Genomic DNA, 115,343 nt, shown 5'->3' with positions numbered 1-115,343 from the left:
ATCACTGCAATTTCACCGGCTCCGTCGAGGGTGGGCGCACCATTGAACGTGCGGCAGCAGGCACATTCATGTCGCTGGGGCTGGAACTGGGCGGCAAAGACCCGGCCTATGTCCGCGCGGATGCCGATCTTGCCTATTCCATCGAAAATATTGTCGATGGTGCTTTCTTCAATTCGGGCCAGTGCTGTTGCGGCATCGAGCGCGTCTATGTGCATGAAAGGCATTTTGACGCTTTCGTCGAAGGCGCAGTCGCACTCACGCGCAAATATGTCCTTGGCAATCCGCTGCACGAGGAAACCACGCTTGGCCCGATGGCCACAGCCAAAGGCGCCGATGTGGTGCGCAGGCAGATTGCCGAGGCGGTTGCGCGCGGAGCCACACCCCATATTCCTGCAGCGGATTTTCCGGCAGACCGGGGCTCCGGCACCTATGTCGCACCGCAGATTCTCACCAATGTCGATCATTCCATGTCGTTGATGCGTGGGGAGAATTTTGGCCCTGTCATTGGCATTATGAAAGTTTCAGATGACGCTGAAGCCGTGCACCTGATGAACGACAGCCCCTATGGCCTGACCGCTTCCATCTGGACACGGGATGAAGAGGCCGCTCACCGCCTTGGCCGTCAGATAGAAACCGGCACTGTCTATATGAACCGCTGTGATTATCTTGACCCCGGCCTTGCCTGGACGGGCGTCAAGGATACGGGCCGCGGCGTCAGCCTTTCCGTTATCGGCTATGAAATGCTGACCCGGCCAAAGAGCTTCCATCTCAAGACCAAAATCTGAAAGCACATCCATGTCACCTCGTTCAAACTGGAATTATCCCACCACCATCTGGTTCGGCGCCGGGCGCATCAAGGAACTGGCAGCCGCCTGTGTCAGATCCGGCATGAAGGCTCCGCTTCTCGTGACAGACCCCGGCCTTGCCGCCATGCCCATGGTGGGCGCTGCAATGGCCGATCTCAGCGCCGCCGGACTGAGAGCCGGGATCTTTTCCAAGATCAAGCCCAATCCCGTGGAAACCAATGTTTATGACGGGCTGGAGGTCATGCGCGCCGGCAAGCATGACGGCGTGATTGCGTTCGGAGGCGGCTCGGCCCTGGATGTTGGCAAGGTCATTGCCTTCATGGCGGGGCAAACCCGCCCGATGTGGGATTTCGAAGATATTGGCGACTGGTGGACGCGGGCCAATCCGGCCGGTATCGCGCCGGTCGTTGCTGTGCCGACGACGGCTGGAACCGGCTCCGAAGTTGGCCGCGCCGGCGTCATCACGCAGGAAGCCACTCACACCAAAAAGGTGATTTTCCATCCGGCGATGATGCCCAAGGTGACCATTTGCGACCCTGAACTGACCATTGCCCTGCCCGCCAGACTGACCGCCGGCACAGGGATGGATGCGCTGGCCCATTGTCTCGAAGCTTATTGCGCTCCCGGCTACCACCCCATGGCCGACGGTATCGCCGTTGAGGGTATCCGCCTCGTCAGACAGGCGCTGGTGCGCGCCGTAAAAAACGGCGCTGATATCGAGGCGCGCGCCGACATGATGTCCGCCGCCGCCATGGGCGCGACAGCCTTCCAGAAGGGTCTGGGCGCCATTCATTCGCTCTCGCATCCCGTCGGGGCCCTATACGACACACATCATGGCCTGACCAATGCGGTGTTCATGCCTTATGTGCTCGCCTTTAACCGCGCCGCGATCGAACCGCGTATTGCGCGCCTTGCGGCCTATATCGGGCTTGAGGCGTCTTTTGACGCATTCCAGAAGTGGATACTGGCGCTGCGCCAAGAAATCGGTATTCCGCACACGCTGGCCGAAATCAATGTTCCGGCAGACCGGATCGATGAAATCGCCGCAATGGCCATTGTCGATCCGACAGCGGGCGGCAATCCGGTCGAACTGACACTGGACGGTGCCAGGGCCATATTCCTTGCCGCCCATGCGGGTAAGCTCTGATGCCGCTCAAAGGCCTGCTTTTTGACAAGGACGGCACGCTGATCCATTTCAACGAAACATGGAACCCGGCCGTCCTCGATGTCATGCGCAGCCAGTGCATCGGCGATACCGCAAAACTGGCGCGGCTCGCTGCCGCGCTGGAATATGATCTGACAACTTCAGGCTTCAGGCCCGGAGCAAGATTTGTTGCCGGAACATGGGCCGATTATGGGCCGCACTGGGCCGAAGCGCTCGGGGTGCCACTGGATTCGCAATTCGAGCAGGATACAAACGCACGTTTGATTGAAGCCTGCGCCCACTCGCTTGCGCCCGTCGGCAATCCTGCGCATGTGCTTGGCAACCTCCGGACGCTGGGCGTGGCGCTGGGCATTGCCACCAATGATGTCGAGCGCGCCGCGCGCCGTCAGGCGGAAGCTCTCGGCCTGCTGCCGCATCTTGATTTTATCGCCGGATATGATTCCGGCTTCGGCGCAAAACCCGAGCCGGGAATGATCCACGGCTTTGCCCGCCATATCGGCGCTGCGGCGCACCATATCGGCATGGTGGGCGACTCGCTGCATGACATGGACGCCGCCAGACGCGCCGGCGCCGTGGCCATCGCTGTCCTGACCGGCCCCGCCAGCCGCGACACGCTGGCCCGCCACGCCGATTACATCGTTGAATCCATAGAGGACCTGCCCGCTCTGCTCCAGGCTCTGCCGGTTTAGCCCTTCAGGATCAGAACATCATCCGGATTGAAATAAAGCGAAACTTCTGTTCCGCGCTGCGGCGGCGGCATGCCCGGATTATTGAATGTGTCGAATGACAGGGAATTGATGCCGAATTTGACCCGCATGCGCACCACTGAACCAAGGAAATGCACCTCGTCGACCCGGCCTTTCAGCACATTGGTGCGCAGCCTGTCCGGCGCCAGACCGAGCGCTTCCGGACGCAGCGCCAGCGTGACATTGGTTCCTGCGGCCTCCTGCGCCGCCTGCGGAGCGGCAATGGATTGCCCGTCAATATTGACCGAACCATCGACAGCTTTGACACCGGCCAGCTGATTGAGCGTACCGACAAAAGCTGCCACAAATCGGGTCGTCGGCCTGTTATAAATTTCAAACGGGGTGCCGACCTGATCCGCCCTGCCCTCATGCATCACCACAATGCGGTCGGACATCGAGAGCGCCTCTTCCTGATCGTGGGTGACATAAATCGTCGTAATGCCAAGATCACGCTGCAGCGCCCGGATTTCCTCGCGCAATGAAATACGGATCTTCGCATCGAGCGCCGAAAGAGGCTCATCCAGCAGGAGCACCTGCGGCTTGACGGCAATGGCCCGCGCCAGCGCCACGCGCTGCTGCTGGCCGCCCGACAACTGATAAGGAAAGCGGGAGCCCAACTGCGGCAGTTTGATCATGTCCAGCATTTCGTCCACGCGGGATTTGATCTCGGCGGGCGAACGTTTGGCCACTTTCAGACCGAACGCGATATTTTCTGCAACCGTCAGATTGGGGAAAAGCGCATAGGACTGAAACACCATGCCGACATTGCGCCGGCTCGGATGAAGATTGGTGACATTCTTGCCGTCAATGATGACATTTCCGACCGATGGCGTTTCAAATCCGGCAACCATGCGCAAGGTTGTCGTCTTGCCGCAGCCGCTCGGCCCGAGAAAGGAGATAAACTCCCCGCGTTCGATAGACAGCGTGAAATCATGGACAACCGCATTGGCGCCATAGGTTTTACGCAGGTTCTGCAACTGCACGAAGGTCATACTATCCCCGGACTAACTGGTTCTTGTCTGGCGGTTGCCGCCAAAAACTTGCATCAGGCCCATACAGGCCCAGGTGACAACAAAAGCGATAATGGCCAGAGCCGCCGGCTCATAGGCCCTGTTGGCGCCGACAAGTTGCAGATACGGCCCGAATGCCGGACGATCCAGCAGACTCGCCAGAGTGAACTCGCCGATCACAATCGCAAATGTCAGAAATGCACCGCTCAGAATGGCGGCCCTGATATTGGGAAAGATGACCTTGAACAGAATGGTCGTCCAATGCGCGCCCAGACTTTCGGCAGCTTCCGTCAATGTGCGTATGTCGATGGCGCGCAGGCCTGTATCTATAGCGCGGTACATATAGGGCAGCGACAGCGTGACATAGCCGAAAGTCAGGAGCAGATCCGTGCCTCGGGTTGAGTCGGTCAGCGGCAGATAGGACGAACTGTTATACATCCGCAGATACCCGAACACGAGCACGATGGCCGGTATGACCAGCGGCATGAGCGTGATGAATTCCACAACCGGGCGCAGGTGCGGCAATTTCAGTTGCACCCAATAAGCTGTCGGTACAACCAGAAGAATGCCAATCACAATCGTCAGCAGCGCAAGTGTCGTCGAATACAGGAAGGATGCCTGAAAATGCGGATCTGTCAGAACGATGCGATAAGCCTCGAATGAATAGGCATCGCGTTTGAGACGCAGCGAAAACTCGAACGTGCCGATTAGCGGAACGAGAAAATACAAGGCACCGAACGCCATAGTAACCCAGGGGCCGAAAGTGGACTTTTTCATTTCAGCCACCTTTCCGCGCGTGTCCGCAGCCAGATGTAGGTGACATTGGATATTCCCGTGATCAGGATCATGCCAAGGGCCAGCGCATAACCAAGGTTCTGGTCATGCAGCACGTCGCCGCGGATCTGCGCATACAGCAGGATGGTGATGATATTGAGCGAACTGCCGGTCAGGGCATAAGCCGTTGCCACCGCGCCGAACGAATTGGCAAACAGCAGCAAGGTCGCACCCAGCAGGCTCGGCCACAGCACAGGCAGCGCGATGTAGCGCCAATATTGCGCCGTATTGGCCCCCAGAATCGAAGACGCCTCGCGCCATTCCTTCTTCATGCCGTCCAGTGCGGGCGTGAGAATCAAGACCATCAGAGGAATTTGAAAATAGAGATAGGTGAGCGTCAGGCCAAAAAAGTTAAGCAGATTGAAGCCGGCGCGGTAGATGCTGAAATCGAAATAATGCATCAGCAGCATGGTCACCAGACCGGTGCGCCCCAGTGTCGCCAGAAAGGCAAATGCCAGCGGCACGCCCGCAAAATTGGACGCTACGCCGCTGAACGTCATGAGCACGGAGCGAACCCAGCCCGGCAATCTGCCGCCAACCGCCGCATAGGCCAGAAAAAATCCGATAATCGCGCCGCCTATTGCCGAAGCCGCACTGATCTCGATGCTGATGAGATAGGCATGAAGAATCGAAGGCTGAAACAGGCGGACGATATTGTGAAAGGTGAAATGCCCTTCGGCATCCTGAAAGCCGCCAATGATGAGCGAACTTGTCGGCAGGATCAGAAACAGCAGGGTAAAAAGAAAAAAGGGCGCAACGCCCAACCAATTCCAAGCCAATCCCGCAAGAAACGGCAATCGCGAGGGAGAATGCACAGGAACTGTCACAACTAATCCGATTTCAGATGCAATGCCCCGCCGGAAGATCCGGCGGGGCTGGAAACAGAATTTTACTTGGCGACGTTTGCGCCCACAACGCTATCCCACTGCTTGGTGATGGTGTCCTTGGCCTTGCTCTGCTGGTCAAGCGTCGGGAACAGGGCCTTGGCGTAAGCCTCGGCAGCCGGGAGCTTGGCCAGAACGTCGGCCGGGATCTTCTTGTTCGTTGCCAGGTCCTGGAAGCGGATCGGGTGGCAATAGCCCTTCAGCCAGCCAAGCTGCCCTTCGTCGGAATAAAGATATTCCATCCAGAGCTTGGCGGCATTCGGATGCGGCGCAAAGGCGCTGATGGCCTGCACGTAAACACCAGCCACCACGCCGGACTTCGGCACGACCACATCCACCTTCGGATTGCCCTTCAGCGTGTCGCGATCGGCCAGAGCATTATAGTCCCAGCGGATAACGATGGGCGTAGCGCCCTGCGCCAGCGACGCGGCCTTGCCGATCACCGGCACGAAATTGCCAGCCTTGTTGAGGTCGGCGAAGAACTTCAGACCAGCTTCGCCAGCCTTGTCGACATCGCCGCCAGAAGCGGAAAGGCCAGCGGCAAACACGCCCTGAACAGCCTGATTTGCCGAGCGCGGGTCACCGGCCAGCGCAACCGCATTGCGATAATCGGCGGACTGAAGATCGCTCCAGTCGGCAGGGCTCTTCTTGATCAGATCGGCATTCACCTCAAACGCAAGCACGCCGTAATAATCGCCATACCAATATCCGTCAGCATCTTTGGCGCTGTCCGGAATGGTGCTCCAGGTGGAAACCTTATAGGGCTGGATCAGGCCATCGGCCTTGGCGGATGGGCCGAACGACAGGCCGACGTCGATCACGTCAGGCGCCTGCGGACCCTTGTTGGTCTTGTTGGCTTTGATCGCCTCAACTTCATCGCCCGAACCGGCGTCCGGGTTAAGTTCGTTGACCGTCAGGCCATACTTGGCCTTGAAACCGTCGATGACGCCGCCATAACCGCACCAGTCGTGCGGGAGAGCGATGACGGTCAGCTGGCCTTCCTTCTTCGCGGCGGCGGCGAGATCATCCATGGCACCGGCGCTGGCAGATCCGATGATGCCAAATGCGGCAAGGGCAGCTAATGACGAAATAGTCAGAAATGAATTTTTCATACCGGTCTCCATACATCGCGAAGTGAAAGCACTTACAATGCTGGGACATAATACGATCTTGATTACAGATTTGTGTCAAGGCTCGCGATTTTGCGAAAATGACAGTTTAATGACTGCGAAATTTGATGAATAAGACATATTAAATATTTGTTTTATATGAGTAATTTAAAATTTGACCGTTTGATCAGATTTATTCCTCCGGCCAAATTTTTTAATGTCTCATGACAGAATCCCGATACTGCGACAAGAAAGTCCGCTTTCAGTGCGCTTTGCCGCTCTCGCACATGATAATGGGCGGGCTTAAAGCGAATGCAAAACCGGAACCCTGATATACCTGAACATTGTTCGCCTGCGGCGGCAGCAGGAAGGATCCCTGAACCACCTGACTGGCGTGTTCTTCGGTCATCAGCGCCCAACTGAAGTTGCACATCTGCGCCGGGCTGGACGGGCTGGTCTGGCTGCACATCAACTGTGCGCCGCCCATCATGGCCGCGCCGCCGCAAGATACGGACGATCCGGCATAGGCCGAAGTTGGCACAGCGGCAAAGCCGCCGGCCAGCGAGAGCGAGATAAGCAGCCCTCCTGCCAGACTGGCAAAGCTGCGCACACGGCGCCCGACCACCAGATTATTCAACACTCAGGCTCTCCCCTGCTTGCAAACACAGCTTCCATGATATAAATACCTATATCATATACATCCTTATTAATAGCAGGCACAACAACCTTGGACAACAATAATCCGACACTCGGGTTCCTTCTCCATGACGTTGCGCGCCTGCTGCGCAAACGTTTCGAGCAGCGTGCGAAGGCGCTCGGCCTGACGCGCTCGCAATGGCAGACCCTGGCCTATCTTGCCAATAATGAAGGCATTCATCAGGGCGGGCTTGCCGAAATTCTCGAAATCGAGCCCATCACTCTTGTTCATATCATCGATAAACTCGAAGAGCGTGGCATGATTGAACGACGGCGCCACCCCACCGACCGGCGCATCTGGCTGCTTTTCATGCGTGAGGATGCCCGCCCGCTCCTCACCCAGATGCGCGCCATCGGCGAAGTCACGCGCGGCGAGGCGCTGAACGATATTTCCGCGAAAGATCGCGCCGATCTGACGCGCATACTCACCACAATGAAAACAAACCTTCTGGATGCCTGCCGGCAGCCTGTCGAAGATAGAAATGCGCAAAATGACTGACCAAGCTACTCAAGAAAAGAAACAACTCCTGCGTCCTCTGCTGTTCGCGGCGCTGCCGGTCGCGCTTATCGCCTTTGCCTATCTCTATGCGACTGGCGGCGAAGTTATGACCACCGACAACGCCTATATCCGGGCCGATACTGTCGGCGTTTCAACCGATGTTTCTGGCACTGTGGCTGCGATTGAGGTGACCGACAACCAGACGGTCCACAAAGGTCAGGTGCTGTTCCGCCTCAGGCAGGATGCCTTCAAGACAGCGCTCGACGGCGCCATCGCCCAGCTCGGCACCGTACGCAACCAGATTCTGACATTACAGGCGAGCTACGATCTGTCGCAGGCGCAGATCAAGCAGGCCGAATCCGACGTGGCCTATTATGAGACCGCGTTCAAGCGCCAGCAGGATCTCGTCTCCAGCGCCTCGACCTCCAAGGCCGCCTTCGATCAGGCCCAGCATGATCTCGACAGCGCCCGCCAGAAGGTGATCGTGGCCAAGGCACAGGCTCAGACCATGCTTGCGCAGCTCGGCAATGACGCCAGCCTGCCGCTGGAGAAAAATCCGTTCTATCTTCAGGCGCAGACTGCGGTCGACAATGCCCGCCGCGATCTGAACGACACAGTCGTGCGCGCGCCCTTCGACGGCACCGTCACCAATGTGAACGCCTTGCAGGTGGGCGCCTATCTGCCAGCGTCGCAGGCCGGCTTTTCTCTGGTGTCGACCACAAAAATGTGGGTGACGGCCAGCCCCAAGGAGACCGAACTGACCTACGTCAAGCCGGGGCAGCCCGCCACGATAACCGTGGACACCTATCCTGACGTCGAGTGGCACGGCAAGGTGGAGAGCATAAGCCCGGCATCGGGCGCCAGCTTCTCGCTGCTGCCGGCACAGAACACAACCGGCAACTGGGTGAAAGTGGTGCAACGCATTCCCATGCGCGTCAGCATCGAAGACATGGACGGCAAACCGCCGCTGCGCGTCGGCATGAGTGTGGTTGTTGCGGTCGACACCGGACATCCGCGCGGCTGGCCCTCTTTCCTGCAGCCAATCCTTGGTTCGCCGGGGAAAAAGACCCATGAGTGAGGACGGATTCGTCAAGGTTGCCAATCGCGGCGCAATCACGGCCTGCGTGATTCTGGCCGTGATCATGCAGGCGCTGGACACGACCATCGCCAATGTCGCGCTGCCCTATATCCAGGGCAGCGTGTCCGCCAGCGCCGACCAGATCAACTGGGTGCTGACATCCTACATCGTTGCCGCCGCCATCATGACGCCGCCCTCGGGCTTTCTTGCTGCGCGTTTCGGCCGCAAAAACGTGCTGCTCACGGCCATTGTCGGCTTCGTTTCAGCTTCGGTTCTGTGTGGTCTTGCGCAGTCTCTGCCTCAGATCGTCGCATTCCGCCTTTTGCAGGGCTTTTTTGGCGCGGCGCTTGTGCCGCTGTCGCAGGGCTTCCTGCTGGATATCTACACCGCCGAAGAGCGTGGCTCCGCAATGGCGCTTTTTGGCGTGTCGGTCATGGTGGGGCCGGTTCTCGGGCCGGTGATCGGCGGCTGGCTTACGGCAAATATCAGTTGGCGCTGGGTGTTCTACATCAATGTGCCGATCGGACTATTGGCCTTCTCCGGCCTTGTGCTGTTCGTCAAGGAAACCAAGATCGACCACGGCGCCAAGCTGGATTGGTTCGGCTTCATCGCCATGAGCATCGGCATCACTTCGCTGCAGCTTTTTCTCGATCGCGGCGAACAGCTTGACTGGCTCTCATCTGGCGAAATCCTTATAGAGGGGCTTGTCTCGGCCGGAGCATTTTACCTGCTGCTGGTTCACATGTTCACGGCCCGACGGCCCTTCATCAATCCGCGGCTGTTTCTCGACCGGAATTTTTCGGTGAGCATGTTTTTCATTTTCATCATCGGCGTGACCTATCTTGCCTCGCTGGCCCTGATGACACCCTATCTCCAGACCCTGATGGGTTATCCAGTGATCACGGCGGGGCTTGTCATGGGGCCGCGCGGCATCGGCACGATGGCGAGCATGTTCCTCGTCGGCAGGCTGATCGGCAAGGTCGATACGCGCATTCTGCTGCTGCTGGGCTTCGGGCTTACAGCATGGGCGATGTATGACATGACCGGCTGGACACCGGATGTTTCACAATGGACCATTGTTTCTGTCGGCTTTGTTCAGGGCAGCGGACTGGGTTTTCTGTTCGTGCCGCTGACCACCATCGCCTTTTCCACGCTTCCGGCGGAATTGCGCGGCGAAGGCACCGGCCTTTACAACCTGTCGCGCAACATCGGCTCAAGCGTCGGCATTTCCATCGTCTCAGCCCTGCTGGTTGAAAATGTCCAGATCAATCATGCGTCGATCGCTGCCTATGTAACGCCCTTCAACCATGCCTTTGCCGAGCCGGCTGTCCGGCTTGGCCTCAACCCGCTGCAGCTTGCCGGCCGCGCCGCGCTCGATGAGATCATCAACCTGCAGGCCTATATCATTGCCTATATCGACGACTTCAAGCTGCTGATGCTGATGTCCGTCATTGTCATGCCGCTTGTTCTGATCCTGCGTCAGCCAAAGCGAAACATGCCGCTGGCAAAAGAGCATGTTGTCATGGAATGAGGCTGCGCGGCCCTAAGGCCGCCGCGCGCTCAGGATTCCAGCAGCTTGCGAAATCCCTGAAGTTCATGTTCCCGCGCGCTGTCGGAATGCGGGAATTCCATCTTCAGGTCGCTCATATGTTCGCCCAGAATATGCGAGACAATCAGTCTCGCATTGGGTTTGTCGTCTGCCGGGATGATGTACCACGGCGCATGATGGGTGCTGGTCGCGCCGATACATGCTTCATATGCCTGCATGTATTTGTGCCAGAACTGCCGCTCCTCGATATCGGCGCGGCTGAATTTCCAGTTCTTTTCCGGCTCGTCGATCCGCGAGAGAAACCGTTTGCGCTGCTCCTCTTTGGACAGGTGCAAAAAGAATTTGATCACCTGCGTGCCATTGCGATGCAGATGATGTTCGAGATCAAGGATCGATTTATATCTGTCATTCCAGATCTGATCATCCTTCAAGCGGGCGTCGGGCAACCTCTCGCTCAGCAAAATTTCCGGGTGAACGCGCGTAATCAGCACCTCTTCATAATAGGAACGGTTAAATATGCCAATCTGGCCCCGCTCGGGCAGATGACGCGTGGTGCGCCAGAGAAAATCATGCTGCAATTCCTCGGCGCTGGGATGCTTGAAGCTGAACACACGGCAACCCTGAGGATTAACGCCGGACATCACATGCTTGATAACGCCATCCTTTCCCGCAGCGTCCATACCCTGAAAAATCAACAGCAACGAAGTGCTGTCCGTCGCATAGAGCAAGTCCTGCTGCTTGCTCAGATGGGCGACGTGGTCAGCCAGAATGGCCTTATAATCGTCCTTCGACTCATAAACTGGCTCGACCATTGTCGGCCAGGCGGAAAGCTCGACTTTCTGCTCCGGCTTGACGCGGAATTTGTGAGAGAGGATCGGCTTGTGGTCGCTTTTGGCCGCCATGATCTGACCTCGCTTTCAAACACCATCCGCCACCGCAATTCGAAAGTCCGAACTCCTATTTTGAAGCGGCGGGTTTAACAAACTTGAGCAAAAAACGATCGCTTTCTCCAATCGCGGCATATTTGTCGCGGTCCTGATCCTTGAGCCGGTAAACAGGCGGCAAGGCCCAGACGCCGACCGCGTAATCCTTTGTGTCCTTCGGATTGGCATCAATTTCCGAGCTTGCAACAAATTGAAAGCCGGCCGCTTCTGCCAGAGAGACCGCCACGTCCTGACGCACATAACCGGACTTCGCCAGCGGATCCTGCGGTTCGTCGGGCTTGCCGCGATGATCGACGAGCCCCAATATTCCGCCGGGCTTCAGCGCCTTGTAAAATGCCTTCAGCGCCGCATCCGCCTCGCCCTTGGCCATCCAATTATGCAAGTTCCGGAAGGTGAGAACAAAATCCGCACTGCCGGGCGGCGCAATAGGATAAGAATCTGCCTCAAATTCGCTTATCTCCACCTTGCCGTAAAGGTCTGGCCGGCCAGCCACTTTTGCCTGAAACCCGGCATTATCCTTGATTGTCTCTTCTGAGGTGGATGTCTTCGGGCCGTTGGCTGCAATATAGAGACCGGCATCTCTGAGATATGGCGCCAAAATCTCCGTCCAATATCCGCTCGCACCCGGCAAAATTTCAACCACGTGGCTCTGCGGCGTGACACCGAGAAAGGTCAGCACTTCATAAGGGTGCCGATACATGTCGCGTTGCCGGTTCTTCTCAGCCCTCTGAGGACCGGCGATCAGCGCAGCAAGCGGATCGGAAGCAGCCTTGGCAGGCACCGCCAGGGTACAAGCCATAAATGCCAGAAAGGCAATACGGCCATAAGACCCAGTCTTCTCGACAAGCGATTTCCGATTCATTTTATGCTCCCAACCGACGAAATATCATGAGAATAGCGCCAATCGCCGCAAAGGCGAATGAATTCCACCATTCAACGTCAACCGACGACATCCGGGCGGCCAGAAATTTAAATCGTGTGATAGTGTCGACAGTGCAGGATTTTCGCTGCAAAACCCGGTAAAATGCTCGTTATAAGAATAGTGGTTAGCCGAACTGGAATTGCCAATGACAAAATTGAAGCTCGGACTGGTTGGACTCGGAAAAATCGCCACGGATCAGCACATCCCGTCCATCGAGGAAACGGGATTGTTCGAACTGGTGGCGATCACCAGCCAGCGTGGCATCGGACATCCGGGCGCGCGCACCTTTCGCCATCAGGAAGACATGCTCGCCGCAATGCCCGAGCTTGACGCCGTAGCCAATTGCACACCGCCCTCTGTCCGGCATGATCTGACGATCGCCGCCCTGCAGGCGGGAAAACATGTTCTCATCGAAAAGCCGCCGACATCAAGCGTCGCGGAACTCGCCAATATGGTCGCTGCAGCCGCCGCAGCAAAACGCAGCCTGTTCGCAACATGGCATTCGCAATATAACCCGGCGGTTGACAGGGCCGCCGAAATTCTCAAAACGCGCCGGGCCAGATCGGTCGATATTATCTGGAAGGAAGATGTGCGGCGCTGGCATCCCGGACAGGAATGGATATGGCAGGCCGGAGGCTTTGGCGTGTTTGATCCGGGGATCAACGCTCTGTCAGTTCTGGTCAAGATCATGCCCGAACCCGTCTTCATCGAAACGGCGGATCTGCTCTTTCCGGCCAATCGCGAGACGCCGATTGCAGCCAGCCTCGGCATGCACGGCGGCTATGGCGCCGCCAGAACGCCCATTCGTGCCGAATTCGACTGGCGTCAGGAAGGCGAACAGACCTGGACTATCAAAATATCGCTGCTCGACGGCGGCACATTGGAACTAACCCATGGCGGCACGAGGCTTTTCGTTGACGCAAAGCCGGAACTTTCGGGCCACGACGCCGAATACCGGCATATATATCGCCGGTTCTACCAGCTGATCGAAACAGGCCAGAGCGATATTGACGCCCGCCCGCTCCACCTCGTGGCCGATGCCATGCTGATGGGCAGACGCCGCGAAACAGACGCCTTTGTCTGGTAATTTCAGCGCTCGGCCAGCATTTGAATATTGAGCAAACGATTCATGCCAAACACTTATTTTCTTGGAGTTGACGGTGGCGGCACGCAATGTCGCGTCCGCATACGCGCGGCCTCCGGCGCCCTAGTCGCCGAGGCCAGCGGCGGTACCGGCAATATCACGCAGAACCGGACTGCGGCCCTTGACACAATCCGTAAAACCATCAGCGCCGCCGCCGATGCAGGCGGGCTGACACAGGAAGATTTGCGTCAAACCTGGGCAGGTTTTGGTCTTGCCGGCGTCATCAACCGGCAGATTGCCGGGGAAATTGCCGCGCTAGACTGGCCATTTGCTGGAATTGCAGTCGATGATGATGCCTACATCGCCTGTCTGGGCGCGCATGGCACAGCAAATGGCGGCATCATCATCTCTGGCACGGGCTCGGCCGGGCTATGTCTGGTGAATGGCAAAAGGCATGCGCTAGGCGGCCATGGCTTTGCCCTCGGCGATGATGGGTCCGGCGCTCAGCTCGGACGGGCAGCGCTTCGGCTGGCTCTTCTGGCCCGCGACGGGCTTGCCCCGCGCACGCCGCTCATGACCGAATTGCTTGATGCCTTTAGCGATGATCCAAGCGCGATGATAGGCTGGAGCCTGAGCGCCCTGCCCCGTGACTATGCCGCCTTCGTGCCACGCATTTTCGCAGCCGGCGAAACCGGCGATCCCGCCGCCACCCGGCTTCTGGGCGGGGCTGCAAACGCTATCGAACAACTGGGGCTCGGGCTGCTGAGGCTAGGGGCTGAGAGGCTCTCGCTCTTCGGCAGCGTCGCTCTGCGACTCAGCCCCTATATTGCAGGGGAAGTTCAGGCTGCGATGATTCTCCCCAAGGCCGACGCAGTTGACGGCGCGATTCTCATGGCGCAGCAGCAGCGGACGGCATCTGATCAGGCATGATTTGTATTAAGCCCCGATGGCATTATGTGAGGTAAACTTGAGCACGGCATGCGCGCTTGCAGGAGCCAGAATCCTGATCGGTTCAGAATTTGTCGACGACCTTGCTGTTGTCATGGACGGCGATCTGATCCGCGATATCCTGCCCATTGAACACATAAAGCCGGGGCTGCAGGTTGAACGCTTGCCGGGTGGCTATCTGGTGCCCGGCTTCATTGACCTGCAGGTCAATGGCGGCGGCGGCGTTCTGCTCAACGATACGCCTACGGCTGAAGGCGTGGCGGCAATCGCCCGGTCGCATCGGCGCTTCGGCACCACGGGTCTGCTGCCGACCGTGATCACCGACGAGCGAGATCGCATGGTTCAGGCCATTGCCGCAGTACAGGCCGCGCGGCAGGCTGGTGTTCCCGGCGTGCTGGGCATTCATATCGAGGGCCCGTTTATCGATCCCCGGCGATGCGGCGCACACCCTTTGCAGCATATCCGCAAACCGGATGAAGAGGATTTTTCCGCTCTCGCCGAAGCAGATTGCGGATTCGTCCTCATGACGCTCTCGCCCGGATCCGTCAGCACGCAGGATATCGCGCGGCTTGCCGGCCTTGGCCTCATTGTCAGCCTCGGCCATTCAGATGCAAGCTATGAAGAAACCATGGCTGCGCTGGCAGCCGGGGCGCGCGGATTCACGCATTTATTCAATGCCATGAGCCAGATGCAAGGCCGGGCGCCCGGCATGGTCGGCGCGGCACTGCATGCAAAATCGGCCTATTGCGGCCTAATAGCCGATGGCGAACATGTCCACGCTGCCGCGTTGCAGATCGCCATTGCCGCCCGCGGCACAGAGCATATGGTTCTTGTCAGCGACGCCATGCCGCCCGCAGCCGGTGGCCCTGACCGCTTCGCCCTGCAAGGACGAAAAGTGATGCGCGTCAACGACCGGCTTACTTTGGACGACGGCACGCTCGCAGGCTCCAACCTGACAATGGACGCTGCGGTGCGTTATACAATCGCGGAGCTTGGCGTGGCGCTTCCCGAAGCCCTGCGCATGGCGTCTCTCTATCCCGCGCGTTTTCTCGGCTGCGATCACGAACGCGGACTGATCCGGCAAGGATATCGCGCCGATCTGGTCCACCTCGATGCCAGCCTTCGCGTTGCAAACACCTGGATCGGCGGACAAAGCGATAGCTGATTTATACCGGCCCGGGCTATTTCTTCTGCCCGGACAGCAATTCTCCGATAGCTGAAGCCAGAACCGGCCTGCTGAAATGATAGCCCTGCATTTCCTCGCAGTTGAGCGAACGCAGGAAACGCAGTTGCGCCTCGGTTTCGACACCTTCGGCGATGACGCGCATGTTCAGCTTCTGCCCCAGCGTGATAACCGCTTCGGCCACGATCTTGTCGCTTTCGTTGTGCGAAATCTCGTTGACGAAATATCGGTCAATCTTCAGACGGCCAACCGGAAAATCCTTCAGGGCGCTCAGGCTTGAATAGCCGGTGCCGAAGTCGTCAATGGCGATCTGAACACCGAGTTCCTGCAATTCCCGCATCATCGCGACAGCCTGATCGATATCGCGCATGATCATGCTTTCGGTGAGTTCCAGTTCCAGATAGCGTGCCTCAAGGCCGCTTGTCTCCAGCGCATGGACAACCCGGTGCACCCAGTGCCGATCCTTGAACTGGCGCGCCGACACATTGACGCAGACATGCACAGGCTTGAGCCCGGCATCCTGCCAGGCCTTGTTCTGACGGCAGGCTTCATGCAGCACCCAGTCGCCTATGCTGACGATAAGACCTGTTTCTTCGGCAATCGGGATGAAATTCATCGGCGGAATTAAACCAAGACGCGGATGATTCCAGCGCACAAGCGCCTCCACCGCAAATATCTCGCCAGTTCGGACATTCACTTCCGGCTGATATTCCAACACCAGCTGCGCCTTGGCGACAGCTTCGCGCAATTCCTCCTGCAGCACAAAATTGGCATGAACGCTGCTGTTCAGTTCCGGCGTATAAAACTGAAAATGATCGCGCCCGTTCTTCTTGGCCTGATACATAGCCGCGTCGGCATTGGCCAGCAGCGTCAGTGCGTCTCTGCCGTCTTCGGGGTAATTTGCAAGGCCGATACTGGACGTCACGCGCATATAATGGCCGGCAATATGCACCGGCTCCGCCAAAGCGGCACGGATCTTTTGCAGAACCTGTACAACCGGGTCTGACGTCTCCGGCTGATCAAAAAGCAGAATAACAAATTCGTCGCCGCCAAGTCTGACCACGGTATCACTCGGCTGGACGCAATCGCGCATCCGCCGTGCGACGATCTGCAGAAGTTCGTCCCCGGCATAATGTCCCAGACTGTCATTCACGGTCTTGAAATTGTCCAGATCGATAAAGATGACAGAAAGTCTGCGCTTGTGTTGTTCGGCATGCCGGATCGCATGCTCCAGCCGATCATTGAACAGCGCGCGGTTAGGCAGGCCGGTAAGGGCGTCATGCGTCGCAAGAAATTGTATCCGGTCTTCCGCCTGCGCGCGTTCAATCGCGATAGCAGCAATACGCGTCGCTATATCAATCAGCTTCAGTTCGGCAGTGGTCGGCGTGCGCACCGAATGCGAATACATTGCAAACGTACCCAGCACCTGCCCCGAATTGGACATGATGGGCGACGACCAGCAGGACCGATAATTGAACGGCGCGATGAGTTGCCGGCAGGACAACCAGAGCGGATCTTTGCGAATATCTGCAACGATCACCTGTTCCTTGCGAAAAACCGCCGTTCCGCAGGACCCGACAGCCGAGCCAATCTTCATCCCGTCAATTGCTGCCACATAATCCGGCTGAAGCCGCGGAGCCGCTCCAATGCGAAGGTGTGCCCCCTCGGCATCAAGCAGGAATATCGAGCCGTAAATTTCGTCAACCTGCTCCTCGACGAGATGTATCAGACTATTCAGCACGGACCTGAGCGGCGCATTCATCGCGATCATCGCCAGAATATGCGCCTGACCTTCTCTCAAATTATCTGACAACTTGCGACGCGTGACGTCGCGGGAAAGCCCCACCATGCCCCGCACCTGACCCGATTGATCTACAACCGGCACTTTCGTCGTCAGCAACCAGCGGCGACCACCCTCGCAATCAAGCACCTCCTCCTCGCGATCAATGATGCCAACACCATTGGCGGCAGGACCAAGATCGTTGGAAAACAGCTTTGCAAATGTTACTGCTTCACCATTATCGACTGCGCTCTCGCCTGCAGCATCAACGGACTCCACCTCTCTGATGGCCCGCGCCGCCGCACTATTGGCCAGAATCAACTCACCCTTGGCATTTCTTGCCCACAGGTAATCCGGCACGCAATCGATCAAAGCTTGCACGGAGAGACTATGTTCCGCACCGCCAGACAATTCCTCGCATGAGCACAACAGACCTCCATCGGCAAGTTTGCTGACGGTAACGCGGACAGATGCGCCCTCTTGCCGCTGCAGAAACCAATCAAATGACTCACGCGCGGCCAGATTTTCTGAGCGGGCGATTATTTGTTCCCCAGGCGCGGACACTCCGGCGCCTGCGCCCCCGATAGCCTCAAGGACAACCCGGAAGCTCTCTCCGGCCTGAGGCCTGCCCTTCAACTGATAAATCTGTCCAAAGCGGTCGTTGCTCCAGACGAGATGACCGGATGCATCGAAAAGGCAAATCCCGCTGCGCACCGCATGCAATGCCGATTGCAACAACTCCAGCCTTTCTTTTTGAATTTGGACAACATCCCTGAGTGCGTCCAATTCCAGATCTCGTGCCGCATTGGACAATCTCTCCAGCGCTGGCAACGACTGACCCATCTCGCTGCCCGTGCTGCCCTGTGCCCTCACTGAACGCTCCGCCATAAATCTCGCCCCGCGGTATGCCACTCACTCGAATGCGTACATTTCAAAACGGAGATTAAGAAAAAAATATGAAGAAATATTTACTTTCTCAAAGCTGATGTGCTTTTCGCTGGTTTGATATTACAACATAGACGCTTAATTTAGCCGGAACTAATGACGCTCCGGCAGCGCGCCGAACATTTCAATCCAGACATACTGTCAGCAAGCACCACCCTCGACGTCGCCCCGGACAATGCTCCTCTGGATCTCCACCAAAACTTTTTGTCGATCTGTCGCTTTCTCGCTCGATAAATTGGACTCGACACAGCCGCAAAACGTGAATCGAACCCCGCCAATACAAGAACCAGATGGACAAATTGTCGCAGGCCTTCACCAAATCTGAAGGCCAATCATCCCCCTGAAAGCCAGCTACAAAAACGCATCCGCAACGTCGCCGGAGCATGAAACCGTGCGCTGTTAGCCGGAGTTCCGGCAAAATTCGCACAAAATCGCATAGCAACAGCGGTTGAGCGCTGCTCACGCGAAGCTATCCCTTTAACCGAAATGATCTGGCTGCTCCGCCGCCAACAATTCCACTTTGATGAGGCGCCGCGACAAAATTCAAAAATTCCCCCGGAAGCCGCAAGCCGACCCATGGCCCAAAATGATAAAAATATTGCATCGTAATGAGAGTCATAGATAATGACTGATGAATTAACATTGAAGCGGCAGGAGGCTAAAATTAGGTCAATCTGTATTGAAATTGATACAGAATGGTTCAATTGGAAGATTTTTATTCTCAAATTAGGGATTTTGTCGCGATTTTGAGAACCAAAGAGCAAGATGAATTAAAGGTCCAGCTTCTCCGCGCTGTCAAAAATGTTCGATCTCAATTGATATTGATGAAGGAATTATGACAAAATGATAAAATTTATCAAATCGGACTGAATGCAGTTCTCGGCTGGTGTCTGACGCAGCTACGGGACCTGAGCCGGCTCTCCGGCAGTTCCTGAAACGGAAAATTCCGTAGATGCAGACTAGTCATCCGGCACAGGCAAACCCGGTTCGTCGAAGACAAGCCCCAAAATATAGCAATGCCAAATCCGTTCAGCCGCCGGGATCCTGACAGGGGTTTCAGCGGAGGGAGAAGATTTGTCTAAAATTTTAGAGAATTTAATTACAAGTATTTATCCAAATATTTTGTGAATATCTCAATATAAAAGGCGTACTTGTTGCATTAAATTGAATTATATAAGTGTTTAACGAGGCTTTACCATGTTGTTTGGCGCAAGTATTGGGCAAACTTCTCTGCGTAAATTGAGGCCGAATAGCCTGCTGGCGGCAACATTTGCCAGCATGATGACGTTAGGTGTCTTTTGCTCTGCGCAAGCGACGGAGACAGAGATTCAGCGCGCTTATATTGTCGCCTCTCAGCAGACCGCTCAAAATGCGCCTTCTGTCGGACTCCAATTGCCATTGAGCGTCTCTCTGCTGAACGTTGCTGAGCCGAAAATTGGTATTGATCTGGCAACACTTGGCGCTTTGCCGTCGCTGCGCAAGAACCCGGCTGAAAATGAAGTGTTCGGCGCTCCGGCTATAGCTGTAAATCATTTGGTCGCGGATCGCAGATGGGATGCCATCGCTCCGCATCAGGCCAAGGATTTGTTCAACTCAACGTGCAGGCAGGAATCCGGCATCTGCGACACGGGGCTGATGCACCTTTGGAACCGCCTGCGCAAGGACAGCCGCACCGGCAGCGCGCTCGATCTTGTCCGCCACCTCAATACCGAGGTGAATATGGCGCTGAACTACCGCAACGATATGGCCAATTACGGCGTCGTCGATTATTGGGCTTCGCCCTACGAAATAGCCCGGCGCAGCTCGGCCGATTGCAAAGGCTATGCGATAACCAAGCTCTGGATGTTGACGGCGCTTGATTTCGCTCCAGAACAGATGAAACTGGTTGTGGTCAAGGACACCTCGCGCAATCTGGGCCACGCGGTTCTGGTGGTCAATATTGATGGCGCAAGCTACGTGCTGGACAACATGACCAACGAGGTTCGCGCCGAAAGCGCCGTTCATGCCTACCAGCCGCTCTATGCAATGAATGAAACCGGAAAGTGGATCTATGGCATCCGCAAGACGCCTGAGCCGCTGGCCGAGAACTTTACGTCACCCGGCGTTGTCCCGCCCTTTGGCATGAACATCGCCATGCTGCTGCGCCCGGGCCTGATCAACTGAGCCTGAGCAAGCCGACACGGCGCATAAAAAATGGCGGGAAGCCATGAGCCTCCCGCCGAATTTAATCAAACCCTGATCCGAAACTCAGACGACGATTGTATGCGTCTGATGATTGGCATCCTGATAAGCAATATCCACTGTTCCGGTTGTGGGATGCGGTGCCTGAATATTGCCGGTATCCAGCGTCGCAACCTGATGCGCCCAGTTCGAATTGCCAGTTGGATCAACACTCAGCGCACCGGTACCAGAATCATAATGGACATAACCGCTCAGAGACGACAACGTTGTCGGCAGGTTGTTCAGCAGAGCCGAAAGATCAACCGTATCATGAGTACCGCTGGAACCGCCGATAAAGTCGGTAATCACATCGGTGACATTAATGTTGGTCAGCTGAAACGTATCACTGCCACCGCCGCCGGTCAGATTTGCCTGTCCAAGCCCGGTCGTCAGGATGTTGTCGTGTGAGTCACCCACGAGAATGTCCCCATTATGCGACGAACCGATCAGGTTCTGTATGCCACCAATCGTAAATGATTCATTTGAACCACCATTGATCGTAGCCGTTGGATAAATCGTTCCTGAAAGATCTGCATGAACGTATCCCACGGCATTGCTGAAATCAATGGTATTATTGGTTCCAGAAGCGACGATCGTGTCTCCGCCAGCTGCATGAGCAGCAAAGACCTCATTGCCGGTCAGCGAATACCCGCCAGTCGGCTGCGAGCCATAAAGCGAGACATCGAGCTGGTTGGTGCTGGTTGTCGTCGCTGTATTGCCGTCCCCGTCCGTGACAGCGAGACCAAACGTCAGATGGCTGTCGCCGATCGTAGTAACAGCATTATATGTCAGCGTGCTCAGATTAATATTGCTGTCGCTGTTGGTGCCCGAGGTGCCGATATTCGTAATCGAAACCTCGGTGATTGGATTAGACAGGAACGAGCCCGTAGTGGAGGTTGACGGAGCGCCGGGTCCGGTCGCCCCTACACCCCAATGCGCAGCGTCTACATAGATAGTTGACCCATCGAGAAGCGCCAAATTCTCGGTTGCAGTATGACCTAAGCCATCATGTATCGTCACTGTCACATATTCATAGGTAGCCGTGTTACCTTTACCAACGCCGAAAGCAACGCTGCTCTGTCCGGATTTGAACTGCAGGTCAATGGTTTCTCCCGTATTAAGATTGCCGTTGCCGACACCCATGCCGTTATTGTTAACAAATATTTGGTCCGCCACTGTGTTTCCCTGTTTGTCAACAGATGTACCAGAAATCAGCACATCGGGAGTCGTCCCGGGAGGTGTAGACGATGAAGAAATCGTCGTTCCGTTCAGTTCGATATAGTAATTATTGTAAGAACCACTCGGAATGGACGCAGCGCTAAATGTTTCCGTAACATTGAAACTGTTTGATTCCAGATTGAAATCATAGGTTCCTGAAGCCGAAACGGTCAGCGTAAAGTAGCCAGTCGACAAATTGGAGTCTGTGAACGCATGCATCTCGGTTGTACCCGTGGATGCATTATAGGCACCGGTATATTCGTAGAACGTATAGCTCGGGCCCGTCCCGCCAGATACAGTCACGGCATACACTTCAGCGCCGCCATTCGTCGTATGCGTGTCGACAACGCTATAAGTGTAACCTGCGGCGTTGCTGCCGAAGCTGACGCCAACGGCTGTCGTGGCATTAGGACCGTCTGCCCCGAATATTGGCTGCCAGGTGCCATTGACATCGGTCTGCGCCAGATTCGGCATAACGGCATCCTGCACATTCAGGATCTGCGGCGCATCATCGACGACAGTTGCCGTGACAGAAGCGTCGACCGTCTGGCCATTCACGTTACCCGTGGCAACAACATCGACAACACCGAGGCTGCCCGTCGTCGAAGCTTCACCCAAGATCGGGTTCAGCAACGTCTCCGTCACCGTCACAGTGCCGTCATTGCCAGCCAAGATCGAAGTGGTTCCGCTCAACGTGATGGTCGCAACCTCAACCGTCTTTCCGTTCTGAACCTGGTAAATATCAATCTCGCTGCCACTGACAACTACCGGACTCAACGCTGAATAAGTCGTGGTCGGCGTAATCGACGCCAGCGCAATCGACTTCAGCGTTACTGTTGCATCATCCGCGCCCGCATGGAACGTCAGGTTTGCACCCGAGGCATCAGGATTAATCTGCGTGCCAGAGCCATCCGGCGCCAAAGCACTCTCATAGACCAACTCGGACGCCGTCGGCGTCGATGTCGTCGGGCCATCACCAAGACCCAGCGTGATCGTCAGCGTCGCTGTCCTGGTCGTGCCGTCCGCATCCGTGATCGTATAGGTGAACACGTCCTGCGGCGGAGTTTGTTCATTTATAGCGACGTTGTTGTTCGCCTGATAGCTGTAGCTGCCGTCCGAATTCAGCGTCAGCGCGCCATATTCGCCCGTAACATGATAAGCCGTCAAAGATCCGCTCGGTTGACCCGTATAATCGCTGCTGGAAGTACCAGAATTATCAGCGACAGCACCCGTCACATGTATCGGAGAATCCGCACCCGTCTTGTCGTTGGAAAGAACACCCGATGTCGTCGTGCTCGGTACTGACAGCAAGCCGCCATCAGAAACCGAATTTATGTCATTAACAGCAACAGGAGCATCGTCACGGATATTGATCGTTATAGTGTTTGAAGTCGTATTGCCGAACTGGTCCTTGACGGTGAAGCTGAACGACTCAGCCGGATCGGTGGTGCCGTTGCCGGGAGCCGGATTCGTCAAAGTGTAGCTGTAAGCCCCTGTGCTTTCAGTGATTGTGAGAATGCCATATTCGCCCTGCACCGTAATGATGCCATTATTCTCCACGCCGGTATGGCCAGGGACGCCTCCAGTGGTTTCCTGGAAAGAATAGGTGTAAATCGGAGTTGCACCGGCAGAATTCGTCTCAACGAGATTCAGATTACCCGTCGTGGTGACAGGATCACTAGTCCCACCGGGGTAGGAGCCTGTCGTGAGTCCCGATTCGAATGCCGTATTGCGGTCGACTCCGTTAACCAGATCGCCTGTCGGATTGGATTGGAGATTTGAGACAATCGGCTGGATCGTGGACACAATTGTCGGATTCGTCGGCGTAAAATGATATCCTTCAGGCGGCTGCAACGGAGATATTGGCATCGACCCCGAAATGTTTCCCGGATCCGTGGTGAAGTTGCCTCCAGAGCTGCCCACCGCCGCTGCGCCGGCCGGCCCAGCCGCCGCGACGATACCGTTATCGGTAAAAGCGGCTTCAAGGGTTGCCTGCGGCACTTCGACATCGCCGATCAGCAGGTTGGGCACGTGGTTGGCGACATCGTCGAGGACGATCGCAGTGCCATCCTTCTGCACCAGAACAAGATTGTTCCCGACAATATGAATTTCATCGAATGTCGCGGTGGCCGGAAGGCGGATTGCCGTTTCGCCGGCTGCCAGCTTGAGATGAACCACCTTGTCTTCCGGCGGCAGGTGATATGAAGACTGCGGCGCTGCATGGCCAACGGCCATCATGCCGCCCATGACAGGAGGGATCTGCGCCGTCTGAGCCTGAGCCGCATTGGCCGGAGCCGCGCTATCGTTCTGAGCGATAACCACTTCAGAAACGTGGACATCTGATGAGCCTAAATTGCTCGCGACATGGCTCTCGCCTGCAAATTGATTGTCCATAATCGGCTCCGATAAAATTAATAAAAAAGAAATTTATATAATGAACGGAGAATTAAAGACCTGCCCGCAATTTGCAAGATACCACCAGTGATACGTTTATATCCCCGTATAAATGTGAGGCAAAAAGAGTTTTGGATAGTTAATCGAAGTGGTTAGTTTATATCGCATGACGAAGATACGCCGAAAAAATGGCTATCATTGACGCGATATGGAAAAAATAGCCAAATCTCAAATTTTGTTTACATTCGGCGTGTTTCGATCAGATGAAAACGTTTACCCACGCGTCAACCGCCCGGATAATCTAGTTTTTGAGAAGCGATGAAGGGTCAGAGAATATAGCCCAGAAGCATGGGGTGCTTCTGCCCGGGCACGATTGTCAGACGCGCTTTGCCGCCGAAGGCGTTAACCTGCGTTCGTATCGAATAATTAACGACAAGCGCACGATTCGGATCCAATTTGAAAAGATCGAGAATTTTAACAATCGGAATTTCAAGGCTGAAGACAAGACCAGCAATCGACTTGGTTTCGGTCGATCCGGTGATCTGGCTGAGATAATTCAGAAATTCAGGATTGCACTTCACGATCTGCTTATTGGCGTTCAGAACAAAGCAGGGAACTGGCGCGGCCAGCGCAAAAGAGGTGACGCTGTTGAGCGACAGGCTCGCTTCCAGTTCACGAATGCGCTCCACGCAGAATAATGTTGAACTGACGCGCAGCGCGGCGCTTCCATTGTGGTTTTCCCCGTCATGCAGACATTTCTGGATATAGTCGGCCAATTTGAGACCATTGAATTGTGCGGCCCGCTCCAGAACATCCCAGTAGACTTGTTCCAGACGAAAACTGACCTTCCAGTCGCCACGCTTGAAAATCCGCAAGCGCAGCGATGTCGCCTTCTTCAGGACATCCTGGAATGTGTTGGTCAGGTCATTCAACGTTCCGTCAGAGCCTCCTGCTTTGCCTTGATGAAGGGCTTGAGAAGATAGCTCAGGATCGTCTTCTTGCCAGTGATGATATCCACCTGAGAAATCATACCCGGCATAATGGGATAATCGCGTCCGTCATGATGAATGACATTGTGATTAGTGCGCACCTGAATGGTATAAAACGTTTCGCGCAATTTCTCATCATAGACGCTGTCCGCCGAAACTTCGCTGACGACGCCAGGCAGGCCGCCGAATATCGAAAAATCATAAGCTGTCAGCTTGACGAGCGTTTCCTGTCCCTTCTTGACGAAAGCGATGTCACGCGGATTGATTCTGGTTTCGACGACGAGATTGTCGTCAATCGGCACAATGTCCATGACATGCGCGCCCGGGTTAACGAAAGCCCCAAGGGTGTTCACATCAAGTGTATTGACGATGCCGTCCACCGGCGAGCGGATATCGGTGCGCCTGTTATGCTCCGCAGCGCCCTTGGACGTTTCCTCAAGCACCGAAAGCTCCGAGGTCGCCTTCACCGTGTCTGTCAGCACCTCCTGACGCATCTGCAGCCCGATCTCGACAAAATTATTCTTGGCTTCGCGCAAAGCAGCCTCGGCCTTGGCGATAGTCTCAACCAAGGCATTCTGCTGCCCGTCAAGATCGACCAGCGCGCGCTGCACACGCAGCAATTCAGTCTTGGGCGCCAGGTTCCTCATCACCATCGGATTGACGATGTCAAACTCCTGATGCGCCAGCTTCAGGCTGGCCTCGACCCGGTCTGCATTGCTTTGCGCCTCGTTGAGTTCCCGCTGCCTTTGCTCGATCCGGTCCTGAAGCGAGGCCAGCTTACGCTTCTGGTCCTCGCGCCGAACGTCGAGCAGGCGTGCCTCTGTTTCGCAGACATGCGGGGCAACCTTTTCCACGTCCGCAGGGCAGCTATAGGGCTTGGTCAGATCCCCGCTCTCCTCAATCCGCAGACGGGCAACCTGAGCTTTCAGGCTGCGGATCTTGGCCTCCACTTCGCCCAGATTGGATTCGGTCATTGTATTGTCGAGACGCAGCAAAACCTCGCCCTTGGTCACCTTCTGTCCCGCACGGACAAAAATCTGGCGCACCACCCCAGCTTCTGAACTCTGGATTGACTGGGTTTTATCGGACGGGATGATCTTGCCTTCGCCGCGCGTGACTTCTTCCACCTTTGCGACGCTGGACCAGATTATGGCCGCGAGGAAAAGAAAAAAGACAGCAACGATGATCACGCGGGCTATGCGCGCCGAGCGCTCAAGCTTCACGTGTTTTTTCGCACGAACCGGAATGCCGGCCCCGTGAATTGAAACAGTCATAGGTGCTCTCGCAATGAATAGAGCTAAAAATCAAAAAATCAGGACGAAAAATAACGTTCAAAAAGATCAGGCCCAACTTTGCCCGTGGTAAATGTCAGTGTCGACTTCTTGCCGGAAGCAAATTCAACCGGAATATCGATCCATGGCCGGCCAAAAATCAGCCGCAAATCATGCTCCAGATCTGCCGGGGGGATCGATATCTGATAAACACGATCCGACTGGGCTGTAATCTGAGCGCGCAGCACATCGCCGCTCTGGTTGCCGCGAACGCGCAAAACCGGCGCGCCAACCGATTTGATCAGATCTGCGCCCGCCACCGGCTGAACATCAAGGACAAGATATGGGTCAGACTGCGCGCCGATCATCTTTGCGCAGCAAACCCACAATTTTACCTGTAATTTGGCGTCTGGAATATGAATTTCCGCGATAAGCCGGGCACTGGCGCCAGCCGAAGCAGATATTTTGAACGTGTCCAGACGCAGCCCGTCATTTGGTTCGAGCCAACTGACAGTACCGATATCCACATCAGGCAAGCCGGGCTGACGCGGGTCCTCTGTAATCAGACCGGCATAATAATTGGCCAGCACCGACTGACCATCGAGATTGACCGGCGCCCCCGTGCCAGCATCCGGCTGCAAAGATACATCCTTCGCTGCAGGATCATCAACAAGCGCCAGAACATTCATGCGCTGCAGCACATCGGCGACAGACACAGGCTTCTCCTGCGATTCCGGCAGCCAACCGACGAAGCCATTCGGAAGAATGTTGCCCTCACCCGTCTGGTAGACAAATGGAACGTCCTTGGCCAGCGGCCGGAATATCTCGTCCTGGCGCGGCGTCGTCGTTGCCACGGCTGGTGTCTTGGCCGGCCGGAGAGCATTCCTTTTCGGCTCAATCTTCTTTTTCTTGACAGGAGCCTGTTGGTGCAATGGCGCTGGCGCCGCCGGCAGCAAATTGATTGGCCCGTCACCGGCCTCCGCGGCAACGGCTCCGGCAATGCCCGTCCCCGCCAGACAGCACATCAGAACGCTGGCCAGCAAACGAGACATAAGATTTGACCGCATGCGCGTCACAATATCACCAATTCCCAATCGTTCCGTCAGAATACATCATTCCTGAAATTATTAAATCAATGCAGTCATCCCGGACTATAAAAAGCGCAGAGATGGTGAAAATGCACTAAGGCTTAAGTTGTAGCAGGCGCAACTTCACCCTTCAGGGCCTGCAAAACCTTTTCCTTCGGGCCATCGGCAACAATACGGCCATTATCAACCACGATTAGACGCTCCACAAGCGACAACATGCTGAAGCGATGTGTTGCAATAATCAGTGTCTGATCCGGCCGGGCGACAGCCATCAGCCGCTTGAGGAACATCTGCTCCGTCGCCATATCCATCGCGCTCGACGGCTCGTCAAGAAACAAAATCTTCGGCGAACTGAGAAAGGTACGAGCCAGAGCCACGGCCTGCTTCTGCCCGGTCGAAAGATTACGTCCGCGCTCGCCAACCGGCAGATCATAACCAAGAGGATGCAGCGACACGAAATCGTCCACACCCGACAATTTGCAGGCCGCGATCAGTTCCTCATCCGTCGCGTCTGGCTTGGACAGCAGAATATTGGCCTTGATCGACCCGATGAACAGATCCGTATCCTGCATGACGAGGCCGATGCCACGGCGAATTTCATGAGGATGATACTGGCGGATATCCACCCCGTCGATAAGCACCTCGCCATCGACAGCCGAATACAGGCCCGCCATCAAACGGCCAAAGGTCGTCTTGCCAGCACCGACACGTCCGATGATGCCCACCTTCTCGCCGGGTCTGATCACCAGATTGACTCCTGCTAGAGACAGCCGCGTATCCAGGGGATATTTGAACGAAACATTCTTGAATTCGATCTTGCCCGCCGCCACGACACGATTGACAAAGCTGGTTGTGGCTGTGCGCTCGTCCGGCAGATCCATGACCCCGTTCAGCGTTTTCAGCGCCGATGCCGCGTAGCGCACCTTGGCAATCGTATAGGCAATCTGCGAGAGCGGCGCCACCGCACGCGACGCCAGCATGCCTGCCGCGATGATCGCGCCTGTCGTCATCTCGCCGTTGGAATAACGATAGGCACCGGCAACGATCACGCCGATATAAACCGACTGTTGCAGGAATCCTGCCGCATTAAGGCCCACGGATGAAATGGTCTTGATGTTTTCTTGCGTCTTTGAGGCGGTCTTGACCAGCAGGTTCCAGCGGCGGAGAAACTGCCCTTCCGCGCGCATGCCCTTGATGGTTTCAAGCGCACTCACGGCTTCCACCAGCATGGCGTGACGCAGCGAATTCTCCGTCTCCGAGCGCATGATATGTTCGCTGATCATCAGATGCATGACGTAGCCGACGAGCAGAACCGCAACCATTGCGACAATCGGAATAATAACGATCCAGCCTGCGATCACATAGACGATGATGAGGTAGATAAACAAAAATACCGTATCGATAAACAGCGTCAATGTGCTGGACGTGAAAAATTCCCGCAGAAACTCATACTGACTGATCCGGTTGACAAATTCTCCGGACGAATTCGACCGATGCACCAGCGGCGTGTTGAGAATTTTCTCGAATATGACGCCGGATAATATAACATCCAGATGCTTGCCTATTGTATCGATCAGCAGCGCCCGCGCCACCTTCAGAACAAAGTCGAAGACAAACACCAGCGCAATACCGGCCGCCAGCACCCAAAGCGTTGTAAAGGCTTTGTTGGGCAGCACCCGGTCATAGACATTCATCGAAAACAGCGGAGTGGCTATACCAAAGACATTGATAGCCACGGCTGCAAGCGCCATGGTCGCCAAGCTGCCCGCGTGCTGTGAAATTGGCCCCAGGAACCAATGCTCTTTAGCTATGAGCTCCGGCTTTCCGGGATCGACATCGATTCTCGCAAACTTTGGCAGTATGGAAATTATTGAACCTGAGAAGTGATCCCGGAGGAACTTGCTGTCCACGACACTCCGTCCGGCAGAAACCGGGTCAAAAATCTCCATTTCTCCGGTATTCAGAGTGTCAAGCAAAACCAGACAGGCACCGTCCTTCGTCAAGACAACGGCAGGCCGCTGAACAAGTTGCAGATCGTCAAATTTAACCTGCTCGTATCTGGCTTCAAGCCCGATACGCTTGGCGGACGATATAAACAATTCCGCAGTCAGGTGATTTGAGACAAGCGGCAAGCCCGCTGTCAGCACAGTTTCTGAAGCCGGTCGCTCGAAATATTTGGCGATAAAGACCAGCGAGGGCAGCAGGCCCTGCACAATGGGAACGTTATCCGGTATCAGGCCATCCAACCCACGCTCGTCAAGACCCGCCGCTCGCCCGCCATCTATAGATTTGAAACGCGCCAAATTATCCGGCTTTAAAGACGGGTCCTGAACTTTCACAGTGGAAACTTTCGCCGAAATTCAAAAACGTAAATAAAACGCCAATTCGTCATTTTACCGGATTAGGCTGCGCGTTCTCCGCATCCCTGAAGACTGCGGTGTTCGCATAGACCGGCGGCTTCACATTCAGCGTCTTCAGCAGATCGCCGTCTGCGGCCAACAACTGATAGTCGGCAAATACGGCGGAAAGCTTGGCGGTCTCAGCCACCACTGCCGTATTGAACCGCGTATTCTGTGCATCGAGCACGTCAAGCAGCGAACGCCGTCCAACCTTGAACTGGTCGAGATAGGAATTCACGACCTTGATACCTTCAGCCAACTGCTGGTTGTAGATCTTGGTCAGCGCTGTTTCCTGAACCCGCTTATCCCAGGCCAGCTTGACCTGTTCGGTAATGTCGCGACGGAATTCGTCGAGCTTCAGGCGCTCCTGAGCGGTCAGGTGAATCTGCTCGCGCTCTGCAGCGCTGCTGCCGCCGCCATCGAATATATTCCAGCGCATCACAAGGCGCGCCTGCAGATCGGTGGTGCGACCGGGGTTGACATCTATATCGTGCCCCGCGCGGGCCCTGCCCTCAAGGAAGAGCTCAGGCATATATTTAGCGCGGGCCGCCTTAACCAAAGCGTCAGCGGCATTGATATCCGCCCAAGCCACTGCAACCGTCGGATTGTTGACCTGAGCCCGGGTGATCGCGCTCTCCATGCTGCCCGGCAATGCCCGCACCGGAGGCAGCGCCCCAACAGCACCAAGCGGCTTGCCAACCAGCGTCGAGAAGCGAATCTTTGCGGCGTTCAACTCTTCCTGCGCCACCTTGACCTTTGCAGAAGCCGCGGCGAGCCGCTCCTGAGCCTGAAACTTATCAGCGTCCGTCAGAGTGCCGCTGGTGACAGCCGATTCAATTTCCGACAGCGTCTTCTTGTGGAAAGCGACGTTATCTTCAGCGATAGCGAGCACGCGCTGCTGCAGGATCACCTGAATGTATTCGCGGGCGATGGACAGAGCCACACTTTCGGAACGTTCCCACACACGGGACTCGCCGCCGGCAACACGCGCCGTCTGGCGCTCGTTTTCAGCCTGAGTTGCAAACCCATCAAAAATCTTCTGGGTCACAACCACCCCGATTTCGGCAGGCGCGAGGCTCTGATTCAGCGATCCGCCGACCAGCGAAGCATCGTGACGATCATACTCCTGAACACCCAACGCGCCTTCCAGATCGACCCGCGGCATGTAAAGGCTTCTCGCCTGATCAAGCTGCGCGTTCATGGCCTGATGATTTTGGATGGCCTGACCGATTTTGGGGTTCGTCACCAAAGCCTCTGAAACAGCTTCTTTCAGGCTCATGGCGGATGCCGAAGCGCTTGCCAGCAGCAACATGCAAACGGTAGAAGCAGCGGACAGCGTTGCAGAACGACCGATAAAGTTGATCATCAAAAGGCCTTTTTGACTAAAATAATTGAAATGAGACTAAAACATGTCCTTGGCTTTATCAAGCCTCACTCAATTAAGTTAGCAGAATCTAATTTTAGATATTCACGCCACTAGGGAGCACGCAGACAAGATCGTCACGCACAGCTGGAAGCTTGGAAGGCGACGAATTTAAATAAAACAGTTGAATATATCATGATATTTTTCAAAGTAATGGGGAAATATGCCAAAAAATATACAAGTCTAAAATTCAATAAACTTGAAAATTGAGGATGATTAGCCAAATTTAATTCAAATAATACTATAAAAGTGCGTCATCAATACTAAATTTTAACAGAAAATTATTCGCGCAAAAGCATGAAAACAAGTTTAGCCGACCACCTTATCAGCAACGCCGGCAAAAGAATAATCGGCAGATTCTGCCATTTCGAACCAACGATACAACATGGCGGTTTAAAGACCAGATCATAATGCGATAAGGTGTTGCCAAAAAATCACTATGATTTCGCCACATTTGGCCCGATGAATCTTTTATTGCGTCAGATCAGCGAATGAATCTCGCATTTGGCGAATCGCAATCACGCCGTCTGCTTCTCCCCATGCCTGTCAGAGCCGCACTGTCATCCGAAACCAGCGATTGCGGCCCGGATCGATACATTCGAGCATAATCAAACAACCGAATTTGTGGTATCGTGAATCGTGCGGCGAACAGAGCGAGAGAGATCATGCAAATTGAACTCGCATTCTACGGTGCGGCGGGCACCGTTACAGGATCCTGCTACGGGTTGAGCGCCGGAGGCGCGCATATCCTTATCGATTGCGGCCTGTTTCAGGGCTCCAAAACGCTGAAAGAACTCAATTATGGCGAGTTTCCTTTTCCTGCGAAGGCGATCGACGCTGTTGTCCTGACCCATGCCCACATTGATCATTCGGGCCTTTTGCCCAAACTGATGCTGGCCGGCTTCAATGGCCCGATCCATGCAACACGCGCCACCATCGGTCTTCTGGGGTGCATGCTGCCGGATTCCGGGCATATCCAGGAAAGCGAAGTCGATACCCTGAACCGGCGCAACAGGCAGCGCGGCCATCGCGAAGTCAGCGCCATTTACACGGAAGAAGACGCCCGGGAATGTCTGGAACTTCTTGAGCCTGTTGAATATGAGCGCTGGGAAGCGGTTGCCAAAGGCATACGCTGCCGCTGGTGGAATGCCGGGCATCTGCTCGGCTCCGCTTCCATCGAGATCGAAATCGAGGCCGGTCCAGACAAGCCCTTGCGATTGTTGTTCTCCGGCGATATCGGCCCGGAAAACAAGTTGCTGGAACGCCCGTCGCAGGCGCCCGCCAGCTTTGACTATGTGATCTGCGAGTCGACTTATGGCGATACAGATCGCAAGGAGCTTTCAGCACTGACCCGCCGGGAGCGGTTAGCGGATGAAGTTCGCGCCGCCCATGCGGCGGGCGGAGCGCTTCTGATTCCGTCCTTTGCCGTAGAACGCACGCAGGAACTCGTCACCGACCTCGTGGAACTCATGGACGAAGGACAAATTCCGGTCGCGGAAATTTTCGTCGACTCCCCGCTCGCCAAACAGGCGACCGAAGTGTTCAAGCACTTTGCAAAAGAAATGGCCAATGGCCGGGCGGTGACGCATGCGTTCTCCTCACCGCACCTGCATGTCACTGAAAATGCCGAAGCTTCAAAAGCTCTCGCCCGCATCCGCAATTTTCACATCATCATTTCAGCGAGCGGCATGTGCGATGCCGGACGCATCCGTCACCACCTGAAAAACTGGCTGCCGAGACCCGATGCCACCGTGCTTCTTGTTGGTTTTCAGGCGCAGGGCACGCTGGGGCGGGTGCTGCAGGACGGCGCTTCGGCTGTGCGGATTCAGGGAGAGGACGTTATCGTGCGCGCCCGGATCTGCATGATGGATACTTATTCCGGCCATGCCGACGGCCCGGAACTGGTGGACTGGATTCACAAGCGCTTGCCGATCGCACGATCTTTGTTCCTTGTGCATGGCGAGCATCACGCCATCGATGGTCTGGAAGAGCGCCTCAGGGACAATCAGGATACGGCTGCCGTGCATGTCATCCGGCCTGCCATCGACGACAGGTACAGGCTTGACGCTGAAGCGGCGGAACTGATGAGCCGTGAAGACAAGCGCCGCATAGAACCGACAGCCGCCGCCCGCCTCGACTGGCACAATGACCTCTCCCGCCTTATTCTTGATATCGGCGATGCCGTTGATCAGGCTGCCGACGAGCGCGGCAAGCAGGTTATTATCCGCAGGTTGCGCCGCGCTCTGGAAACAGAGAATTAAAAGACGCAGTCTGCACTATTAAACCCGACCCGCGAGGCCGCCACATCGGTTTACCGAAACCAAAGATTTTGCGGCCTGAATTACAGAAAAAATCAGGCGAATATCCGGAATTTAAGCCTGATATTCGTAAAACCTTCGCTGAGTTTGACAGGCAGCCGCCACCTTTACTTAAAATGAAGCGCGGCGCACTAGATTGCTTGCGCTAACATAAATTCAACGCATAATCCTTCTGTCATGACCTGACAGCCCCTGCCCCGATCTGGCCGCCGCGTGCAAAGCAACGGCGGATGATCTGGGCCGAGGGGATAATCAAAATGCCTTTGAGCAAGCCGGACGGATTAACCGCCGGGCTGAGACCGGGAGGACTCGATGTTAGACAAGACCGCGACCGCGCGCATGCAGGCTTTTCTTTCCAAGTTTGAAGCCGCTCTATCCGAAGAAAATCTGGACGCAGCCGTGAATATGTTCGCCGAGGAATGCTATTGGCGGGATCTCGTGACCTTCACATGGAACATAAAGACCATGGAAGGGCGGGAACAGGTTCGCGACATGCTGGCCAATTGTCTCAAAGGCACCAAGCCGTCGCATTGGCAGGTCGCATCAGGCGAGGAAGCTTCTGAAAACGGGGAAATTCTCGAGGCCTGGATTTCGTTCGAGACTGCGGTTGCCCGCGGCTATGGGCTTATCCGGCTCAAGAACGGTCTTATCTGGACATTGCTGACCACGATGGTTGAGCTCAAAGGCTTCGAGGAAAAGGCCGGTTTCACGCGCCCGCTCGGGGCCAAACATGGCTACCATCCGGAAGTGAAGACATGGCGTGAACAGCGCGAGGAAGAACTAGCCACACTCGGCTACGAGAAGCAGCCCTATGTGCTGATCATCGGCGGCGGACAGGGCGGCATCGCCCTTGGCGCACGTCTGCGGCAACTGGGCGTTCCGACCATCATCGTCGAGAAAAATGCCCGCGCCGGCGATTCCTGGCGCAAGCGCTATAAATCGCTCTGCCTGCATGATCCGGTCTGGTACGACCACCTGCCCTACATCGACTTTCCCAAGAACTGGCCGATTTTCTCGCCAAAGGACAAGATCGGCGACTGGCTGGAAATGTACGCCAAGGTGATGGAACTGAATTACTGGACCAACACCACCGCCAAAAAAGCCAGCTATGACGAAAAGACCAAAGAATGGACGGTTGTTGTCGAGCGCGATGGCAAAGAGATCACCCTGCGGCCCAAGCAGCTGGTTTTTGCCACGGGCATGTCCGGCAAGGCCAATATGCCCAAATTCAAGGGCATGGAGAAATTCAAGGGCGAGCAGCACCATTCCTCGCAGCATCCCGGCCCGGACAGCTATAAGGGCAAGAAAGTTGTCGTCATCGGCTCCAACAATTCCGCGCATGACATTTGCGCCGCCCTGTGCGAAGCCGGTGTCGACGTAACCATGGTGCAGCGCTCCAGCACGCATATCGTGCGCTCGGATTCGCTGATGGAAATCGGCCTTGGAGACCTGTATTCCGAACGGGCCGTTCAGGGCGGAATGACCACAGCCAAGGCTGATCTGATCTTCGCGTCCCTGCCCTACAAGATCCTCAATCAGTTCCAGAAGCCGGTCTATGACAAGATCCGCGAGGTGGATGCCAAATTCTATGCGGCGCTGGAAAAAGCCGGCTTCCAGCTGGATTTCGGCGCCGACGAATCCGGTCTCTTCATGAAATATCTGCGGCGCGGCTCCGGCTATTATATCGACATCGGCGCCTCGCAGCTCATCATCGACGGCAAGATCAAGCTTGTATCGGGACAGGTGCAGGAAATTACCGAGCACAGCGTCATTCTCGACAATGGCACGGAATTGCCCGCTGATGTCATTGTTTATGCCACCGGCTATGGATCGATGAACGGCTGGGTCGCGGATCTGGTCAGCAAGGACGTGGCGGATAAGGTCGGCAAGGTCTGGGGTCTGGGCTCGAATACGCCAAAAGATCCCGGCCCGTGGGAAGGTGAACAGCGCAACATGTGGAAACCAACGCAGCAAGAGGCGCTCTGGTTCCATGGCGGCAACCTGCACCAGTCGCGCCATTATTCGCAATTTCTGTCGCTTCAGCTCAAGGCGCGGATGGAAGGCATCCCGACGCCCGTTTACGGCCTGCAGAAAGTCTATCACACATCCTGATTGCAGGGGCCGGAGAGGCGCAAACTGCGCCTCTCCTGTTTGCCGGCATTCATGCCGTCAGGCAAACCCCGGGAAAAAATCCACCTTGATCGCGGAGTCCGGCACGCCCAGATCCTTCAGCGCCTTCTGAAAGCGCACCACCATGTTGCGCGGTCCGGATATATAGAACAGACGCTCCTGATAATCCGGCACTTCGCGCAGGATCATGTCCTCGTCGATGAAGCCATGATGGACATTGGCGCCTTCAACCCGTTCCAGCGCCACCGCATAAACCGTACGCAGACCAATTTCCTGTTCTGCGGCGCTGAACACATCGAAATAGGCAATCTCATCCACCCGGTTGTTGCCATAGAGCAGAACGGCATCGCGCGGCTGTCGCTGGATCATCATATCCTGCACCATGCTGCGGAAAGGCGTCACACCTATGCCGCCGGCAATGAAGGCCAGCTTCTTCGACGGATCGGCGGGAAGCACGAAATCCCCGGCAACATGCGAGGCGAATATCTGATCGCCGGGCTTCATTTTTGCCAGAGCGCGTTTAAAGGAACTGGGATTGGGATAAAACTTCACGCCAAGCCGCACCTCGTCCTCAACGGGCGAAGAAGCAATGGTGAATGGACGCCGGTTGCCGCGGTCGTCGACATTTTCGACATCCATCGTCCAGTCCATATATTGACCGGCCTGATAGCTGAGCTTGCGGTCCGTTTTAAAAATATAATCGTAACAGCCCTCGGCCATTTTTTCGATGGCAACCAATGTCAGCTTGCTGCGACCCTTCGAGCCAACGGCATAGGCAAACAGATTGCCCACAAGAAACGCGATTTCGGGCGTGAAATAAAACCCTGCGATGTGCATGTTGGGCGAAGACAGAGCGCCGATGATGCCGCCATAGGCCATACGCGGCCATTTCGCCTGCGCGGCGGTCAGCGGTTCTGTGAGCATGGCGAAGCCCGCAAACAGCAGCGGCGAGGACAGCATGGTTTCGTTCAACGCATCCATCCACATGGAAGGTGGCGTCGTGAGCAGCGTCAGGGCCAGATTTGCCAGGATATAGACGCCGATCATGTCAAATCGCTGCACCTTGCGCACAACCATGAGCCCGCCGATCAGCACGAAAGGCAGCAGATACATGTTTCCGCCAACCCACCATGTCGCCGGTTGGTTCAGCACAAAAGCCGAAGCAACAACGCCAATCGCAACCGGATTGAAAATATGCCTGCGCCCGATGGCAAATAAGAATTTCGAGGCAATCGCCACGAATGACGCCAGAACGAGCCCGGCCACGCCCAGATGATCCGTTGAAACGATGGGCGGCATGATCAGTGTCAGAATCAGCGCCGTTATATAGACCGACTCCGTATTGACCGGAATTCCGATAACCTTGGCAAAAAGCATGTTGGTGAGCCAGCATGTCGCCAGAATAAGAAACAGCGAGAATGTCAGGGCCGTCGGATCGCATTGTACGAGCTGAAAAAAGCCGAGTACAAAGCTGAGGCCGAGCAGGAAGACGACATAATACAGCACCAGACGATACATGGTGATGCGGTTAAGCACGGCGTCGATAAATCTGATCATGATACGACAAAAGCTCCAAATCCACTGGTCAGCGTGGCCGTTCCGCCGGCATCGACGAAATAGCCCTCAAGACCGGGCGTTGCTTCGATGAACGCAATTCCTGATTTGCCCATGGCAAAGGCGGCCGTGGCAAAACGGTCGGCTTCGAGAATGTCAAATCCGATGATCGTGCAACTGACGATCTCATCCAGACTGCGCTCGGGGTGAATTGGGTTGTAAATGTGCTGGCCGCGCACATAGGTGCCGGAGGTTGCGATGCCGTGACCCCGCGGCTGCACCGCCTTGATGATTTCATAGGGGTTAAACGGGTTACGTATGCCGACAACCCACTCCCGCCCCTCAGGGCCGAGTCCGTGGCTCTGGATATCGCCGCCGGCATCGACGTAAAAATTCCCGATGCCGGACGACATCAGAAATTCGGCGGCTTTGCGGATCGCCCAGCCTTTGACGATGCCGCAGGGGTCTATGCTGCCATCGGGCCTCCGGATATCGAAATAGCCGGACGTCTGTATTCTGGTGCGCTCCGCGATAGCAAACACTTCATGCAGATCGTCTGAAATGGCGTCCGTTCCGACCTCGCCCCTGTTCAGCCGGCAGACTTCGCTGTCGGCCTTGTAGGGGCTGAAGCGCCGGTCAATATCCGCGAAACATTCAAAAACATCCTCGAGAACGTTTTCCGGCAGATGGTCTTGCGCAATTTCGACCGTGATGGGCATGCCCATCAGCAGGCGGGTCTCACGCGGCACGGATGACTTGCCGGGGCGAGGCTGAAATAACATAGGTCAGTTGGCCTGACGCAGCGCGTCGCTCAATGAACGCAGATAGGCCCGCGAAGACAGGGTTGCGCCGGTGACCATATTGACGCGGGTGCTCTGCGCACGAATGGTTTCCTGCTGCAATCGCGGTAGGGCGATCGAATTGATCCTGCGGCTTGTCATACGGTCGCTGGGATATTGCAATATCTTTACATTGGTGATTTTGCCGCCCTGAATGACAACCTCTACCTGCATGGGGCCATAATAAGCGCTTGTCTGCGCGCCAGTATAACTACCATCCCGATAGGTGCCGTTCATGGCCAGCAGCATCTGCGGATCGCCTGCTGCGGCAGCCTGCGCACCTGCGGCGCCAAGAAGCACCGAACAGGAAATCGCATGGACGAAGAACCGCGGAGTTAATTTCATAGTATCCTCTTGTCTAACGCATAAAATTTCATTGACTGCGCCAATCTGCGCGTTGAACCTGACAAGAACCTGAAAAGACGGCGGATTGTTGTTCAGCATGCTGTAAGGTTAAATTCATAGGCTTGCAGTGAAATCCGGTTGGCACATGCGCATTTTACTTATTGAAGATGACCCCGCACTTGGTGAAGCCGTGCGCGAGCACGTGGCTTCGCTCGGCTATGGCGTCGATCTGATCGCCCGCCTCGACGATGCGCGGCTGGCGCTCTCCACTGTCAGATACGAACTCATTCTCCTTGACCTCAACCTGCCCGATGGCCGCGGGCTCGACCTGCTGCGCGAACTGCGCCGCAAGGGCTCGGCCCTGCCCGTCATTATCCTCACCGCGCAGGATCAGCTTTCCGCGCGGATAGACGGGCTCAACAGCGGCGCGGATGATTATCTGGTGAAGCCGTTCGATCTCAGCGAACTGACGGCGCGCCTGTCTGCCGTGGCGCGCCGATACGGCGGCAATCCCAATCCAATTCTGCATTTGGGTAACATCGATATAGATCTGGCCAAACGCATTATAAGTTGCGAGGGACGTCCGGTGGATCTGACCGCGCGCGAATGGGCGGTGCTGGAGCGGCTCTTGCGCAATCCCAACGGCATGGTGCGTAAAAGCGATATAGAGGATTCTCTTTACGAATTCGGCGCAGAAATCGACAGCAACGCCGTTGAGGTCTATGTGAGCCGACTGCGCAAAAAGCTGGGCAAGGACATCATCAAGACATTGCGCGGCGAGGGGTACAGGGTCACTATCTGACATGATCCAGACACCGCGCTCCATGACGCTGAGGCTCATCCTGAGCCTGACGGTCGGAACCACTCTTCTGTGGTGCGCCGCCGCTGCCTATTCAACCTACACATCCTACCGCGAACTCAACGAGGCTTTCGACGCCGTTCTCGTGGAAGCTGCGCACCGGCTTCTGCCGCTTGCCGCCGACGATGCATTGGGACGCGAGCCCGACGACGGCAGCGCGATTTACCGGTTCATTGAAGGACGCAAACAATACCTCAGCTATCAGTTGCGCGATTCCAGCGGCCACATCGTGCTGCGCACCGGCGACGCGCCCGCCGCTCCTTATGACGCAGACCTGAAAATCGGCCTGAGCACTGTCGGCAACTACCGGCTTTACACTGACAAGGATGCAGAAACCGGCCTGACCATCACCGTCGCCGAGACCGAGGACGGGCGTTACGAGGCGCTGCGCGCCAATATCCGCACCATGCTCTGGCCATTGGTAGGTCTCATTCCGCTCAATATTTTCATGGCCTGGCTGGCGGTGCGCACGGCGATGAAGCCGGTCAACCGGCTTGCCGCGGACATTTTCCGGCGCAGCAGTCACAACCTGACGCCGATAGATACAACGGATCAGCCTTTGGAATTACGCCCGATCAGCAAGGCGGTGGCCCGTCTGCTTGAACGATTGCGCGCCGCGCTGGACGCTGAACGATCTTTTGCTGCCAACAGCGCGCACGAATTGCGCACCCCAATCGCCGGTGCTCTGGCCCAGACGCAGCGCATGATCGCCGGATTGCATGATCCCGACGACAAGCGTCGCGCGCGCGGTCTTGAGAGCTCGCTGAAACGGCTGGCCGCGCTGGCGGAAAAGCTCATGCAGATCTCGCGGGTCGATGCCGGAATCGGCCAGACCGTCCAGACAGCTGATCTTGTTCCGATACTCGATCTCGTTGTCGAGGATTGCCGGCGCCAGCTCAAGGATACTGCCCGCATCAGCTACACAAAGGCGCCGGATGCCGCTCTGATAGCCAGAATTGACATCGATGCCTTTGCAATGGCCGTGCGCAATCTCATCGATAACGCCCTGCGTCATGGCGATCAGGACAAGGCGATAAAAGTCACGCTTGAATCAGGCGGATTGATCACGATTGTCAACGAAGGGCCGATCGTGCCGCCGAATGTTTTGACAAATCTCAAACGGCGCTTTGTACGCGGCGATACCAGAAGCTCGGGTTCAGGCCTTGGACTCGCTATCGCGGAAACAATCACACAGCAAATGGGCGGCGTTCTCGAGCTGAAATCGCCTGCCTCAGGCCTTGATCAGGGCTTCGAGGCCCGACTGGAAATTCCCGTCATCTGATTTGCGGCAATTGCGCCAAACGGGTGGTTCCTGAAGGGAAAAACCAGCACGCGGGCAGACCGGAATGCGCAGAGCGCTATACTCCCTACGAGGTATACGGCCTTTGACGAATGTCAAATAATGCAAAAATTTGAATGAGATAGACCATCTCAGTAACACGATTGGTCAACTTACGTCACCCAAGGCAAGAGCCGATAGTGTGCCTGTCACAGAATGTTGTCTCAGGCATATCGGCAACGAAAATTCGCTTGGAAGTGGCAGCGAATAGTCCGATGCGCCGGAGCAAGAAGACAGGAAAGGCGATGCGAAGCCTCCCTCGCTTGATTGCGTCTGGCAAAGCATCGGGACGTTGCTCACATGAAAAATGCCTTGAAATATGGTTCGCTTTTAGGAGTGATTATCGCAGTAACTGGCTTTTCGTTTGTCTCAATAGGGCAGGCAGCAACCAGTTCCTCTGGCGCGGCAGCGGCTTGCGACGCCGCGCTTAAAAAAGGCACTCCTCAGGCTTTGAGTGAATTTCTGAAGAAATATCCCAAAGCCAATACAGTTTGCAATGCAACCGACTTGACAATCGAGCCGGATGTAATGCGCTCTGGCGGCGGCAACGGGCTGTTCTTTGCACCTCCAAATGAACCGCCCCCGCCCCCCCCTCCCCCTCCCCCTCCCCCTCCTCCTCCTCCGCATGACCATCATCACCACCATCACCACCATCATCACCACCACCATAACGGCGGCGGCGACCACGGCGGTGGCGGCGATCACGGCGGTGGCGGCGATCACGGCGGCGGCGGCGACCACGGTGGCGGCGGCGATCACGGCGGTGGCGGCGCTCACGGCGGTGGCGGTGACCACGGTGGCGGCGGCGACCACGGCGGTGGCGGTGACCACGGCGGTGGCGGTGACCACGGCGGCGGCGGCGACCACGGCGGTGGCGGCGATCACGGCGGCGGTGGCGGAAACGGCAACGGCGGCGGTAACGGCAACGGTGGCGGAAACGGCAACGGCGGCGGTAACGGCAACGGTGGCGGAAACGGCAACGGTGGCGGTAACGGCAACGGTGGCGGAAACGGCAACGGTGGCGAAAACGGCAACGGCGGCGGTAACGGCAACGGTGGCGGAAACGGCAACGGTGGCGGTAACGGCAACGGTGGCGGAAACGGCAACGGCGGCGGTAACGGCAACGGTGGCGGAAACGGCAACGGCGGCGGTAACGGCAACGGTGGCGGAAACGGCAACGGTGGCGGTAACGGCAACGGTGGCGGAAACGGCAACGGCGGCGGTAACGGCAACGGTGGCGGTAACCATGGCCATGGCGGACACGGTGAAAACAATAACCAGACCACTTACCGCGTTTTGTCCTGGAGCTTTAACGCTTAGGCGAGAGCAACGCCAAGCATGTCTGTTCGCGGCTTAGCCATTAACCACAGCGGCTGCGGATCAGACATGAAACAGGCCGATGACCGGAAAACCGGCCATCGGCCAAATCCATTCCAGACTATCTAGGCACAGGTTCGCATGAAGTGGCTGGCGTAGGAATAGGTCATCGTGATCAAACGCGGCGACAGGCCGCCATTTTGATTAATCCAGGAGCGCACCCACTGCGGATAATTTCGCAACAAAAACTCCTCGACAACCGCAACATCGCTGCTTGCGGAAGATGATGGCGCATGAAAGCGAAAATAGGCCCCTTCCGTGATGCATGTCTGATTTGCCGGGAGTGCGAGATAAAGAGTGCAGGCAGAATCGCACCGACCGCTAAATCGTACTTTGGCGTGCGCTTGCCTGAGATCATCAGCGCGCAAGGCATAATCAATCACAACACCGCCACTGTCGTTGCCGATATCAACAACCTGATCAAGCATCGCAAACTTTTGTTGTCCCGCATAAACGGGACTGTTCACCAGACCCATTTGGATAATTGAGATAACGAGCGTCGACAACAAAATGAAAAAGGAGCGGCGCAACTTGTTCATTGATTATCCAATGCATAAACCGACAATAATTCCTCCATGGTAGGCACGAGTCGTAAAAATGACGTTAAGTCCTTAAATTCAGGATTATTGGCTTTTTTTTGACTGTGCCAGGAGAAAGTTTCGGCGGCGCCGTTTAATCAACAGACATCCACCCAAGGGTTCGGCGCCGACGCCGACGAAAACCAAGCTCCGCATAAACCGCATGCCCGGATGATGCCGGTTAACGTTTGGTAAATTTTTTCCGTATTTTCCGAGTCTTTCAATCCGGCGCAAGCGCGCTTAGATATCTCATATTAGAAAATATTAATTTTGCAGTCCGGAGATGTTGAATTCTGAATAATGTCAGGAATATTAACCATTTGATATTCGTCAATATTCATTATTCCGAGTGATTTACTGAGGGTTTCCGCCATGTTTTCCGCTGCCTCAGGCCCCAAAAGCGAACGTCATTCAGCCAGAGCTTCCAGCAAGGCAAACGCCTCTGGCGCGTCTGGCCGGCTGGGCTTTTCGGGCGCAAGGCTGGAAATCAGCGATCCTTCGAGACCGGCTTCCTTCTCGCTCGCGAGTGACGCACAGGGCGTTATTCCCGCGCGCAAGACCATTTCCACTATCGCCTTGATCGACGATATGCAACTCACGAGGGAATGCTTGCAGCACGTTATCCGCAAACAATGCCCCGACCTCGAAATTCGATGCTTCAAATCATGGTCAACGGAAATTTGCGACGGTCAGAACAAGCCGGATCTGGTCATATTCAACTTGCGCCGGCTCAAGATCGACTGGTTTATCGAGAGCGAACCGGCCCGCGCTTTGCGCAAGGCGGAATATAGCCCTCTGGTTCTTGTTCTCTCCGAACTCGATGAATCTCAGGAAGCCTTGCAGGCCCTGCGGGCGGGCCTTGCCGGGTTCTTTCCGACAAGCTGCGGCGTGGGGCTGCTCGTCGCGGTTATCCGCCTCACCATTTTGGGCGGCCGCTTTATTCCGCCGGGTCTTTGTCCGGAGCAATTCTCGTCTCTGGCCGCGCAGGATATCAGCAAGCTGCCAAGAGCATGAATTCATCATGTCGGGGAGACATAACCGCGGCACTCCGACACAGCGCAACGTTATCGCTAAACACAGGCAATGTTATGAATTACGCATTTAGTTTCAATCTCAACGGACAGCCAGCCATTCAGGTGCAGCTTCGCAATGGTGCGGACGAACAGTCTCGCCAACCAGCGAGATCATCCGTGCGGCACTTCGCGCTGATCGAACACCGGATTCTCGTCCGGGACTGCCTTCAGACATTGCTGGAGGTTTGCGAAGAAGCGAGTGAAACCGAGGCGGTCAACTCCGCCGATGAGCTTTCAGATTGTCAAAAAGATCTGGTTATTATCGGAATTGGCGCCGAGCCGGACGCTGCCGCCCTACTTCAGCGCCAGATGGCACTGGTCAGAAGCTTGCGGATGACGGTGCCTGTGGTTGTGATCATGGACAATAGCGAATTGCTTCGTTCGGGCGAAGCCCTGCGGCTCGGCGCCTGCAGTGTGCTGCCGATGAATTCGAGTATCGAACTCGCAAAAGCAGCCCTTCAACTCGCCCTCGCTGGCGGCGCGTTCGCTCCGCTCACGGAACCTCAGCCACATGAGTCTGATCTGCTTGATCCGGGCGCTGACACTTTCGAGACAAACCTTCAACAGGACGGGCTGACCAAGGAAGGCATTGTCTTTAACGGTCATTTCACCGAGCGGGAAATGGAAGTGATCGAGAGATTGAAAAAAGGCCTGCAAAACAAACTCATCGCCTATGAACTCGGCATATCGGAAAGCACCGTCAAAGTGCACCTGCGCCATATCATGAAGAAGTTGCGGGCCACCAACAGGACACAAGTCGCCTTTCTCACCGATCATCTCATGTAGGAGGGTACAAAAATGGCGGCCTCGGCCGCCATTTTCATTTGTGCCGCCTGCATCAACGGCTTGCCGCATATCCGGCCCGGTTCAACTCAGATTAGCCAGACCCAAGGCCATTCTGTCCATGATCCGCGCATTAAGGATGCGTATCCCTTCCGGAACGATGGCAATGGCCCGCTGCCGCACCAGCATGGAAATAGCGCGGCTGACCGTCTCCATCGACAAGCCGCAATAATCGGCAATATCGGCGCGGGTCATTGGCAGGGAAACATGAACACTCGCATTTTCAATCACATGCCAGCGGTTCTGCAACTGCACGATGAGCGTCGCCACGCGCTGCTGCGCATTTTGTTTGCCCAGAGAAACCAGTTGATCCTGCGCAACGCTCAGATCATGCATGATCGAAGTCAGGATCAGTTTGGACAGGCTTCTGTTCGTATCGGCAATAGAAAAGAATGCTGCGCGTGGAATGGCGCAGAAACTCGCATCATCGATCACATCGCCGTTCATCAGATATTGATCGTTCAGATCAAGACCGATGAGATCGCCGGTCAGGGCAAAGCCCGTGACCTGTCTGCGTCCGTCCGGCAAATTGCGTGAAAGACGAATTGCGCCGCTTTTGACGATGTAAATCTTGCGGGCCCATTCCCCCTGCGTAAACAATGAGGAACGCCGCGCAGTGCGCACATTCACCGATTTCGAGCGAACGGCCAGCAGGGTTTCCGCGTCAAGATTACCGCAAAAGCCAAGGCTGCGCGCCTTGCAATCGCTGCAGGTTGCGAACAGGGGATCGGCGGAGACCCTCGTTTCGCCTGTCGCACGGCCCGGCGTTCCACCGCAGGGCGTACGCACTGTTGTATCAAAGTCGAGGTTCCGCTTCTGCCGGCTCTGAATGCCCGAACCATTGTCGGGCTTGAAGCGCGCCTGATAGGCTGCCACAGCAGAATCTGTCATTCCCAGATCATGCATGACTTCATTTGTGGAAGGAGTCGACGCAGAAGCTTGCGGCGCCTTGATCTTGATGGGCCGCAACGCATTGCTACGCGCCAACGAAGCGGGATTAATGTGATGGATCGTGCCAGTCTGGCTGTTGTTTTCCAATTTCACTTCTGCCTCCCTGCTGGTCAGCAATGACAAATGATTAACAATCAAATCATCGCGGCAATTACGGAAAATGCATCCGGCGCCACCAAAGAACTCTGGATCCGCGAAATTAAAAACCGCGCATCCCGAAAACTTAAGGGAAACTTAAACATTGAGGCAGGGAGAGAACAGACTCGGAAAATACGTATAAATTCATGTCGCAGATCCGAGACTCGCGACCGATTTGCATCAGTATCGCGCTTCCGTCTGCGCGCGGGAGCTTCATCTGTCGTTGAAAAAATCCGACGCGCTGTTCAGCCGCGCTCCAGACCGGGAACCAGAAGACACATCCGCACCAGTTCCGACAAACTCGCGGCCTGCATCTTCTCCATGATCTTGGCGCGATGAGTTTCCACAGTGCGCTGACTAATGCCAAGCTGGTGCGCGATGACCTTGTTCGGTCGTCCCTTCAGCAACACCATCAAAACTTCACTCTCGCGCGCGGTCAGGCTTTCCAGACGTTTTTCAATGCCGGCAATCGCCGCTGTCTGCAGATGGCTGCCACGGCTCAGTTCCAGCGCCTGCTGCAGCGCCGGAAAAAGCCTCTCGACAGAAAAGGGCTTCTCAATGAAATCCACCGCGCCCTTTTTCATGGCCTCGACGGCGAGCGCAACATCGGCGAAGGCTGTCATGACCACCACGGGGATCATGATCTTCTGCGCTGCCATGTCGTCCAGCAGATCTATGCCCGTCATGTCCGGCATCCGCACATCGGTCAGCACGCAGCCATTCACGGAGGGATCGACGCTCTTGAGGAAGCTCGCAGCCTCCTGAAAGGCCTCAACATCATAACCCATCGTCGTCAGAAGCAGGCTCAGCGAATGTCGAATGCCGGGGTCATCATCAATGATATAGATTTTCGCCGTTTCAGTCATCGCCAACCTCGTGATGCGCCAGAGGCAAAGTGAAACTGAAGATCGTACCACCCCCCGGTCTGGGGCTTGCCCATATCGAGCCATGATGAGCTTCTATAATCGCCCGCGAAATGGAAAGTCCGATACCCACGCCATTGGCTTTGGTCGTCGCAAATGGTTCAAACAGGTTGGATCTTATCTGATCGCTCAAGCCTGCGCCAGAGTCCGCAACATCGACGCGGATACTGCCTCCGGGTGTCAGCATCGTTGAAATCGAAAGTTCCTTCTCCCGGGACAGGCTCATGGCCTGTACGGCATTGCGTGTCAGATTGGTCAGAACCTGTTTGATCTGCACGGGGTCAGCAAGAACCCTGTCATTGCCCGCGTCAAGATGCATTTGCAAATGGACCCTGGCGCGCTGGACGCTTCCATTCAGATAGTCCTCGCTCTGCGAGATAAGCTGGTGCAGACTTTGAAACGTCTTGTCCGGCTCGCCTGTCATCGCAAATTCGCGCAAATGGCTCACCGTCCGACCAGCCCTGATCAGTTCATCGGCAGCACAGCTCAATGTCACCTTCAAATCAGCGGGGCGTCGCTCAACGGGCATGTCCAGAAGCATTTTAGCAGTCTGCAGATAGGCGGTGCCGGCCGCAAGAGGCTGATTGATCTCATGCGCCAGCCCCGCGGCCATGCCACCCATGGCCGAAAGCCGCTCGTGCTTAAGTTGCTCGATCTTGGCCTCGTGGGCTCGTTTTTCGGAAAGATCGTGAATAAAGCCGACAAGCACCAATTCGTGATCGAATTTGACGCGCGAGAGCGAAACTTCAACCGGGAACCGCTCCCCGCTTTCGCGGCGGGCACTGAATTCCCGGTTCAGGGCGCTCAGATCGCTGGTTTGCACATTTTTAAAGTGCTGAATATGACGTTCAAGGATACTGCCGTTAAGTGCCGGAAGCAAAACGGACAGGTTCTGTCCGATGATATGGTCAGCCCGGTAACCGAAAATTTTCAGGCCGGTGGCATTTATGGACTTGATCTTGCCGCCAAAATCTACAGTGAGAATGGCTGCATCCACACCGTCAATAACAGCGCGCAGGCGCTCCTCGCTCTCAGCCAGCGCGATTTCAGCCCGCTTGCGGGACGAAACCTCGTGAAGATAACCATGCCACATCGTACAGCCATCGGGCAGGCGCGCCGGCGTCGACTGTGCTTCAAGCCATATCTGCCCCCGCATGGGATGTTCATAGCGAAAGGTTTCCATCCATAATGTCAGATCGCGGGCGGAACGCGCAATGCTGGCGCGATTGTGGGCAAGGTCTTCGGGGTTGATGCGATCGGTCACCAGACTACTGTTCTGCACCACGTCTTCGGACGAAAATCCAAAGAGTTGTTGTGCCAGCGGCGAGATATAGGTGAACGTGTTCGAGCCGTTCAGATGACTTCGCCATGAAAAGATGGCGCCGGGAACAGTCGCGGCGATGCTTGTCAATTGATCGACCAGCCTCAGCCGTTCCTGACGCGCTTCCTCTGCGCTTTTAGCGTCCGTGATGTCATAATTGACCTCGACCAGATTCACGGGATGACCATCGTCGAAATAGATCTGCCCGCGCGATGCAATCCAGCACAACCTGCCATCGTCGGGGCGCCGGATGCGGTAATCCGCCGAATAAGTGCCGTCACCGGGAGAGGCCATGGCATGTGCGACAGCAGCACGGCGAATGGCCCGGTCCTCAGGCAATGTCACGCCGTTGATGACGCTCTCGTCGATCACAACCGAATGATCAATACCAAACAGACTGTGCACGTTCTTCGCGTCGGAAACGGCATGAGTGGCAAGATTAAGGTTCCAGGTGGATATAACGCCGCTCGAGACGGCCACTTTCAGGCTTGCATTGATCAAGTGTTCTGAGTTTGCGCGTCGGCTTTCAGCGTCGCGAAATCGCTTCCAGTTCCAGTGCAGCATTTCAGAGGAAATGATTATCACGGTGCAGCCGGCCAGAAACGCGCCCATGCCGATGAGTTCGGTATCGTCATAGCCTAGCAATATCCAGAAATGAATGACGAGCGCGCTCAGCAGAAAAGCGGTACCGCCGGAAACAATCCCGCCAAACAGGGCCGCCAGCGCGACCATGGGCAGGAAGGTGGAATAGGCAAATTTGTGCAACAGAATATCGACAAAGGGCGCCCGCAACAATGCACCAGCGACCGCAAACATCACGCCGATCAACCAGCGTTCAATGATGGAACTGGAATATAGACCCGCTATCCAATTCATCACCCCCTCAAAAGGATGAGATTGCGCAGGTCTTGACGGTATCGTTGTCACAATTGCAACCCTTGGCGCAGGATCCGTTTATAATTTTAGCGAAATACTCATAAAAACCACCAGTATCGTGATTGTCCCTGCAGAATGCCTGTGATTTTCGGTCTTCGATCAGAAAATCAACCACGCGGCCTGAGACATCTCCAAAATGCGCCTGATCGAAGTTCCGGTCCGCCCGCAAATCCCTGTCAACATTGGTTAGTTTATAATGATTCAAAAATTCTCTATTCTGAGATTATGCCAGAAGCTAGTAACTCCCCGATGAACTGTCATTGATTTTTATCAATGGTGACAATCAATCTGCCCGATTCCGCAATACATACCGTTATGTAAACATGAACAAGACGCAATGTTTCCAAAACAGATTTTCCAGCACTATCAATGTTGTATTTTTGGATTTAAAAAATATCAAGAGAGATCAATCCGGCAATTCATTATCTCATGGTCTGGATCAGGCTATATTTAGGCTGACGCGAACAAGCGGCATGATCCCTCGGCACATTTTGCCCGCATCCACATGTCGGCTGGCACATGACGGGCAAGGCTTTTGATACGCATCAAGGCGACCCACCCAAATTCTGACAGAATGATGCAGTTGAATTGAAAGTGGAGAGATCGCCATGCTGAAAGACATCCTCGTCCATCTCGATGGCGGCAGCGAAGATGAAACCCTGCTCAATTTCGCAGAAGCGCTCGCAAGGCCATTTCAGGCGCATATAACAGGCGTGGTCGTCAACCGCCTGCCAGACACAGCCCTACTTGGCTCAACGGATTCAAGCGGCGCGATCATTCAGGTGCTGATTGAAATGGAGCAGAAGGCCCGCGCGGAAGGCGACAAGCTGATTGCCCATTTCGAACAAAGAATGCCGCGCCTCGCCGCCCTGACTGAAGTGCGGCGCCTTGAAGCGGGCGCCTATCAGATAACGCTGGATGCCGCTTCTCTGGCGCGCGCCGCAGATATTTTTGTGATGACGCGTCCCTACGGCGAAAAAGCGGATGGCCGCTCGGTCGACGTGCTGGAATCGGTTCTGTTCAGCGGCGGCCGTTCACTCATCGTCGTGCCGCCCGGTTATGCGCAAGCCGGCCCGATCCGCCGCATACTTGTTGCCTGGCGGGACTCGCGCGAGACGGCCAGAGCCATATCGGAGTCGCTCCCCCTGCTGCGCAAGGCAACGCATACGCGCCTGCTGATCATTGACGATGAAAAGCGGCGGGAAGAGACAAGAAGTGCGCCTGCAGCCGATATTGCCCGCCATCTCGACCGGCACGGCGTGAAAGTGGAAATTGCGGCAGCGGATCTGCCCGGCCGGTCGGTGGCCGAGCATCTTGTCAAGGAAATGAGGGATTATGCCCCGGATCTGATCGTCATGGGAGGTTATGGCCATTCCCGGTTCCGCGAGTGGATACTTGGCGGCACGACCCGGGAAATGTTGACCAGAAGCGACGTGCCACTATTGCTGGCGCATTAGACATGAAACGGGAATCCGCAGAGGCGAAAGCCCGCCGGTCGGGGACCAACGTCAGCCGGTTTCCCGAGAGACCGGGAACCGTCTCGGCGCAAAAGGCTGATACAAAGGCGGCAACGGCCATCCCGGAGAAGTCCGGACTCGACGAAATGGCCACCGACCTCGACCACGTCTTTCATGCAGCGCTGGCGCGCGCCTTTGGCGGTCTGTCGCCCCTCGCTCTGGGGCAAGCCTGGCGGGACTGGGCGGCGCATCTCGCCATCTCGCCGGGCGAGCAGATAAAATTGGCACATAGGGCCGCGGAGGAAGCGGAAAATCTGTTCCGGCGCATGGGCCAATCGCCCGTGCAGCCCAACCCCGCCGAATTTGCCGTCAACCGCACATCGGAGCGCGACCACCGGTTTCGCTCGGCGCCCTGGCAGGACTGGCCCTATTCCTGGCTGGCAGAATTTTTTCTGTCCGTCGAAAGATGGTGGGATCGCGCGATAAATGACGTGCATGGCGCCACTGCCGAGCACAAGGCCCTCACGGCCTTTCTGATGCGGCAAATTCTCGATACCTGGTCGCCATCAAACTTCATTGCCACCAATCCCGAAGTGCTCCGGCGTACACGCGAGGAGATGGGCGCAAATCTGATGCGCGGCGCCATGAATGCGGCCGAGGACACGCGACGTCTGATGTTCAGCCTCAAGCCCGCGGGAACGGAAGGTTTCGTGCCCGGAAAGACGGTGGCCACGGCCCGCGGCCGCGTGGTTCATCGCACACATCTTGCGGAAATCATCCAATATGAGCCGACAACGGAACAGGTTCATCCCGAACCCATTGTGATTGTTCCGGCCTGGATCATGAAATATTATATCCTCGATCTTTCGCCGCATAATTCACTCGTGCAGCGACTGGCGGATCAAGGCTTTACGGTTTTCATGGTTTCCTGGCATAATCCGACCGCGGAAGACCGGGATGTCAGTTTCGACGATTACCGCAAAGAAGGCGTGATGGCGGCCATCGATGCCGCCACGGCCATAACCGGCTCAAGAAAAGTGCATGCCACGGGCTATTGCCTCGGCGGAACTTTGCTGACCATCGCCGCCGCCGCAATGGCGCGCGATGGCGACGATCGCCTCGCCAGCCTGACATTGCTCGCGGCGCAAGCCGATTTCGAGGAGGCCGGCGAATTGCGCCTGTTTATCAATGAGAGCCAGCTGGCCGTCATCGAACATCTCATGTGGGAGCGCGGTTTTCTTGACGGCAACCGGATGGCTGGCGCGTTCAATCTGCTGCGCTCGAATGATCTGGTCTGGTCGAAGCTGATCAATGATTATCTGCTGGGCCAACGCCCTGCGATGCTGGATGTCATGGCCTGGGCATCGGACACCACGCGCCTGCCCTACAGGATGCACAGCCATTATCTGCGCGCGCTCTATCTGCAGAATGATCTGGCCGAGGGACGTTTCCGGGTTGGTGAAAAGCCCATTGCCGTTCCAGATATCAGAGTACCACTGTTTTTACTCGCCACGGAATGGGATCACATTGCGCCATGGAAGTCAGTGTACAAATACCACCTTCTGACTGAAGGCGAGCTGACCTTCGCACTCACCAATGGCGGGCACAATCAAGGCGTCATTGCCGATCCGCATCGCCCCGGCCTGCACTATCGCATCGGAACGCGGCAGGCATCCGGCCAGTATATCGATCCGGAGAGCTGGCGCACCGCCACACCTGAAAAAACAGGCTCCTGGTGGATTGACTGGTTCGGGTGGCTGGCCGGCAAATCCGGCCCGCTGCGCCCGCCGCCGCCGATGGGTAACCAGGACAAGAATTACCCTGCGCTCGAAGCCGCACCGGGCCTTTATGTCTTTCAGTGACCGTCCGGCACGATATGAAACGGGCTTCGCTTGCGGTTGCGCGTCGCGTCCTGAAGCCAGAGGGCGATATCGCGCCACGACGTTTGCAATGTTTCGCGGCCCATAAACAGCGACAGATGATTTCCGGGAACCAGCCGCGACGTTACGGAAGTTCCGGAAAATAATTTCTCGGCCGCCAGAGCCTGCGGCGGCGTGACAATCTCGTCCTCGCTTGCCGCAAGCACGAAGACCGGCGCGGAAATCGAGCCCAGATTACAGATGCGCCCCAACGCCGGAAAGCAGTTGCGGGCGAGGCGGTTTTCCCGAAATAGCCACTCGACGGTCTGCAGGAAATAGACCCCGGGCAAATCTACGACTGTTTTGATCCAGTTCTCGAAGCGAGCGGCAAGCTGCGCGTCCGGCGCCACTTGCAGAGATTCCGCCGATCCATATTTTGCATCGAGACCCAGAAGCCAGAACTGCAGCGCGACCTGACCAAAGACGCGACCACCATGCAACCCGACGAGATTTTCGAACAGAATCGCCGGAGTCTTCAACACGGCCCTGCTGATGGCGGAAGCCTCCGCCTCAATATCGACCGGCGCTCCCGCCAGCACGAGGGCGGCAACCTTCTCCGGAAAACGGGCCGCATAAGCGGCAGCAAGCCAGCCGCCCTGACAAAGCCCCACCAGAGCCGCGCACCCGCCCATTTCGTCAACCGCAACATTAAGATCGCTCAGATAAGTGTCGATTGAAAAATAGCGCATCCCCGGAGAGGCTGATTTCCAGAATGTCAGAGCCACCGGCCCGCCGCTCTGCGCACACAGCAATCCGGCGATGCTGTGCCCAGCCGCAAAATCAGCGCTCGCGGCATTATGCAGGGCGTAAGGCGCCACAATGATCACCGGCACGGCGCCGAACGTCCCAATAGCCGCGGACTCGCACAAAAACATGGTCTGCAATTCGATGCGAAGAGAATTCAGCGTTGCGAGGCTGGACAGGGCAGCTTGCCTTTCACTGTCCATGGCCTCGATGTCGGCGCGCCCGGAAACAAGCCCGGACCAGTCGGGCATTCCGCGCACCGATACCGATTGCCACATCTCCTGCCAAAGATCGAAGGGCTGAACCATGAGCAATAGTTCCCGGGTATCTGTTGACGCCACTTACACTTCAGGCCCGGCAGGACGCCAGAAAAGCAGGCGGAATCCGATTATCAGAGTTTCGCCGGCATTACATTGCGCGGCATCAAATCCCCGGTGCCCCGCAAACCTCGCAAGGCTTGCAGGCTTTCACAACATTTGGGCTGATTTCAGACCTTTTGCGGCGTCATGCGGTCCTTGGCGTGAAAAAATGCCCGCGCATAGCTCAGCAACTCGCCGTCGCTGGGATGATCCTGTGGCTCGATGCCTGCAATACGGCCGGCCAGCGCAGGCTCGTGCCGCTCGATAAACTGGGAAAGCGCCAGTTTTGCATGCGCAGGCCCTGTGATCAGCACCGCCTTGGCCTTCTTGAGACCATCCACCACCTGCTGCAGAAATTCGCGATCCTCGGCCTCATGCCCAGCGCCCACCGTGCGCGCATGATGATGGATATTGACTGTCTGGTTATCTGCCAGAATATCGGTCTTCTCAGACTCCGAGGCATTGAAATAGATAATTCTCGCCTTGACGTGGTCGATCCAGACAACAGCGTGATAATGCGCACTCATTTTAATATCCCCGATTTAAACCTGTCAGAACCGATTATGGTCCTGAATTCCTGCCTCGCGTTGATTTAGGACAATTATCGCCGCCGATCGCGCCAACGCGTCTTGCAGGGCGTTTCTGCCTAAAAACGCCAAAGCCCCTGTCCGGACGAACCGTCCTGCGTCTGCGCCCCGCCAACGGAAGAAACTACACCTGCGTGTCAAGTTCCAGACAAGCAAGCACGGGCAGGATCGCAATCCGAACAGTGCCCGCGACTCCAACTTCAGAAATGCCGCAGCCATGGCCGCAGCCAACAGATCTTCCTCTTCCAGCCGGGCCGAAAGGAGTGCTGCCGTCTTCTACATGCGCGACAGGCTGCACTACGCGCTCGCGCATCATCGCGCGGGGCGCTTGCAGCAGGCAGCGGAAATATATCTCGAATTACAAAATGAATACCCCCGTTCGGCTGAGGTTCTGCACCTGCGCGGCATCATCGCCCATCAGACCAACAACCACGCCGAGGCCCTTGAACTGTTGGATCAGGCCGTCAGGATCGATCGGCAAAATCCGGTCTATGCGTCCAACCGCGGCGTTGTTCTCAAAGCTCTCGGCCGCCATGAAGATGCCCTGAAAAGTCTTGACCGGGCTCTGCTGCTCAAGCCGGACTATGCGGATGCCCACAGCAACAGAGCCGATGTGCTGCGCGAGATGGGCCGGTTTGAACAAGCGCTTGCCAGTTATGATGCCGCCATCAGGCTTGATCCGGAACATGTGCAAGCCTTGTCGAACTGCGGCCTTGCCCTCTATGAGCTGCAGCGGTTCGACGCGGCGATTGCCAGCCATGAACAGGCGCTGCGCTTCAAGCCGGATCATGCGGAGGCCCTGTCCAATCGTGGCATCGCCCTTCATGCACTGGGGCATTACACGGCAGCCGTCACCAGCTACAGTCAGGCAATTGCCGCGAAACCGGATTACGCCGAAGCCTTCTACAACCGCGGGCTTTCGCTTCAGGAATTGGGCGCGCATGAACCTGCCATTCAGAACTACATTCGCGCCATTGAACTCAACCCACTATATGTCGCCGCCTACTGCAATTGCGGCACAGCATTGCAGCAGTTGGGCCGGGTCGATCTGGCCCTGCACTTCTATGACAAAGCCATTTCCTGCCAGCCGGATCATGCGCCCGCCCATGCCAACAAAGGGCTGGCCTTGCATGAAATGCTCCGGCTGGACGAGGCGATTGGCAGTTTCGATACGGCTCTCATGCTGAAGCCGGATTATGCGGAAGCCCTCTGGAACAAGGCTCTCGCCCTGCTCGCTTTGGGTGATTTCGAACAGGGGCTGCCGCTTTATGAATGGCGCTGGAGCAGCCGGAACTTTCCTTCGCCGCGGCGGGGGTTTAATGTCCCACTCTGGCTGGGCAACTTTTCCCTGCAGGGCAAGACCATTCTGCTCCATGCTGAACAAGGTCTTGGCGATACAATCCAATTCTGCCGTTATGTTCATCAAATCAGACATTTAAACGCGAATGTTATCCTGCAGGTTCAGCCTCAGTTACGCAGATTGCTGCAAGGGTTGAGTGATGAAATACGGCTTTTCAGCATGGATGAAGCGCTGCCCGCGTTTGATGCCCATTGCCCGCTGATGAGCCTTCCGCTGGCGCTCGATGTCGCCAGAACCGGCATAGACGGCTCTGCCTATCTGAAGTGCGGCACGGATCAGATGCAGACATGGGCTGTGAAATTCGCTGATCCGGCGCGCCTGCGTGTCGGGCTGGCATGGAGCGGCAATCCCGCCCACAAGAACGATCACAACCGCAGCCTGCCCCTCAAGTTGCTGCTTGCCGCACTGCCGGAGGGACCGGACTATGTCTGCCTGCAGAAGGACATCCGCGATACCGACATTGAAGAATTGCAGTCCTGCCGGCTGATACGATCCTTTTCAACAGAACTGGCCGATTTTGCTGAAACGGCGGCCCTGATCAGCCAGCTGGATCTGGTCATCAGCGTCGATACGAGCATCGCGCATCTGAGTGCGGCCATGGGCAAGCCCACATGGATAGTTCTGCCCTTCTGCCCGGACTGGCGTTGGATGCTCTCCTGCGAAACCAGCCCCTGGTACGCCAGCGCGCGGCTGTACCGGCAAGCCGCGCCGGGCGCATGGAGCGAGGTCCTGACCCGCGTAACCTCCGATCTTATCGAACTACACCCTCATTTCCGTGCTGACCATAATGATCGACATCATTGAACAATTCCGAAATCAGCATGTTCTCTGCCTTGGCGATGTGATGCTCGACCGCTTCGTCAACGGTAAAGCACAGCGCATATCGCCTGAAAGCCCGGTTCCGGTTCTGGCGATCAGCGAATGCACGCTGAGCCCCGGCGGTGCGGCCAATGTGGCGCGCAACATTGGCATGCTCGGGAGCAGATGTACGCTTATCGGCCTTGCCGGCCGGGATGCGGCAGGCACGGAACTTGAACAATGCCTTTCCGGCATCCCCGGCGTAAACACGCAACTGGTCAGAATCTCCCATCGCCGCACCACTGAAAAAACCCGCTTCATCGCCATGGGCCAGCATATGCTGCGGGTCGACACCGAGGATACCGGCCCTCTGCCGGAGGACATCGAACGGGACATCATCGCTGCGGTAAAAGCGGCCCTGCCCGGCCAGAGTGCCCTGATCTTGTCCGATTACGCCAAGGGTGTTCTGAGCGACAATGTGATCAGAGCCAGCATCGCGCTGGCTAAGGCGCAAGATATTCCTGTGATTGTCGATCCCAAATCGGCTGAATTCAAACGCTATGACGGCGCGGATATCATCACGCCCAATGCAAGGGAGGCCCATCTTGCCAGCGGCATCGAGCCGAAGGACCCGGGTTCGACGCTGGCCGCGGGGCTGACGATCCTGGCCAATACCAGACTTTCATGGGTGCTCATCACCCGATCGGAACAAGGCATGAGCCTCATCGGACGCGGCGGCGCGCCAGTTCACATCCCCGCGGCACGGCGTGAAGTCGCCGATGTTGTCGGCGCGGGCGATACTGTCGCCGCCGTTCTGGCTCTTGCTCTTGCAGCAGGAGCCGCGCCGGAAATTGCGGCGCGCCTGTCAAATGCGGCAGCCGGAATCGTGGTGGGCAAGCGCGGCACCGCTGGCGTGACATCTTCCGAATTGCGTCGCGCCATAGAAAAGACGCCGGCAAGCGGCAGCACGGGGAATGCCCGGCTCGTCAGCCGCCAAGATATTGCGGCGCTTGCCCAGTCATGGCGCCGCGAGGGGCTTATCGTCGGCTTCACCAACGGCTGTTTCGACCTTCTCCACGCCGGCCATGCCGCGCTGATCCGGTTTGCCCGGTCGCATTGTGACCGGCTGATCGTCGGCCTTAACTCGGATGCCTCCGTTCGGCGCCTCAAGGGCAATGACAGACCCATAAACGACGAACATCATCGCGCCAGTCTTCTCGCAGCGCTGGCGCATGTGGATGCAGTGACCATTTTCGAGGAAGACACACCCGCGGCCCTGATCGGGCATATAGAGCCCGATCTTCTCGTCAAAGGCGCGGATTACGCGCTCGGCGAAATTGCCGGAGCCAGACAGGTTCTTGCACGCGGCGGCAAAGTTTTGCGCTTCGAACTGATTGCAGGACTCAGTTCAACCGAACTGTTGCGGCGCGCAGCGCGCGACAGCGCCGCCTGATCAGCGTCTGCGCGCAAAAACGATAACAATCAGACCCACCAGCGCCAGCACCGCACCTCGATAGGCCCAGGGCATCTGGCTGATCATGAAGCTTTCACGCGGATAGGGAAAATAGCCGGTTCCCTGCCCCACCCAGACGAGGCCTATCACCACCATGATAAGCCCGACCAGCCGCAGAACTGCAGACAAATTAAACATGTGCGCTGTCCAATCTAAGTCCTGCGGTGCGGCATATCACCGGGCATAGGACCTGAGAAACACTTTAATGCCGGATTCGATTATTCTTGAAATGGTCGCATCATCCGGCTTTTCAATGCCAAGCGCGGTATATACGGGCAGTTCACCCCTGATCAGGCTTGCCAATTGAATGGCCGCGAGATTAGCATCGGCAAATTCGAGCAGGCCACGCGCCTTGGCGTCCTCCAGAAACTGGGCGATGCGCAGTGTATTGGAACCCGGCCCATTCTCGAAAAATGCCTTGCAAATGATCGGAAACCGCGAACTCTCCGCTGAAACGACACGAAAAAAGGCAAATTTCTCGGCATCGAGAAACATTTTTACATATTCGTAAGAAAAGCTCCGCAGCGCAGCTTCGATCCCGCCGCTCATGTCAGGCAGCTTGATCTGCTTGACCATCGCCTTACATTCGGCATCGATAAGATGCGCGAACAAAGCCTCCTTGCTCGGAAAATAGGAATAAAGCGTGGCCTTGGAAACAGCCGCCTCACGCGCAATCGCATCCATGCTGGTGGCGTGAAAACCATGCTCAAGGAACAGGGCACGGGCGACGGTCTCAACCTTGTCCAGTTTTCGCCCAGCTTTGGCAGCCTCAATGGCGGGCGTTATCTCGGTCGGTTTGCCCATCAATGCAGCTTTCCTTTCAAGCGACATGCCCTAACTGTGTAAAACGCGTCACACTATCGGCCAAAACCAACCACATCCGCGCCGCAGAGTTGACTCAATCTAGATCAACATGCAAAAATTAGGAACAAAAAACTAAACAGTTCAGTTCGATTTTTGATTCGTATACAGCAGCCGAGTGAGCCGGACGGCTTGTCCGTGTTCGCACGCCAGAACCCACGAGTTGCCCCGCACATGAGTGAACCAGCACAAACCAGACTTCGCACGGGAATTCATCTCCGCTCAGGCGGATCGATTCTGGCTCTCATCACCGCATTGACCTTGGCGGGTTGCAACGTGGGGCCTGATTTCCACAACCCGGCGGCGCCCGACGCCAAGGGCTATGTCAACGGACCGCTCAACGGCTATGGCGCTGCCGACCTCGGCAAGATCGACATGCAGCAACTGGCCATGGGCAAGGACGTTCCCGGTTCCTGGTGGACCTTGTTTCATTCGCGCCGCATCAACAGTCTGGTGCAGGAAGCGATCAACAACCATCCCGACATTGAGGCTGCCAAGGCCACGCTGCGCGCCGCGCAGGAGCGCACGGCGGCCGATCAGGCCAGCTTTCTGCCGTCGGTCACGGCAGGCCTGAGCGCTACCCGCGAACAAGTGTCCGAAACCCAGACCGGCACCGGTTCTGCCAAAATATTCAATATCTACAACGCATCGCTGCCTGTTTCCTACTCGCCTGATCTGTTCGGCAAAGTGGCCCGCGGCGTCGAAGCAGATCAGGCCAGCGTCGACCTGCAGCGGTTTGAACTTGAAGCCACCTATCTGACACTGACCTCAAACGTCGTGATCGCTGCCATCAACGATGCTGCCTATTCTTCGCAGATCCGCGTCACGCAGGACATCATCACCGCGCAAAAGCGGCAGGTCGACCTGCTCGAACAGCAATTCTCGCTCGGCGCCATCGGTCAATCGGACGTCCTCTCCGAAAAGGCCCAGTTGGCGCAGACACAGGCCCTGTTGCCTCCGCTTGAAAAATTGCGGGCTCAGGGCCGTAACCAGTTGATGGTTTATCTCGGCCGCCTGCCCAATCAGGATAAGGGCGAAGCCGTAAATCTGATGGATCTCAACCTGCCCCATGCTTTGCCTGTCAGCCTGCCCTCTAACCTCGTTCGGCAGAGGCCCGATGTGCAGGCCGCAGAAGCCCAGCTTCACGTCGCAAGCGCGCGCATCGGTGTCGCCATTGCCAATATGCTGCCGCAGGTTTCGCTCTCGGCAGCCATGGGCGGCTCGGCATTCGAGTTCGGCAAGCTGTTCGACAGCCCTGACCGCACGTGGAGTCTTGGCTCGAGCCTCGGCATGCCGATCTTCGACGGCGGCGCACTCTTCCACAACAAGGAAGCCGCCGTTGCCGCCTATGACGCTGCTCTTGCCAATTACAAGTCAACGGTGCTGAAGGCCTTCCAGAATGTGGCGGATGCGCTGCGTGCGATCGAGGCCGACGCCGCGACGCTTAAGGCGCAACAGGCCGCTGAAAAGGCCGCCGCCGACAGTCTCGAAATTGCCAAAGCGCAATATAATGCCGGAGCCGCCACCTTCCCCACGGTTCTGACGGCGGAACAAGCCCTGCTCACTGCGCGCACCAACCGCACACGGGCGCAGGCCCTGCGCTATGTCGATACCGTGGCTCTGTTCGCAGCTCTGGGCGGCGGCTGGTGGAACCGTCAGGACGTAACTCCGGACACAAACGCCAAGCCGACGCGTCCTCTGGACACGATTGTGCCGATCGCCGGTATCTCTGCTGCCGCGCAAGCCGCAACGCCGCCGGTAAAATAGACACTCATAATAAAAACGCTCAAGGCCAGATAAACGCTCCGCCGGTTCGAAGCGGAAAGATTGAGGATAGCCATTCATGATTAAGCGCATGGTCATTATGCTTGTGCTGGTGGGCGCGGTCTTTGCCGGCTTGTACTGGTTTGTTGATTTTCGCGCCAAGATGATCAAAGGCTATCTGGCGACCCTGTCCGATCCGGTGCAGACCGTAGGCACAACCACCGCCGCCGTGCAGGATTGGCAGCCTAGTCTTTCTGTAATCGGAACGTTCCGAGCCGTGAAAGGTGCTGACCTCGCGCTGCAGGTGGCCGGCATTGTCGAAAAAATTCACTTCGAATCCGGCGATCTGGTCAAGGAAGGACAGGATCTTCTCGACCTCCGCAAGGATGAGGACATCGCCAAGCTTGATTCATTGAAAGCCACGGCCGATCTCAACGCCATCGTGCTGCATCGCGATGAAGAGCAGCTCAAGGTCAAGGCCATCAGCCAGGCCACCGTGGATACAGATCTTGCCAACCAGAAGAACATCCAGGCACAGGTTGCCCAGCAGCAGGCCATCATTGCCCAGAAGAGCCTGCAGGCGCCCTTCGCCGGGCGGCTCGGCATCCGCTCGGTCGATGTCGGACAGTATCTGAGCGCCGGCACGGCCATAGTCACGCTGCAGGCGCTGGATACCGTCTATCTTGATTTCGTGATGCCGCAGCAGGCAATAGCCGCCGTCAAGGTGGGGCAAACCATCCGCGCCCGCGTCGACGCCTTCCCCGGCACTGATTTTGTCGGCCACATCATCGCCATCAACGCGAAAGTCGACAGCGCCAGCCGTAACGTGCAGGTGCGCGCGCAGTTTGAAAATCCCGACAACAAGCTTCTGCCCGGCATGTATGCCACGGCCCAGATCAATATCGGCGCAGCCGAGCATTACGTAACCCTGCCGCAGACCGCCGTGATTTATAATCCCTATGGCAATTCGGTATTTTTCGCCGAACCCAAAGGCGCGAATGGCCAACTTGTGGCGCGTGAGGTCTTCATCAAGACCGGACAGACACGCGGCGACGAAGTGGCCGTGATTTCCGGCATAGAACCCGGCACGACCGTCGTAACCATCGGCCAGAACAAGCTGCGCAACGGCACCAAGCTGAAAGTCGATAATTCCGTTACGCCCAAGGCCGAAGCCAATCCGCAACCTGTTGACAAGTGAGCGGAGACGGACATGACCTTCACCGATATTTTCATACGCCGTCCTGTTCTCGCGATCGTCGTGAGCCTGCTGATTCTTGTTCTCGGCCTGCGCTCGATGTTTTCGCTGCCCGTCCTGCAATATCCGCGCACGCAGAACGCCGTGGTTACCGTAACCACGACCTATGCCGGCGCGGATCCCGACGTGATCGCCGGTTTCGTCACCACCCCGCTGGAAAATGCAATCGCTCAGGCCAACGGCATCGACTACATGACCTCGACCAGCCAGAGCGGCGTCAGCACGATCACGGTCAATCTGCGCCTCAACTATGACTCGGGCAAGGCGCTGACCGAAATCAACACCAAGGTCAATTCTGTCCTCAACCAGTTGCCCAATGGTGCGCAGCAGCCCACGCTGCAGCTCAAGATCGGCCAGACGATTGACGCCATGTATCTCGGCTTCAACAGCGACGTCCTCGCGCCGAACGAGATCACGGATTATCTCACCCGCGTCGTTCAGCCCAAGCTGCAGGCCGTGCCGGGTGTGCAGGTGGCTGAGATTCTCGGCGGCAAGACCTTCGCTTTGCGTGCCTGGCTCGATCCGGTCAAGCTGGCGGCCCACGGCCTCACCGCCACCGATGTTGCTGTAGCGCTGGCGGCCAATGATTATATCTCCGGCCTTGGCACCACCAAGGGCATGCTGGTTCAGGCCAATCTCTCCGCCGCCACCAGCCTGCACTCGCTCGACGAATTCCGCAATCTGGTGATCAGGCAGGTCAACGGCGCCAATATCAAGCTTGAAGACGTGGCCAATGTGACGCTCGGCGCCGATGATTATGAAACATCGGTGGCGTTCAACGGCAAGCGCGCCGTCTATGTCGGTATTCAGGTGGCGCCCACGGCCAATCTTCTGGACGTGATCGGCGGCGTGCGTGTTGCCTTCAACGATCTGCGCACCCTGCTGCCGACCGGCCTGAACGGCGAGATTGTCTACGACTCGACAAAATTCGTGAACAGCTCGATCGATGAGGTGATCCGCGCCCTGTTCGAGGCGCTCGCCATCGTCACCGTGGTGATTTTCATTTTTCTGGGATCATGGCGTTCGGTTCTCATTCCGGTTGTGGCCATACCGCTTTCACTTGTCGGATCCTTCATCATCATTCTGGCGCTGGGCTTTTCCATCAACCTGCTCACATTGCTGGCGCTGGTTCTGGCCATCGGTCTTGTGGTCGATGACGCGATCATCGTGGTGGAGAACGTCAACCGCCACCTCGCGGAGGGCATGAAGCCGTTCGGCGCGGCAATACAGGCCGCGCGCGAACTGGCCGGGCCTATTCTGGCCATGACGGTGGTTCTCATCGCCGTCTATATCCCCATCGGTTTTCAGGGCGGCCTCACCGGAGCCCTGTTCACCGAATTCGCCTTCACGCTTGCCGGAACCGTGAGTGTCTCGGCGCTGATCGCGCTGACGCTCACGCCGATGAGCTGCGCCTTTCTGCTGCATGCGCATAATATGGAAAATCCGGGCCTGAGCGACCGGATCGTCATATTTATCGACAACCGGATGGAATGGCTCCGCCGCCGCTATGAAAGCCTGCTCACGGGCAGCCTGAAATATACGCCGGTCACGGTTGTTTTCGCGCTGTGCATCCTCTCCAGCATCTACTGGCTCTATTCGCACGCCACATCCGAACTGGCACCGCAGGAAGACCAGGGCATCGTCATCACGCAGTCGACGACGCCACCCACGGCCACTCTCGACCAGCGCCTGCTCTATTCGGCGCAGGCCTATAAGATCGGTACCGCACATCCTGAGGTCTCGAGCGTGTTCCAGCTTGACCTGCCGGGCAGTTCCATCGCCGGCTTTGTGTTCAAGCCGTGGGATCAGCGCACGATGACAGCATCGCAGCTTCAGCCTATCCTGCAACAGGAGCTCAACGGCATAGCCGGCACCAAGGTGGTGGCGTTCCAGCCCTCGCCCCTGCCCGGCTCGAACGGCCTGCCGATCCAGTTCGTTATCCAGACGACAAATTCATTCGACCGGCTGAACGATATCTCGCACACTTTCCTCGGGGAGGCGCTGAAAACCGGCAAATTCATCTTCCTCGACAGCGATCTGAAGGTCGACAAACCGCAGACATCCATTCAGATCGACAGGGACAAGGCCGCGCAGATCGGCCTGCGCCTGAGCGATGTCGGCAGTTCGCTGGCGACCATGCTTGGCGGTGGCTACGTCAATTATTTCGGCATGAACGGGCGCTCCTACAAGGTTATCCCGCAGGTGCAGCAGAAGTTCCGTCTGAATGCCGATCAGATCCTCGACTATTACATCAATACGCCCGCGGGCAACACCATTCCGCTCTCGACCATCGCCTCCCTGAAAACGGAAACGGTGCCTGAATCGCTCAACCATTTCCAGCAGCTGAACGCGGCGACCATCGCCGGCGTGGCCGCCCCGGGCGTTTCCGCGGGCGAAGCCCTGACCACCCTGAAAGACATCGCCAACCGCGTGCTGCCCAAGGAATACACGGTCGATTACGGCGGCCAGTTGCGCCAGTACACGCAGGAATCCAGCGGATTTCTGATCACTTTCGGCTTTGCGCTGATCATCATCTTTCTGGCGCTGGCGGCGCAGTTTGAAAGTTTCCGCGATCCGCTGATCATTCTTGTATCAGTGCCGATGTCGATTGCGGGCGCGATGATCTTCATCATGCTGGGCTTCAAGGGGCTGAGCCTAAACATCTACACTGAGGTCGGCCTCGTGACGCTGATGGGCCTCATCAGCAAGCACGGCATTCTGATCGTCGAATTTGCCAATGAGTTGCAGCATGCCGGACGCAGCAAGCGGGAGGCCATCATTCAGGCGGCAACCATCCGCCTGCGCCCGATCATGATGACGACTGCCGCGATGGTACTCGGTGTTCTGCCCCTGATCCTATCTGTGGGCGCGGGCGCCGCCTCGCGGGTCAATATGGGCGTGGTTATTGCCTCCGGTCTGGCTATCGGCACTCTGTTCACTCTCTTTGTTGTACCAGCCATCTACCTGCTGCTCGCAGCCGATCACACCAAAATCACTGCCGCCGAAGCGGGCGTCGCCTCAGCAACAGATATAGTGACATGATCTATTAAGAAGAAAACTAAATAATCCGCGGATATCTCTCTGCGGAAAAGTATAATAAAAGCTTAAGTCTCTTTTATCTTCATGTTAACCTCATCCATGATTGAGGTTAACATGAAGAAAATCCTTATATTTCATGATATATTCCGCCGTTTGGTCCGCTCAGGAGCGATGACAGCCATATTTCTGGCGTTTATATTGCTGAATCCGACAGCAGGACATACGGATACTGGCACCACCGGCAAGGGGGATGCCTGCACGCTCGGGAGTTCACCCAGCGGCAGTTTCGGAACAGTCGATAATCTCTCCGGCTCGGCGTCCACGACATCATTTGCAATAACCGTAAATTGTTCGAAGGTAAGCGCGAATGGCAATACGGAATATTTTTGTATTCAGATTGCCGCCGGCAATACCTCCGGCAGCAGCCGCATCCTGACGAATGCCGCAGCTGCTGCAAACAACACGGCATCTTTCCAGATTTATCAGGACAATGGGTATGCCAAAATTTGGGGATCGAGCGGCATAACCGTTACCAATTCCCCGACCATAGCCACCTATGGCGACGGCGGCGTGTCCGGCTCGATGACATCGGCAACCACGAATAGCTATACAGCTTATGCAAGATTCAGCGCGGGCCAGACCTCTCTGGTGCCGGGCACTTACAGTTGGAGTGCTGATGTTGTTCTTATTTATGGCCCGTCCAAAACCGCGCAAACCTGCTCAAGCTACACGACAGGCCCTGGCGGCCTTAACTTTTATTACCAGACCACTGTGACTGTCACGGCAACCATAAACGCCGCCTGCAAAATAGCCAACGGAACGCTCGACTTTGGGTCATTGAATTCCGCCAGCGTCACGACTGCAGCGGCTGATGCATCCGGAAGCTTCGGCATTCAATGCACCAATACAACGAGCTATAGCATCACTCTGGGAAACGGGACCTACTTCAGCACAACACGACGGATGCAAAGTCCGGCGACAAGTTACCTCGCTTATAACTTGTTTACAGACAACTCAAGATCGAAATCGTGGATTGGAGCTACTGCTGTTTCAGGCACGGGAAACGGAAACACGCAATCGATCGGCGTTTATGGCAGAATCCCAAAGCAGAGCTCCGCTCCCGCGCCTGGCACATATAACGACACTGTCGTCATAACCTCAACGTACTGAATTCGTTTCCTCACGAGCAGGTCACAGGTCCGATCCTGACCTGCGTGCCGGGGCTGGGCTCAAAGCGAAAACTTGCCGTGCATGATCCGTTCTCAAATTCCAGACGAATCTGATTGTCTGACTGCAGCCCCTTGATATAGGCAAGGCCGTCATAGCCCACCACAAAATCGCGTCCGTCCTGGGTCTTTCCGGGCGTTCCTGGCAGGATTTCTTTGCCATCCTTGCGGACAATCGTCACCAAAGCGGCATTGCTCTGGCTCTTTCCGGCAAAGTTGACAAACACCCCGCTTCTGGATGCCGGGGTAACAAATTGCGTGGTCTGGGCCAGATCCGCATCAACCGGCAGGTTTCTCGCGTCAACCGAGATTTTGTTGCGCTCATAGGAGCGCAATGAGGGCAGAAGCAGCACACCGGTTCCATCCGTGCGGCCTATACTTTGGTTCTCGCTCAGCACCTCGACATTTGGCGCGCCGGTTTTGATAATGGCGAAACTATCGTCGATCCAGTTACCCGCCGCCACTTCTCCACCCATTGTCGCAACAGACCCACGCAGGCTCAGCGCGCCAGCAGCGGAATAGGCATTTCCGCCAGCCTGCATATCGACGCTGGCGTAACGGCTGCGGTAGGACAACTGGCCAGAGGTATAGCGGTTGACGCCCTCGGAATCATTGATCTGCCAGCCATAATCACCAACTCTCGGGCCCTGGGCCTTGCTGACGCCCATACTAAACACCGGCGCACCGCCAGATTGCGATACCGAGGCCGAGGACGACAGACCCGATCCGAGCGGCATCGACATGCCGACAAAGATTCCGGTATTTTTTATTGTGCCAAAATCGCGGAATATGCTGCCCGACAGCGACATGTTCATTGGCATCGACCGGGAAAGACTTATTTCAGCAACGCGGGAAACGTGGCCCGAAAAATCCTCCTGATTGATGAAGCTGGCCCCAAGGCTGGTTTTGCTGTCAAACGGCAGGCTTGTGCTGACATTTATCCGATCCGACGCCTTGACCGGACGGGCGCTGTTTTGAATGATTGCCGCAGTGTTGTCCGGTTCCGCGACCCGCGAGAGATAGGCGAACAAGCCATAAGTATAGCTGTAATAATCCGCGCCCAGTTGTGAATAGCGCGCCGTCCCGCCTGCAACATCGTCATAACCGGCAAAGGCCCGCTGCGAACCGAAGCCTATATTCAGCCCGAACAATTTTGTGTCGTAGGATGCTGTGAGCTTCAGACCGGAGCCGAGAGCGGATTTGCTCGCCGAAACAGAGGCTTCCGCCACGCCGACATTGAAAGTGTTGGCGACGACGCCCAGACCGCCATTGGCGACGCCCGCGCCGCCCTCAGCATGTGCCTGCACCGTAAGACCGTCAAACAAGCCGTGCCGCAGACTGGCGGAACCAACAGGCTTCAGCAGATATGTGTCAGAACTGTTGCCATAGGAAAGGCGCGGCAGGCCGGCCTCAAGCGACCAGTCCGTGCTGCCTTTGGCAAGCAGATCGGGCGACGTATAAAACGGCACCGTCATCCGCGTTTCCTGACCGGATGCGTCACGCAGTACAATCTGCGCATTGCCGCCATTGGTAATGATGGGCAGATTTGCCAGGGTAAACGGGCCGGGATTGACCTCTTGCGAGGCCGTCCGGATGTTATTGACGTATATGTCGACTGTGGACGGGACGGCCGCCGTGCCGCGCACCGAGGGCAGAGCCGTGGTGATCAGATCAGGCCGGAGCTGAAAATTGCTGAACGCCTGCACACCGCCCAAACGCAGCGAGCGCGTCCAGGACAAGGAATTGCTGATCAGGTCGCCGGCACGATAAGAGATGGCGCGGTCAACATCCTCATACTGAAACGATGTATCGAGGCGCTTCAGTTCCGATGAGAGATTGGCTCCGGATGTGGCCAGAACAGATTGATTGAATGTGCCATAGGGCGAAAAAATACGGCCGTCCAACGTGACGGATGAACCGCCATAGGTGAAATTGCGCAGGCCGGACGCACTGCCCGCGGAGCCGGTGATACTATAATTAACAACAGCGCCATAGCCGCTTTTAATTTCCCGGTGCCCGCCGGAAAGCGAACCGCGCAGATCGTAAGCGCCCGCCACACGCATGGCATCGGGGGCGCTGATCAGCACACGCTGCAGGCGGGCGTCATATTCATAGGAGAGCCCTGCAGTATCGTCGAGCAACACAACGTCCTGCGGCGAGCGGCCGGCCTTGACTCGCAGGCCGACGTCCTCCAGCTCATTGCGGGTTGCCCCCAACTGCTTTCCATTGAATAGGATAAAACTTCCGATTTTCCCCGTCGGTATCTTGTTGATCAGAACTTCAAGCTGAAGATTTACCTGCTCATTACTCTGGTCTTGTGGAAAAGCTCTGCCACAAACCGCAAATACCAACTCACTCAAAACAAGGTACAGACAGAAGACAACCGCTTTATTCAGCGACTGCATGAACCTTTCCTGCGTCAGAATTGGCAAAAATTTCGATCGGTTTGTTCAGATTGAAACCGGACGGCAATTTCGTCAGTTCCCATTTGAGTGAAGAGTGCGCCAAAACATAACCAGCAAGACCAGACTTGAGCAGACCTTGACGACCCGTGAAGTCCTTTACCTTGAGTTCGGTCAGGCGGACTCGCACACCACCATCATTGCGCGCAACAATAAAAAGCTTGCCTCCCTCGCGCCGTACCAACCAGTGCAGGTCTTCGCGATACGCGCCCGCCCCCTCAAAAAACACAGGCAGCGCCTGCCTGATGACAAAACTGACCTGACGCGCAGCTCGGTGATCGATAACAGGCAACTGGTCGATGTAGAGACGATAAGCCTCTTCATCGACGACCGGAGCCTTCTTCAGGCGCACTATGCGAACGACATAATCGCCCTCGCCATCGAGCGTGAATTCTGGAGGCGAAGCGATGACATCAACAGCGGGCTCAAGCCTGTCTTCGCCATTGGGCTGGCTCCAACGCATGACGCGCGCCTGAACATGCGAGCCCCCCCCGCCAGAAACAGTAACGACGCCAGCGGTCGATGGCTCGACGATCTCCAGCATCACGGGGCTGACGCCGATACCGGCGGCAAAAGCAGCGCCACCCCAGCCAGCAAGCACCCCCGCCAAATAAAGCCGCGCCGCAAGAACAGCAATTTTCATATGTCGTCACCCTCAAAACCCGATCCAAACGCAACGTCATACAAAAGACCGCCCAACAACCTGCACACACCGCATGCAAGACCCAGAGCGATTCACGCCGCCACGCCCACCTAGTAACTTATCGTAACAGTGGCGGTATCCGCGTAGGCAGTCCCAGACGCGGTTGCCGTCTGCGTGGGTAACCGCCCATAAATTGTGATGCTCTGCGAGACGCCAGCCGGGGTGAAACCCACGGTAGTCGACGTCGATACGGCGGTCGTACGCCCACTATCCGAATAAAGATTATAGTTAAGATATGATGAGCCGGATATCATCCGGCGCTGCCCGCTAGAAGCATTCAGACCGCCGTCCACAGCCCAAGTCGTCGTCAAACCCGATGTGCAGGTAACAGTAACCGTGGCACTGGCGTCGACTGTGGTACCTATCAAACTTGCTTGGTTGACAGTGCCAAAAGCCATATTGCCAACGGAATTCACCACGCACCCAGACGAAACGATCGCCGATACGCTCAGACTACCAGTCGCCGTTGCCGCCCACGCCCCTCCCGAAGCAAGCAAGGAAGCCCCCAGCCCGAGCGCGACAGCCGCAGCACGGGATATTATCCGCATCGCCAAACTATTTTCCGAGCCAGATTTTATGTAAATACGCATGACCGATTCCCTTGATTACACATTACACCCGATCTATTACCTTGCGTAAATTTAGATTTATTTACTTAATAAATAAATAAGCATGATTTTTATTTATTTAAAAAATTGAAATAAGTAAAATATTGAAATTATTTAAGTTATTATTATCGCAGCCTGAAAATTCATTCCCGGTCTGATAAGACCAATGCAAAAAAATACCCGAAGAAACGCGCATTCCTTCGGGCAGGCTTCGGAAATTGGCAAACTTTACGCCAACAGCGGTCAACAACACGCTTTCAGCTTCAGATAGCTTCAGAGTCGCGCAGGATCGGGTTCTCTTACATACAGAGCATCAATTCCAATCTGACAGCGGCCGCGCGGGTGCTTATAGTCCCGTAACGAAACGCGCCATGACGATGATGATCGCCACCTGCATGAGCCCCTGCAACGCTACGGAATAGAAATAGCGCTTCATCACGCGGCCTATGCGCGCGCCGTCGGGCTGTGCCTTGCGCATCTCAAAATAGACCATCAGATTGCTCGGCAACAGCACGAGAAAGCCCTGCAAAGTCAGCAGCGCCACTATGCCCAGCGCCGCAACGACCCACCAATAGGCCGGATATGGCACATCCAGCAGACCAATCTGGCGCGCGTGAAACCAGCCCGCGGTTCCGGTCATGATCGCCAGCGTCGGCAGAAGGAACAGTGTCTTCGGCGTCAGGCGCAGCACCACGGCGCGCCGCGCCGCAAACGACACTTTGCGCAGCACCGGCCCTACCACAAACCCCATGAAGAGATCGATACCTGTCCAGAGCACGCCGCAGATCACATGGATGAAATTCAGCAGCCAGACATTATTGATGACAATGGCAAGAGCGAGCACCGCAAAGGCCAGCGCCACCCAGATCAGATTTTTCAGTTCGATCGGCGGAATGCTCTCCGGCATATCGACACCAGCTGCCTGCGTCATGGGAACTCCGATACAGATGTAAAGCCAGAGCCGGACGTGCAGGTGCTGAGCCGCGCATATGAATGCCCGGCCCCATGAACGGGGCCGGACCTGCGCCCGGGCACGTTCAGTGCGTCAGGGAAAAACCTTCTTCTGGAAGTCCGTGCGCTCCACCTTGTTGCTGACCGGCGGCACGGTGCGAAGATAAGCCACCACGGCATCCAGATCATCGGGCGTCATATTCTTGAAATTGGCATAAGGCATCGGCGGCGCGAGATGGGTTCCGTTGGGCGCAATGCCCTGCGTGATGGCCTTTTTGATATCCGCGTCGCTCCACTTACCTATGCCGGTCTCGGGATCTGACGTAATATTGGCCGAGCGCACGACCGCACCCGGCGCAAGCTGAATCTCAAAGCCGCCCGCACCCATGTGATGCGCAAAATCAGGCGCCCCGTTCGGTCCCGGGCTTGTGTGGCATTCAAAGCAATGCGCGAGAGCTGTTACAATATAATGTCCGTAAGCCACCTTGTCGCTGGCTGGCGGCGCAGGCAGACCCTTGGCGGGCGGCATAGCCTGCTGCGGAATATTCCATTTGGACTCAGGCACCTCATGATGCACCGGCTTGATGGTATGCAGATAGGCGACAATCGCCTTCACGTCATCGTCGGACATATTGTTATAAGTAGGCACCGGCATGGGCGGAAAAATGATCTTGCCTTCATTATCCTTGCCCTCGCGGATGGCCGTGATGATCTGCTCGTCCGTCCAGGAGCCGATGCCGGTTTCCTTATCCGGCGTTATATTCGCCGTATAGGCCGTGAAGGCTGGGTCGACTATTTCGAAACCGCCGGCAAATTCCATTCCCGGCACCATCGAAAAATCCGCCGCGCGCGGGGTATGGCAATTGCCGCAGGCCACCGGCCCGTTGACCAGATATTCGCCGCGCTTGACCATATCGGCACCGCTTGCCGCAGCGGCAGCAAAGCTTATACCGCTGCAAAGCATCGCAATAGAAAGACTGATGGATCTGGATTTTTTCACCGTCGCCTCCCCGAAACAGTTTACGTTATGAAATATTTGATGAATTTCCTCCGCTCGAAATATGGCGGGGCATTGAAAATGATTCAAACAAACGATTTTGAGCACCAACGGCAAAAAATGTGGCACGGTTTGTTATGAGTGGCAAGACGAGATGCTTGCTTTGGTCATATTTTAATACCAAGCGGCGTGGCGGAACGCGCCTAGCGGCACAAATCACTAATAATATATGGAATAAAAGATAAATTTTCGCTTCTAAAAATCAATTTTGAATAGGTATTTATTTACAATTGCAAATAATAAAATTAAATAAATAATTTATATTATAAAAAAATATGATAAATATAAACTTATTCATGATATATGTCATAATACAAAACGAACTAATCATATATATAGTTTAAATTATCAGAATTTATTTTTAAATATGATGACCGCCCCCACGGGGGCAAATTTTATCCCGATACAATTCGAAAATCCGCAGGTCACCTCACATGAACCGGCGCTACAGCTTGGCGAACCCGGCGGGATAATTCTGCTCTCGGCCACTCCCGAACAACAACCCACTCCGGGAACAACATAAGAGTTCGTAATGGGTGCGAGAATATGCCTCCCACCGAACGGTGGCGGGAATAAGCGCAATCTGTGCAGAAAATTCCGGCAATCATGGCGCCAAACGATCACCGCGATTCAGACGTGCGCATCACAGCAGAAAAAATAATCTCAGCAAAAAACGACACTAATTAATCATATAGTCCCGATACAAATTTCTATGGCGGAAATTAAACATGATTTTTAATCATATATTTCAGAAAATCAGTTTTGATATCATATACAAACATTGATTTTGGCTTGATACGATATCATATATGTGATTAGAAATTTCCATGTTTAATTGAAAAGTTTCAAATTTAAAAAATCCATTAACATCGATTTTTTGAGGAATTATCGTGCTCAGACACACCAATTTGCTTAAAGCCTTCCATCGCGACGAACGCGGCAGCTCGCTCGTGGAATACACCGTTTTACTCAGCCTTATGACCGTTTCTTTAATCGCGTCCGTTATGTTTATCGGCTCATGGATGGACGGCAAATGGACCAGTGTTTACACCAGCATGTCGGTTCCGGTAGCCGTTGACTCAGGTGCGACGGGCACCGGAACTTCGGGTTCGTCAGGCGGCGGCGGAACCACATCTGGAGGCACGACTTCTGGTGGCACGACATCCGGAGCAACCGGTTCCGGCCATGGAAATGGAAACGGGAATGCAAATGGCAACGGCAACGGCAGGAATGGCTGAGAGATGAGCCCCGAGTTGTTGGCAAGACAACATGCTCACGACAAGTGGGCCTGATTTAGATAACCAAACATGCCGGCGGCACCAATGCCGTCGGCAGCTGCCTCGTTCGCGCGCCCCGGTCATCCGCGGGCGCGTTTAATTTTTCAGGATTTAGCGAGGATCATGTTTCCCGCCAGCATGTCCGACAACCAGCTCAGTATCTCTCACAGCGTCTGACGGAGCACGAACACGGCGCGGCGCGCAATCGAAAATAGCACATTCAGGCCGATGAAGATCAGAAACGATCCGCTCAGGTCGCCGATAAACATGCCAACTATTTCAAAAAGGCCAGGTGAAATACCGAATTCTGGCCTGATGGCGAACAGAATCTGATGAATTCCGGTGTTGATAAGCGACTGGACGATACAAAAGCTCAATATATCGAACGCATCTATGTCCGAATAATTCATTCCCGGCGATGAGATGTCATGAATTCGGCGGTTACACCAGTTCATAAGCTTCAGTGTAACATATATTGCTGCGCCGGGTATCAATGCAATGGTGACATTATCGACCGGACTACTGTCCGGATTATAGTAGAAATTTATGCAAAGTGCTGCGAGAAAAATTCCCACGGCGGCCTGATAACCTAGTATCAGGGAAGATAAGGTAATCACCGCAGCCGGGATATAGAAAATTGAAACGCGGCCGTTTAAATCCAGAAAACCAAGAAAAGCATGCTGAGCGCTGAATGCCAAAAACATCAGCACTGCAACAACGATTATATGGCGCGAATTTAAATTCAAAAAAACCACCACGAGTGGACAAAAAATAAATCACATAACTGCACAGATTAAAAAGAACACCTTGTGATGGGTTGAACCTCTGAGCGCTGCTTGTCAAGTCGATGGATCAAAAAATTGTCCAACTGGTCAAATTTTTGATAAGGTGTGGTGCTTTATCGTGCAGCATCCGGACCGATGCTTGCCTCGCTCCGGACTTAGACGTCGGCAGCCCTGCATCACCAGACAAGCAATCGTCACAATTGCGTCAAGGTGGTAGCTGAGTATCATGCGTCAAAATATGAAAGGACAAACAATGCCTGACCATACAGTGGCCGTAATCGTCGGCAGCCTCCGTAAGGAATCGTTCAGCCGCAAGATAGCACGAAATGCTGCCGAGCTTGCCTCCCCCGCACTCGGTTTCAAGTTCATCGACATTGGCGCGTTGCCGCTTTACAACGAGGATCTGGACGCGGCCGGCGCGACGCCCGAGGCATGGCAGGCATTCCGCACCGAGATGAAGAGCTGCAATGCCGTACTTTTCGTCACACCTGAATATAATCGTTCTGTTCCCGGCGTTCTGAAAAACGCCATTGATGTCGGATCGCGGCCCTATGGAGCGAGCGTCTGGAGCGGCAAGCCGGCAGCCATCATCAGCGTTTCACCCGGAGCGCTCGGCGCATTTGGGTCCAATCACCATCTGCGCCAGTCGCTGGTCTTTCTGGATATGCCAACATTGCAGCAACCCGAGGCTTATGTCGGACAGGCGCGGCAGATTCTGGACGATGCAGGAAAACTGACCAATGAGGGAACCAGAGATTTCCTGCGCAAATTCATGCAGACCTTCGAGGCCTGGATCAACAAACACAAGGCCTGACGCCCGGTCAGCTTCGATTTGCCAGAGGCCTCGCCATGACGCTGAAGACGGGCAATACGCCCGTCATCAGCCCTTACAGTACCCTGCGTCAGAAAAGAAGATCATATTCGACAGCCAGATGCATGGATTGCGGATTGTGATTGTAGGTAAAATCACGCCAGGCCGTGAGGTTGCCGCAATAATATTCGCGGTCAAAGGAATCTATGCAGGGGCGGTGATCCAAGCGACCGCCGATCCAATAGCTTCCCTCAAAAACGAGCTGGCTTGTCAATTCGGTGTTGAGGTAAAGCCGCTTTGCCCATCCAAGCATGACGGCGGGTTTGACGTTCAGCTTCTCGGACGAGTATCCCGAGCTTAATCCGAACGGAATAATGTCGTTTCCGTCCAGCCCCAAAGCCCCGGATATGACGAATGACGGATATCGCGACTTGTAGAAGGCCGTCTCATCGTAGCAGCTCGTCGCATTATAGGCTGAGCAGACCGACGTTGGCCGCATCATTATGGCCTTATCCTGAACTGTGATGACGTTCTCATCGAGATAAGCACCGGTAATGCCAAAAAATGTGCGCTGGCGCGCCCAGGGCAAAGCCTGCCTGGGCAGCAGCGCGTCCTTCAAGAAATAATAATGAACGAAGGGCGATACAACGAGATCTGACGTGTTGCCGTAAGGCAAACCGTTCAGCGGCAGGTAGCCATCGCCCGCAAACGCGCGAACGTTACAGGCCAGGATGATCAGAATGAACGCAACTAGCCTGCGCATGACGCAATTTTCACCGCAAATGACCGACTGGCGCCATCGCGGCCCCGAGATTGGCCTGACCCATGCCATAGGTTGTCTGGCATCCAACCGGCATAGGCGTGGTGGTGCAGGACGTACCCGCATAAGTCAGGCCGCTGTAGCTGGCCGTATCAAGAAGGACGTTTGCGGTATTTGCCCCTGTCAGATTTGGAAATTCCTGCCTCAGGATGGCGGCATAGCCGGCCACGCGCGGGGCGGCATAGGACGTACCCACATTATTGGTTGACGGCATATTTATACCGTTGACGGCAATGGCGTTATTGCCATAGGGCGTCGTATCGTCAGCAACCAGAAACCGCGTGAAAACCGGCACATATTTGCTGAGACTGTAATTGTAATAAGAGTTGGAACCGGCAATCTCGCTATAAGATGCGATTGTTCCATTGTGCAGCGCGCCCGCAAGGATGAGTCTGTTCTGTGCCGCAGCGCTATTGAGCAGGGCATTGGAGAACGGCTCGTAATCGGCCGAAACGGGATAATTGGGAATGCTGTCATTACCTGCCGCCTTGGTGATGACGGCGTCGGTCATGGTGATATTATTGAATGTCGTTGCCCCGTTATAGATCGACAGGAATTGCTGGGCGGTCGAGGCAAACAACGTATCGGCATTCTGCAGTTCGGTCGTCGTCCAGGGAGCAGAATGACCGATGAGTGAGGCCAGGTCGCCGCCGAAACTGGCATTGATAACGCCAATGTTCAGCGGACTGGAAGGATTAGCTATGCTGCCATCAATGTTCAGCACGTGGGCAGGATTGCTGAAATCCAGTCCGTAAAGTCCCGCGCCAATGGCATAACCGCCTGCGAGCAGCGTTGTGGTTGTGGCATGCTGGCCATCACCCGACAGGTCATCATTCATCAGGATATTGACGCCCTTGCCGGTCCAGCCATTCTGCCAGGCCGTGATGACATCGCCGGGCGGCGTAAGCAGCGTTGGTCCGATCGTACAGGAGCTCTGGCTGGAACAGGCGCCGGTGACGGCATAACCGAATATGTTGAGATTGTTCGGAAAGTGAAAGCTGGACGCGGACCCGTTATTGTAAAGCTGCGCATAACCCGGGCCGGACGGATCCCGAACCCCGAACTGAAAATCATATGTCCCGCCATAGTAAGGCGAGATTAGATTGAAGCTGGTCGGGCTTGGTTCACTGATAGTAAGCGAATAATTTCCTGTGGCAGCAATCGCCCCTGCCTGACTGCCAAGGCTCGAACCCGTGACCGCCGGCGCTGTCGGCGCACCGGTATTGCTGCCGCCTGAGTTCGAATTTGATGAGTCCCCTCCTCCGCCCCCGCCGCCGCAACCGGCAACGGCGAGAGACAGCGCAAGAATAGCAACGGAACCGGTCGGCCGCGAAAGTACGAACATCGTCCACCACACTTATGCTGAAAATCAAAACTCAAATTTGCCAAGGCGGGAACCATATTCAGCCATCAAAGCCAAGGCAAGAATATTTCAACAAACAGAAGAAACTTGAATTATGTTGGATTTTTGGTCTCAAAATTGAGCTTTTTCAAACCGTCTATTTCCCTAAAGGCGAATATGGCCCCACATTGAGCAAAGTCACGCGCCTGCTGTTTGCTCCAAGCACTGCAGGGCACAAGGACAGAAATCCGCTTTGCAAAGCGAAAAAATCGAAAATGTTCAGGGAAGGTTTGCAGGGCTCGGCGCGGGCAAACCTCTGATCAGATCCGAACCCTTCTCACCAATCATCACCGTGGGCGCGTTGGTGTTGCTTGAGACGAGTTTTGGCATGATTGAGGCATCGCACACCCGAAGGCCCTTAAGCCCCCGCACTTTGAGCGTATCGGGCTCAACAACCGCAAGGTCATCGTGCCCCATGCGGCAGGTTCCAACCGGATGATGATCGGTCTTTGCTGTCCGGCAGGCATAATCGATAAGATCGTCGTCGGACATTTTGGCCGGGTCCGGCATGCGCTGTGCCAGAAGAAATGGCCGGAACGCATTCTGCTGCAAAATATCGATCGCCATGCGCAGCCCCTTGAGTGAAATCTGCCGGTCATAGGGATCAGCCCAATAATTGGGATCAATCAGCGGATGATCATCCGGATTTGCCGACCGGAGCGTCACCGAGCCGCGCGACAGCGGACGCAGGAAGGCCGAGTTGATGGTCACGCCGGGATTTTTGAGCCGGTCAACGCCCGCTTCAATTCCCGATCCAAGGCCGAGATGAAACTGGATATCGGGCGAGCGTGCATTCTTATCGGCTGTGGCGAAACCGCCGGTCTCAAACAGGCTCGATGCCACAGGACCTTTCCGGAACAGCAGATATTGCAGGCCGGCCCACAAAGTGCGATGCGGCTGGGCCACGCGGTCATAAGTATAATCGCCTGAGCACTCGCCAATCGTATAAAGGTCGAGATGGTCCTGCAGATTCTTGCCGACGCCGGGCAGATGATGCACAGGCTCGATGCCGAGCGGCCGCAGTTCGTCGGCAGGGCCAATACCTGAAAGTTGCAGCAGCCGCGGCGAGCCGATTGATCCCGAAGAAACGATGACATCGCGCTCCGCTCGGATTGTTTCATTGGCGCTGGAACCCTTGGCGCGCACCACAACGCCGATTGCCCGCCCCTTCTCCACCAGCACGCGCAGACATTGCGTATTGGTTCTGATGGTGAGATTGGGCCGCGACCTGACAGGATCGATATAGGCTTTCGAGGCCGACGAGCGCCGCGCGTTGCGAATGGTGACCTGATAGAGACCGACGCCTTCCTGACTCGCGCCATTGAAATCCGGATTATAGGGCCAGCCTGCCTGCTGTCCGGCCTTGATAAAGGCATAGTCAATCGGCACCGGATTAATGGGATCGGAAACGCCGATCGGCCCGCCGATGCCGTGATAGCTGTTACACATTTTCTGGTTGTCTTCAGCGCGCCGGAAATAGGGCAAAATATCGGCATAACTCCAGCCCGTGCAGCGCTCCTCATAGGCCCAGGCATCGTAATCGGCGCGGTTTCCCCGGGTATAGATCTGGGCATTGATCGACGAGCCGCCGCCGAGAACCTTGGCCTGCGTGTACCAGAACACGCGATTGTTCATGTGCTTTTGCGGCACGGTCGACCAGCCCCAGCTGGCTATGCCCTTGGTCATTTTCGCAAAGCCTGCCGGCATGGCCAGAAACGGATGCCAGTCTCTGCCGCCAGCTTCGATCAGCAAAACCTTGACCTTCGGATCTTCCGTGAGCCGGTGGGCAAGTACGCATCCGGCAGGTCCGGCGCCCGTGATGATATAGTCGAACATGTCTGACCCTGTCGCTTTTTGCCTGTCAAAGCTTTTGAATTGACAACCCGCCGTCCGGCTGGATCACCGAACCGGTTGCAAAATGAAACGCGCCGGACGCCAGCGCCGCGACACTGCGCGCAATATCCTCCGGCAGCCCCCAGCGTTGCATCGGCACCAGTCCGCCCGCAATGGCCGCGTCATAACGGGGCGCAACACCTTCGGTCATCGCGGTCCTGATAATGCCGGGGCGCACTTCGAACACGGCGATGTTTTCCGGCGCGAGCCGAAGAGCCAGCGCCTTGGCGAACATGGAAAGCCCGGCTTTCGAGATGCAGTAATCTGCGCGATCGGCCGACGCCATTTCAGCAGAAACAGAAGTTACCAGAATGAAGCAGCGCCTGACGCCATCGTCCGGCTTCACCATGCGTCTGGCGGCAGCCTGACAGAGAAAGACCGCGCCGCGCAGGTTAACCTGCATGACACGGTCAAAATTCTCGGGCTTCATGTCCAGAAGGTCGCCGCGGACCGGCGCGCCGATCCCGGCGCTGTTGACCACAACCTCAAGATGACCGAACTGCCGATAGATGTCATCGAGCAAAGCCCCATGCGCCCCGGCATCGGCGCTGTCGTGCTGCCGGAAAAGCACCTGCGCGCCAAGAGCCGCGCAAGTCGATTCAACCTCGCGCGATTCTTCATCCAGAACAAAATCCGTCAATGCCAGATCATGGCCCTGCCGCGCGAGCTCAAGCGCAATGGCTCTGCCAATGCCGCGCCTCGCGCCGGTGACAAGTGCAACAGGTCGGTTCATCATCTTCCCCTCAATGTCAGGCCCGGCACTCGGCAGCTCTCATTTCTTTTGCTCAAGCCACCAGGACGTACGCGGCCCGCTGTGAAAATGCAGAGTCTTTTCTTCGGTATAATCGAGGACGGCATGACGACCCAGTTCGCGGCCAAGACCTGATTGCTTGTAGCCGCCGAACGGCAATTCCGAAAATCCGTCCATGAACGTATTGATCCAGACCGTTCCGGCATGGATTGCGCGGCCGAGCGTCAGGCATGTATCGATATCCCTGCTCCAGACCGAGGCCGAAAGACCATATATAGTGCCATTGGCAAGGCGGATCGCCTCTTCTTTCGTTTCGAAGGTCAGAACCGAGAGAACCGGCCCGAACACCTCCTCCAGAGCAACAGCCATCTGCGGCTTGAGATTGGTCAGAATCGTCGGTTCCAGAAATTCTCCGCTTTCCGTTTCAGGCGCGCCTCCTCCGAGCGCAACATGCGCGCCGGCAGCCACCGCGTCGCTGATATAGGTCTGCACCAATGTATGATGCTTCTTGGTGATCAGGGCGCCGACGCGCGTCGCCTCGTCCAGCGGATCGCCGGTTGGAATGTCGCGGCAGCGCTCAACAAGGCGCTGCACGAAGCTGTCTGCGATGGATTTTTCCAGCAGGATGCGGCTGCCGGCATTGCAGCATTCTCCCGCATTGAAGAACGCGCCAAAAATCACCGCATCCAGCGCCGCATCCATATCGGCATCGGCAAAGATGATCTGCGGATTCTTGCCGCCAAGCTCCATCGAGACCTTTTTCAGCGTATCGGCGGAATTGCGCACGGCACCTTTGCCCACCGCCGTTGAACCTGTGAAGGACACCATGTCGACGCGCGGATCGCTGGTCATCATCGGGCCGATTTCGGCGCCAAGACCAGCGACAATATTGACGACACCGGCGGGCAAACCGGCGCTGGTGAGCATTTCGCCCAGCAGCAATGTCGAGGCCGAGGTGAATTCGGAAGGCTTGACGACGCAGGTGCACCCGGCCGCAAGCGCAAAGGGCAGCTTTTGCGAGACAATGAGAAACGGGAAATTCCATGGCGTGACGATGCTCACGACGCCCACTGGCTCGCGCACCACGACGCCCAAAGCTGCATCGCCAAGCGTATTGTAGCTTTCGCCATGCAGATCGCGCGCCAAGGCGGCCGCATAGCGCCAGATATCGGCGGCGCCTGCGATCTCGCCGCGCGCCTGCGCTATCGGCTTGCCCACTTCAAGACAATCCAGCAGGGCGATTTCCTCGCGCCGCGCATCGATCATATCCGCCACTTTGAGAAGAATGGCGGCGCGCTCCGCGCCTTTCAGCCGCGACCAGACGCCGGAGTCAAAGGCCCGGCGCGCGGCGGCAATCGCCGCATCTGTTTCGGACTCTCCGGCCTGCTGGCAACGCGAAACCAGAACGCCATGCGCCGGGCTGCGGCGCTCAAGCACGCGCCGGTCGGCGCTGCGCACATGGGCACCATCGATGAAAAGGTCATAATCACGGCGCGTCGCCTTGAGAGCAGCGTCGAGCAATCGGGAATCAAAACGTATTGGCGCGTTCATGTCAGCCTCAGGAATTGGAAAAATCGGGTGGACGTTTTTCACGGAATGCAGCCACACCCTCGCTTAAATCATCGGTATAGGCGGTCAGAGACCCGGCTAGCATTTCGAACACTGCCTCTTTCTCCTCGCCCTCCGCCGCGTTGATCAACTGCTTGGCAAGTTGCACGGCCACCGGCCCGCGCGCGATAATCTTCTGCGCCAGCGCTTTCGCCGCCGACAGGCCATGGCCTGTATCCACGCATTCATCGACAAGATGCAATCTGAGCGCCTCTTCCGCGCCGATCATGTCGCCCGCCAACGAAAGCCGCTTGACAAGACGCGAACCAAAACGCCGAACCAGCCGCTGCGTGCCAGACCAGCCGGGCACCATGCCGAGGCCCGTCTCAGGCAGGCCCAGCCGGATATGACGCTCGGCAATGAAAAAATCCGCCACCGCCGCCAGTTCCAGCCCGCCTCCGAAAGCGTGGCCGGAAAGCACGGCAATCAGCGGCGCCCGCAGGCGCGCCAGCGCGTCAAAGGCGCGGTGCCCCGCCCGCGTCCAGCTGCGCCACATTTCGAGTGGCGGCAAGCCGCCCCAGGCGGCAATGTCGCCGCCCGCGCAGAACGCCTTGCCTTCGGCGCATAGCAAGGCGCAGCGTATTTCGTGATGCGCATCGATTTCACGGGCAGCCGACTCCAGTGCAAGGATCATCGGCATATCCAGCGCATTCAGCTTTTCGGGGCGCGCCAGTGTCAGAACGGCCAGAGGGCCTTCAAACTCGAGGCGGATACGCGGGTCGTTCATGCTCCCTCCAGCAGGTTCAGGCCAAACGGTGCCGGTTGAAACAGACGCACGTCCATGACTTTCAGGTCATCGGCCACCCGCAATTCAAATTCGGACTGACCCAGCACGTCGCGCGCCAGATCAACCCCCGGCGCAATCTCCGTAACTGTGATGCCGCCCGCGCGCAGTTCCATGACGCAGCGCTCGGTGACGTAGGTGATGTGCTGGCCCTGCGCCAGCGCGCGGCGGCCCGAAAACGTGACCTGCTCAACGGCGCGCACCAGCTTTTTGACCTTGCCTTCCTTTGCAATCACCAGACGGCCGCTCTCGACGCTGAGCTGCGCACCGGCACTGAAAAAGCCGGAGAAGATGATGCGCTTCGCCCTTGCAGTGATATCGACGAAGCCGCCGCAGCCTGCGGTAACATGCGGACGCACGCCAAGTTTCGAGACATTGACGCAGCCCTGCTCGTCGATCTGCAGGAAAGACAGCAGCGAAGCATCGAAGCCGCCACCCTGAAAATAAGTGAACTGCGCCGGAGACGGCACTATGGCCTCGGCATTGGACGCACAGCCAAACTGGAATTCAAGCAAGGGCACACCACCCACTGCCCCCTGCTCGATAACCCATGTGACTTCGCCGTGATGCCCCTCCTCAAGCAGGATGCGCGGCACGTTGGCCGAGATGCCGAAGCCGATATTGACCGCATCGCCCCGGCGCAGTTCCTGCGCCACCCGCCGGGCGATCACCTTCTGAATGCCAAATTCCGGAATTTCGAAACTCGCGAGCGGACGGAAAATCTCTCCCGAAATAGCCGGATCATAGACCGTGTTCGTCGTCTGCATCTGCTCCGGCGCCACGACAATGACATCGACCAGAACACCGGGCACGATGACATCATGCGGCTTGAGCGTGCCGAATTTGGCAAGGCGCTTGACCTGCGCGATGACAATGCCGCCATTGTTGCGCACCGCCAGCGCCTGATCGAGCGGCCCAAGTATGCCGCCCTCATGCTCATAGGAGAGGTTGCCGCGCTCATCCGCCGTCGTGGCGCGGATGATGGCAACCTGCGGAATGATGCTTCTGAAATAGAGCCACTCCTCGCCATCGAACATTTGCCGCGTGACGATCGGCTCCGCCTTGGCCCGCGCATTCATGGCGCAGCCTTCAAATTGCGGATCGACAAATGTATCGAGCCCCACCTTGGTCAGGACGCCGGGGCGCTTGGCTGCGGCCTCGCGGTGCATGTCAAAGAGTATGCCCGACGGAATATTATAGGCAGGAATTTCGTTGCCGGTGATCATCTGCCAGATCAGCGGCGGCGTGCTGGTGGACGGGCCAGACGGATAGGAACCCGCGAGAACCTTCTTCAGCAAGCCAGCCCTGGCGATATGATCGATGCCCCTGATGCCGGACATGTCGCCGGCAGCTATCGGATGCAGCGTCGTTATGTTGCGTGGATGGCCGCTCTCCTCGAAGCGCCGGCCTATCGCGGCGAGCACGGCGTCGGGACAGCCAAGACCGGATGACGAGGAAACCGTGACGATCGCCTCGTCAGAAATGAGCGCGGCAGCCGCATCGGCGCTGAGAACTCTCGCAAAGGACATGACTTAAAACCCCGCTTTCATGGATTTGACCCGGCCAGAACCAGCCGGGCGGAACAATAACCTGCCAAGATGCAGACGAGAGAAAACCATCGCCGCCCAGTGGGCGCGCATATCGCTCATGACCGCGCCTCCAACCTCGGTGCGCCGGAGGACTCGCGCACGACAAGCCGTGCGTCGCCGACATAATTTTCCGCCGAACCAACGCCTGAACGGATCTGATTGAGCAAAAGTCGGGCCGCATTCTCGCCCAGAACTTCAGGATTAACGGCAACAGTCGTCAGCGTCGGGCTGACCAGCGAGGCCTCGGCAATGTCGTCAAATCCGACCAGCGCCATATCCCTGCCCACCGTCAGACCATGACGACCGGCAGCAATCATCGCGCCCATTGCCACCACATCATTGAAGCACAGCGCGGCAGTCGGCCTGTCGGCTATCGCAAGGGCCGACGTCATGGCATCGACGCCGCCGAGGCGCGTTGGCATGCTTTCAATCACCAGAGCAGGATCATAGGCTATCCCCTGCGCGTCCAGCGCCGCGCGATATCCGGCAACGCGCTCCTGACGGATGATGGTCGTTGGCCGCCCGCCAAGAAAGGCAACGCGCCTGTGGCCAAGCGACAAAAGATGCCGCGTCGCTGCATGCGCGCCGCGCTCATTCTCGGAAGCGGCTGTCGCCAGCCGTGAGCCGGCAATGCGGCGCACCGCCAGCACCAGCGGAAAATCGCGCGCCAGTTCCGCCAATTCGTCTGGGTCAGTGTCGAGCGCCGGACAGATAATCAACCCGACAGCGCCATGTTCGCGCATGGAACGGATCAGATCCCGCTGGCGCACGACATTCTCGGCTGTATTGGCCATGAACGGCATGTAGCCCGAAATCTGCAGAGCGCGATCAATGCCGACCGCAAGCTGGGCGAAAAACGGGTTGGTCAGATCATTGATGATCATGCCCACAACGCTGGACCGCGACTGGCGCAGATTTGCAGCGCCACGGTTATAGACATAACCAAGCTCACGCATGGCCTGCTGAATACGCACCCGGGTCTGCACCCCAACGCCGGGCTTGTCCCGCAACACCAGCGACACAGCAGCCCGCGACACGCCGGCCGCTTGAGCAATATCAACGATGGTGACGTTTTTCTTGTCCTTGACCTGCAGCATGGCGATCCAGCGAGGATATGGAATTAACTTGATCGATCTAGTAAACCGGATATCAGCGAGCGTCAAGCGCAAACCCGGCTAATTTCATTCGGTCCGGAGCAGGCAAAATAGTTGCGGCACCGGGTAATTCAGACTAAATAATTGATAAAAAACAACTTTATCTGATACGCTGCATTTTTCAATTCAATGGACATGATGCCGCAGCCATACGCTGCAGATTCCCGCTTGCCAGCTTTGATAGATCGATCTAGTAATATGCCTGACAAGATATCGAAGACCCGCAACCGCACAGAGGCATTCATGGCGCAGATCACCCTTCCCCGTGCTGACGGAACATTGGAAAGCTATATCGCCAACCGCGCGTCCCCCTACCCTCTGAACGCAACCGGAGCCTTCACCCGCGAGGTCTATGCGGCAGCCCATGTCGTGGCCGATCCCCGCAATGCCGATCCTTGGGGCAAGCCCAAAGTCGACTGGGACAGGACTCTCGCCTTCCGCCATCATCTCTGGCGGCTTGGTTTCAAAATTGCCGAGGCCATGGACACATCGCAGCGCGGCATGGGCTTCGACTGGAGCAATGCACAGGAGCTTATCCGCCGCACACTGGCTGACGCACGCATGGTCAAGGGTGCGGATCTGGCCAGCGGCGCAGGTACGGATCATCTCGCCCCCGGCGAAGCAAAAACCCTTGACGACATCGTGCGCGCATATGAAACGCAGGTGGAATTCATCGAGGCACAGGGCGGACGGATTATTCTCATGGCCAGCCGCGCGCTGGCAGCTCTCGCCAAATCCCCGGACGATTATTTCAAGGTCTATGACCGTGTTTTGTCCGGCTGCCGGAACAAGGTCATTCTGCACTGGCTCGGCGATATGTTCGACCCTGCGCTCCGGGGATATTGGGGTGCGCAGGATGTGCCCGCCGCAATGAAAAGCTGCCTTGCCATCATCAACGCGCACCAGAACAAAATCGACGGCATCAAGATCTCGCTGCTGGAAGCGCGCTATGAAATCGACATGCGTCGCCGTCTGCCCGCCGGGGTAAAAATGTATACGGGGGACGATTTCAACTATGCCGAACTGATTGCCGGAGACGATCAGGGCCATTCGCACGGGCTGCTGGGCATATTCGACCCGATCGCCCCGGCTGCAGCAGCGGCCCTTGCCCGGCTGGCTGCGGGAGACCGCGCGGGCTATGAGGCCATTCTCGCGCCCACGGTGCCGCTGTCGCGCAAGATTTTTGAAGCGCCAACCCAATATTACAAGGCCGGAGTCGTCTTTCTGGCCTGGCTGAACGGATTTCAGGACCATTTTGCCATGGTCGCCGGTATGCAATCAGCACGCGCGATCCTGCATTATGCCGACGTCTTTCGTCTGGCCCATGAGGCAGAACTGCTGGCAGACCCGGACATGGCGGGTGCGCGCATGAAGCAGCTTTGCGCTGTCAACGGGATCTCATAATGCGGGCGGCGGGCCGCCAATTGACCGGCATCGAATTTTCAGCCAACCTTCCGGGCAAATATGGTGCCGGGCGCGTCTGAGCAGCTCGCCGCACTTGATACAGGTCATACCACGCCGCCGCGTTCAGCCCTAGTTTGACGACCCATGAAATCGAAGGTCTTTACTCTCGTTATCGCCGCGGCGCTTCTGCTCGCTGTCACCGGGCTGGGCTATGCCGTTTACGTCAATCTTATAGGCCAGCGACGTCTGCCGACGAATATCATTCAGGCCAATGGCCGCATCGAGGTGCAGCGCGTCGACGTATCTGCAAAAACGCCGGGACGCATTTCGGGAATAACGGTGCGCGAAGGCGACATGGTCGAGGCCGGACAGATCATAGCAACTATGGACGAAAGCGAGATCCGCGCTGAACTTGCATCCGCGAAGGCGGCGATCGAGCGTTCGGTTCAGGGCGTGGCGCAGGCCCGCGCGGCGGCTGCCATCCGGCAGGCCGAACTGGTGCTGGCGGAAGTCCAGCTGAAGCGTTCAACCGATCTGCGCCAGCGAGATATTGCGTCGCAGGCCGAAGCCGATCAGAGGCTTGCTGCACGCAATGTCGCTGAAGCCGCGGTCGAAGCCGCCAAAGCCGCCATCGGCGATTCTGAAGCCGCGCAGAAAATGGCGCAGGCCAATGCGGCGCAGATCGAGGCCCGGCTTGCGGACATGACCCTCAGGGCACCCGTCGCCGGGCGGGTGGAATATCGGCTGGTGGAGCCCGGCGAGGTCATCGCCTCGGGCGGTAAGGTTGTCACCCTGCTCGATCTGACCGATGTCTACATGACCATCTTCCTGCCCACATCCGCTGTGGGACAGGTAAAGCTGGGCGGTGAGGCACGGCTGGTTCTCGATGCCGCGCCTGATTATGTTGTCCCGGCGAGCGTGTCGTTCGTCGCGGCCGAGGCGCAATTCACGCCAAAAACCGTCGAAACAGCGGATGAGCGCCAGAAGCTGATGTATCGCGTCAAAGTCAGCATTGCCGCCGACCTGCTCCAGCATTACCGCGATTATGTGAAGGCCGGGCTGACGGGCAACGCCTATGTGCGCCTCGGCCCTTCAGGCGCGTGGCCAGACTGGCTTAAGCCGAGACTGCCCGATGCCCGATCCTGAGATCGCGGTCCGCATTGACGCGGTTTCGCACCGCTACCGCAAGATTTTGGCGGCAGATCATGTCTCTGTACTTTTCCCTGCGGGCAGCGACACCGCCATTATCGGACCGGACGGAGTCGGCAAGTCTGTTCTTCTCGGGCTGATTGCCGGTGTCCGCCGCCTGCAGCACGGGAAAATCGAGGTGCTCGGCGGTTCAATGGCCGATCCGGCGCATCGCAACCTTGTTGCAGCGCGCATCGCCTATATGCCGCAAGGTCTGGGGCGCAATCTCTATCCAACGCTCAGCGTCGCCGAAAACATCGACTTTCACGCCCGCCTGTTCGGCCTTGGCGCGCAGGAGCGCGGGGAGCGCATTACCCGTCTGCTGGCCGCGACTGGTCTTGACCCGTTTCCCGGCCGGCCAGCGGGAAAATTGTCGGGCGGAATGAAGCAAAAGCTCTCGCTTTGCTGTGCGCTCGTGCACGATCCCGATCTGCTTATCCTCGATGAACCCACGACCGGCGTCGACCCGCTGTCCCGGCGTCAATTCTGGTCGCTGATCGAGCGCATACGCAATGACCACCCCAGCATGACCGTGATCGTGGCCACCGCCTATATGGAAGAAGCGGAGCGCTTCACCCGCGTCCTTGCCATTGACAAGGGCCGCGTGATCGCGGCAGGCCTGACTGCTGATATACTCATACAAGCCGGTGCGCCTTCGCTTGAGGCCGCCTATCAAAAACTGCAGGGCGCACGCGAAAATGGCGCTGTCTTCACTATCAGGCCGCGCGCAAGCCATGACGGACCACCGGCCATAATGGCCGAGGGCCTGACCCGGCGGTTTGGCGATTTCACTGCGGTAGATAATGTCAGCCTGAGCATCGAAAGCGGCGAAATTTTCGGCTTTCTCGGCTCCAACGGCTGCGGCAAAACCACGACCATGAAAATGCTGACCGGCCTGCTCACAAAAACAGCCGGACGTGTCGAGCTTTTCGGCGAACAGGTGGAAGACGCGACGCTGGAATCGCGCATGCGCGTCGGCTACATGAGCCAGGGCTTCTCCCTATACGAGGAGCTGACTGTGCGCGGCAATCTCGAATTCCATGCGCGGCTCTATCGGATAGCCGCGCCAGAAGCCGATCAGCGGGTGAACGAAAGTCTGGCGCAATTCCGGCTGGTCGAGGCTGCGGACGAGCTGCCCGCCAGACTCCCGCTCGGCATGCGCCAGCGTCTGCAACTTGCCGCTGCATGCCTGCACCGTCCGCAAATGCTCATTCTGGATGAGCCCACATCCGGCGTCGATCCGGCGGCGCGCGATCTGTTCTGGCACCATCTCGTCGAATTATCCCGCGATCAGGGCGTGACCATATTCGTCTCGACGCATTTCATGAATGAGGCTGAGCGCTGCGACCGTATATCGCTCATGCATCAGGGCCGGGTGCTGGCCATGGGTAAGCCCGCCGAGCTGGTCGCAGCCAGGCAGGCGGCTTCGCTGGAAGACGCATTCATCGCTTACCTCTCCGAAGAATCTGCAGCCGATGCGCCAGCGTCCGTGCCTGAAGGCGCGTTCGAGAGGCGCGCCGACCCGCCCATAAACCGGCCTTCACAGGAACGACTGCGCTTGAAACGGCTGTGGGCTTTCGCCCGCCGCGAAATGCTCGAATTGCTGCGTGATCGCGTTCGCATCGTCTTTGCGCTCGCGATTCCAATTCTGCTGCTCTGCATCTTCTCGTTCGGCATTTCATTCGATGTTGAAGGGCTGACCTATTCTGTCTTTGACCGGGATCGCTCCCCGGAAAGTCAGGCGCTGCTGCGCAGCTTCGAGGGATCGCGATATTTTGAAGCGCGGCCGCCGGCGTCATCCGAGGCCGAGGTCGACCGCAGGCTGGCCAGCGGCGAACTGCGTCTCGTTATCGGCATTCCGCCCGGCTTTGGCCGCGATCTGCTCGAGGGCCGCAAGCCGGAGGTCAGCATCTGGATCGACGGAGCCAACACGTTCAGAGCTGAAACGGTGCGCTCTTATGTCTCTGGTCTTCTGGCCAATTATGCCGATGAGATGGCACGCGAAGCTTCCGCAGGTGCATCTGGCCTTATGCTCCCGATAGATATCCGTCCGCGCTATCTCTATAATCAGGCCTTCAGGTCGGTGAACGCCATCACCCCCGGCGTCATCATGCTTGTTCTGCTGCTCATCCCGGCGATGATGACGGCGCTGGGCGTCGTGCGCGAGCGCGAAATCGGCTCTATCGCCAACTGGCAGGCCTCGCCCGCCAGCGTGCTGGAATTTCTTATCGGCAAGCAACTCGCCTATATCGCCATCGGCGCCGTCAATATTGCCATGCTTGCGGCAACGGCTGTCTTCATTTTCAATGTGAGTTTCAATGGCTCGGTTGCCGCATTTGCCTTCGGCGCGATGATTTATGTCTTTGCCTGCACGGCATTCGGCCTGCTCGTCTCGACCATCGTCTCGACTCAGGTTGCCGCGACTTTCGCCACCGCAATTATCAGCGTCATCCCTTCCGTCAATTTCTCGGGACTGATGTATCCGGTTGCCTCGATCGAGGGACCCGGCAAGATTGTAGGCTATGGGTTTCCGGCAAGCTGGTTTCAGACCATCTCTCTCGGTTCGTTTGCCAAAGGTCTGGGCTTTTCCGATTTTCTGACCACCTACGCGGTGCTCGCGGGTTTCGGCCTGTTGTTTCTGGCGTCAGCCGGCCTCTTTCTGTCCAAGCAGGAGGCCTGACCATGATGCGGTTCCTGAAAAACACCTTCTTTCTCGGGCTGAAGGAATTCGCCAGCCTACGCTATGACTATGTGATGCTGGCGCTGATTGTCTATGCGCTGTCCGGCGCAGTCGTCATGGTGGCGCGCGGCGTCAAGCTCGAAGTATCCAACGCGACGCTTGCCATTGTCGATATGGATCATTCGCAGCTGAGCCAGCGCATATCCGACGCCATTCCGCGCAAATATTTTCAGCCTCCCGTCGAAATTGCCGCAACCCAGATCGACCGCGAAATCGATGCTGGCCATTATACGTTCGTCATTGAATTTCCGCCGCATTTTGAAGCCGATGTTCTTGCAGGCCGCCAACCCGGCATTTCCATCAGGGTAGATGCCACCGCAATCGCGCAAGCCGGCAATGGCGTGGCCTATCTCCAGCAAATTCTGCTTGATGAGACCGCCAGATTTCTTGGACGGTCGACGGCCGACAACTTCCTGCCCATCAGCAGCGCCCTGCGCTTCTATTTCAACCCAAATCTGGATGGCGTGCGCTTTAACGGCGTCATGCAACTGATCAATTCAGTCACGATTCTGTCTATTCTGCTGGTTGGCGCAGCCGTGATGCGCGAGCGCGAACATGGCACTCTGGAGCATCTGCTTGTCATGCCGGTTTCGCCGGCTGAGGTTGCACTGGGCAAGATCTGGGCGAACGGGCTGGTCATTCTCGTTGCCGTCTTCGCCTCGCTTGAACTGGTGTTGCGGCTTTTTCTCGGCATCTCGGTTGCAGGATCGACACCGCTCTTCCTCTTCGGCGTGACAATCTATCTCTTTGCCACAACATCGCTGGGCATATTGCTGGCAACGATTGCATCGTCGATGCCGCAATTTGCCTTGCTGGCCATTCCGGTCTTTATCACCATGATGCTGCTGTCCGGCACGATGACCCCGCTCGAGAGCATGCCGCATTGGCTGCAAACCGCCATGCACGCCTCGCCCTCGATTTATTTTGTCAGGTTTGCCCAAGCCATTTTGTATCGCGGCGCAGGTCTTTCGATCGTCTGGCGCGACATGCTGATCATGAGCGGCCTCGGCCTGCTGTTTCTCGCAAGCGCCGTGATGCGGTTCAGGAGTATGCTGGCCAAGGTCCAGTAATGCCGGCTACATCGATTGGTTATAAGCACCCACTTCGGGATTTTTGCGCAATATTGCGTCGATTTCCTTGAACATCGCCCGCATTTGCACCTCGGAAGCCGGGCTTTCCACCACAACCACCAATTCCGGTTTGTTGGAAGACGCGCGCACCAAGCCCCATGTTCCGTCCTCGCACGTGACGCGGACGCCGTTCACCTCGTTCAGCGCGATAATCCTCTGCCCGAGCATTGTCTCTCCCCTTGCCGCCTTCAGGCGGATCTCAGACGTCACGCGATCCACCACGCCATATTTGACCTCGTCAGGACAAGCAGGCGACATGGTTGGCGAACTCCATGTTGTGGGCAGATCATTGTAAAGATCTGACATGGTCTTGTCCGGATTGCGATCCAGCATGTCGCAGATCTGGAGCGCCGTGAGCAAGGCGTCATCATAGCCCCGCCCCACCGGAGCGTTAAAAAAGAAATGTCCCGATTTTTCAAAACCTGCCAAAGCGCCAAGCTCGGTCACGCGCCTCTTGATGTAGGAATGTCCGGTTTTCCAATAATCGGTTGTCGCGCCAAGAGCCATCAGCGCCGGATCATCGGCAAACAGCCCCGTTGACTTTACGTCGACGACAAAACGCGCACCGGGATGCAATGCGGCCAGATCGCGGGCCAGCAAAACGCCGATCTTATCGGCAAATATCTCGGCGCCGAAATTGTCCACCACACCGCAGCGGTCCCCGTCACCGTCAAAGCCCAGTCCAATATCCGCGCCCGCTTCCCGCACTTTATCGGCCATGGCGTGCAGCATCATAAGATCTTCGGGATTGGGGTTGTAACGGGGAAAGCTATGGTCAAGCTCAGTATCAAGCGGCACCACCTCGCAACCGATGCGTTCAAGCACCTGTGGTGCGAATGCGCCTGCTGTTCCGTTGCCGCAGGCCGCGACCACCTTGAGGCGACGTTTCAATCTGGGCCGGTCCGCAAGGTCCTGCAAATAGCGCTCTGCGAAGCCGCCGACATAATGATAGGCGCCGCCGGGCGCTTCCAAATAATCGCCATTCAGCACCAAATTCTTCAATCTGGTCATCTCTTCCGGCCCGAATGTCACGGGACGCTCTGCGCCCATCTTGATGCCGGTCCAGCCATTGTCATTATGCGAAGCCGTCACCATCGCCACTGCCGGAACATCGAGTTCAAACTGCGCGAAATAGGCCATCGGCGAGAGCGCCAGGCCAATATCATGCACCTTGAATCCCGCAGCCATCAGGCCGCAGACAAGGGCCTGTTTGATCGAAAGCGAATAAGCCCGGTAATCATGGCCTGTGACAATCTCGGGGCGGATGCCCATCTGGCGCAAAAGCGTACCCAGCCCCAGACCCAGCGCCTGTGCACCCAACAGATTAAGCTCGGAGCCGAAAAGCCAGCGCGCATCATATTCCCGAAATCCGGTTGGTTTGATGAGAGGCCGCGTCTCGTACAAAAGCGTGTTGGGTTCAATGCGGGACAGAGGTTTGGGCAGCATGACGAACACCTCTGTTGCTGACGGAAAATCAGTGCCGGTTATAGACATCCTCAAGGCGAATGATGTCGTCCTCGCCCAGATAGGAGCCGGTCTGTACCTCGATGAGTTCCAGATCGATCTTTCCGGGATTGGCGAGGCGATGCCGCGCGCCGATCGGGATATAGATGGACTCATTTTCGTGAATGAGGACAATTTCATTATCGCGCGTGACTTCGGCTGTGCCGCACACGACAATCCAGTGCTCCGAACGGTGATGGTGCATCTGCAGCGACAAACGCCCCCCGGGCCGCACAACGATGCGCTTCACCTGATAGCGAGAGCCCCTGTCGACACTGCGGTAATATCCCCACGGACGGTAGGATCGCTCGTGATCCGTCGCCTGCTGAAAATTCTGCGTCTTCAGTATCTGAACCAGTTCTTTGACGCGATCCGTTTGATGCGCATCTACAACCAAAACAGCATCGGACGTGGTTATGACGATCAGATCTTCCACGCCGACCACCGCCGTCAACCTTTCAGGCGAACGCACCAGAACATTTCGCGAATTCACGGCAACCGCCTGCCCCTGCAGACAATTGCCTTCAGCGTCCTTGCCTGAAAGGCGCCAGATCGTCTCCCATAGGCCCACGTCGGACCAGCCAACATCGGCTTCGATGACTGCGGCCTTGGACGTCCGCTCCATGATGGCGTAGTCAATCGACTTGCGCGGCGCCTTGCTGAAGCCTTCCTCATCGAGGCGGAAAAAATCCAGATCCGGCTTCATTCTGGCGACCGAAACTCTCGCCGCTTCCGCCATTGCGGGTTCAAACTCATGCATTTCATGGAGCATGACGTCGGCCCGAAAGACGAAATTGCCCGAATTCCATAAATAGCCGTCATCTACAAATTTTTGTGCAGTAGCTGAATCTGGCTTTTCGACAAAGGCGTCGATCTTTCGCACATCGCCGGTAAAGTTCAAAGCCTCTCCGGTTCTTATATATCCATAGCCGGTGGCGGCATGATCAGGCCGAATGCCGAAAGTGACGATATAGCCATCTTGCGCAGTCAACGCTGCCTGCAGACATAATTGCGCGAAAAAAGCAGGCTTTTGAAAAACATGATCGGCCGCAAGCACCGCGACGATCTTATCAGCGCCATATTGCTCAGCAAGCACGGCCGCCGTGGCGACGGCAGGGCCACTGTCGCGCGCACAGGGCTCCAGAATTATGCGTGCAGTCGCGCTGATTTCCGCCAGTTGTTCAGCCACCTGAAAGCCATAAGCCGAATTGGTGATAACGACCGGCTCGTCGAACACTTCCCGATCGCCGACAGTCCTGATGATCGATTGAAATGTAGAGAGGGAGCCAATAAGGGGGATAAACTGCTTCGGCAGACTTTGTCGGGACTCCGGCCAGACTCTCGTGCCAGTTCCTCCACACATGATCACCGGCAAAATTTTCATCCCCAAACCTCATCATTCCAAACCACGAATGAACCCGACGAAATCTTGCATAGTCCCGCTTTGCGGCTGTCGAACTCAAGCAAAAATCTGAACTGGCGTTCCGGCAGAGCTTCTCGCTACAAACAACAGGGTTCAATTCGGTTCAGTCCGCGCCGATTCAGATGCTCCGCTGACACGCCAAACAAACGTAGTCCGAAGCCGACCACGAATCCCTCGGCCAAGCTGACGACAAATGCAGCAGCAAAGAAATTGTATGTCTAGCAATTTTAATAATCAAAAATCAGATTTGATATTTTTAAGTAAGCAGGCAAATAAGCCGCTGTCTTTGATTTTCATCAAGAATTCGCGCGGATCAGGAATTCGCGAACCCATGCTTTAATGAAAGAAGTCTATGCGATATCAAACGCAAAGGACGGATTGATGCATCCGGCGCCGAAAAACCACCGTTCCACGGATCAGGCCAGGAGCGGCCACGAAAGGGAAAACGCCCCAGAATCGGAGCTTAGGGTTAACAAAACCAGCGATTTGACAAATATCAAAACCCGAATCGCGGAGGCGAAAATTATATAGACATTTCTTAAAATTTCATTAATTTTGTAAATAATTTTTGAGACAAATATATTTTCTTTATGATTCAAGTATAGAGAAATTAATTTTCTATTTTTGGAATTTTACATAAATAAAATGAATAATTATCCGATCAAATTAAATAGAAAATTCAAATATGGAGGTTTCCATGAATCATTTCAGGACGGAAATCCACACCGATAAAATTTTTTCAGAAACCAACAAACCCATATATGTTGGAAGCCGCGACAAATCGTCGATAAGCGTTGTTGTACCGGCGAAAAACGAAGCGCTGAATCTTCCCTACGTTTTGCCCCGCATACCGGAGTGGATCGATGAAATCATTCTCGTCGACGGAGATTCCACCGATGACACAATCGCCGTCGCAAGACAGCTTATTCCCAATATCAAAGTCGTAAAGCAGGACCGCGCCGGGAAAGGCGCCGCCTTGCGTTGCGGCTTCGCGGCGGCAACCGGCGACATTATCATTACGCTTGATGCGGACGGCTCGGCCGATCCGAACGAAATTCCGGCATTTGTCGCCGCACTTCTCTCAGGCGCGGACTTTGCCAAAGGAACGCGCTTTACGAAGGGCGGCGACACATATGACATGGAATGGTACCGCAAATTTGGGAACTGGGGTTTGCTCCAGCTTGTCCGCCTGCGCTTTGGCGGCAATTATACCGACCTTTGCTACGGCTATAATGCCTTCTGGCGAGATGTGCTGCCTTTTCTCAATCTGGATGACGCAGATGGGTTTGAGATCGAAACCGCGATGAATATTCAGGCTCTTATGAGCAGGCTTAAAGTCGAGGAAGTCGGCAGCAAGGAATATCTGCGCATCAACGGCACGAGCAATCTTCGCACCGTTCCCGATGGCTGGCGCGTTCTGAAGACAATCGTGAAGCTTGGTCTTTCGCAGTCGCAGGCGGCTTCGCCCTACTGACCGGATCGGCCGGTTTGTTTCCGTCAGACAGCAGGTCCAGCAACCATGACTGCGTCAAAGACAATTTCTGTTGTTATCTGCGCCTATTCCACTGAACGGACTGAGCAACTGCAGCAGGCTGTCCGCTCCGCACTCGACCAATCAGTGGCGCCGCTGGAGGTTGTTGTTGTTATCGATCATAATGCCGACCTGCTGCAACACGTGAAGGCGGCCCTTCCCGAAGTCAAGGCGCTCGCCAATTCCGGTGCGCAGGGTCTGTCGGGAGCGCGCAACACCGGGGTCATGGCCTCTCGCGGCAATATCGTCGCCTTTCTTGATGACGATGCGCTTGCCGATAAAAAATGGCTGGAGACGATGCTTCGGCACTATGACGACGCCGCAGTCATCGGCATAGGTGGCGGCGTCGTGCCTAAATGGCCGGGCAATGCCGGCCCAAGCTGGTTTCCGGATGAATTTCTCTGGGTCGTGGGCTGTTCCTACAAGGGGCTCCCCCAAAGTCTGGCGCAGGTGCGAAACGTCATCGGTTGCAATATGTCGTTTCGCCGGTCGCTTTTCGATCAGGTCGGCGGATTTGGCGAGGCCATGGGTCGTCGCGGAGCCGATGCGGCAGGATGCGAGGAGACCGAGTTCTGCATCCGCGCCATACAGGCACGACCAGACGCCATTATTCTCTACGATCCCGATTGCCGGGTCTTGCATCAGATTTCCGACGAAAGAGTGCGCTGGTCTTATTTTCGCAGACGATGCCTTGCGGAAGGACATTCCAAGGCCCTTATGGTCCGGAGCGTCGGCACCCATGACGGCCTTGCGAGCGAACGCAGTTATATATTCAAAACATTGCCTCTTGGCATTCTGCGCGGCATTGGCGATGCGTTTTTGAGGCTCGATCCCGCCGGTCTGGCCCGTGCATTCAGTATCATCATGGGGCTGGGCTACACGACCTGGAGCTTTGTCCGCACAAAAATGGCGGGCACTCAAATGACCGGCAGCGCAAATCCCATCTATCTGCCCAAAAAAATCATCGACGTGGAACTCGGTGCTCCCATGCCGCGGATAGCGATGTCGGATTCCGGACGCGGCATTACCTATGGCGGCGTCTTTTGTCTGGTACGGCGAGCCGGTATTCCGGTCAAGCTGGTGGAATTTCCGTTTCAGGGTGCTGTACTGGACAGCGACCTGCTCGCCGACATCGTCGGCCAGACGCAGCACGACCTCGCCGCCGGTCCTGTCGCGGCCACTGTTCATAATGAAGCAGAACCATTTGTTTCTGTGATAATTGCCACCCACAATCGCCCGGACGGCCTCGCAACCTGCCTGAATTCGCTATTGGCTCAAAATTACCAGAACTACGAAATCATAGTCTCCGACAATGCACCCGGATCGTCCGAAACCGCGGACATGATCCGCTCCAGATACAGCGTAACGGGCAAAATCAGATATATCCGGGACGATAAACCCGGTCTTGGCATAGCCCATAACAAGGGATTGGAAATAGCGTCAGGAACCATTGCCGCGTTCACAGACGACGACGTGATCGCCGATCCTCAGTGGATTGCGTCCATCGTCCGGACATTTCAATCCGGAGCGAAAATCGGCTGCGTGACAGGTCTGATCCTCCCGGCAGAACTCGAGACGCGGCCACAATATTGGACTGAACGTCACGGCGGATTTGGCAAGGGTTTCAAGAGCAGGATTTTTGATCTGGAGGCAAATCGCCCGGATAGCCGCCTCTTCCCCTTCACGGCGGGACAATTCGGTTCGGGCGCAAATATGGCTTTCAATATGCAGGTGCTGCGCGCAATTGGCGGGTTCGATCCCCTGCTCGGGGCTGGTACTTCTACGAGAGGCGGAGATGATCTGGCCGCCTTCGTGGAAATCATTCAGACCAGCTACAAGCTGGCATATCAGCCGGAAGCAATAATCTGGCATCACCATCGGCGCGATGAGAGCGGCATTCACAATCAGGCGTTCGGCTATGGCATGGGCCTTGGCGCCTATCTCGCCAAGCTCGTCGTTGACAGGCCGCGCACGGTTCTGGATCTGGCAATGGCATTTCCGGCCGGGCTGTTTCATATGTTCGGCAAATCCTCGCCAAAAAACCGCCGGCTGCCTGCGGATTACCCGAAATCGCTGATCTGGCGCGAGCGGGCCGGCATTCCGGCCGGCGTGATTGCTTATCTGCGCAGCCGTATGCAAGAGACGCGGCACAAAGCGGCCGATAGCCGGGCGACGGGAGCAGAACCCACCAATAGCAGCGCCGCACATATAGCCGCTGACAGAGAATGAGCCCATGACGCATCCGGTGCCTATCCTGCTCTATCACAGTGTCGATGATCATTTCTCAGATGACTATCGCGACTATGCGATGACGCGGCGAGAATTCGACGCGCATATGAAGGTGCTGGCCGATTGCGGATGTCGCCCGATAGATATCAGCACACTTGCCGGACTGTTTCGCAGCGGTTCCCATATTCCTCCGGGCACCGTCGCCATCACATTCGACGACGGCCTGCGGGATTTTCTCACCGGCGCAATGCCGATCCTGCTTCACTATGGCTTTACCGCGACGCTATATGCCGTCGCCGGACGCATCGGCTCCACCAGCAATTGGCTTGAACGGCTGGGAGAAGGAAACCGGCCTCTGGTTTCGTGGCAGGAATTACGCGAAATTTCCGACGCGGGAATCGAAATCGGCGCCCATACGATAAGCCATCCCCAGTTGGACGTACTCTCGCGCCGGAAGGCCGGGCAGGAAATCCGCGGCAGCAAAGATGCGATCGAAGACGGGCTGGGAAAGGTCGTGAATTCCTTCGCTTATCCTCACGGATATTCCAGCCGTGCCACCCGCGAACTTGTCAGGGAAGCACAATTTACGTCGGCTTGCCGGGTACGCCACGCCTTGAGCGACGAAACCGAGAATCTCTTTGCCCTCTCGCGCGTGATCATGTCCCGCGACATTCAGCCCGCCGCCCTGCGGAACATCCTGCAGGGCGCCTCGGATCTGCCAATCTCGCCGCCGACAGAATATCTCGCTGCGAACGGATGGAGAATTGCCCGCCGTCTGCGTTCGATATGGCCCTGATGGAGGGCGCTCACATGCCAAAAATTCAGAAGACTTCGCAAACGTCACCCCGGTCCGCCTGGCTGAGCGGTGCCCGAAAGTATCTGCGCCGTGTTGAGGTCTTGTACAAGGGTGCAAGCCTCGCACTCTCAGCTCTGTGGATGCTGGCCGCAATTCCGGCGCAGAGCCAGGCAGTTGAAAGCGTGGAATCCACCCCAAAATCCGAACAGATTGAAGCCAGGGACAAGACTGCCTTTCACTCCCAGGCCGTCAGCAACGCGCTCGTTCAACTCGGCGATCTGATCCGCGACGGACATGTGGATGCCGCGGATGCAAATCGCGCAATTGCATTTTACATGAAGGCCGCAAAGGCAGCCGACACAACGGCGCCCTACGCCATTATTTCGCCGGAGCGCCTGCTGGGCAGCGCCGGACACGGCGCTCCCGATGCAGAAACAGCCAGAACACTCTATGCGCAGGCGGCACAAACAGAAAACCCGGATGCGCTTCTTCGTCTGGGCGATCTGTATTCCAGCGGCCAGAATCTGCCGAAAGATCTGACGAAAGCCTTTGATTATTATCAGAGAGCTGCCGGAGCCGGAAGCGTTGCGGCAAAGCTGCACGTCGGGCTCATGACGGTGTATGGGCAGGGCACGCGTCAGGACATCGACGCGGGCGTGGCTCAGATCAAACAAATCGCCGACACGGATGATCCGGCCGCAATGGTTGCACTGGCCGATATTCTGGCAGGCAATATTCTCGGCGCGCCAGAGCCGGAGCGCGCAATCGAGCTATATCGAAAGGCCGTTGCCGAGGGATCGTCCGATGCAATGATGCGACTAGGCGATATTTATCACGATGGGCGGCTGGTGCCGCAGGATTTCAATACGGCCTATCAATATTACCAGCAAGCCTCCGAAGCCGCCAACCCCTATGGCACGCTTGCAATGGCAGGCATGATTGCCCGTGGACAAGGCGTTGGACAGGACGTGACACGGGGCCGGGACATGGTTCGGCAATTGATCGCCGATGGCAACGCCAGCGCATCCATGACTCTGGCGGAAATGCTTGTCAGCGGCGATGCCGGGCCAGTGGATATCGGATCAGCCGTCAAGATGTTCGAGGCAATGGCGGAACGCGGTAATTCGAATGCATTGCTGCGGCTCGCGGATCTCAGTTATTACGGCACAAGCGGACTAAAGGCTGATTTGCCCAAGGCTTTCGATTTGTACCGCCGCTCGGCAGAGGCAGGAAACCTTTATGCCAAGCTCCGCATGAGCGAACTCCAGATGCGCGGCGAGGGCACAGTCAAAGATCCGGCAGCGGCCGTCGCTGCCGCGCGGCAGGTTGCGGATGCAGGCATAAGCGATGCGCTGGTGGTGCTTGGCGACTTTGCGCTGGGCGACAATATACGCTCCGCTGATCTCAAATCGGCAATGATCTATTATCGGCAGGCGGCGGCTGCGCGCGTGCCCGAAGCCTTCAACCGATTAGGAACACTGTATTATTCAGGAAAATACGTTAAAAAGGATTATGCCAAGGCCTTCGAATATTTCGGCACGGCTGCGAAATCGGGCAGCATGGCGGGTCGGCTGCATGTGGCGGAAATGACAGCGCGCGGTCAGGGGACCGTCAAGAATGCTGCTGACGGACGCTCTCAGGCTCAAAAATTGGCGGAAAACGGCAATGTGGCCGCGCTTATTCTTGTCGGGGATCTTTATACCGATGAATCGGTAGGAAAAATCGACGCCCAATTGGCGCTTGATGCTTACACGCGCGCCGCCGGAGCCGGAAGCCGGGAAGCCCTCCTCAAAATCGGAGACATGTATCGCGACGGCAAGGGTGTCCCGATGAGCGGAGAACAGGCGGCCAAATACTATCTCCAAGCTTCAGGGCTTGTTGCGGCCGCAACGCAAAGCGGGCAATAATCATCATGGTTCTGCGATCATCCATGTTCCGGCAAACACGCGGACCCCGGTTTCTGGGCGTCATGTCCGTTCTGATCGTGATCGTTTTAGGCTCGACAACACATCCTGTGCAGGCTCAGCTGCCAGACCTCCATCCGAACGTTTCGGCACCCGGGTCCCCTGCTCCGACGTCTCTCGATCCTGATGCCTTGCTCAGACTGGGCGATCTCTATTTTTCCGGCGTGAGCGTCGATCCTGATTACAGCAAAGCCTTCGAATTTTACAACATGGCCGCTTTGGCCGGCAGCGATACGGGAGCGATAAAGGCCGGCGAAATGAAGGCGATAGGTCTTGGCGCAGATGCCGACACCGAGGGCGGGCGGCGGATTGTTGCGACCGTTGCGGAAAAGGGCAATGTCAGCGCGCTCATCGCCCTCGGCGACATGTATGCGCGTGGAAATGCCGGGCCAATGGAGCCCCGACTTGCGCTCGCAAATTATCAGAAAGCTGCCGCTTCCGGCAACGTGACCGCCATGTTGAAACTTGGTGATATCTATAGAAACGGACGTTTCGAACCTCAAAACCTCCACAAGGCCGGCGAATATTACACGCGGGCCGCCGCCACCGGCGATCGTTATGCCTTGCTCGCGCTGGGCAACTTCCTTGCCGAATACCGGCACAATCGATGGATACAGGGTGCAAATAGCATGGATATGCTGCGCAAGGCCAAAGCCAAAGGCGTGGAAGAAGCCGCAGTCAGCATCTCAGGCACCTATCTCTACGGACTTGGCGTTCCGCGCAATGTGCCCAAGGCTCTCGACATGCTGAAAAAGGAAGCGGAAGGCGGCAACACACAAGCCGCTCTTGCGTTGATCTCAGTCTATCGCGACGGTCGGAAGGATGACCGAAAGCGGCTTGTGCAGCCTGATCCTGATCTGGCGCGCACGTTGCTGCGAAAATATCGTGATCTGATGCCCCCGGGGGCTCTCCGCGAGCAGATTCTGCTGTTAGACGCCTCTGACGCCGGCGACGATCTTCTCGATGAGCTTTACCTGCGTTTGCGCGCCCTGCCGAAGACACAACAATCCGAAACTTTCCGTCAGCTGCTTCATGTTAATGCACCGGCCTATATTTATTTTGCCCAATTGCGCCTGAAAGAACTTGGCGCCCTCAGGAGCGAACCGGATGGCAGGCTCAATCCCGCAACCAAGAGAGCGTTCAGCGCCGTTTGTCTCAAAATGGCTGTCACTCATTTTTGCAAATCAGGCCCGATGAGCGACAATCAGGCTGAAATGATCTCCTATGTGTTCTGAATTCCAATATCGAGCGGATCCCCTGCCGTGAGCACAATATCCAACGCACCGCCTCTGCAATCAAACGCAAAGACACCACCGTCGCTCTATGCGGATCTGCATTTTGATCTGAACACCGAGCCGGGAACAACAATTGCCGTGCAAGGCACCGAACCCACGTTTCCGGCAAAGATCACGCACACACGGGCCAAACACCGCAATTCCCGGCTGGCATTGCTCCCGCCGCTTATCTGTCTGGGCGCGGCATTGCTGTTGTGGTGGACAGTCTTGCCGCAGATCCATCAGGAAAACCTCGACGATTACGGTCTGGCCTCCGCCCTGCCATCAACATTCTGGCTGGCCATTGCATTGCTGGCCTGCGGACTTGCGTTCAGTCTCCACCTGCGACCAGATGTAACATTCGTTCCTCTGCTGCTTGTATGCGCACTCATTCTTCTGCTGCACGGCACCCCCGCGCTCGTTTACGACGAATTGCGTTATTCGTGGGCATGGAAACATCTCGGTATCGTCGACTACATTCAACGGCACCACGCTCCCGATCCAGTTGCACCCTACATGGCTGCCTACCACAATTGGCCGGGTCTGTTTGCGGCAGCCGCAATCATTTCGGACTACCTCAATCTCAATCCGCTGCAGCTTTCGCATATCGTCAAATTCACGCCGCCTGTTCTTGAAACACTCTACGCCTTGGCGCTGGTGCCGATCTATCGTCGGCTGACCGCTGATCCGCGCGTCATTTCATCTGCAATCTGGCTCTTCATCGCTGGCAACTGGGTCGGGCAAGACTATTTTTCGCCACAGGGTTTCAGTTTCCTGCTCTATCTGATCATTATTGGACTCTGCCTCGGTCCAGCAGGGCTTACGCGCATGGATGTGCAGCGTTCGAACCTGTCCGTCACGATGCGCGTCCGCGCCGCCCTTGCCGGGATATTCTGCCGGGGCGAGCATATCAAATCGCCCCCACCCCACAGCCTTACCCGTGTTCTCGCCACTCTGGCGGTGCTGGCACTCACTCTGGCAATCGTCGTGACGCACCAGTTGACGCCATTTGCGGTCATATTTGCTCTTGGCGGACTTGCCCTTCTCGGACAGATCAGCTTTGGCTTCGTTCTTTTTGCCATCATCGCCGAAATCATTTGGCTGCTCTATTTCGCAACACCATTTGTGACCGCGGAAATCCGCCAGCAAATCAACACGTTCGGCGAGGGTCTTGAGGCAGCAACACAAAGCATGGTCAGTCTGTCCAACCTTAACCCCGGACAGCGGTTTGTCACGATCATCGGGCGCGCCGCGACCGCAAGCATCGGAATTGCCGCGATAATCGGCGGATTGCGTCGGCTTGCGCTTGGCTATCGCGACGGCCTGGCGATCATACTTACTCTGTCCGCCGCCATATTGTTCCTGACACGATACGAGGGAGAAATCCTGTTTCGCGTATATATGTTTGCACTGCCTTTCCTCGCCTTTTTTGCGGCAACGCTGTTTTTTCCCCGCGCCGACAAAGGCAGGAGCCGGATAACATCAACGGCGCTGGCAACCTTCGGCTTTCTGATCGCGATAGCCTTTATCTTCGGAAACAACGGCAAGGACCAACGCTACACATTCACAAAAGATGAAGTGGAAGCTGCCGATTGGTTGTTCAGACGGGCGCCGCCTGAAACCTTGCTTATTCAGGGAACGGGCAATTATCCCGGCGCCTTTCTGAACTATGAGAATTTTGCCTTCGTTTCCATTGCCGATGAAGGACCCCGTCAACAGGAGCGCATCCTTCAGGATCCGGCAAATATTCTGGCCGGATGGCTCGGTGATCCAAAATGGAAAGCTGGCTATATCGTCATCACAACCAGCCAGAAACTCACCATTGATTCCGAACATCTGATGCGCTCTGGCGCTCTGGCGCAAATTGAGCGGGCCCTGCTCTCTTCACCGAAATTTGTTGTGGTCAAGGCAACTCCCCACGCCAAGATTTTTGCGCTCGCACCCTATTGAGTGGAGGGCAAACCATCCTTAACGCGGCCAAGGCACACGCACCGGTTGAGATTGCGATAAAGGCTACAAAAAATGAGCATCATTGATTTTTGCCAAAGAATAAAGCTGAGAACTATGGATAATCTCATTTCAGATAAATTTATTTGGTCACGCATGATCAGTTGATCAAGCAAGAATTGTCGCCTGTCGAAGATATAGGCAACGGATTTGTCCTGAAACATCGCTTCGGACATTCTGGCCGACGAAATCAAAGACCGGATCGCACCTTTATTAACGCGAAGGGAGCACGCGCTTGAAAACGCCACCCAATTCCTGCAAAAGCGTCGCTCCGGAGACGGTTTATCTTCAGGATGAATCCCAAAAGCCTTGGAACGCCGAAGAGCGGTCTTTCTACGAGGAATACGGATGGGCACTTTACCCTTTTCCGACCTTCGCCGAAACTCTTGTCCATCTGCATACGGAAATTGCGAGGCTCGATCACTTTCAGCAAGACTGGCGGACGAGTGAAATTGCCAGCAATATCTATCTGCTGGCATCGGCGATTCTGCACAGCACAGACGAATATATTCGTGGCAAGACTATCCGGATGCCCGGAAAATTCGGCTCAAACCCACTATCCCGATCGGTTTCTCAGATCAATGATTTTGCGTTCAACAATTCCTTGTCCCTCGGACGCAAAGCCGCATTCACCATGCGCGAAAGCTGGCACAAGGCCCTTCATGACTTTCTGTGCGAACTGGCTCGCGAAACCGAAGGTGAACAGCCTGATTTCGTAAGTGCAACCGAGGGACTCGCCGGTCTGGCGGATGCTTCCTGGCCGCAAGAACTCTCATCGTCGCATATAATTATACCGTCCCCGTTCCGGCGCCTTGACCTTACTCATCAGGATGTCATCAAGCTCGGCCATCTGCTCGCAGATGCCACCAAGGATCGCGAACAAAAACTGCTGCTGGTTGGGCTGAGAACGTCTGGTTCCTATTTTGCGCCTTTGATCCGGGCGGTTCTGCACAAGCGGGGATTTCATCATGTCGATTTTCTGACATTTGAACCCAGCAAGGGGCCAGGCCGATGGGAGCGGATTGCCCTGCAGAAATATGCCCGGGCTGGCTATGCTGCGATCATTGTCGACGACCCGCCTCACACCGGAAATACAGTTTTTTCAACATTCGAAAGGCTGAGAAAATTTGGCTTCCCGCCGGATGAGTGCAAGGCTCTGGTGCCAAGCCATCCCGCGAAACCGAATTGGCACAAGCCCCTGCCGGCGGAGAAATTCATCGCACTGCCGCCCGAAGAATGGCAAAAAAACACCTTTCTGCGACAGGGTCCCGATCGGGAAGTTCTCGGGCGCTATTTCAAACTCGCCCCGTCTGATTCAATATCTGTGAGCGACTGCAACACGGCTGCGGATCTGCAGGCGCAATTAAAAGGCAGCTCCGCCGAAGCACGGATGCAAAGATTGAAGCGGATATTCCGCATCCGGATCACACGGGCGAACGGGCAGACCTCGGTCCGGTATGTGCTTGGAAAAAGCGTGGGCTGGGGCTGGCTCGGTTATCATGCCTATTTATCCGGCCAGCATCTGTCCGGCTTTGTTCCGCCCGTGATCAGCTTGCGCAACGGGATTCTCTATACCGAATTTTTTCCCCAGTCGGAATCCGACCAGGAGACCGGGTCAGGCCGGCAGGCCTTTCTTGAAAGGATCGGTGATTATGTCGCCGCCCGCGTTCGCTCGCTGCCGCTCGAAACATTTTCATCGCATGCGACGGATCCGCATCGCCATAACAGCGGGTCGCGGCTCGTTGAAAAGGCTATCAGCCGCAACTATGGCCGGTTTCCCAATGACATTCTGATACGTGCGCGCATCGGCCGGAAACTACAGCCGCTTTTTGAAACTGCGCCGACCCTGATTGATGGCGCCATGCAACGTTCAGAATGGATATTCAATAAAGGCCGCGCACTTAAAACCGATTTTGAGCATCACGGACTTGGCAAGGGTCCTGTTAATCTGGTCGATCCTGCCTACGATCTGGCTGATGCCATGCTGAGTTTTGAATTGTCTCCATCGGAGCAGCAGGCTCTTCTGACGCGTTACATCGAAAAAAGCCGCGACACCAATGTGGCCGAACGGATGTTCATCAACAAGTTTGCGGCCGGCCTCTGGACCATGAACGAAGCGCAAAGCAGAATTCTGGCGAGTGCGTCAAGCCCGGAGGCCGCACAGGCGCAACATCGGCGCTTTCTGGTCGCCTGGCACTTTCTCACGGTCGAAACCGCTCAGGCGTGCAGGCAATTCTTTAATCCGCAGCAACCAGAGGAATGGCGCGGACCTATTGTGGCTCTCGATATCGACGGCGTGATCGACCTGCGCTACATGGGTTTTCCGGCAACAACGATGGCAGGAGCCAGAGCATTGGCGCTGCTCGTCGCCAATCGAATGTCGGTTGTCGTCAATACAGCGCGTTCTGCCGCTGAAGTGCGGGAATATTGCCGGGCCTATGGGCTTGCCGGCGCCGTGGCCGAGCATGGCGGCTATATGTGGGACGCGATTTCGGGACGCGATCAGGTTTTGATCAACAGCGAAGAGAGCCGGCAGCTCGAAATTCTGAGAGAGAGACTACGCGGCATTCCCGGCATTTTTCTTGATGAACGGCATATCTGTTCGATCCGGGCCTTCACCTATACCGGCTGGCCAAAGGACATCTCGGGCCAGATCCTGCGGTCTTTAAGGGTGGCCGAGGTGGGCGATGGGGCCGTCCTCCCCATCCCCCCCGCCATGATAAATACGCTGATGACGGAACTCGGGCTTAATTTGCTCAGCGTCCACCATACAACCATCGATACGACCATCACCGCCCGGCGCGTGAACAAAGGTACGGGCCTTATTGCCATTCGGGACTGGGCGCTCGACACGCAGGCTGAAACCATAGCTGTCGGAGATCAAAAGCCTGATCTATTCATGTTTGCATGCGCAAGCCGCAGCTTTGCGCCCAGCCATATCTCATGCCGCAATCAGGCCAAATTACTCGGGTGCAAAATTGCGGCGCGTCCCTTCCAGCGCGGGCTCTACGAAATTGCCGTCGAAATTATAAAATCCTGCCAGCCGGAGCCGGTCAAAATGCCTGAGCTATCTGACAATCTGCCGCCCGGCGTCAAGCTGTTGGCGCAAGCCATGGATGCAGCCGACAAAAGCTCGTTGCGCAAGGCAATCGCGGTTCTGAGCAGCCCGGACATCTTTGGCATACTGATCCGCTGATCATGAAGCGGCCTGCAGACCGCGCTATCGGGCGAGAAATGGCGAGGTGTTCAGAAATACCTGAAGCACCTTTTCGACATTCCAGGCAGTCCAAAGCCGGTTATGCATATAAAGCTCGGACTTCTTCAGATTGGCAGCCACATGACGCAGCCAGACAAGTCCGGTCAGCGCCCGGATCGAATGCGGGTCCGTGCTCCAGCGTCCGGCATCCTGACCACCTATCGCTTCTTCGAGCCAGTTCTGCTCTTGCGCCGTCCACCCCGGCCTGAGCAGCATGCGGGACAAAACTTGCCCCAGTTCCCGGCCCTGATCGAGCGCACGCGTTGTGAGCAATAAATAATATGCGTCAAAGGCCGATGGTCCATCCCATCTGACCGTCTCCCAATCAATGATGGCAGAGACGTGAACAGAACCATCCTGCGAATTTGAGGGGCTGTGCGAGGATATTTTATCATCCTCAGGCCCCGTCGAAAACAATATGTTGCCGGGACTGAAGTCTCCATGCGCCAAACCAAGTTGCATAGGCTTGCCAAGCCAGAACAATTTCTGCTGCATAACAAAATTGTCGATTGCCTCCTGACGGCGATTTGTCGGCATCAGCAATCCGGACGGCGACACAAGCAAGCTTGCAGGTTCTTCGATCCATATACGAAACCAATCAGGCTCAATGACGGCTGGCTTTATGGTCTGAGAGTGCAGACTTGCAATGGCCTGCAGGCTTTCCCGAACAGCAGCCGTCCGGGTTAAGGGATCAAGAAACACTTCCCGACCGTCCCTGCCCGGCAATGCTCGTTCGATCACGTAAAATTGGCCCTGTACCTCACCACACGCCAAAATTTCAGGAATCCGAAACCGCTGCTCCGCAAAAGCCGCGCAAGACCGAACCCTTTGCACCTGCTCAACCGACAGGCGCAGGGATGCTATTGCGCGTGCTGTGGTCGCGATCTTATAAACGAGCCGAACGTTGTCGGGCGGATCTCCGAGCAATATCGTGCGGACACCGCTGAGCGAGGACGGCGACGGCAAAGGCGCCAGAGAACCGGTACCGGGTTCGCTCACCTGATCCAGCAAGGATTGCAGCAATCTCTCGTCGGCTTCATCGCTTATGCCGGTCTGTCGGAGTCCTCCCGACCAAAACCGCAATCTGGCCAGAGCATTTGCAAGCCCGAGCAATCCCTCGACGATCACGGAAGCTCCGTGCCGGATCCAAACAAAAGCGAGCAATCCCATGACAACAAAGGAATGGGCGAGCAGCCAGGCTATCCCCATTCCATTCGCACCCGCGGCAAGTATGAGCGGAATGCCGAAAATCACGGCAAGCAAACCCGTGGCAATCTGCACCACGGCAATCTGGATGAGGTGCCCCCTGCACCGTGCGACTGACAAATAGATCGTCACCAGAGACCAGGGAATGCAGGACAGTGCCAAAAGACGCAGGAGGCCAGCCCCCCCGTCCACATAGTCCGGTCCGAAAAGGGACATGATGAACGGAGCAGCGCCAACGACCACCGCAATGATTGGCACCAGCACAATCAGCATATGAACGAGCGCTTCCGCCGCCAGCGCCTCGATCTTTTGCATATCGACAGCCGACTCGGTCAGAAGCGACGAACTCATGGCCCGCCCGATAAGATAAAACGAAAATGAAATCGTGTAGGAGAGATTATAGACGGCCGTAGCGACCGGGCCGGCCAAATCCAAAATCAGAAGCGGAACGGCGCTTGAAATCAACGCCAAGGTCAAAGTGCCAAAATAATCCCAGCCGAAAAACCGGGCAATTACAGGAAAGCTTATTTCAGGCGCCGCTTTCTGGCTTAAACCTGCATGAGGAATGATCCGACGAAAAATGAGCCAATTCACCCCCAGGACAATAAACGGCACGGGAAGCGTCCAGGCTGCGAATATTCCAGAACGAAAAATCAGCGACCATGCAAAGGGGATCAGCAGCATCAGTTTGACGCTGGCATAGACCGTATTTTTAACAACCACCCAGGACGACTTCCGCAATCCTGCAAGCACGCTGTCCTGCAGGGCAAAAATTGTCCACAATGCGGTAGAGACAACAAGCCAAATAATTGCAAAAGGATTATCCAGCAGCACGGACAACGGATGGGCAATTTTGCTCGCAACCGCGATAAACGACGCGGCGAGCACCATCGACAGGCTGGCCGCTGCCAGATATGAATATGTTATTATTTTGAAGGTATGTCTGCCTGCCACTGGCAGGAAGCGATTCAGCATATTGCCAAACGCCAGTTGGGAAATATTGCCCAGCGTGAGCAGAACGGCAAGAAAAGCCGTTGCCAGACCGACCTCTTCAGCCGGATAGAGCCGCGCCGCCATCACCCAGAAAAGCAAGCCAAGCCCTGAGGAGATGCCAATGCTGGCTGCAAGCGAATAGCCGTTGCGGGTCAGAGGATTACGCCAGATCACCGAAGAAAATTCGCGCAGCGCCCGTGTTGGCCATGTTGATTGCGGCGCGCGCGCAGCGGCGACAGATTTTTCACGTGTAATCATCGCCGACCACGCTGCCAGATGCGGATGTAATCGATCAGAAAATCTGCGGGAAATTTGGTTGAAGCATTGGGTGAACCGGGATAATCCCCGCCGACGGCCAGATTGAGAAGAATATACATCGGCTCACGCGGAATATGCGCTGCGACCGCATATTTCCAAACCTGCACGCCATCCAGATACCAGATTATTTCCTTAGGATCCCATTTCACCCCATAAACATGCCAGCCTTCCAGAAGATTCTTGGTTTTGATTATTTCTCCAACTTCCTGATGCTGCTTCTTCTCATCGCTATAGTGCAAGTGAACCCGGAGCGTGTCCGTGGAATCGCCGAGAACTTCCATGATATCAATTTCCGGCCTCGATTCCCGGGTGGCGGGCAGCAACCATATAGCGGGCCAGAGGCCCTTGCCGCCGGGCAGTTTGGCGCGCACCTCCACCAGACCATAAGTGAATGCGAAACGCGGCTGCCTCGGCAGTTCACTATAAAAAATGTCGCTGGTCACCATGCCGGACGTATAGGCAAAAGCCTTGTTTTCTATGCCCGTAACCTTCTCGGGACGAGCGACGAGCCGCAGATATCCGTCCGAAACCTCAACATTTTCAGGCTTATACCACTGGAGCTCGTGATTGCTTAAGTTTGTACAGCCGTTATCATTCCACCAATAACATGACGTCCAGAGATTATCGTCCAGTCTGGTGCCGTCAAACTCCTCATTGAGAATAAATTTCCAATCTTTTCCGCCGATTAATGGCTTCGGTACAAATCGACGCGGGCCGGATTCGTCGGCCAATACCATTCCAGACAAGCAAAGGCTGGCGTAAGCAGCGACGGCAAAAATAAGACTCACACGTTGAAACAAGCGGTTGCCCAGCCGAGACCACGACTGCAAAATGTTTGATTCACAATATTGCAAATGAGCCACGGAATTAGCCCTTTATTTTTCATTATTTCGCAGCTGCGCTGGAAGATCAGGCAATTAACTCAATTTCTAGCTCAAATCTGGCCATATTTTATTGATGAATCGCAATCTCCTGCGTGCAAAACAACTGAATGCTTGTGTCCGAAAGCAGCCCGAGCAATTCCGTTTGCAAGCCGTCCAGCGAACGATGTCGTTAATTTAAGATCTAATAAAAATGCCGGCCTACATCCATGCAGCCTTGTCGAATATCAAGGAAAACAGCATCTTCTGGATGATATGCTAAACAAACAACACCTATAATTACAATGTTTTCTGATTTTGCATTGGCTTTTAAGCGGGCGCCGCGAACGACGTCCACAAAGCCAGTTATTCGCCGTGCACCCGGGTGACAACCAGAATGTTGAGAGCCACCATACTACGCGTCGGGATTTCGATGGTTCAATTGTTTCGTCAGTCCGGGAATTCTCGGGCGCTCTGTCTGCTGGCAGTTGTTGCCTTGTCTCTCGCACTGGCGTCAGTTAATCCCCTACATGCGGCGGAGCTGAAACTGGATGGCATATCCGATCCAGTCATCGTTGATGCTCTCAGGCGCGGAAACAATCTCCCGGCGCTGCTGGCGGCAAGCTCAGACACGCGTCTGGCCACGGACAACGATCGCGCCGAACTTATCAGAAGCCAGACGCAGCGGCTGGCCGACATAATGAAGTCATTCGGCTATCTGGATGCCCGGATAGGCATTGAAAATGCCAATGATCCCGCCGAACCCGGGGCATTGCTGGTGCCGGAGCCCGGCCCGCTATATCGGCTGGCAATCATCGAACTCGCGGGAATCGGCAAAGACACACTGTCGGCTAAGACGAAGACCCAGCTTCAGGAATATCTGGACGGGCTGACGGGGTCTGTAGCCAGCGAGAAAACCATTTCCCGGATTGAAAGCGAAATATTATGGCGCGTGCGTCTGGCAGCAGACCCGACCGCGCATATTTCCAGCCGGACGGTTATCGTCGATCGCGAACTGACCACAGCACATCTGCAGATCTCGCTCGGCGTCAGCCAGCCGACACAATTTGGTCCCGTTTCATTTTTTGGAGCGAGCGCCATAAGCCGCAAGGCCCTGAGCAAATTTGAGCCGTTCTCGGAGGGCGACAGGTTCAGCAGGGAAAAGCTGACCGCCTTTGCACAGAGGCTTCAATCTCTGGGGCTATTCAGCCTTGTACAGGTGGAGCCTGCCGGGGAACTCGATCCGCTAGGACGCATACCCATAAATGTCACGCTCAACGAAAAGCCATTTGATGCGGCAAGATTGGCGCATGCAGCCCCTTACGGATCACTTGTCATGGGCTTGGTGCTGATTTTTATTGCATTGCGCCAGATGCTTATTGCCGGATTCGGCCCATTGGGCTTCGTGAGAAAAATGGATCTGGTATTATTGGTTCTGGTTGGCGGCTCTGCCGTGATCGCAGTCATCCGACTGGCCGGAATGCTTGAAGTAACGCTGATTTCGTGACGAAACCAATGCAGGTCAACTAGATTTGCGTTTAACACCTGACCGAGCAGACTCGGCATCCTCGGGCAGCGGGATCAGGCTCAGCGGCCCGGATTCGCCCGTTTCTATTCTTGCCACTTTGATAAAATCTTCGATAGGCTGACGTTGCTTCGAGGAAGAGCTCACTAGTTCGCTGATGCGCTTCTTAATTTCATTCATATCCTCCAAAGCCGCCGCCTTCAGCGCTGCAATCCTTGCAAACTCGTCCTCAGAACTGGCGCTTATAGAATTGGCTTCGTCAAAGGCATTTTTGGCGGCCGTCCAGCGTGCCATCAAAGCCTTGAAGTTCATCAATGCATTTTCTGCAGGTGCGGACAAAAATCACGTCCCCAAGTCATAAAAGAATCAATAGCTGCGTTGCAGGATCAGCATGAAAGGACAAAATGTCAAAATCAAGAATTCAAAAGCCAGGAGCGGCATTTGTTTAACATTCGCGTCCGATAAAATAAAATATCCATCCCACTAGAAAAGTTTCTCTTAAGCAGGTTCAGACAATTCGATACAGCATTGCACGAAGCTGCATGGTTCATGACTTTATCTGCAATATTTGCGTGACGACCTGCGCTTGACCTGCGTCATGGACACATTAATTGCGGCAGCATAACGGTTAAACGCAGGAAACTGCGGCTCCAACAAGTCCATACCGAACCGCGGCCCACCAAAGCAGGAGCGGCGCCCAGCTATTTATCGACCTCCGGACAGACGGACATGCAGCATAATCTTGCACAGAAGAACGCGCGTTTTCTGCGAAAATTTGCAGCTATCGGCAGCGATGACGTTGCCCTCGTCGGCGGAAAAAACTCGTCCTTGGGTGAGATGTATAAATTCGTGTCCGAGATCGGCGTGCGCGTCCCCAACGGCTTTGCCATAACGGCTGAGGCGTATCGCTATACGCTGGAAAGCGCGGGAGCATGGCCGCAACTCAGAAAGACGCTGGAAGGGCTGGATATCGGCAATGTCGAAGAGCTTGCAAGACGGGCCGAGCAGGCCCGCGAAATTGTGCGCAACGCGCCGCTGCCGGATAACCTTATCCATGAAATTCTAGGCGGCTACAGCGATCTGGTTGCAGAATATGGCCCCGGACTGTCTTTGGCCGTCAGATCCTCGGCCACCGCTGAAGATCTGCCCAACGCGAGTTTTGCAGGCCAGCACGAAAGCTACCTGAATATCGCAGGACCGGAAAATCTGCTGAATGCCGTTCAGAACTGTTTTGCCAGTCTGTTTACTGACCGGGCAATCCGCTACCGCGTCAACAATGGCTTTGATCACTTTAAGGTCTATAATTCTGTCGGCGTCATGAAAATGGTCCGCTCCGATCTCGGCGTGTCCGGCGTGACGTTCACGCTGGATACCGAGACAGGCTTCCGCGACGTCGTGTTTACGACCGCCGCATACGGACTCGGCGAGAATATCGTGCAAGGCACAGTCAATCCCGACGAATTCTTTGTATTCAAGCCAGCCTTCCGTGCCGGATACAGGACAATTCTGAAACGCAATCTGGGTTCGAAGCTAGTCAAAATGGTCTATGCAGGCGATGGCCCGCAAAAAACCCGGAATGTCAGCACCAGCTCTGCGGAACAGGAGCAATATTGCATAACAGATGCCGAGGTTCTCACGCTGGCGGCGCAGGCAATGACGATCGAGGAACATTACAGCGCCCGCGCCGGCACAGCCCGCCCGATGGATATAGAATGGGCGAAAGACGGCATCGACGGCCAGATTTACATCGTTCAGGCGCGACCGGAAACCGTCGCCTCCCAAAAGGCGATGAATGTACTTGAAGTTTACAGGCTCAAGGCAAAAGGAAACGTCAAAGCCACGGGCCGGGCGATAGGTACGAAAATCTCACAAGGCCCTGCCCGCGTCCTCTCAGGAATTTCTGACCTCGAATTGTTCAGACCCGGCGAAGTGCTTGTGGCTGAAGCAACGTCGCCGGACTGGGGCACTGTCATGAAATCTGCAGCGGCTATTGTCACCAACCACGGCGGCCGCACTTGTCACGCGGCTATTGTCGCGCGCGAGCTTGGAATTCCGGCCGTAGTCGGAACCGGAGACGCCACCCGCGTCATCAGAACCGGAGACATGGTCACTATAGATTGCGCAGCGGGCGAAACAGGCTTCATTTACGAAGGCGCATTGGGGTTCGATATTGAATCGACCGACCTTGCCAACATTGCACGCCCCGCGACCCACGTTATGATCAATATCGGCAATCCCGAAGCTGCTTTCTCATTGGCGGCCCTGCCCAACGACGGCGTCGGACTGGCGCGCATGGAATTCATCATCAGCGAATATATCAAAGTTCATCCGATGGCACTCGCGCATCCCGAGCGCGTATCTGAGGGTGATCGGGAGACAATCAGGAAGCTGACCGCAAATTATCCGAAACCATCCGATTTTTTTGTGCAGCGGCTTTCTGAAGGCGTCGGCACCATCGCAGCCGCCTTCTATCCGAAGCCGGTGATCGTTCGCATGTCGGACTTTAAGACCAACGAATATGCGGCCCTGATCGGCGGCGAGACTTTCGAGCCGCTGGAAGCTAATCCGATGATTGGCTTTCGCGGCGCATCCCGCTATTCGCATCCGGCTTACGCCGAGGGCTTTGCCCTCGAATGTGCGGCAATGCGCAGGGTAAGGGAGGAAATGGGCCTGTCCAATGTCCGGCTGATGATCCCGTTCTGCCGCCGCGTCGAAGAAGCCGAACAGGTCATTGCGCGCATGGCTGAACTGGGGCTCATACGCGGCCAGAACGGACTTGAAATCTACGTTATGTGCGAAATACCCAATAATGTTATCCTTATCGATGCTTTTGCCCGTCATTTCGACGGATTTTCGATAGGATCGAACGATCTGACTCAGTTGACCCTTGGCGTCGACCGCGACTCGGATATCGTCTCTTTTGACTACGATGAAAGAGACGCCGGCGTAAAGGAAATGATCCGTCTGGCCGTGCAAGGCGCCAAGCGCAATCACAGACACTGCGGGCTCTGCGGACAGGCCCCATCTGACTACCCCGATATGGCGGAATATCTTGTGCGTCTGGGCATTGACTCCATCAGCCTGAATGCAGATTCCGTTCTCACAACAACCATGAGAATCCTTGATCTTGAACAGGAACTCGGGCGCAAACCCCGTTCGAGCTGACGACAGCGACCCAATCTGACGGAGGCCTTTGGACAGGGGCGCATGCTCCGGTCTGACGCGGTGAGCTTCGAGCGGGCAGCGCGGCTTGCAGCAGGAAAACGGGCGGCCTCATGCAAAAAACGCTGCACCAGCAAAGGCGCAGCGTTTCAAAACTTGGTTGCGGGGGCAGGATTTGAACCTGCGGCCTTCAGGTTATGAGCCTGACGAGCTACCGGGCTGCTCCACCCCGCGTTAAAAACCACTCTTTGCAGTAGCTCTTCAGGCGTGGCCTGATGAGGTGAAGATAAAAAAGATGAAGTCTTTTTTATCTGAACGGGCTGCGCCACCCCGCGTTAAATTATATCGGACTTAAAGCCCGGGAGCGAGGACGGCGCCTGTGAGGAGACACGTCCGGCTGCTCCACCGTGTATGTTTATTGACATATTTTTGTTTCGCAGACCGGCCAGTTTTGAGGCGTGCTGCTTTAATTTGTGAATTGGGGCACTTATTGTGATTTGCAGGCCTGGCAGCGACCTACTCTCCCATGTCTTGAGACAGAGTACCATTGGCGCGGAAGCGTTTGACGGCCGAGTTCGGGATGGGATCG

General features: G+C 56.2%; 85 protein-coding genes, 1 tRNA gene and 1 rRNA gene (1 of these 87 running past the window's edge). 40 read left to right on the top strand and 47 right to left on the bottom strand.

The features are described from left to right. The 3 genes in view from AC0N03_RS08285 to AC0N03_RS08275 are tightly spaced (at most 10 nt apart) and all read left to right on the top strand, a layout consistent with a single transcriptional unit that may run on beyond the window. On the top strand, positions 1 to 785 hold the 3' portion of the coding sequence (locus AC0N03_RS08285; RefSeq protein WP_474288201.1) for an aldehyde dehydrogenase family protein. Its footprint begins 604 nt before the window's first position; only the last 785 of its 1,389 coding nucleotides appear in the window; its start codon lies beyond the left edge, outside the window; the stop codon is at positions 783 to 785. Between the two features lie 10 nt (positions 786 to 795). Continuing rightward, entirely contained in the window at positions 796 to 1,953 is a 1,158-nt protein-coding gene (locus tag AC0N03_RS08280) for an iron-containing alcohol dehydrogenase (RefSeq protein WP_474288200.1), read from the top strand. Then, positions 1,953 to 2,660: an HAD family hydrolase gene (locus tag AC0N03_RS08275; protein WP_474288199.1), complete on the top strand. Its 708-nt coding sequence runs from the start codon at positions 1,953 to 1,955 to the stop codon at positions 2,658 to 2,660. The genes AC0N03_RS08280 and AC0N03_RS08275 overlap by 1 nt, the downstream gene beginning before the upstream one ends. Here AC0N03_RS08275 and AC0N03_RS08270 read toward each other — a convergent pair. The 5 genes from AC0N03_RS08270 to AC0N03_RS08250 form a co-directional block, all read right to left on the bottom strand. Beyond that, the gene (locus AC0N03_RS08270) at positions 2,657 to 3,709 is read right to left on the bottom strand and encodes an ABC transporter ATP-binding protein (RefSeq protein WP_474288198.1); all 1,053 of its coding nucleotides are present in this window, start codon (positions 3,707 to 3,709) and stop codon (positions 2,657 to 2,659) included. The two genes, AC0N03_RS08275 and AC0N03_RS08270, sit on opposite strands and share 4 nt — an antisense overlap. 12 nt (positions 3,710 to 3,721) lie before the next feature. Next, positions 3,722 to 4,504: an ABC transporter permease gene (locus AC0N03_RS08265; RefSeq protein ID WP_474288197.1), complete on the bottom strand. Its 783-nt coding sequence runs from the start codon at positions 4,502 to 4,504 to the stop codon at positions 3,722 to 3,724. Continuing rightward, on the bottom strand, positions 4,501 to 5,388 hold the full coding sequence (locus AC0N03_RS08260; RefSeq protein WP_474288196.1) for an ABC transporter permease: 888 nt from the start codon (positions 5,386 to 5,388) through the stop codon (positions 4,501 to 4,503). Before AC0N03_RS08260 ends, AC0N03_RS08265 begins: the two co-directional genes overlap by 4 nt. Positions 5,389 to 5,450: 62 nt before the next feature. Further along, positions 5,451 to 6,557, bottom strand: a complete 1,107-nt coding sequence (locus AC0N03_RS08255) for an ABC transporter substrate-binding protein (protein WP_474288195.1) — start codon at positions 6,555 to 6,557, stop codon at positions 5,451 to 5,453. A 259-nt stretch (positions 6,558 to 6,816) separates the two neighbouring features. Further along, on the bottom strand, positions 6,817 to 7,194 hold the full coding sequence (locus AC0N03_RS08250) for a hypothetical protein (RefSeq protein WP_474288194.1): 378 nt from the start codon (positions 7,192 to 7,194) through the stop codon (positions 6,817 to 6,819). 87 nt (positions 7,195 to 7,281) lie between these two features. On the opposite strand from AC0N03_RS08250, the gene AC0N03_RS08245 reads away from it, so the two are divergent. The 3 genes from AC0N03_RS08245 to AC0N03_RS08235 are packed head-to-tail and all read left to right on the top strand — an operon-like array spanning position 7,282 to position 10,358. Further along, positions 7,282 to 7,749 carry a MarR family winged helix-turn-helix transcriptional regulator gene (locus tag AC0N03_RS08245; protein WP_474288193.1) on the top strand — a complete coding sequence of 156 codons (468 nt, stop codon included), beginning with the start codon at positions 7,282 to 7,284 and terminating at the stop codon, positions 7,747 to 7,749. Next, complete coding sequence (locus AC0N03_RS08240) at positions 7,742 to 8,827, top strand: HlyD family secretion protein (RefSeq protein ID WP_474288192.1); 1,086 nt, start codon at positions 7,742 to 7,744, stop codon at positions 8,825 to 8,827. Before AC0N03_RS08245 ends, AC0N03_RS08240 begins: the two co-directional genes overlap by 8 nt. Beyond that, complete coding sequence (locus tag AC0N03_RS08235) at positions 8,820 to 10,358, top strand: DHA2 family efflux MFS transporter permease subunit (RefSeq protein WP_474288191.1); 1,539 nt, start codon at positions 8,820 to 8,822, stop codon at positions 10,356 to 10,358. The genes AC0N03_RS08240 and AC0N03_RS08235 overlap by 8 nt, the downstream gene beginning before the upstream one ends. A gap of 29 nt (positions 10,359 to 10,387) precedes the next feature. Here the strand turns inward: AC0N03_RS08235 and AC0N03_RS08230 are convergent, their stop codons facing one another. After that, a complete protein-coding gene (locus AC0N03_RS08230) occupies positions 10,388 to 11,278 on the bottom strand; it encodes an ADP-polyphosphate phosphotransferase (RefSeq protein ID WP_474288190.1) in 891 nt (296 codons plus the stop codon). Between the two features lie 55 nt (positions 11,279 to 11,333). Further along, complete coding sequence (locus AC0N03_RS08225) at positions 11,334 to 12,182, bottom strand: class I SAM-dependent methyltransferase (RefSeq protein WP_474288189.1); 849 nt, start codon at positions 12,180 to 12,182, stop codon at positions 11,334 to 11,336. 205 nt (positions 12,183 to 12,387) lie between these two features. On the opposite strand from AC0N03_RS08225, the gene AC0N03_RS08220 reads away from it, so the two are divergent. The 3 genes from AC0N03_RS08220 to nagA are packed head-to-tail and all read left to right on the top strand — an operon-like array spanning position 12,388 to position 15,439. Next, positions 12,388 to 13,329, top strand: a complete 942-nt coding sequence (locus AC0N03_RS08220; RefSeq protein WP_474288187.1) for a Gfo/Idh/MocA family protein — start codon at positions 12,388 to 12,390, stop codon at positions 13,327 to 13,329. A 42-nt stretch (positions 13,330 to 13,371) separates the two neighbouring features. Next, positions 13,372 to 14,256, top strand: coding sequence for a glucosamine kinase nucleotide-binding domain-containing protein (locus tag AC0N03_RS08215; RefSeq protein ID WP_474288186.1), 885 nt, complete (start codon positions 13,372 to 13,374; stop codon positions 14,254 to 14,256). A gap of 37 nt (positions 14,257 to 14,293) precedes the next feature. Then, complete coding sequence (gene nagA, locus AC0N03_RS08210) at positions 14,294 to 15,439, top strand: N-acetylglucosamine-6-phosphate deacetylase (RefSeq protein ID WP_474288185.1); 1,146 nt, start codon at positions 14,294 to 14,296, stop codon at positions 15,437 to 15,439. Between the two features lie 16 nt (positions 15,440 to 15,455). Here the strand turns inward: nagA and AC0N03_RS08205 are convergent, their stop codons facing one another. Then, the gene (locus tag AC0N03_RS08205; protein ID WP_474288184.1) at positions 15,456 to 18,125 is read right to left on the bottom strand and encodes an EAL domain-containing protein; all 2,670 of its coding nucleotides are present in this window, start codon (positions 18,123 to 18,125) and stop codon (positions 15,456 to 15,458) included. A 1,455-nt stretch (positions 18,126 to 19,580) separates the two neighbouring features. Here AC0N03_RS08205 and AC0N03_RS08200 point away from each other — a divergent pair. Beyond that, complete coding sequence (locus tag AC0N03_RS08200; RefSeq protein ID WP_474288183.1) at positions 19,581 to 20,345, top strand: transglutaminase-like cysteine peptidase; 765 nt, start codon at positions 19,581 to 19,583, stop codon at positions 20,343 to 20,345. Between the two features lie 84 nt (positions 20,346 to 20,429). On the opposite strand, the gene AC0N03_RS08195 is transcribed toward AC0N03_RS08200, so the two are convergent. The 6 genes from AC0N03_RS08195 to AC0N03_RS08170 all read right to left on the bottom strand — a co-directional run bounded on the left by AC0N03_RS08195 (position 20,430) and on the right by AC0N03_RS08170 (position 31,040). Continuing rightward, complete coding sequence (locus AC0N03_RS08195) at positions 20,430 to 24,014, bottom strand: beta strand repeat-containing protein (RefSeq protein WP_474288182.1); 3,585 nt, start codon at positions 24,012 to 24,014, stop codon at positions 20,430 to 20,432. A gap of 326 nt (positions 24,015 to 24,340) precedes the next feature. Beyond that, positions 24,341 to 24,946, bottom strand: coding sequence for a ribbon-helix-helix domain-containing protein (locus AC0N03_RS08190; RefSeq protein ID WP_474288181.1), 606 nt, complete (start codon positions 24,944 to 24,946; stop codon positions 24,341 to 24,343). Continuing rightward, the gene (locus AC0N03_RS08185) at positions 24,943 to 26,277 is read right to left on the bottom strand and encodes an HlyD family type I secretion periplasmic adaptor subunit (RefSeq protein WP_474288180.1); all 1,335 of its coding nucleotides are present in this window, start codon (positions 26,275 to 26,277) and stop codon (positions 24,943 to 24,945) included. The genes AC0N03_RS08190 and AC0N03_RS08185 overlap by 4 nt, the downstream gene beginning before the upstream one ends. A 38-nt stretch (positions 26,278 to 26,315) precedes the next feature. After that, entirely contained in the window at positions 26,316 to 27,326 is a 1,011-nt protein-coding gene (locus tag AC0N03_RS08180; RefSeq protein ID WP_474288179.1) for a hypothetical protein, read from the bottom strand. Positions 27,327 to 27,463: 137 nt separating this feature from the next. Then, positions 27,464 to 29,608, bottom strand: coding sequence for a type I secretion system permease/ATPase (locus tag AC0N03_RS08175; RefSeq protein WP_474288178.1), 2,145 nt, complete (start codon positions 29,606 to 29,608; stop codon positions 27,464 to 27,466). Between the two features lie 142 nt (positions 29,609 to 29,750). After that, the gene (locus tag AC0N03_RS08170) at positions 29,751 to 31,040 is read right to left on the bottom strand and encodes a TolC family outer membrane protein (RefSeq protein WP_474288177.1); all 1,290 of its coding nucleotides are present in this window, start codon (positions 31,038 to 31,040) and stop codon (positions 29,751 to 29,753) included. 809 nt (positions 31,041 to 31,849) lie between these two features. Here AC0N03_RS08170 and AC0N03_RS08165 point away from each other — a divergent pair. Both AC0N03_RS08165 and AC0N03_RS08160 read left to right on the top strand, forming a co-directional pair. Next, positions 31,850 to 33,445: an MBL fold metallo-hydrolase gene (locus AC0N03_RS08165; RefSeq protein WP_474288176.1), complete on the top strand. Its 1,596-nt coding sequence runs from the start codon at positions 31,850 to 31,852 to the stop codon at positions 33,443 to 33,445. Positions 33,446 to 33,814: 369 nt separating this feature from the next. Next, positions 33,815 to 35,614 carry an NAD(P)/FAD-dependent oxidoreductase gene (locus AC0N03_RS08160; protein ID WP_474288174.1) on the top strand — a complete coding sequence of 600 codons (1,800 nt, stop codon included), beginning with the start codon at positions 33,815 to 33,817 and terminating at the stop codon, positions 35,612 to 35,614. A 57-nt stretch (positions 35,615 to 35,671) separates the two neighbouring features. Here the strand turns inward: AC0N03_RS08160 and AC0N03_RS08155 are convergent, their stop codons facing one another. Genes AC0N03_RS08155 through AC0N03_RS08145 form a run of 3 tightly spaced genes read right to left on the bottom strand, consistent with a single transcriptional unit; the run spans position 35,672 to position 38,370 of the window. Beyond that, positions 35,672 to 37,189, bottom strand: a complete 1,518-nt coding sequence (locus AC0N03_RS08155; RefSeq protein ID WP_474288173.1) for an FAD-dependent oxidoreductase — start codon at positions 37,187 to 37,189, stop codon at positions 35,672 to 35,674. Next, the gene (locus AC0N03_RS08150; RefSeq protein ID WP_474288172.1) at positions 37,186 to 37,968 is read right to left on the bottom strand and encodes an FAD:protein FMN transferase; all 783 of its coding nucleotides are present in this window, start codon (positions 37,966 to 37,968) and stop codon (positions 37,186 to 37,188) included. The genes AC0N03_RS08155 and AC0N03_RS08150 overlap by 4 nt, the downstream gene beginning before the upstream one ends. Positions 37,969 to 37,971: 3 nt before the next feature. Continuing rightward, the gene (locus tag AC0N03_RS08145; protein ID WP_474288170.1) at positions 37,972 to 38,370 is read right to left on the bottom strand and encodes an FMN-binding protein; all 399 of its coding nucleotides are present in this window, start codon (positions 38,368 to 38,370) and stop codon (positions 37,972 to 37,974) included. A gap of 145 nt (positions 38,371 to 38,515) precedes the next feature. Between AC0N03_RS08145 and AC0N03_RS08140 the strand changes: the two genes are divergently transcribed. Further along, positions 38,516 to 39,172 (top strand): response regulator, encoded by a 657-nt coding sequence (locus tag AC0N03_RS08140; RefSeq protein ID WP_474288169.1) that lies wholly within the window; start codon positions 38,516 to 38,518, stop codon positions 39,170 to 39,172. A gap of 1 nt (position 39,173) precedes the next feature. Further along, positions 39,174 to 40,511: a sensor histidine kinase gene (locus tag AC0N03_RS08135; RefSeq protein ID WP_474288168.1), complete on the top strand. Its 1,338-nt coding sequence runs from the start codon at positions 39,174 to 39,176 to the stop codon at positions 40,509 to 40,511. A 426-nt stretch (positions 40,512 to 40,937) separates the two neighbouring features. On the opposite strand, the gene AC0N03_RS08130 is transcribed toward AC0N03_RS08135, so the two are convergent. Continuing rightward, a complete protein-coding gene (locus tag AC0N03_RS08130) occupies positions 40,938 to 41,822 on the bottom strand; it encodes a hypothetical protein (RefSeq protein ID WP_474288167.1) in 885 nt (294 codons plus the stop codon). Between the two features lie 188 nt (positions 41,823 to 42,010). Further along, positions 42,011 to 42,484: a hypothetical protein gene (locus AC0N03_RS08125; protein ID WP_474288166.1), complete on the bottom strand. Its 474-nt coding sequence runs from the start codon at positions 42,482 to 42,484 to the stop codon at positions 42,011 to 42,013. Positions 42,485 to 42,895: 411 nt separating this feature from the next. On the opposite strand from AC0N03_RS08125, the gene AC0N03_RS08120 reads away from it, so the two are divergent. After that, positions 42,896 to 43,537 (top strand): response regulator, encoded by a 642-nt coding sequence (locus tag AC0N03_RS08120; protein ID WP_474288165.1) that lies wholly within the window; start codon positions 42,896 to 42,898, stop codon positions 43,535 to 43,537. Between the two features lie 74 nt (positions 43,538 to 43,611). Then, a complete protein-coding gene (locus tag AC0N03_RS08115) occupies positions 43,612 to 44,382 on the top strand; it encodes a LuxR family transcriptional regulator (RefSeq protein WP_474288164.1) in 771 nt (256 codons plus the stop codon). Between the two features lie 81 nt (positions 44,383 to 44,463). Here AC0N03_RS08115 and AC0N03_RS08110 read toward each other — a convergent pair whose 3' ends face one another. The 3 genes from AC0N03_RS08110 to AC0N03_RS08100 form a co-directional block, all read right to left on the bottom strand. After that, positions 44,464 to 45,483, bottom strand: coding sequence for a Crp/Fnr family transcriptional regulator (locus AC0N03_RS08110; RefSeq protein WP_474288163.1), 1,020 nt, complete (start codon positions 45,481 to 45,483; stop codon positions 44,464 to 44,466). A gap of 290 nt (positions 45,484 to 45,773) precedes the next feature. After that, positions 45,774 to 46,394: a response regulator transcription factor gene (locus AC0N03_RS08105; RefSeq protein ID WP_474288162.1), complete on the bottom strand. Its 621-nt coding sequence runs from the start codon at positions 46,392 to 46,394 to the stop codon at positions 45,774 to 45,776. After that, the gene (locus AC0N03_RS08100) at positions 46,387 to 48,648 is read right to left on the bottom strand and encodes a PAS domain-containing sensor histidine kinase (protein ID WP_474288161.1); all 2,262 of its coding nucleotides are present in this window, start codon (positions 48,646 to 48,648) and stop codon (positions 46,387 to 46,389) included. Before AC0N03_RS08100 ends, AC0N03_RS08105 begins: the two co-directional genes overlap by 8 nt. Positions 48,649 to 49,316: 668 nt before the next feature. Here AC0N03_RS08100 and AC0N03_RS08095 point away from each other — a divergent pair. Both AC0N03_RS08095 and AC0N03_RS08090 read left to right on the top strand, forming a co-directional pair. Further along, on the top strand, positions 49,317 to 50,165 hold the full coding sequence (locus AC0N03_RS08095) for a universal stress protein (protein WP_474288160.1): 849 nt from the start codon (positions 49,317 to 49,319) through the stop codon (positions 50,163 to 50,165). A 2-nt stretch (positions 50,166 to 50,167) separates the two neighbouring features. Further along, entirely contained in the window at positions 50,168 to 52,027 is a 1,860-nt protein-coding gene (locus AC0N03_RS08090; protein ID WP_474288159.1) for a PHA/PHB synthase family protein, read from the top strand. Here the strand turns inward: AC0N03_RS08090 and AC0N03_RS08085 are convergent. Beyond that, the gene (locus tag AC0N03_RS08085) at positions 52,021 to 53,136 is read right to left on the bottom strand and encodes an alpha/beta fold hydrolase (RefSeq protein WP_474288158.1); all 1,116 of its coding nucleotides are present in this window, start codon (positions 53,134 to 53,136) and stop codon (positions 52,021 to 52,023) included. The genes AC0N03_RS08090 and AC0N03_RS08085 overlap by 7 nt on opposite strands. 179 nt (positions 53,137 to 53,315) lie before the next feature. Beyond that, complete coding sequence (locus AC0N03_RS08080; protein ID WP_474288157.1) at positions 53,316 to 53,714, bottom strand: translational machinery protein; 399 nt, start codon at positions 53,712 to 53,714, stop codon at positions 53,316 to 53,318. Between the two features lie 277 nt (positions 53,715 to 53,991). Between AC0N03_RS08080 and AC0N03_RS08075 the strand changes: the two genes are divergently transcribed. Beyond that, on the top strand, positions 53,992 to 55,938 hold the full coding sequence (locus AC0N03_RS08075) for a tetratricopeptide repeat protein (RefSeq protein WP_474288156.1): 1,947 nt from the start codon (positions 53,992 to 53,994) through the stop codon (positions 55,936 to 55,938). After that, the gene (gene rfaE1, locus AC0N03_RS08070; protein WP_474288155.1) at positions 55,922 to 57,385 is read left to right on the top strand and encodes a D-glycero-beta-D-manno-heptose-7-phosphate kinase; all 1,464 of its coding nucleotides are present in this window, start codon (positions 55,922 to 55,924) and stop codon (positions 57,383 to 57,385) included. Before AC0N03_RS08075 ends, rfaE1 begins: the two co-directional genes overlap by 17 nt. Here rfaE1 and AC0N03_RS08065 read toward each other — a convergent pair whose 3' ends face one another. Both AC0N03_RS08065 and AC0N03_RS08060 read right to left on the bottom strand, forming a co-directional pair. Next, positions 57,386 to 57,583: a hypothetical protein gene (locus tag AC0N03_RS08065; protein ID WP_474288154.1), complete on the bottom strand. Its 198-nt coding sequence runs from the start codon at positions 57,581 to 57,583 to the stop codon at positions 57,386 to 57,388. Between the two features lie 36 nt (positions 57,584 to 57,619). After that, complete coding sequence (locus tag AC0N03_RS08060) at positions 57,620 to 58,249, bottom strand: TetR/AcrR family transcriptional regulator (RefSeq protein WP_474288152.1); 630 nt, start codon at positions 58,247 to 58,249, stop codon at positions 57,620 to 57,622. Positions 58,250 to 58,480: 231 nt separating this feature from the next. On the opposite strand from AC0N03_RS08060, the gene AC0N03_RS08055 reads away from it, so the two are divergent. The 4 genes from AC0N03_RS08055 (at position 58,481) to AC0N03_RS08040 (ending at position 65,534) form a co-directional block, all read left to right on the top strand. Further along, on the top strand, positions 58,481 to 60,073 hold the full coding sequence (locus tag AC0N03_RS08055) for an efflux transporter outer membrane subunit (protein WP_474288151.1): 1,593 nt from the start codon (positions 58,481 to 58,483) through the stop codon (positions 60,071 to 60,073). A gap of 76 nt (positions 60,074 to 60,149) precedes the next feature. Further along, positions 60,150 to 61,268, top strand: coding sequence for an efflux RND transporter periplasmic adaptor subunit (locus AC0N03_RS08050; protein ID WP_474288150.1), 1,119 nt, complete (start codon positions 60,150 to 60,152; stop codon positions 61,266 to 61,268). A 12-nt stretch (positions 61,269 to 61,280) separates the two neighbouring features. Then, the gene (locus tag AC0N03_RS08045; RefSeq protein ID WP_474288149.1) at positions 61,281 to 64,367 is read left to right on the top strand and encodes an efflux RND transporter permease subunit; all 3,087 of its coding nucleotides are present in this window, start codon (positions 61,281 to 61,283) and stop codon (positions 64,365 to 64,367) included. Positions 64,368 to 64,478: 111 nt separating this feature from the next. Then, positions 64,479 to 65,534: a Csu type fimbrial protein gene (locus tag AC0N03_RS08040; protein WP_474288148.1), complete on the top strand. Its 1,056-nt coding sequence runs from the start codon at positions 64,479 to 64,481 to the stop codon at positions 65,532 to 65,534. A 10-nt stretch (positions 65,535 to 65,544) separates the two neighbouring features. Here AC0N03_RS08040 and AC0N03_RS08035 read toward each other — a convergent pair whose 3' ends face one another. The 5 genes from AC0N03_RS08035 to AC0N03_RS08015 all read right to left on the bottom strand — a co-directional run bounded on the left by AC0N03_RS08035 (position 65,545) and on the right by AC0N03_RS08015 (position 71,314). After that, positions 65,545 to 67,806, bottom strand: coding sequence for a fimbria/pilus outer membrane usher protein (locus AC0N03_RS08035; RefSeq protein WP_474288147.1), 2,262 nt, complete (start codon positions 67,804 to 67,806; stop codon positions 65,545 to 65,547). 172 nt (positions 67,807 to 67,978) lie between these two features. Continuing rightward, positions 67,979 to 68,695, bottom strand: a complete 717-nt coding sequence (locus AC0N03_RS08030; RefSeq protein WP_474288146.1) for a fimbrial biogenesis chaperone — start codon at positions 68,693 to 68,695, stop codon at positions 67,979 to 67,981. Positions 68,696 to 68,805: 110 nt separating this feature from the next. Continuing rightward, positions 68,806 to 69,303: a Csu type fimbrial protein gene (locus AC0N03_RS08025; protein ID WP_474288473.1), complete on the bottom strand. Its 498-nt coding sequence runs from the start codon at positions 69,301 to 69,303 to the stop codon at positions 68,806 to 68,808. A gap of 406 nt (positions 69,304 to 69,709) precedes the next feature. Further along, positions 69,710 to 70,294, bottom strand: coding sequence for a hypothetical protein (locus AC0N03_RS08020; RefSeq protein WP_474288145.1), 585 nt, complete (start codon positions 70,292 to 70,294; stop codon positions 69,710 to 69,712). A gap of 114 nt (positions 70,295 to 70,408) precedes the next feature. Further along, positions 70,409 to 71,314: a c-type cytochrome gene (locus AC0N03_RS08015; protein ID WP_474288144.1), complete on the bottom strand. Its 906-nt coding sequence runs from the start codon at positions 71,312 to 71,314 to the stop codon at positions 70,409 to 70,411. Between the two features lie 947 nt (positions 71,315 to 72,261). On the opposite strand from AC0N03_RS08015, the gene AC0N03_RS08010 reads away from it, so the two are divergent. After that, on the top strand, positions 72,262 to 72,609 hold the full coding sequence (locus tag AC0N03_RS08010; RefSeq protein WP_474288143.1) for a Flp family type IVb pilin: 348 nt from the start codon (positions 72,262 to 72,264) through the stop codon (positions 72,607 to 72,609). A 203-nt stretch (positions 72,610 to 72,812) separates the two neighbouring features. Here the strand turns inward: AC0N03_RS08010 and AC0N03_RS08005 are convergent, their stop codons facing one another. After that, the gene (locus tag AC0N03_RS08005) at positions 72,813 to 73,394 is read right to left on the bottom strand and encodes a hypothetical protein (protein WP_474288142.1); all 582 of its coding nucleotides are present in this window, start codon (positions 73,392 to 73,394) and stop codon (positions 72,813 to 72,815) included. A gap of 292 nt (positions 73,395 to 73,686) precedes the next feature. Between AC0N03_RS08005 and AC0N03_RS08000 the strand changes: the two genes are divergently transcribed. Continuing rightward, on the top strand, positions 73,687 to 74,247 hold the full coding sequence (locus tag AC0N03_RS08000) for an NADPH-dependent FMN reductase (protein WP_474288141.1): 561 nt from the start codon (positions 73,687 to 73,689) through the stop codon (positions 74,245 to 74,247). An 88-nt stretch (positions 74,248 to 74,335) separates the two neighbouring features. On the opposite strand, the gene AC0N03_RS07995 is transcribed toward AC0N03_RS08000, so the two are convergent. Together AC0N03_RS07995 and AC0N03_RS07990 are read right to left on the bottom strand one after the other, a co-directional pair. Beyond that, on the bottom strand, positions 74,336 to 75,007 hold the full coding sequence (locus AC0N03_RS07995) for a hypothetical protein (protein ID WP_474288140.1): 672 nt from the start codon (positions 75,005 to 75,007) through the stop codon (positions 74,336 to 74,338). Between the two features lie 10 nt (positions 75,008 to 75,017). Then, entirely contained in the window at positions 75,018 to 76,409 is a 1,392-nt protein-coding gene (locus AC0N03_RS07990; RefSeq protein ID WP_474288138.1) for a S8 family serine peptidase, read from the bottom strand. Positions 76,410 to 76,423: 14 nt separating this feature from the next. Between AC0N03_RS07990 and AC0N03_RS07985 the strand changes: the two genes are divergently transcribed. Beyond that, the gene (locus tag AC0N03_RS07985; RefSeq protein ID WP_474288137.1) at positions 76,424 to 76,726 is read left to right on the top strand and encodes a hypothetical protein; all 303 of its coding nucleotides are present in this window, start codon (positions 76,424 to 76,426) and stop codon (positions 76,724 to 76,726) included. Here AC0N03_RS07985 and AC0N03_RS07980 read toward each other — a convergent pair. The 6 genes from AC0N03_RS07980 to AC0N03_RS07955 form a co-directional block, all read right to left on the bottom strand. Continuing rightward, the gene (locus tag AC0N03_RS07980) at positions 76,686 to 78,302 is read right to left on the bottom strand and encodes a GMC family oxidoreductase (RefSeq protein WP_474288136.1); all 1,617 of its coding nucleotides are present in this window, start codon (positions 78,300 to 78,302) and stop codon (positions 76,686 to 76,688) included. The two genes, AC0N03_RS07985 and AC0N03_RS07980, sit on opposite strands and share 41 nt — an antisense overlap. 25 nt (positions 78,303 to 78,327) lie before the next feature. Beyond that, complete coding sequence (locus AC0N03_RS07975) at positions 78,328 to 79,092, bottom strand: 3-ketoacyl-ACP reductase (protein WP_474288135.1); 765 nt, start codon at positions 79,090 to 79,092, stop codon at positions 78,328 to 78,330. A gap of 39 nt (positions 79,093 to 79,131) precedes the next feature. Then, a complete protein-coding gene (locus AC0N03_RS07970) occupies positions 79,132 to 80,661 on the bottom strand; it encodes an aldehyde dehydrogenase family protein (protein WP_474288134.1) in 1,530 nt (509 codons plus the stop codon). Positions 80,662 to 80,668: 7 nt separating this feature from the next. Next, complete coding sequence (locus AC0N03_RS07965) at positions 80,669 to 81,445, bottom strand: enoyl-CoA hydratase/isomerase family protein (protein WP_474288133.1); 777 nt, start codon at positions 81,443 to 81,445, stop codon at positions 80,669 to 80,671. Further along, complete coding sequence (locus AC0N03_RS07960) at positions 81,442 to 83,031, bottom strand: acyl CoA:acetate/3-ketoacid CoA transferase (RefSeq protein WP_474288132.1); 1,590 nt, start codon at positions 83,029 to 83,031, stop codon at positions 81,442 to 81,444. Before AC0N03_RS07960 ends, AC0N03_RS07965 begins: the two co-directional genes overlap by 4 nt. Positions 83,032 to 83,147: 116 nt before the next feature. Beyond that, complete coding sequence (locus AC0N03_RS07955; RefSeq protein WP_474288131.1) at positions 83,148 to 84,188, bottom strand: LacI family DNA-binding transcriptional regulator; 1,041 nt, start codon at positions 84,186 to 84,188, stop codon at positions 83,148 to 83,150. Between the two features lie 300 nt (positions 84,189 to 84,488). Between AC0N03_RS07955 and AC0N03_RS07950 the strand changes: the two genes are divergently transcribed. From AC0N03_RS07950 to AC0N03_RS07935, 4 genes are all read left to right on the top strand, one after another. After that, on the top strand, positions 84,489 to 85,649 hold the full coding sequence (locus tag AC0N03_RS07950) for a dihydrodipicolinate synthase family protein (RefSeq protein WP_474288130.1): 1,161 nt from the start codon (positions 84,489 to 84,491) through the stop codon (positions 85,647 to 85,649). Between the two features lie 144 nt (positions 85,650 to 85,793). Next, complete coding sequence (locus AC0N03_RS07945; RefSeq protein ID WP_474288129.1) at positions 85,794 to 86,795, top strand: HlyD family secretion protein; 1,002 nt, start codon at positions 85,794 to 85,796, stop codon at positions 86,793 to 86,795. After that, the gene (gene rbbA / locus AC0N03_RS07940; protein ID WP_474288128.1) at positions 86,782 to 89,517 is read left to right on the top strand and encodes a ribosome-associated ATPase/putative transporter RbbA; all 2,736 of its coding nucleotides are present in this window, start codon (positions 86,782 to 86,784) and stop codon (positions 89,515 to 89,517) included. The genes AC0N03_RS07945 and rbbA overlap by 14 nt, the downstream gene beginning before the upstream one ends. A 2-nt stretch (positions 89,518 to 89,519) precedes the next feature. Then, positions 89,520 to 90,647, top strand: coding sequence for an ABC transporter permease (locus AC0N03_RS07935; RefSeq protein WP_474288127.1), 1,128 nt, complete (start codon positions 89,520 to 89,522; stop codon positions 90,645 to 90,647). Positions 90,648 to 90,653: 6 nt separating this feature from the next. Here AC0N03_RS07935 and AC0N03_RS07930 read toward each other — a convergent pair whose 3' ends face one another. After that, positions 90,654 to 92,153, bottom strand: a complete 1,500-nt coding sequence (locus AC0N03_RS07930) for a phosphomannomutase/phosphoglucomutase (protein WP_474288126.1) — start codon at positions 92,151 to 92,153, stop codon at positions 90,654 to 90,656. Between the two features lie 28 nt (positions 92,154 to 92,181). Further along, positions 92,182 to 93,594: a mannose-1-phosphate guanylyltransferase/mannose-6-phosphate isomerase gene (locus AC0N03_RS07925; protein ID WP_474288125.1), complete on the bottom strand. Its 1,413-nt coding sequence runs from the start codon at positions 93,592 to 93,594 to the stop codon at positions 92,182 to 92,184. A gap of 736 nt (positions 93,595 to 94,330) precedes the next feature. Between AC0N03_RS07925 and AC0N03_RS07920 the strand changes: the two genes are divergently transcribed. From AC0N03_RS07920 to AC0N03_RS07890, 7 genes are all read left to right on the top strand, one after another. After that, positions 94,331 to 95,107 (top strand): glycosyltransferase family 2 protein, encoded by a 777-nt coding sequence (locus tag AC0N03_RS07920; protein ID WP_474288124.1) that lies wholly within the window; start codon positions 94,331 to 94,333, stop codon positions 95,105 to 95,107. 45 nt (positions 95,108 to 95,152) lie between these two features. After that, the gene (locus AC0N03_RS07915) at positions 95,153 to 97,393 is read left to right on the top strand and encodes a glycosyltransferase (RefSeq protein WP_474288123.1); all 2,241 of its coding nucleotides are present in this window, start codon (positions 95,153 to 95,155) and stop codon (positions 97,391 to 97,393) included. A gap of 4 nt (positions 97,394 to 97,397) precedes the next feature. After that, entirely contained in the window at positions 97,398 to 98,189 is a 792-nt protein-coding gene (locus AC0N03_RS07910; protein ID WP_474288122.1) for a polysaccharide deacetylase family protein, read from the top strand. 14 nt (positions 98,190 to 98,203) lie between these two features. Beyond that, positions 98,204 to 100,096, top strand: a complete 1,893-nt coding sequence (locus tag AC0N03_RS07905) for a tetratricopeptide repeat protein (RefSeq protein WP_474288121.1) — start codon at positions 98,204 to 98,206, stop codon at positions 100,094 to 100,096. A gap of 5 nt (positions 100,097 to 100,101) precedes the next feature. Then, positions 100,102 to 101,388, top strand: coding sequence for a tetratricopeptide repeat protein (locus AC0N03_RS07900; RefSeq protein ID WP_474288120.1), 1,287 nt, complete (start codon positions 100,102 to 100,104; stop codon positions 101,386 to 101,388). A gap of 27 nt (positions 101,389 to 101,415) precedes the next feature. After that, positions 101,416 to 103,377 (top strand): hypothetical protein, encoded by a 1,962-nt coding sequence (locus tag AC0N03_RS07895; protein ID WP_474288119.1) that lies wholly within the window; start codon positions 101,416 to 101,418, stop codon positions 103,375 to 103,377. Positions 103,378 to 103,669: 292 nt separating this feature from the next. Then, the gene (locus tag AC0N03_RS07890) at positions 103,670 to 106,630 is read left to right on the top strand and encodes a hypothetical protein (RefSeq protein ID WP_474288117.1); all 2,961 of its coding nucleotides are present in this window, start codon (positions 103,670 to 103,672) and stop codon (positions 106,628 to 106,630) included. A 24-nt stretch (positions 106,631 to 106,654) separates the two neighbouring features. Here the strand turns inward: AC0N03_RS07890 and AC0N03_RS07885 are convergent, their stop codons facing one another. Further along, positions 106,655 to 109,147 carry a phosphotransferase gene (locus tag AC0N03_RS07885; protein WP_474288116.1) on the bottom strand — a complete coding sequence of 831 codons (2,493 nt, stop codon included), beginning with the start codon at positions 109,145 to 109,147 and terminating at the stop codon, positions 106,655 to 106,657. Then, positions 109,144 to 110,070 (bottom strand): glycoside hydrolase family 16 protein, encoded by a 927-nt coding sequence (locus AC0N03_RS07880; RefSeq protein WP_474288115.1) that lies wholly within the window; start codon positions 110,068 to 110,070, stop codon positions 109,144 to 109,146. The genes AC0N03_RS07885 and AC0N03_RS07880 overlap by 4 nt, the downstream gene beginning before the upstream one ends. Before the next feature lie 430 nt (positions 110,071 to 110,500). Here AC0N03_RS07880 and AC0N03_RS07875 point away from each other — a divergent pair, with 430 nt between their 5' ends. Then, complete coding sequence (locus tag AC0N03_RS07875) at positions 110,501 to 111,574, top strand: POTRA domain-containing protein (RefSeq protein ID WP_474288114.1); 1,074 nt, start codon at positions 110,501 to 110,503, stop codon at positions 111,572 to 111,574. A 15-nt stretch (positions 111,575 to 111,589) separates the two neighbouring features. Here the strand turns inward: AC0N03_RS07875 and AC0N03_RS07870 are convergent, their stop codons facing one another. Beyond that, positions 111,590 to 111,931 (bottom strand): hypothetical protein, encoded by a 342-nt coding sequence (locus AC0N03_RS07870; RefSeq protein ID WP_474288113.1) that lies wholly within the window; start codon positions 111,929 to 111,931, stop codon positions 111,590 to 111,592. Positions 111,932 to 112,321: 390 nt separating this feature from the next. Between AC0N03_RS07870 and ppsA the strand changes: the two genes are divergently transcribed. Next, a complete protein-coding gene (gene ppsA, locus AC0N03_RS07865) occupies positions 112,322 to 114,757 on the top strand; it encodes a phosphoenolpyruvate synthase (protein WP_474288112.1) in 2,436 nt (811 codons plus the stop codon). 154 nt (positions 114,758 to 114,911) lie between these two features. Here the strand turns inward: ppsA and AC0N03_RS07860 are convergent. Continuing rightward, positions 114,912 to 114,988: transfer RNA gene (locus AC0N03_RS07860), tRNA-Met, on the bottom strand. A gap of 269 nt (positions 114,989 to 115,257) precedes the next feature. Further along, positions 115,258 to 115,343, bottom strand: a 5S ribosomal RNA gene (gene rrf / locus AC0N03_RS07855); the annotation flags it as partial.

The sequence above is a fragment of the Methylocystis sp. sgz306128 genome (assembly GCF_056032725.1).
Note: the sequence above shows the minus strand (reverse complement) of the source record. Positions and strands in the feature narration are given on the sequence as shown.

Bases quoted from the DNA above. Each gene is read 5' to 3' on its own strand.
- AC0N03_RS08280 (WP_474288200.1), top strand. From the start codon at position 796: ATGTCACCTCGTTCAAACTGGAATTATCCCACCACCATCTGGTTCGGC.
- AC0N03_RS08275 (WP_474288199.1), top strand. From the start codon at position 1,953: ATGCCGCTCAAAGGCCTGCTTTTTGACAAGGACGGCACGCTGATCCAT.
- AC0N03_RS08270 (WP_474288198.1), bottom strand. From the start codon at position 3,709: ATGACCTTCGTGCAGTTGCAGAACCTGCGTAAAACCTATGGCGCCAAT.
- AC0N03_RS08265 (WP_474288197.1), bottom strand. From the start codon at position 4,504: ATGAAAAAGTCCACTTTCGGCCCCTGGGTTACTATGGCGTTCGGTGCC.
- AC0N03_RS08255 (WP_474288195.1), bottom strand. From the start codon at position 6,557: ATGAAAAATTCATTTCTGACTATTTCGTCATTAGCTGCCCTTGCCGCA.
- AC0N03_RS08240 (WP_474288192.1), top strand. From the start codon at position 7,742: ATGACTGACCAAGCTACTCAAGAAAAGAAACAACTCCTGCGTCCTCTG.
- AC0N03_RS08235 (WP_474288191.1), top strand. From the start codon at position 8,820: ATGAGTGAGGACGGATTCGTCAAGGTTGCCAATCGCGGCGCAATCACG.
- AC0N03_RS08230 (WP_474288190.1), bottom strand. From the start codon at position 11,278: ATGGCGGCCAAAAGCGACCACAAGCCGATCCTCTCTCACAAATTCCGC.
- AC0N03_RS08225 (WP_474288189.1), bottom strand. From the start codon at position 12,182: ATGAATCGGAAATCGCTTGTCGAGAAGACTGGGTCTTATGGCCGTATT.
- AC0N03_RS08220 (WP_474288187.1), top strand. From the start codon at position 12,388: ATGACAAAATTGAAGCTCGGACTGGTTGGACTCGGAAAAATCGCCACG.
- AC0N03_RS08215 (WP_474288186.1), top strand. From the start codon at position 13,372: ATGCCAAACACTTATTTTCTTGGAGTTGACGGTGGCGGCACGCAATGT.
- AC0N03_RS08205 (WP_474288184.1), bottom strand. From the start codon at position 18,125: ATGGCGGAGCGTTCAGTGAGGGCACAGGGCAGCACGGGCAGCGAGATG.
- AC0N03_RS08195 (WP_474288182.1), bottom strand. From the start codon at position 24,014: ATGGACAATCAATTTGCAGGCGAGAGCCATGTCGCGAGCAATTTAGGC.
- AC0N03_RS08185 (WP_474288180.1), bottom strand. From the start codon at position 26,277: ATGACTGTTTCAATTCACGGGGCCGGCATTCCGGTTCGTGCGAAAAAA.
- AC0N03_RS08180 (WP_474288179.1), bottom strand. From the start codon at position 27,326: ATGTCTCGTTTGCTGGCCAGCGTTCTGATGTGCTGTCTGGCGGGGACG.
- AC0N03_RS08170 (WP_474288177.1), bottom strand. From the start codon at position 31,040: ATGAGCCTGAAAGAAGCTGTTTCAGAGGCTTTGGTGACGAACCCCAAA.
- AC0N03_RS08165 (WP_474288176.1), top strand. From the start codon at position 31,850: ATGCAAATTGAACTCGCATTCTACGGTGCGGCGGGCACCGTTACAGGA.
- AC0N03_RS08160 (WP_474288174.1), top strand. From the start codon at position 33,815: ATGTTAGACAAGACCGCGACCGCGCGCATGCAGGCTTTTCTTTCCAAG.
- AC0N03_RS08155 (WP_474288173.1), bottom strand. From the start codon at position 37,189: ATGATCAGATTTATCGACGCCGTGCTTAACCGCATCACCATGTATCGT.
- AC0N03_RS08150 (WP_474288172.1), bottom strand. From the start codon at position 37,968: ATGTTATTTCAGCCTCGCCCCGGCAAGTCATCCGTGCCGCGTGAGACC.
- AC0N03_RS08145 (WP_474288170.1), bottom strand. From the start codon at position 38,370: ATGAAATTAACTCCGCGGTTCTTCGTCCATGCGATTTCCTGTTCGGTG.
- AC0N03_RS08140 (WP_474288169.1), top strand. From the start codon at position 38,516: ATGCGCATTTTACTTATTGAAGATGACCCCGCACTTGGTGAAGCCGTG.
- AC0N03_RS08135 (WP_474288168.1), top strand. From the start codon at position 39,174: ATGATCCAGACACCGCGCTCCATGACGCTGAGGCTCATCCTGAGCCTG.
- AC0N03_RS08130 (WP_474288167.1), bottom strand. From the start codon at position 41,822: ATGGCCATGGTTACCGCCACCGTTGCCGTTACCGCCGCCGTTGCCGTT.
- AC0N03_RS08125 (WP_474288166.1), bottom strand. From the start codon at position 42,484: ATGAACAAGTTGCGCCGCTCCTTTTTCATTTTGTTGTCGACGCTCGTT.
- AC0N03_RS08120 (WP_474288165.1), top strand. From the start codon at position 42,896: ATGTTTTCCGCTGCCTCAGGCCCCAAAAGCGAACGTCATTCAGCCAGA.
- AC0N03_RS08115 (WP_474288164.1), top strand. From the start codon at position 43,612: ATGAATTACGCATTTAGTTTCAATCTCAACGGACAGCCAGCCATTCAG.
- AC0N03_RS08105 (WP_474288162.1), bottom strand. From the start codon at position 46,394: ATGACTGAAACGGCGAAAATCTATATCATTGATGATGACCCCGGCATT.
- AC0N03_RS08100 (WP_474288161.1), bottom strand. From the start codon at position 48,648: ATGAATTGGATAGCGGGTCTATATTCCAGTTCCATCATTGAACGCTGG.
- AC0N03_RS08095 (WP_474288160.1), top strand. From the start codon at position 49,317: ATGCTGAAAGACATCCTCGTCCATCTCGATGGCGGCAGCGAAGATGAA.
- AC0N03_RS08090 (WP_474288159.1), top strand. From the start codon at position 50,168: ATGAAACGGGAATCCGCAGAGGCGAAAGCCCGCCGGTCGGGGACCAAC.
- AC0N03_RS08085 (WP_474288158.1), bottom strand. From the start codon at position 53,136: ATGGTTCAGCCCTTCGATCTTTGGCAGGAGATGTGGCAATCGGTATCG.
- AC0N03_RS08080 (WP_474288157.1), bottom strand. From the start codon at position 53,714: ATGAGTGCGCATTATCACGCTGTTGTCTGGATCGACCACGTCAAGGCG.
- AC0N03_RS08075 (WP_474288156.1), top strand. From the start codon at position 53,992: ATGGCCGCAGCCAACAGATCTTCCTCTTCCAGCCGGGCCGAAAGGAGT.
- rfaE1 (WP_474288155.1), top strand. From the start codon at position 55,922: ATGATCGACATCATTGAACAATTCCGAAATCAGCATGTTCTCTGCCTT.
- AC0N03_RS08065 (WP_474288154.1), bottom strand. From the start codon at position 57,583: ATGTTTAATTTGTCTGCAGTTCTGCGGCTGGTCGGGCTTATCATGGTG.
- AC0N03_RS08060 (WP_474288152.1), bottom strand. From the start codon at position 58,249: ATGGGCAAACCGACCGAGATAACGCCCGCCATTGAGGCTGCCAAAGCT.
- AC0N03_RS08055 (WP_474288151.1), top strand. From the start codon at position 58,481: ATGAGTGAACCAGCACAAACCAGACTTCGCACGGGAATTCATCTCCGC.
- AC0N03_RS08050 (WP_474288150.1), top strand. From the start codon at position 60,150: ATGATTAAGCGCATGGTCATTATGCTTGTGCTGGTGGGCGCGGTCTTT.
- AC0N03_RS08045 (WP_474288149.1), top strand. From the start codon at position 61,281: ATGACCTTCACCGATATTTTCATACGCCGTCCTGTTCTCGCGATCGTC.
- AC0N03_RS08040 (WP_474288148.1), top strand. From the start codon at position 64,479: ATGAAGAAAATCCTTATATTTCATGATATATTCCGCCGTTTGGTCCGC.
- AC0N03_RS08030 (WP_474288146.1), bottom strand. From the start codon at position 68,695: ATGAAAATTGCTGTTCTTGCGGCGCGGCTTTATTTGGCGGGGGTGCTT.
- AC0N03_RS08025 (WP_474288473.1), bottom strand. From the start codon at position 69,303: ATGCGGATAATATCCCGTGCTGCGGCTGTCGCGCTCGGGCTGGGGGCT.
- AC0N03_RS08020 (WP_474288145.1), bottom strand. From the start codon at position 70,294: ATGACGCAGGCAGCTGGTGTCGATATGCCGGAGAGCATTCCGCCGATC.
- AC0N03_RS08000 (WP_474288141.1), top strand. From the start codon at position 73,687: ATGCCTGACCATACAGTGGCCGTAATCGTCGGCAGCCTCCGTAAGGAA.
- AC0N03_RS07995 (WP_474288140.1), bottom strand. From the start codon at position 75,007: ATGCGCAGGCTAGTTGCGTTCATTCTGATCATCCTGGCCTGTAACGTT.
- AC0N03_RS07990 (WP_474288138.1), bottom strand. From the start codon at position 76,409: ATGTTCGTACTTTCGCGGCCGACCGGTTCCGTTGCTATTCTTGCGCTG.
- AC0N03_RS07985 (WP_474288137.1), top strand. From the start codon at position 76,424: ATGCTGAAAATCAAAACTCAAATTTGCCAAGGCGGGAACCATATTCAG.
- AC0N03_RS07980 (WP_474288136.1), bottom strand. From the start codon at position 78,302: ATGTTCGACTATATCATCACGGGCGCCGGACCTGCCGGATGCGTACTT.
- AC0N03_RS07975 (WP_474288135.1), bottom strand. From the start codon at position 79,092: ATGAACCGACCTGTTGCACTTGTCACCGGCGCGAGGCGCGGCATTGGC.
- AC0N03_RS07970 (WP_474288134.1), bottom strand. From the start codon at position 80,661: ATGAACGCGCCAATACGTTTTGATTCCCGATTGCTCGACGCTGCTCTC.
- AC0N03_RS07965 (WP_474288133.1), bottom strand. From the start codon at position 81,445: ATGAACGACCCGCGTATCCGCCTCGAGTTTGAAGGCCCTCTGGCCGTT.
- AC0N03_RS07960 (WP_474288132.1), bottom strand. From the start codon at position 83,031: ATGTCCTTTGCGAGAGTTCTCAGCGCCGATGCGGCTGCCGCGCTCATT.
- AC0N03_RS07955 (WP_474288131.1), bottom strand. From the start codon at position 84,188: ATGCTGCAGGTCAAGGACAAGAAAAACGTCACCATCGTTGATATTGCT.
- AC0N03_RS07950 (WP_474288130.1), top strand. From the start codon at position 84,489: ATGGCGCAGATCACCCTTCCCCGTGCTGACGGAACATTGGAAAGCTAT.
- AC0N03_RS07945 (WP_474288129.1), top strand. From the start codon at position 85,794: ATGAAATCGAAGGTCTTTACTCTCGTTATCGCCGCGGCGCTTCTGCTC.
- rbbA (WP_474288128.1), top strand. From the start codon at position 86,782: ATGCCCGATCCTGAGATCGCGGTCCGCATTGACGCGGTTTCGCACCGC.
- AC0N03_RS07935 (WP_474288127.1), top strand. From the start codon at position 89,520: ATGATGCGGTTCCTGAAAAACACCTTCTTTCTCGGGCTGAAGGAATTC.
- AC0N03_RS07930 (WP_474288126.1), bottom strand. From the start codon at position 92,153: ATGCTGCCCAAACCTCTGTCCCGCATTGAACCCAACACGCTTTTGTAC.
- AC0N03_RS07925 (WP_474288125.1), bottom strand. From the start codon at position 93,594: ATGAAAATTTTGCCGGTGATCATGTGTGGAGGAACTGGCACGAGAGTC.
- AC0N03_RS07920 (WP_474288124.1), top strand. From the start codon at position 94,331: ATGAATCATTTCAGGACGGAAATCCACACCGATAAAATTTTTTCAGAA.
- AC0N03_RS07915 (WP_474288123.1), top strand. From the start codon at position 95,153: ATGACTGCGTCAAAGACAATTTCTGTTGTTATCTGCGCCTATTCCACT.
- AC0N03_RS07910 (WP_474288122.1), top strand. From the start codon at position 97,398: ATGACGCATCCGGTGCCTATCCTGCTCTATCACAGTGTCGATGATCAT.
- AC0N03_RS07905 (WP_474288121.1), top strand. From the start codon at position 98,204: ATGCCAAAAATTCAGAAGACTTCGCAAACGTCACCCCGGTCCGCCTGG.
- AC0N03_RS07900 (WP_474288120.1), top strand. From the start codon at position 100,102: ATGGTTCTGCGATCATCCATGTTCCGGCAAACACGCGGACCCCGGTTT.
- AC0N03_RS07885 (WP_474288116.1), bottom strand. From the start codon at position 109,147: ATGATTACACGTGAAAAATCTGTCGCCGCTGCGCGCGCGCCGCAATCA.
- AC0N03_RS07875 (WP_474288114.1), top strand. From the start codon at position 110,501: ATGGTTCAATTGTTTCGTCAGTCCGGGAATTCTCGGGCGCTCTGTCTG.
- ppsA (WP_474288112.1), top strand. From the start codon at position 112,322: ATGCAGCATAATCTTGCACAGAAGAACGCGCGTTTTCTGCGAAAATTT.